The organism is Mesorhizobium sp. B2-4-14 (assembly GCF_006442155.1).
Taxonomy (GTDB): domain Bacteria; phylum Pseudomonadota; class Alphaproteobacteria; order Rhizobiales; family Rhizobiaceae; genus Mesorhizobium.
This window is the reverse complement of record NZ_VFVA01000017.1, coordinates 17,501-123,798: the sequence shown is the minus strand read 5'-3', so window position 1 is coordinate 123,798 and position 106,298 is coordinate 17,501. Positions and strand designations below refer to the sequence as shown.

Annotated in this window: 98 protein-coding genes, 1 tRNA gene, 2 rRNA genes and 1 pseudogene (1 of these 102 cut by a window edge); 49 read left to right on the top strand and 53 right to left on the bottom strand. The window is 63.1% G+C overall.

What is annotated here, in order from left to right:
• Nucleotides 1-111: 111 nt before the first annotated feature.
• The 6 genes from ptsN to lptC form a co-directional block, all read right to left on the bottom strand.
• Complete coding sequence (gene ptsN / locus FJ938_RS16905; protein ID WP_010911486.1) at nucleotides 112-576, bottom strand: PTS IIA-like nitrogen regulatory protein PtsN; 465 nt, start codon at nucleotides 574-576, stop codon at nucleotides 112-114.
• 57 nt (nucleotides 577-633) lie between these two features.
• Complete coding sequence (raiA, locus tag FJ938_RS16900; RefSeq protein WP_127279801.1) at nucleotides 634-1,218, bottom strand: ribosome-associated translation inhibitor RaiA; 585 nt, start codon at nucleotides 1,216-1,218, stop codon at nucleotides 634-636.
• A 266-nt stretch (nucleotides 1,219-1,484) separates the two neighbouring features.
• A complete protein-coding gene (rpoN, locus tag FJ938_RS16895) occupies nucleotides 1,485-3,011 on the bottom strand; it encodes an RNA polymerase factor sigma-54 (RefSeq protein WP_140695527.1) in 1,527 nt (508 codons plus the stop codon).
• A 216-nt stretch (nucleotides 3,012-3,227) separates the two neighbouring features.
• Entirely contained in the window at nucleotides 3,228-4,046 is an 819-nt protein-coding gene (gene lptB, locus FJ938_RS16890; protein ID WP_140609175.1) for an LPS export ABC transporter ATP-binding protein, read from the bottom strand.
• Nucleotides 4,046-4,636 carry an LptA/OstA family protein gene (locus FJ938_RS16885; protein WP_140695524.1) on the bottom strand — a complete coding sequence of 197 codons (591 nt, stop codon included), beginning with the start codon at nucleotides 4,634-4,636 and terminating at the stop codon, nucleotides 4,046-4,048. Before FJ938_RS16885 ends, lptB begins: the two co-directional genes overlap by 1 nt.
• Nucleotides 4,637-4,640: 4 nt before the next feature.
• Nucleotides 4,641-5,336: an LPS export ABC transporter periplasmic protein LptC gene (gene lptC / locus FJ938_RS16880; RefSeq protein WP_140609179.1), complete on the bottom strand. Its 696-nt coding sequence runs from the start codon at nucleotides 5,334-5,336 to the stop codon at nucleotides 4,641-4,643.
• A gap of 357 nt (nucleotides 5,337-5,693) precedes the next feature.
• Between lptC and sppA the strand changes: the two genes are divergently transcribed.
• The 10 genes from sppA (at nucleotide 5,694) to FJ938_RS16830 (ending at nucleotide 15,609) form a co-directional block, all read left to right on the top strand.
• Complete coding sequence (gene sppA / locus FJ938_RS16875; protein WP_140695521.1) at nucleotides 5,694-6,650, top strand: signal peptide peptidase SppA; 957 nt, start codon at nucleotides 5,694-5,696, stop codon at nucleotides 6,648-6,650.
• A gap of 78 nt (nucleotides 6,651-6,728) precedes the next feature.
• Nucleotides 6,729-7,013: an integration host factor subunit beta gene (locus FJ938_RS16870; protein ID WP_006200394.1), complete on the top strand. Its 285-nt coding sequence runs from the start codon at nucleotides 6,729-6,731 to the stop codon at nucleotides 7,011-7,013.
• A 54-nt stretch (nucleotides 7,014-7,067) separates the two neighbouring features.
• Entirely contained in the window at nucleotides 7,068-7,400 is a 333-nt protein-coding gene (locus FJ938_RS16865; protein ID WP_140609183.1) for a DUF1049 domain-containing protein, read from the top strand.
• Nucleotides 7,401-7,437: 37 nt separating this feature from the next.
• Nucleotides 7,438-8,403, top strand: coding sequence for an ornithine cyclodeaminase family protein (locus FJ938_RS16860; RefSeq protein WP_140695518.1), 966 nt, complete (start codon nucleotides 7,438-7,440; stop codon nucleotides 8,401-8,403).
• A 113-nt stretch (nucleotides 8,404-8,516) separates the two neighbouring features.
• A complete protein-coding gene (locus FJ938_RS16855; protein WP_140695515.1) occupies nucleotides 8,517-9,608 on the top strand; it encodes a class I SAM-dependent rRNA methyltransferase in 1,092 nt (363 codons plus the stop codon).
• Nucleotides 9,609-10,466, top strand: coding sequence for an RNA methyltransferase (locus FJ938_RS16850; protein WP_140695512.1), 858 nt, complete (start codon nucleotides 9,609-9,611; stop codon nucleotides 10,464-10,466). It abuts the gene before it with no gap.
• Between the two features lie 13 nt (nucleotides 10,467-10,479).
• Nucleotides 10,480-10,962, top strand: a complete 483-nt coding sequence (gene lspA / locus FJ938_RS16845) for a signal peptidase II (RefSeq protein ID WP_140695509.1) — start codon at nucleotides 10,480-10,482, stop codon at nucleotides 10,960-10,962.
• Nucleotides 10,963-11,018: 56 nt separating this feature from the next.
• On the top strand, nucleotides 11,019-12,008 hold the full coding sequence (locus FJ938_RS16840) for an MDR family oxidoreductase (RefSeq protein ID WP_140695506.1): 990 nt from the start codon (nucleotides 11,019-11,021) through the stop codon (nucleotides 12,006-12,008).
• A 143-nt stretch (nucleotides 12,009-12,151) separates the two neighbouring features.
• Nucleotides 12,152-14,446: a PAS domain-containing hybrid sensor histidine kinase/response regulator gene (locus FJ938_RS16835; RefSeq protein WP_140695503.1), complete on the top strand. Its 2,295-nt coding sequence runs from the start codon at nucleotides 12,152-12,154 to the stop codon at nucleotides 14,444-14,446.
• 287 nt (nucleotides 14,447-14,733) lie between these two features.
• A complete protein-coding gene (locus tag FJ938_RS16830; RefSeq protein WP_181165576.1) occupies nucleotides 14,734-15,609 on the top strand; it encodes a GNAT family N-acetyltransferase in 876 nt (291 codons plus the stop codon).
• Between the two features lie 63 nt (nucleotides 15,610-15,672).
• Here FJ938_RS16830 and FJ938_RS16825 read toward each other — a convergent pair whose 3' ends face one another.
• Both FJ938_RS16825 and grpE read right to left on the bottom strand, forming a co-directional pair.
• Nucleotides 15,673-16,305 (bottom strand): trimeric intracellular cation channel family protein, encoded by a 633-nt coding sequence (locus FJ938_RS16825; protein ID WP_140695537.1) that lies wholly within the window; start codon nucleotides 16,303-16,305, stop codon nucleotides 15,673-15,675.
• A gap of 137 nt (nucleotides 16,306-16,442) precedes the next feature.
• Nucleotides 16,443-17,075, bottom strand: coding sequence for a nucleotide exchange factor GrpE (gene grpE / locus FJ938_RS16820; protein WP_140609199.1), 633 nt, complete (start codon nucleotides 17,073-17,075; stop codon nucleotides 16,443-16,445).
• Nucleotides 17,076-17,313: 238 nt separating this feature from the next.
• Here grpE and FJ938_RS16815 point away from each other — a divergent pair, with 238 nt between their 5' ends.
• On the top strand, nucleotides 17,314-17,514 hold the full coding sequence (locus tag FJ938_RS16815; protein ID WP_140609201.1) for a hypothetical protein: 201 nt from the start codon (nucleotides 17,314-17,316) through the stop codon (nucleotides 17,512-17,514).
• A 93-nt stretch (nucleotides 17,515-17,607) separates the two neighbouring features.
• Entirely contained in the window at nucleotides 17,608-18,630 is a 1,023-nt protein-coding gene (locus tag FJ938_RS16810) for a fatty acid desaturase (protein ID WP_140695500.1), read from the top strand.
• A 122-nt stretch (nucleotides 18,631-18,752) separates the two neighbouring features.
• Here the strand turns inward: FJ938_RS16810 and FJ938_RS16805 are convergent, their stop codons facing one another.
• The 6 genes from FJ938_RS16805 to cysG all read right to left on the bottom strand — a co-directional run bounded on the left by FJ938_RS16805 (nucleotide 18,753) and on the right by cysG (nucleotide 24,475).
• The gene (locus FJ938_RS16805) at nucleotides 18,753-19,373 is read right to left on the bottom strand and encodes a DJ-1/PfpI family protein (protein ID WP_140695498.1); all 621 of its coding nucleotides are present in this window, start codon (nucleotides 19,371-19,373) and stop codon (nucleotides 18,753-18,755) included.
• 207 nt (nucleotides 19,374-19,580) lie between these two features.
• Nucleotides 19,581-20,114: a DUF934 domain-containing protein gene (locus FJ938_RS16800; RefSeq protein WP_140695496.1), complete on the bottom strand. Its 534-nt coding sequence runs from the start codon at nucleotides 20,112-20,114 to the stop codon at nucleotides 19,581-19,583.
• Between the two features lie 169 nt (nucleotides 20,115-20,283).
• Nucleotides 20,284-21,048 carry a phosphoadenylyl-sulfate reductase gene (locus tag FJ938_RS16795; protein WP_140695494.1) on the bottom strand — a complete coding sequence of 255 codons (765 nt, stop codon included), beginning with the start codon at nucleotides 21,046-21,048 and terminating at the stop codon, nucleotides 20,284-20,286.
• Nucleotides 21,023-22,693, bottom strand: a complete 1,671-nt coding sequence (locus tag FJ938_RS16790; RefSeq protein WP_140695492.1) for a nitrite/sulfite reductase — start codon at nucleotides 22,691-22,693, stop codon at nucleotides 21,023-21,025. The genes FJ938_RS16795 and FJ938_RS16790 overlap by 26 nt, the downstream gene beginning before the upstream one ends.
• Before the next feature lie 46 nt (nucleotides 22,694-22,739).
• Entirely contained in the window at nucleotides 22,740-23,033 is a 294-nt protein-coding gene (locus FJ938_RS16785; RefSeq protein WP_140695489.1) for a DUF2849 domain-containing protein, read from the bottom strand.
• A complete protein-coding gene (cysG, locus tag FJ938_RS16780; protein ID WP_140695487.1) occupies nucleotides 23,030-24,475 on the bottom strand; it encodes a siroheme synthase CysG in 1,446 nt (481 codons plus the stop codon). Before cysG ends, FJ938_RS16785 begins: the two co-directional genes overlap by 4 nt.
• A gap of 369 nt (nucleotides 24,476-24,844) precedes the next feature.
• On the opposite strand from cysG, the gene FJ938_RS16775 reads away from it, so the two are divergent.
• Together FJ938_RS16775 and FJ938_RS16770 are read left to right on the top strand one after the other, a co-directional pair.
• Nucleotides 24,845-25,294, top strand: a complete 450-nt coding sequence (locus FJ938_RS16775) for a host attachment family protein (protein WP_140609217.1) — start codon at nucleotides 24,845-24,847, stop codon at nucleotides 25,292-25,294.
• Nucleotides 25,295-25,509: 215 nt separating this feature from the next.
• Nucleotides 25,510-27,336 carry a cation:proton antiporter gene (locus tag FJ938_RS16770; RefSeq protein ID WP_140695485.1) on the top strand — a complete coding sequence of 609 codons (1,827 nt, stop codon included), beginning with the start codon at nucleotides 25,510-25,512 and terminating at the stop codon, nucleotides 27,334-27,336.
• A gap of 163 nt (nucleotides 27,337-27,499) precedes the next feature.
• Here the strand turns inward: FJ938_RS16770 and FJ938_RS16765 are convergent, their stop codons facing one another.
• From FJ938_RS16765 to FJ938_RS16735, 8 genes are all read right to left on the bottom strand, one after another.
• The gene (locus FJ938_RS16765; RefSeq protein WP_140609221.1) at nucleotides 27,500-28,252 is read right to left on the bottom strand and encodes an SDR family oxidoreductase; all 753 of its coding nucleotides are present in this window, start codon (nucleotides 28,250-28,252) and stop codon (nucleotides 27,500-27,502) included.
• A gap of 164 nt (nucleotides 28,253-28,416) precedes the next feature.
• Complete coding sequence (locus FJ938_RS16760; RefSeq protein ID WP_140695483.1) at nucleotides 28,417-30,681, bottom strand: transglycosylase domain-containing protein; 2,265 nt, start codon at nucleotides 30,679-30,681, stop codon at nucleotides 28,417-28,419.
• A gap of 341 nt (nucleotides 30,682-31,022) precedes the next feature.
• Nucleotides 31,023-31,406: a hypothetical protein gene (locus tag FJ938_RS16755; RefSeq protein WP_140609225.1), complete on the bottom strand. Its 384-nt coding sequence runs from the start codon at nucleotides 31,404-31,406 to the stop codon at nucleotides 31,023-31,025.
• 75 nt (nucleotides 31,407-31,481) lie between these two features.
• Entirely contained in the window at nucleotides 31,482-31,715 is a 234-nt protein-coding gene (locus FJ938_RS16750; RefSeq protein ID WP_181169124.1) for a hypothetical protein, read from the bottom strand.
• A 117-nt stretch (nucleotides 31,716-31,832) separates the two neighbouring features.
• Nucleotides 31,833-32,018 (bottom strand): SGNH hydrolase domain-containing protein, encoded by a 186-nt coding sequence (locus FJ938_RS29525; RefSeq protein WP_281407120.1) that lies wholly within the window; start codon nucleotides 32,016-32,018, stop codon nucleotides 31,833-31,835.
• Nucleotides 32,019-32,109: 91 nt separating this feature from the next.
• A complete protein-coding gene (locus FJ938_RS16745) occupies nucleotides 32,110-32,313 on the bottom strand; it encodes a hypothetical protein (protein WP_140695479.1) in 204 nt (67 codons plus the stop codon).
• A gap of 85 nt (nucleotides 32,314-32,398) precedes the next feature.
• Complete coding sequence (locus FJ938_RS16740; protein WP_140695476.1) at nucleotides 32,399-33,019, bottom strand: ribonuclease D; 621 nt, start codon at nucleotides 33,017-33,019, stop codon at nucleotides 32,399-32,401.
• A 142-nt stretch (nucleotides 33,020-33,161) separates the two neighbouring features.
• A complete protein-coding gene (locus FJ938_RS16735) occupies nucleotides 33,162-34,547 on the bottom strand; it encodes a M20/M25/M40 family metallo-hydrolase (protein WP_140695474.1) in 1,386 nt (461 codons plus the stop codon).
• 420 nt (nucleotides 34,548-34,967) lie between these two features.
• On the opposite strand from FJ938_RS16735, the gene polA reads away from it, so the two are divergent.
• Nucleotides 34,968-37,922, top strand: coding sequence for a DNA polymerase I (gene polA / locus FJ938_RS16730; protein WP_181169123.1), 2,955 nt, complete (start codon nucleotides 34,968-34,970; stop codon nucleotides 37,920-37,922).
• A gap of 247 nt (nucleotides 37,923-38,169) precedes the next feature.
• Here polA and FJ938_RS16725 read toward each other — a convergent pair whose 3' ends face one another.
• From FJ938_RS16725 to FJ938_RS16690, 8 genes are all read right to left on the bottom strand, one after another.
• Entirely contained in the window at nucleotides 38,170-38,574 is a 405-nt protein-coding gene (locus FJ938_RS16725) for a Fur family transcriptional regulator (RefSeq protein WP_140695472.1), read from the bottom strand.
• A gap of 435 nt (nucleotides 38,575-39,009) precedes the next feature.
• On the bottom strand, nucleotides 39,010-40,056 hold the full coding sequence (gene mgrA, locus FJ938_RS16720; RefSeq protein ID WP_140695470.1) for an L-glyceraldehyde 3-phosphate reductase: 1,047 nt from the start codon (nucleotides 40,054-40,056) through the stop codon (nucleotides 39,010-39,012).
• Nucleotides 40,057-40,183: 127 nt separating this feature from the next.
• A complete protein-coding gene (locus FJ938_RS16715; RefSeq protein WP_140695468.1) occupies nucleotides 40,184-41,329 on the bottom strand; it encodes a Gfo/Idh/MocA family oxidoreductase in 1,146 nt (381 codons plus the stop codon).
• An 11-nt stretch (nucleotides 41,330-41,340) separates the two neighbouring features.
• The gene (locus FJ938_RS16710) at nucleotides 41,341-42,087 is read right to left on the bottom strand and encodes a sugar phosphate isomerase/epimerase (RefSeq protein WP_140695466.1); all 747 of its coding nucleotides are present in this window, start codon (nucleotides 42,085-42,087) and stop codon (nucleotides 41,341-41,343) included.
• A 52-nt stretch (nucleotides 42,088-42,139) separates the two neighbouring features.
• Nucleotides 42,140-43,240 (bottom strand): ABC transporter ATP-binding protein, encoded by a 1,101-nt coding sequence (locus FJ938_RS16705; protein WP_181169122.1) that lies wholly within the window; start codon nucleotides 43,238-43,240, stop codon nucleotides 42,140-42,142.
• Complete coding sequence (locus tag FJ938_RS16700; protein WP_140609244.1) at nucleotides 43,240-44,169, bottom strand: carbohydrate ABC transporter permease; 930 nt, start codon at nucleotides 44,167-44,169, stop codon at nucleotides 43,240-43,242. Before FJ938_RS16700 ends, FJ938_RS16705 begins: the two co-directional genes overlap by 1 nt.
• Nucleotides 44,166-45,062 (bottom strand): sugar ABC transporter permease, encoded by an 897-nt coding sequence (locus FJ938_RS16695; RefSeq protein WP_140695464.1) that lies wholly within the window; start codon nucleotides 45,060-45,062, stop codon nucleotides 44,166-44,168. Before FJ938_RS16695 ends, FJ938_RS16700 begins: the two co-directional genes overlap by 4 nt.
• 95 nt (nucleotides 45,063-45,157) lie before the next feature.
• A complete protein-coding gene (locus tag FJ938_RS16690; protein ID WP_140695461.1) occupies nucleotides 45,158-46,414 on the bottom strand; it encodes an ABC transporter substrate-binding protein in 1,257 nt (418 codons plus the stop codon).
• Between the two features lie 411 nt (nucleotides 46,415-46,825).
• Here FJ938_RS16690 and FJ938_RS16685 point away from each other — a divergent pair, with 411 nt between their 5' ends.
• Nucleotides 46,826-47,869 carry a LacI family DNA-binding transcriptional regulator gene (locus FJ938_RS16685; protein WP_140695459.1) on the top strand — a complete coding sequence of 348 codons (1,044 nt, stop codon included), beginning with the start codon at nucleotides 46,826-46,828 and terminating at the stop codon, nucleotides 47,867-47,869.
• Nucleotides 47,870-47,881: 12 nt separating this feature from the next.
• Here FJ938_RS16685 and gndA read toward each other — a convergent pair whose 3' ends face one another.
• The 6 genes from gndA to FJ938_RS16655 all read right to left on the bottom strand — a co-directional run bounded on the left by gndA (nucleotide 47,882) and on the right by FJ938_RS16655 (nucleotide 53,746).
• Complete coding sequence (gndA, locus tag FJ938_RS16680; RefSeq protein ID WP_140695457.1) at nucleotides 47,882-49,309, bottom strand: NADP-dependent phosphogluconate dehydrogenase; 1,428 nt, start codon at nucleotides 49,307-49,309, stop codon at nucleotides 47,882-47,884.
• Nucleotides 49,310-49,486: 177 nt separating this feature from the next.
• On the bottom strand, nucleotides 49,487-51,124 hold the full coding sequence (locus tag FJ938_RS16675) for a copper resistance CopC/CopD family protein (protein ID WP_140695455.1): 1,638 nt from the start codon (nucleotides 51,122-51,124) through the stop codon (nucleotides 49,487-49,489).
• Nucleotides 51,125-51,179: 55 nt separating this feature from the next.
• A complete protein-coding gene (locus tag FJ938_RS16670; RefSeq protein WP_140695453.1) occupies nucleotides 51,180-51,698 on the bottom strand; it encodes a YcnI family protein in 519 nt (172 codons plus the stop codon).
• A gap of 38 nt (nucleotides 51,699-51,736) precedes the next feature.
• Nucleotides 51,737-52,276 carry a copper chaperone PCu(A)C gene (locus FJ938_RS16665; protein ID WP_140695451.1) on the bottom strand — a complete coding sequence of 180 codons (540 nt, stop codon included), beginning with the start codon at nucleotides 52,274-52,276 and terminating at the stop codon, nucleotides 51,737-51,739.
• 94 nt (nucleotides 52,277-52,370) lie between these two features.
• Nucleotides 52,371-52,727: a DUF2946 family protein gene (locus FJ938_RS16660; RefSeq protein ID WP_140695448.1), complete on the bottom strand. Its 357-nt coding sequence runs from the start codon at nucleotides 52,725-52,727 to the stop codon at nucleotides 52,371-52,373.
• Between the two features lie 119 nt (nucleotides 52,728-52,846).
• Nucleotides 52,847-53,746 (bottom strand): GntR family transcriptional regulator, encoded by a 900-nt coding sequence (locus tag FJ938_RS16655; RefSeq protein ID WP_140695446.1) that lies wholly within the window; start codon nucleotides 53,744-53,746, stop codon nucleotides 52,847-52,849.
• A gap of 252 nt (nucleotides 53,747-53,998) precedes the next feature.
• On the opposite strand from FJ938_RS16655, the gene FJ938_RS16650 reads away from it, so the two are divergent.
• The 6 genes from FJ938_RS16650 to FJ938_RS16625 all read left to right on the top strand — a co-directional run bounded on the left by FJ938_RS16650 (nucleotide 53,999) and on the right by FJ938_RS16625 (nucleotide 61,698).
• Complete coding sequence (locus tag FJ938_RS16650; RefSeq protein ID WP_140695444.1) at nucleotides 53,999-55,504, top strand: altronate dehydratase family protein; 1,506 nt, start codon at nucleotides 53,999-54,001, stop codon at nucleotides 55,502-55,504.
• A 94-nt stretch (nucleotides 55,505-55,598) separates the two neighbouring features.
• A complete protein-coding gene (locus FJ938_RS16645; protein WP_140695442.1) occupies nucleotides 55,599-56,597 on the top strand; it encodes an aldo/keto reductase in 999 nt (332 codons plus the stop codon).
• A gap of 330 nt (nucleotides 56,598-56,927) precedes the next feature.
• On the top strand, nucleotides 56,928-57,923 hold the full coding sequence (locus FJ938_RS16640) for an ABC transporter substrate-binding protein (RefSeq protein WP_140695440.1): 996 nt from the start codon (nucleotides 56,928-56,930) through the stop codon (nucleotides 57,921-57,923).
• 164 nt (nucleotides 57,924-58,087) lie between these two features.
• Nucleotides 58,088-59,641, top strand: coding sequence for a sugar ABC transporter ATP-binding protein (locus FJ938_RS16635; RefSeq protein ID WP_140695438.1), 1,554 nt, complete (start codon nucleotides 58,088-58,090; stop codon nucleotides 59,639-59,641).
• Nucleotides 59,638-60,606 carry an ABC transporter permease gene (locus tag FJ938_RS16630; RefSeq protein ID WP_140695436.1) on the top strand — a complete coding sequence of 323 codons (969 nt, stop codon included), beginning with the start codon at nucleotides 59,638-59,640 and terminating at the stop codon, nucleotides 60,604-60,606. The genes FJ938_RS16635 and FJ938_RS16630 overlap by 4 nt, the downstream gene beginning before the upstream one ends.
• 75 nt (nucleotides 60,607-60,681) lie before the next feature.
• Complete coding sequence (locus FJ938_RS16625; protein ID WP_140695433.1) at nucleotides 60,682-61,698, top strand: zinc-binding alcohol dehydrogenase family protein; 1,017 nt, start codon at nucleotides 60,682-60,684, stop codon at nucleotides 61,696-61,698.
• A 276-nt stretch (nucleotides 61,699-61,974) separates the two neighbouring features.
• Here the strand turns inward: FJ938_RS16625 and phnF are convergent, their stop codons facing one another.
• Nucleotides 61,975-62,727 carry a phosphonate metabolism transcriptional regulator PhnF gene (gene phnF / locus FJ938_RS16615; RefSeq protein WP_140695429.1) on the bottom strand — a complete coding sequence of 251 codons (753 nt, stop codon included), beginning with the start codon at nucleotides 62,725-62,727 and terminating at the stop codon, nucleotides 61,975-61,977.
• A gap of 120 nt (nucleotides 62,728-62,847) precedes the next feature.
• Here phnF and phnG point away from each other — a divergent pair, with 120 nt between their 5' ends.
• From phnG to phnE (FJ938_RS16545), 13 genes are all read left to right on the top strand, one after another.
• The gene (phnG, locus tag FJ938_RS16610) at nucleotides 62,848-63,309 is read left to right on the top strand and encodes a phosphonate C-P lyase system protein PhnG (RefSeq protein WP_140695427.1); all 462 of its coding nucleotides are present in this window, start codon (nucleotides 62,848-62,850) and stop codon (nucleotides 63,307-63,309) included.
• Entirely contained in the window at nucleotides 63,309-63,920 is a 612-nt protein-coding gene (gene phnH / locus FJ938_RS16605) for a phosphonate C-P lyase system protein PhnH (protein WP_140695425.1), read from the top strand. Before phnG ends, phnH begins: the two co-directional genes overlap by 1 nt.
• Before the next feature lies 1 nt (nucleotide 63,921).
• On the top strand, nucleotides 63,922-65,034 hold the full coding sequence (locus tag FJ938_RS16600; protein ID WP_140695422.1) for a carbon-phosphorus lyase complex subunit PhnI: 1,113 nt from the start codon (nucleotides 63,922-63,924) through the stop codon (nucleotides 65,032-65,034).
• On the top strand, nucleotides 65,031-65,450 hold the full coding sequence (fosX, locus tag FJ938_RS16595; protein WP_140695420.1) for a FosX/FosE/FosI family fosfomycin resistance hydrolase: 420 nt from the start codon (nucleotides 65,031-65,033) through the stop codon (nucleotides 65,448-65,450). The genes FJ938_RS16600 and fosX overlap by 4 nt, the downstream gene beginning before the upstream one ends.
• A complete protein-coding gene (locus tag FJ938_RS16590) occupies nucleotides 65,447-66,364 on the top strand; it encodes an alpha-D-ribose 1-methylphosphonate 5-phosphate C-P-lyase PhnJ (protein ID WP_140695418.1) in 918 nt (305 codons plus the stop codon). Before fosX ends, FJ938_RS16590 begins: the two co-directional genes overlap by 4 nt.
• A complete protein-coding gene (gene phnK / locus FJ938_RS16585) occupies nucleotides 66,361-67,137 on the top strand; it encodes a phosphonate C-P lyase system protein PhnK (protein WP_140695416.1) in 777 nt (258 codons plus the stop codon). The genes FJ938_RS16590 and phnK overlap by 4 nt, the downstream gene beginning before the upstream one ends.
• 223 nt (nucleotides 67,138-67,360) lie before the next feature.
• Nucleotides 67,361-68,068, top strand: a complete 708-nt coding sequence (gene phnL / locus FJ938_RS16575) for a phosphonate C-P lyase system protein PhnL (RefSeq protein ID WP_140695414.1) — start codon at nucleotides 67,361-67,363, stop codon at nucleotides 68,066-68,068.
• A complete protein-coding gene (locus FJ938_RS16570; protein WP_140695412.1) occupies nucleotides 68,065-68,682 on the top strand; it encodes a DapH/DapD/GlmU-related protein in 618 nt (205 codons plus the stop codon). The genes phnL and FJ938_RS16570 overlap by 4 nt, the downstream gene beginning before the upstream one ends.
• An 87-nt stretch (nucleotides 68,683-68,769) precedes the next feature.
• On the top strand, nucleotides 68,770-69,480 hold the full coding sequence (locus FJ938_RS16565) for a DUF1868 domain-containing protein (RefSeq protein WP_140695410.1): 711 nt from the start codon (nucleotides 68,770-68,772) through the stop codon (nucleotides 69,478-69,480).
• Between the two features lie 123 nt (nucleotides 69,481-69,603).
• On the top strand, nucleotides 69,604-70,461 hold the full coding sequence (phnC, locus tag FJ938_RS16560; protein ID WP_140695407.1) for a phosphonate ABC transporter ATP-binding protein: 858 nt from the start codon (nucleotides 69,604-69,606) through the stop codon (nucleotides 70,459-70,461).
• 147 nt (nucleotides 70,462-70,608) lie between these two features.
• Nucleotides 70,609-71,517, top strand: a complete 909-nt coding sequence (gene phnD / locus FJ938_RS16555; protein WP_140609296.1) for a phosphonate ABC transporter substrate-binding protein — start codon at nucleotides 70,609-70,611, stop codon at nucleotides 71,515-71,517.
• A gap of 55 nt (nucleotides 71,518-71,572) precedes the next feature.
• A complete protein-coding gene (gene phnE, locus FJ938_RS16550) occupies nucleotides 71,573-72,529 on the top strand; it encodes a phosphonate ABC transporter, permease protein PhnE (protein ID WP_140609298.1) in 957 nt (318 codons plus the stop codon).
• Nucleotides 72,530-72,686: 157 nt separating this feature from the next.
• Entirely contained in the window at nucleotides 72,687-74,054 is a 1,368-nt protein-coding gene (gene phnE / locus FJ938_RS16545; RefSeq protein ID WP_140609300.1) for a phosphonate ABC transporter, permease protein PhnE, read from the top strand.
• Nucleotides 74,055-74,280: 226 nt separating this feature from the next.
• Here phnE (FJ938_RS16545) and FJ938_RS16540 read toward each other — a convergent pair whose 3' ends face one another.
• From FJ938_RS16540 to FJ938_RS16530, 3 genes are all read right to left on the bottom strand, one after another.
• A complete protein-coding gene (locus FJ938_RS16540) occupies nucleotides 74,281-75,132 on the bottom strand; it encodes a sugar phosphate isomerase/epimerase (protein WP_140609302.1) in 852 nt (283 codons plus the stop codon).
• A 163-nt stretch (nucleotides 75,133-75,295) separates the two neighbouring features.
• Nucleotides 75,296-76,483, bottom strand: coding sequence for a Gfo/Idh/MocA family oxidoreductase (locus FJ938_RS16535; protein ID WP_140695406.1), 1,188 nt, complete (start codon nucleotides 76,481-76,483; stop codon nucleotides 75,296-75,298).
• 114 nt (nucleotides 76,484-76,597) lie between these two features.
• On the bottom strand, nucleotides 76,598-77,653 hold the full coding sequence (locus FJ938_RS16530) for a sugar phosphate isomerase/epimerase (protein WP_140609306.1): 1,056 nt from the start codon (nucleotides 77,651-77,653) through the stop codon (nucleotides 76,598-76,600).
• Nucleotides 77,654-78,050: 397 nt separating this feature from the next.
• Between FJ938_RS16530 and FJ938_RS16525 the strand changes: the two genes are divergently transcribed.
• Genes FJ938_RS16525 through FJ938_RS16510 form a run of 4 tightly spaced genes read left to right on the top strand, consistent with a single transcriptional unit; the run spans nucleotide 78,051 to nucleotide 81,885 of the window.
• Nucleotides 78,051-78,938: a sugar phosphate isomerase/epimerase gene (locus FJ938_RS16525; protein ID WP_140609308.1), complete on the top strand. Its 888-nt coding sequence runs from the start codon at nucleotides 78,051-78,053 to the stop codon at nucleotides 78,936-78,938.
• 60 nt (nucleotides 78,939-78,998) lie between these two features.
• A complete protein-coding gene (locus tag FJ938_RS16520) occupies nucleotides 78,999-80,168 on the top strand; it encodes a mandelate racemase/muconate lactonizing enzyme family protein (protein WP_140695404.1) in 1,170 nt (389 codons plus the stop codon).
• A gap of 2 nt (nucleotides 80,169-80,170) precedes the next feature.
• The gene (locus FJ938_RS16515) at nucleotides 80,171-80,890 is read left to right on the top strand and encodes a FadR/GntR family transcriptional regulator (RefSeq protein WP_140609312.1); all 720 of its coding nucleotides are present in this window, start codon (nucleotides 80,171-80,173) and stop codon (nucleotides 80,888-80,890) included.
• 14 nt (nucleotides 80,891-80,904) lie between these two features.
• A complete protein-coding gene (locus FJ938_RS16510) occupies nucleotides 80,905-81,885 on the top strand; it encodes a hydroxyacid dehydrogenase (protein WP_140695402.1) in 981 nt (326 codons plus the stop codon).
• Between the two features lie 24 nt (nucleotides 81,886-81,909).
• Here the strand turns inward: FJ938_RS16510 and FJ938_RS16505 are convergent, their stop codons facing one another.
• Nucleotides 81,910-83,205, bottom strand: a complete 1,296-nt coding sequence (locus FJ938_RS16505) for an amidase (RefSeq protein WP_140609316.1) — start codon at nucleotides 83,203-83,205, stop codon at nucleotides 81,910-81,912.
• A 120-nt stretch (nucleotides 83,206-83,325) separates the two neighbouring features.
• Between FJ938_RS16505 and FJ938_RS16500 the strand changes: the two genes are divergently transcribed.
• Nucleotides 83,326-83,673 carry a GFA family protein gene (locus tag FJ938_RS16500; RefSeq protein WP_140609318.1) on the top strand — a complete coding sequence of 116 codons (348 nt, stop codon included), beginning with the start codon at nucleotides 83,326-83,328 and terminating at the stop codon, nucleotides 83,671-83,673.
• Nucleotides 83,674-83,800: 127 nt separating this feature from the next.
• On the opposite strand, the gene FJ938_RS16495 is transcribed toward FJ938_RS16500, so the two are convergent.
• On the bottom strand, nucleotides 83,801-85,015 hold the full coding sequence (locus FJ938_RS16495; RefSeq protein ID WP_140695400.1) for an MFS transporter: 1,215 nt from the start codon (nucleotides 85,013-85,015) through the stop codon (nucleotides 83,801-83,803).
• A gap of 182 nt (nucleotides 85,016-85,197) precedes the next feature.
• Here FJ938_RS16495 and FJ938_RS16490 point away from each other — a divergent pair, with 182 nt between their 5' ends.
• The gene (locus FJ938_RS16490; RefSeq protein ID WP_140695398.1) at nucleotides 85,198-86,184 is read left to right on the top strand and encodes an AraC family transcriptional regulator; all 987 of its coding nucleotides are present in this window, start codon (nucleotides 85,198-85,200) and stop codon (nucleotides 86,182-86,184) included.
• A gap of 36 nt (nucleotides 86,185-86,220) precedes the next feature.
• On the opposite strand, the gene FJ938_RS16485 is transcribed toward FJ938_RS16490, so the two are convergent.
• The 7 genes from FJ938_RS16485 to FJ938_RS16455 form a co-directional block, all read right to left on the bottom strand.
• The gene (locus FJ938_RS16485; protein ID WP_140695395.1) at nucleotides 86,221-87,306 is read right to left on the bottom strand and encodes an ABC transporter ATP-binding protein; all 1,086 of its coding nucleotides are present in this window, start codon (nucleotides 87,304-87,306) and stop codon (nucleotides 86,221-86,223) included.
• Complete coding sequence (locus tag FJ938_RS16480; RefSeq protein ID WP_140609324.1) at nucleotides 87,306-88,409, bottom strand: ABC transporter ATP-binding protein; 1,104 nt, start codon at nucleotides 88,407-88,409, stop codon at nucleotides 87,306-87,308. The genes FJ938_RS16485 and FJ938_RS16480 overlap by 1 nt, the downstream gene beginning before the upstream one ends.
• Nucleotides 88,409-88,627, bottom strand: coding sequence for a hypothetical protein (locus tag FJ938_RS16475; RefSeq protein ID WP_140695393.1), 219 nt, complete (start codon nucleotides 88,625-88,627; stop codon nucleotides 88,409-88,411). The genes FJ938_RS16480 and FJ938_RS16475 overlap by 1 nt, the downstream gene beginning before the upstream one ends.
• The gene (locus FJ938_RS16470) at nucleotides 88,624-89,580 is read right to left on the bottom strand and encodes a carbohydrate ABC transporter permease (protein WP_140609328.1); all 957 of its coding nucleotides are present in this window, start codon (nucleotides 89,578-89,580) and stop codon (nucleotides 88,624-88,626) included. Before FJ938_RS16470 ends, FJ938_RS16475 begins: the two co-directional genes overlap by 4 nt.
• Before the next feature lie 3 nt (nucleotides 89,581-89,583).
• Entirely contained in the window at nucleotides 89,584-90,489 is a 906-nt protein-coding gene (locus FJ938_RS16465; protein WP_140609330.1) for a sugar ABC transporter permease, read from the bottom strand.
• A gap of 64 nt (nucleotides 90,490-90,553) precedes the next feature.
• On the bottom strand, nucleotides 90,554-91,870 hold the full coding sequence (locus tag FJ938_RS16460; RefSeq protein ID WP_140609332.1) for an extracellular solute-binding protein: 1,317 nt from the start codon (nucleotides 91,868-91,870) through the stop codon (nucleotides 90,554-90,556).
• A gap of 358 nt (nucleotides 91,871-92,228) precedes the next feature.
• Complete coding sequence (locus tag FJ938_RS16455) at nucleotides 92,229-92,912, bottom strand: TetR/AcrR family transcriptional regulator (RefSeq protein ID WP_140609334.1); 684 nt, start codon at nucleotides 92,910-92,912, stop codon at nucleotides 92,229-92,231.
• A gap of 123 nt (nucleotides 92,913-93,035) precedes the next feature.
• Here FJ938_RS16455 and FJ938_RS16450 point away from each other — a divergent pair, with 123 nt between their 5' ends.
• The 3 genes and pseudogenes from FJ938_RS16450 (at nucleotide 93,036) to FJ938_RS16440 (ending at nucleotide 95,520) form a co-directional block, all read left to right on the top strand.
• Entirely contained in the window at nucleotides 93,036-94,232 is a 1,197-nt protein-coding gene (locus FJ938_RS16450; protein ID WP_140609336.1) for a Tm-1-like ATP-binding domain-containing protein, read from the top strand.
• Nucleotides 94,233-94,238: 6 nt separating this feature from the next.
• Nucleotides 94,239-95,096, top strand: coding sequence for a phosphoenolpyruvate hydrolase family protein (locus tag FJ938_RS16445; RefSeq protein WP_140609338.1), 858 nt, complete (start codon nucleotides 94,239-94,241; stop codon nucleotides 95,094-95,096).
• 6 nt (nucleotides 95,097-95,102) lie between these two features.
• Nucleotides 95,103-95,520, top strand: a pseudogene (locus FJ938_RS16440) (cupin domain-containing protein).
• 208 nt (nucleotides 95,521-95,728) lie between these two features.
• Here FJ938_RS16440 and FJ938_RS16435 read toward each other — a convergent pair.
• On the bottom strand, nucleotides 95,729-96,919 hold the full coding sequence (locus FJ938_RS16435; protein ID WP_140610577.1) for a Xaa-Pro peptidase family protein: 1,191 nt from the start codon (nucleotides 96,917-96,919) through the stop codon (nucleotides 95,729-95,731).
• Nucleotides 96,920-97,292: 373 nt separating this feature from the next.
• On the opposite strand from FJ938_RS16435, the gene FJ938_RS16430 reads away from it, so the two are divergent.
• The 5 genes from FJ938_RS16430 to FJ938_RS16410 all read left to right on the top strand — a co-directional run bounded on the left by FJ938_RS16430 (nucleotide 97,293) and on the right by FJ938_RS16410 (nucleotide 102,656).
• Nucleotides 97,293-98,903 (top strand): ABC transporter substrate-binding protein, encoded by a 1,611-nt coding sequence (locus tag FJ938_RS16430; protein ID WP_140610576.1) that lies wholly within the window; start codon nucleotides 97,293-97,295, stop codon nucleotides 98,901-98,903.
• 150 nt (nucleotides 98,904-99,053) lie between these two features.
• Nucleotides 99,054-100,040: an ABC transporter permease gene (locus tag FJ938_RS16425; protein WP_140610575.1), complete on the top strand. Its 987-nt coding sequence runs from the start codon at nucleotides 99,054-99,056 to the stop codon at nucleotides 100,038-100,040.
• Nucleotides 100,037-100,867 carry an ABC transporter permease gene (locus FJ938_RS16420; protein ID WP_140695391.1) on the top strand — a complete coding sequence of 277 codons (831 nt, stop codon included), beginning with the start codon at nucleotides 100,037-100,039 and terminating at the stop codon, nucleotides 100,865-100,867. The genes FJ938_RS16425 and FJ938_RS16420 overlap by 4 nt, the downstream gene beginning before the upstream one ends.
• Nucleotides 100,864-101,883: an ABC transporter ATP-binding protein gene (locus tag FJ938_RS16415; RefSeq protein ID WP_181169121.1), complete on the top strand. Its 1,020-nt coding sequence runs from the start codon at nucleotides 100,864-100,866 to the stop codon at nucleotides 101,881-101,883. Before FJ938_RS16420 ends, FJ938_RS16415 begins: the two co-directional genes overlap by 4 nt.
• Nucleotides 101,880-102,656: an ATP-binding cassette domain-containing protein gene (locus tag FJ938_RS16410; RefSeq protein ID WP_140695389.1), complete on the top strand. Its 777-nt coding sequence runs from the start codon at nucleotides 101,880-101,882 to the stop codon at nucleotides 102,654-102,656. The genes FJ938_RS16415 and FJ938_RS16410 overlap by 4 nt, the downstream gene beginning before the upstream one ends.
• 460 nt (nucleotides 102,657-103,116) lie before the next feature.
• Here the strand turns inward: FJ938_RS16410 and FJ938_RS16405 are convergent.
• The 3 genes from FJ938_RS16405 to FJ938_RS16395 all read right to left on the bottom strand — a co-directional run.
• A tRNA-Met gene (locus FJ938_RS16405) sits at nucleotides 103,117-103,193 on the bottom strand.
• A gap of 234 nt (nucleotides 103,194-103,427) precedes the next feature.
• Nucleotides 103,428-103,542 (bottom strand): 5S ribosomal RNA (rrf, locus tag FJ938_RS16400).
• Nucleotides 103,543-103,817: 275 nt separating this feature from the next.
• Nucleotides 103,818-106,298, bottom strand: a 23S ribosomal RNA gene (locus tag FJ938_RS16395) (it continues 331 nt past the right edge of the window).

The window sequence follows — 106,298 nt, the reverse complement described above, 5'->3', positions numbered from 1 at the left end:
GACACCAATTTACAAAGCTCAATCAACGCGCAAAACAAAACCCCGCCGAAAATCGACGGGGTTCGTCAGCAGTCTGAGGGCCGCTCACGGCGGCCCTCATCCAAAATGGCTTCAGGCCGCGTGCGAGGCTTGCGTGTCCGACAAAAGCGCGTGGATCGCCGTGGCGTCTCGCGTCCCCCTGATCTTGGCCACCGTGTCGGCGTCGCGCAGCACGCGCGCGATGCGCGACAGCGCCTTGAGGTGATCGGCACCCGCCCCTTCAGGCGCCAGCAGCAGAAACACCAGATCGACCGGTTGGTCATCCAGTGATTCGAAATCGACCGGCGTTTCCAGCCGGGCGAAAACGCCGGCGATGCGCTTCACGCCGGCGAGCTTGCCGTGCGGGATGGCGATGCCGTTGCCGACGCCGGTCGAACCCAGGCGCTCACGCTGCAGGATGGTGTCGAACACCTCCCGTTCCGGAATGCCCGAAATCGCCGCCGCCCGCTCGGACAGCAATTGCAGAAGCTGCTTCTTGGAGTTCGCCTTCAACGCCGGCAAAATCGCCGGAACGCTGATAAGATCGCTCAGATCCATGCTTGAAAATCCTTGTTCGCCTGCCGCGCCAGTCCCCACCCCTCGTGCGGCTGGCTTTTATCCCTGTGCGACTTTGGTCGTGGACGGATCGATCCAGCCGATGTTTCCGTCGGGCCGGCGATAGACGATGTTGAGATGGTCGGTTCCGGCATTGCGGAAAACAACCACCGGACTGTCCTTGGTATCGAGCTCGATGACGGCCGAGGCCACCGACATGGTCTTCAGCGTCATGGTCGATTCGGCGACGATGGCCGGTGCGAAATCCTCCGGGATTTCCTCGTCGTCATCGGCAAGCGGTGCCATCACGGTATAGGCAATGTCGGTCAACTCGCCATTGCCATTGCCCGAATTGTGCGATTTCAGACGGCGCTTGTAGCGCCGAAGCCGGGTCTCCAGCCGATCGGCCGCGGCCTCGAAGGCCAGGGTCGGATCCTGGGCATCGCCGGTGGCCTGCAGCGAGGCGCCGGAATCCAGCCGGATCATGCAATCCGCCGAATAGCGCGAGCCCGATTTGATGACGGTGACGTGCCCCGCGAAGCCGCGATCGAAATATTTGCCGATCGCTTCACCGACACGATCGTTGATGCGTGTGCGGAACGCATCGCCGATATCCATGTGCTTTCCCGATATGCGCAGATTCATCTGAAAACTGACCTTCCTTGCTCAGGCTTCAAACTGGCCCGAGTTTATACTCGTGATCCGTGCGCACAAGCTTTGCGGCGTCACTCGCGCCGATTTAAATCCGAACTTTCCGGTTGATCACAAGCCGCCTTCTTGACCATCCCGGGGCCATTGTCGTGACGGACCATCCGCTAGCGGGCATCAAGCCCGTCTCATGCGGGCGGGCTTCTAGCCACTTCACCGCGCCTTGTCAATAAAGCTCGAGAGCTGTGGAAAATCGCAAGGGCCTAACGGCCGGCGCTGGCGCGCGCCCGCTTCTCGCGCCGGCGCTGCACGGAAGACGGAATATTCATGCCTTCCCGGTACTTGGCGACCGTGCGCCGGGCGATATCGACGCCGCTTTCCCTGAGCATGTCGACGATCGCGTCGTCGGACAGCACGTCGACAGATTTCTCCTCGTCGATCAGTTGCTTGATGCGGTCACGTACCGCTTCCGAGGAATGCGCGTCGCCACCGCCCGACGCGGCGATCGAGGCGGTGAAGAAATAGCGCAGCTCGAACACGCCACGCGGGGTCAGCATGTATTTGTTCGCGGTGACCCGGCTGACCGTCGATTCGTGCATGCTGATGGCATCAGCCACCGTGCGCAGGTTGAGCGGTTTCAGGTGGCGCACGCCATGGACCAGGAAGGCATCCTGCTGGCGCACGATCTCCGAGGCCACTTTGAGGATCGTCTTTGCCCGCTGGTCGAGGCTGCGCGTCAGCCAGTTGGCGTTTTGCAGGCACTCGGCCAGAAAGTCCTTTTCCGCCTGATTCTTGGCGTGCGGCGAGACCTGGGCGAAATAGATATGGTCGACCAGCACGCGCGGCAGCGTTTCGGCGTTGAGCTCGACCGTCCAGCTGCCGTCATTGGCCGCGCGCACCTCGACATCGGCGACAATGGCGTCGCTGGCGCCGCCTGAAAAAGCCATGCCCGGGCGCGGATCGAGTGCCCGGATCTCGGCCAGCATATCGAGCAAATCCTCCTCGTCGACGCCACAGATCCGCTTCAGCGCCTGGAAATCGCGCCGCGCCAGGAGTTCGAGATTGGCCACCAGGGCCTGCATCGCCGGGTCGAGGCGATCACGAACGGCAAGCTGCAGCGACAAGCATTCGGCAAGATCGCGGGCGAACAGGCCGGCCGGCTCGAAGGTCTGGCACACCGCCAGGACCCTGCCCACGGCGGTGTCGTCAGTGCCCAGACGCCTAGCGATTTCCGCAAAATCGGCCCTGGCATAGCCGCTCTCGTCCAGGCTGTCGGCGAGTTCCCCGGCGATCAGCCGCGCTGCGGGATCGGCGAAGGCGAGCGCGATCTGCTCGCCGACATGGTCGCGCAAGGTGACGGCACTCGCCGCCATGTCGCCGACGTCGAGCCCCTCGGACGAGGAGCCGCCGCCATTGCCCGAGGCCGATTTCCATTGTGCCGTCAGGTCGGGTCCGAGCCGCTCGCTGGTGCCGGGATCGTCGGGAAACAGGTTCTCAAGCGAGGTATCGAGTCTTTCCGAGATCGCCTCGGCGCTCCATCCCGCCTCGTTCTCGAACCAGTCGCCGTCGGCGGCCGCTTGCGGCTCCACCTCGGTTTTCTGCGCCTGGTCGCTGACAGCATCGTCCTGCAGCTCCGCGCGCTCCAGCAGCGGGTTGCGTTCGATCTCCTCGTCGATGAAATGCTCGAGTTCGACATGGGTGAACTGCAGCAGCCGAATCGACTGCATCAGCTGCGGCGTCATCACCAGCGACTGCGACTGTCGGAGCTGTAGTTTCGCCGCCAACGCCATGGTTCGGTTTCAAACGCCTCCTCTACGCGTCCGGACTGTCGGAAATGAATTTCGCGGCCGGCCATAGAAACTGGCCCGGCTTTTGCTTGTCAAGGCGAAGGCTAGCAAAACCCGCTTACCGGACGGTTAGCGTGGCGAAAATCGCGGAAATACAGGCGGTCACACGCAAAATCGTGACCAGGAGCGGTTCATCGATTCTACCGATGCTGAACAGCCCTAAAGCGTAAAACCCTCGCCCAGATAAAGCCGCCGCACGTCGGGGTTCGCCACCACCTCGTCGGCGCGGCCATGGGTCAGCACCTGGCCGGCATGGATGATATAGGCGCGGTCGATCAGACCGAGCGTCTCGCGCACATTGTGGTCGGTGATGAGGACGCCGATGCCGCGTGCTGTCAAATGGCGCACCAATTGCTGGATATCCGCGACAGCGATCGGATCGATGCCGGCAAAAGGCTCGTCGAGCAGCATGTAGGCCGGGCGCGTCGCCAGAGCGCGCGCGATTTCCAGGCGGCGCCGCTCGCCGCCGGAGAGCGACATGGATGGCGCCTTGCGCAGATGGCTGATGTGGAATTCCTCGAGCAGTTCGTCGAGATTGCGTTCGCGCACCTTGCGGTCCTTTTCGACCACTTCCAGCACGGCGCGGATATTCTGCTCGACGTTGAGGCCACGGAAAATCGAGGCCTCCTGCGGCAGATAGCCGATGCCGAGGCGCGCGCGACGGTACATCGGCATCGAGGTGACGTCGAAGCCGTCGATCTCGATCGTGCCTTCATCCACCGGCACCAGGCCGGTGACCATGTAGAAACAGGTTGTCTTGCCGGCGCCGTTGGGGCCGAGCAGCCCGACGGCCTCGCCGGCACGCACGCCCAGCGTGACGCCGCTGACGACCTTACGGCCCTTATAGCTCTTGGTCAGGCCCTTGGCGATCAAGGTTCCCTTGAACTTGGCCTTGTCGGCAGTGATTGTGGCCGGAGCCGAAACCTTGCCTGCGGCCCGTCCCGGAAGACGCGCCGTCAGCGACGACAGGCTGGCCATCAGGGGTTCGTCGCTCCCGATTTCGGCGGCGGCGTGATCGACATCTGGACACGCTGCCCAGCGCATGGGTCGACCTGAGCCAGCCCGCTTTTCATCTGCACGGTCAGCTTGCAGCCGACCAGGACATTGTCGTTTTGCGACAGAACGACCTTTTTGCCCGAAAGCACCAGCACCTGGCTCTTCATGTCGAAGCTACCCTGATCGCCGGTCGCGACCTGCTGATCCGACTTGATGTAGACCTTGTCGTAGATTTCCAGGTGGTCGATGTTGGCAGAGCCGGTCATCGCCGCCCCCGCGGCTTCCGTGCCCTTGGCCGCTGCGTTGGGATCCTTGATGTAATAGACCATCATCTTGCCGGCCTTCATCAGCGTCGGCCCTTGGGCGACCGTGACATTGCCCGTGAAGATGGCGACATTCTCGGCCTGCCGCACTTCAAGCTTGTCGCTCTCGATCTGGATAGGCTTGTCGCCGGCCAGTTTGAGGCCTGACACCTGACTGGTGGCACTGGACTGCGCCAGCGACGGCGTCAGGCTAAGCAGGAGCAGCGCCGAAGTTGCGGCCGCAAGCCGTGTCGAACTGTTGAGCCACATTCGCCTATTCGCCCTTTGCCTCAGCCGCCTTCAGACTGGCGGGATCGATGTTGACGCGCACCCTGTTCTCGAACACCAGGATCTTGCCATTGTCCTGGACCGACAAGGAATCCGCCGTGATCCGCGACCCGCCACGACTGACATCGACGGGATCATCCGTCTTCATAGTGCCTTTGCCCATGTCGAGGAAGACCGATTTGAACTTGGCTTGCATACCATCGGTCGTGGTTATCGAGACGTCACTGGTCAATTTCATAGTATTGCCGTTGCGATCGTAGGTGCCCTGCGAGGCCTTGACCGCCGCGACATTGTCTGGCCCGACCGGAACCTTGGCGTCTATGCCTTCGAGTTCGATGATGCCTTGCGTGCTGACATCCTGTATCGCCCGCAGGGCCGTCATCGAATAGGGCTGCTTCTGTTTGGTGAAACCGTTGAGCTTGGGATTGGCCATCACCAGCTTGCCGTTGGAAAAAGCGGTGCCTTCGGCCTGCACCGCGACGGAGACGGGCGCCGCAAGATAGGAATAGACGGGGAAGGCGACGGCGATCAACGCCGCAGCCAAGGGCACCGCGAATTTGAGCACCCGCACGCGGCGCGAATGACGCTGGGCGCGGTCGAACGCATCGCTCCGTGTCCGGCCATCCGCCGGGGGAGCCAACTCCGTCTCGGGGCTGGTCGGTTCATTCGGTCGCGCTAACATGACTGCTTTCTTCTAAAACCCTGCCCGCCCGGAGCACCGCCTATAGGTGGGATGCCAGCGCCCTCAAGCAAGCACAAGCCGACGAAACGCGCAAAAATGTGACAACTGCCGTTGTACAAACGAAAACCAGGTCAGCACAACAACCGGTACTTCATAGCAGAAATGGACGCCGTTGCGTCGTTTTTCATCGCTGCTGTTCCTCCCTTTACCTTGGGTCCGTTGCCCAGGCCAGTCACAAAATGGACAGCCTGAGGATCGGCGCGCGCGGATTGCCGCGCCATCGGGAAGACGGAACTGCTTCCCGATGTGGGCATCATGGTCTAAAAGCATCTCTTCCCGCCGATTGTGAGGCTGACCATGGCAATGAGAGCCGACGACCTGATCGACCGCCGCCGTTTGCGGCGCAAGCTGACTTTCTGGCGTGTCGCGGCCTTCGGCATCGTGGCGCTTGGGGTGATTATGCTCTCGGCCTGGCTGTACCGCGACGATTTCGGCGGGTCGACTGTCGACCATATCGCCAAGGTCAGGATCGAAGGCACCATCACCGAGGATGACGAACTGATCAAGCGGCTGGAGACTATCCGCCAGTCGTCGAAGGTAAAAGGCGTGATCCTTGCGATCGATTCGCCCGGCGGCACCACTGTCGGCGGCGAATCGATCTTTGAGGAGGTGCGCAAGGTGGCCGCCGACAAGCCTGTAGTGGCCGAAGTCGGCACGCTCGCCGCCTCGGCGGGCTATATGATCGCCAGTGCCGCCGACCACATTGTCGCCCGCAAGACCTCGATCGTCGGTTCGATCGGCGTGCTGATCCAGTATCCCGACGTCAGCGGCCTGATGGACAAGCTCGGCGTCAAGCTGGAGGAGGTGAAATCCTCGCCGCTCAAGGCCTCGCCGTCTCCCTTCAAGCCGACCAATGACGACGAGCGCGCCATGGTCCGCAAGCTCATCCTCGACAGCTATGACTGGTTCGTCGGCATCGTCGCCGAGCGCCGCAAGATGACCCATGAACAAGCGTTGGCGCTTGCCGACGGTTCGATCTTCACCGGCCGCCAGGGTGTCGCCAACGGCCTGATCGACTCCGTCGGCGGCGAGACCGAGGCCATCGACTGGCTGGCGACCAAGGGTGTCGATGCCAAACTCAAGGTGGTCGAGTGGAAGAACACCGAACGGCGCGGAGGCTTCTTCTGGTCAAAGGCCATGGTGAAAACGATCGGCGGCGCGCTCGGCCTGCCTGACTACAGCGGCGATGTCATCCACGAACTCGGCGCCGACCGCTTGTTTCTTGACGGTCTCGTTTCCGTCTGGCACCCTTGAGACGCCGCTTGGGACTGAAAAAACAAACAAAATCATCCTGATAATTTTGACCGCACGGCTTTCACGGGGACCCGTCTGATGATCAAGTCCGAACTTGTGCAGATTATTGCCACGCGCAATCCGCATCTTTTCCTGCGCGACGTCGAAAACATCGTCGGCGCGATCTTCGATGAAATCACCGACGCCCTTGCCGAAGGCAACCGGGTCGAACTGCGCGGCTTCGGCGCCTTTTCGGTGAAAAACCGCCCCGCGCGCACCGGCCGCAATCCGCGCACCGGTGAATCGGTCGAGGTCGAGGAGAAATGGGTGCCGTTCTTCAAGACCGGCAAGGAACTGCGCGAAAGGCTGAACGGCGGCAAGTAGGCGCAACATCAGCGCCAGACAGCCTTGTCCGGCCCGCTTGCGACGGAAGATATCATGCTCAATCGCTTCATGCTCATCGTGGTCTTCGTGCCTCTCGCGATCATCCTGATCGCTTTGGCCGTCGCCAACCGCGAACTCGTCGCCTTCACGCTGGACCCGTTCAACCCCGGCAATCCGAAGCTGACGCTCACCTTGCCGCTGTTCATCTTCCTGTTCCTGGCGCTGGCCATCGGCATGATCGTCGGCAGCCTGGCAACCTGGGTCAAGCAGGGCCGTTACCGCAAGCTGGCGCGTCAGCGTGGCGTCGAGGCGGAAAACCTGCGCCAGGCGGTCAGCCGCACGCCTGCGGCGCCGCAGGGACCGGTGCTGCCGAAGCCGAGCAATTGAACCGCCGGCCGGCGCCTTTCGTTTCACGGAGCTTTTCATGCTGACCATTTCGGCCGCCGAGGTCGACCGTGCGCTGACCTTTCCTGGATTGGTCGGAACGTTGCGCACCGCGTTTCGAGAGGGTGCGGTGCAGCCCGTCAGGCATCATCACGCGGTCGAACGGCCCGATGGTGCGGCCTCGACCTTGCTGCTGATGCCGGCATGGACCGATTTCAACGCCGCCGGCACCTCGGCCGGGGGGCACATCGGTGTCAAGATCGTCACCGTCTCGCCCGATAACAACGCCATCGGCAAGCCCGCCGTGATGGGTCTCTATCTTCTGCTCAACGGCAGCACCGGCGAACCGGAAGCCCTGATCGACGGCCAGCGGCTGACGCAGTGGCGGACGGCCTGCGCCTCGGCGCTCGCGGCGTCCTATCTCGCTCGTGACGATGCTTCACGCCTACTTGTGGTCGGCGCCGGCGCCCTGTCGCCGTTCCTCGCCAAGGCGCATTCGGCGGTGCGGCGGATCAAAACCATCCGCATCTGGAACCGTACCCCGGCCAATGCCGAGAAAGTCGCGGCCGATCTGCGCGCCGAGGGCTTCGCCGCCAGCGCCGCGATCGATCTCGATGCCGAGCTTGGCCAGGCCGACATCGTCTCCTCCGCGACGATCACCACCACGCCGCTTATCAAGGGCTCGCTGTTGCGGCCGGGAACCCATGTCGACCTGGTCGGCGGCTTCACCCCGACGATGCGCGAAAGCGATGACGACGCGATCGCACGCGCCCGTGTCTATGTCGACACCCGCGCCGGCGCCACCAAGGAGGCCGGCGACATCGTCCAGCCACTGGCCTCCGGCGTCCTGAAACCGGAAGCCATTATCGCCGACCTTCACGAATTGGCGCGCGGCCATAAGAAGGGCCGCGAGAGCACTGACGAGATCACGCTGTTCAAGTCGGTCGGCGCCGCGCTCGAGGACCTTGCCGCCGGCATTGCCGTTTACACGGCGCTCAAGCCGTAACACCTGCGAGCTTCTTCGCGGCCCCAGTCGTCGGCCGTTCCACAATCGCCGTTTGTTGCGCACAAGGGCATAGCTGTGGCAGAAGCGGGCCGAACCGCCGGAGATGCTGCTTCTTGAAGTCTTTTCGCGACAAACGCCGCGACGGCCGCCCGCACCAGCCGGCGAAGGGTGGGGCCGCACAGCCGCGCCCGCAGGAGAATCGGCCAGCGGTCAAAACAGACGCCAGGCCGCGCGAACCGCGTGACTTGAAACCGGATAACCAGCTTGAACCGAGGTCCGCGCCGCGCATCCTTACCCGTCGCGATGGCGCCCTGCCGGCCGAGCAGCTTCCGCTGATCCTCGAAGTGGCGCCCAACGCCGATTATGCGCTGCTCGACAGCGGCTCCGGCCAGAAGCTTGAACAATACGGCCCCTACCGCATCGTGCGGCCCGAGGGCCAGGCGATCTGGCAGAAGGCCTTGCCGGCAAAGGACTGGGAGCGTGCCGACGCCATCTTCACCGGCGATACCGACGAGGAAGGTATTGGCCGCTGGCGCTTTCCCAAGACGCCACTCGGCGAAACCTGGCCGATGAAGCATGACGGCATTGATTATCTCGGCCGTTTCACCTCGTTTCGCCATGTCGGCGTCTTTCCCGAACAGGCCTCGCACTGGGACCATATGGCCGGGCTGATCGCGGCGGCGAAGCGGCCGGTCAAGGTGCTGAACCTGTTCGGTTATACGGGGCTCGCGTCTCTCGTAGCAGCCCGCGCGGGCGCCGAGGTCACCCATGTTGACGCCTCGAAGAAGGCGATCGGCTGGGCGCGCGAAAACCAGGAGATGGCGGGGCTCGGCAACAAGCCGATCCGCTGGATCGTCGACGACGCGGTGAAATTCGCCGAACGCGAGGAGCGTCGCGGCAGCCGCTATGACATCATTCTCTTCGATCCGCCCGCCTATGGCCGTGGTCCCAAGGGCGAGGTCTGGCAATTGTTCGAGGACCTGCCGGCATTGACCGATCTCTGCCGCGCGGTCCTGACGCCGAAGCCGCTTGCCGTGGTGCTGACCGTCTATTCGATCCGCGCCTCCTTCTTTGCCATCCATGCCTTGATGCGCGACACCTTTGCCGGCATGGGCGGCAGGGTCGAATCGGGTGAGCTGATCATCCGTGAAAAGTCCGCCGGCCGGGCGCTTTCGACATCACTGTTTTCGCGTTGGGTGGCCTGAATGAACGAGCGGCACGCGGGCGCACCCGGCCAGGTGAAGGAAGTCACCAGCCTCGCCAATCCGCTCGTCAAGGACATCAAGGCACTCGCCTTGAAGAAATTCCGCGACCAGCAGAACGCCTTCATGGCGGAGGGACTGAAGCTGGTCATCGATGCGCTCGACCTGGGCTGGCAGATCAGGACCTTGGTCTTCGCCAAGGCCGGACGCGACAACCCGGCGGTGGAGAAGGTCGCCGCGCGCACGGTTGCCGCCGGCGGCACGGTGCTCGAAGTATCGGAAAAGGTGCTTGTCGCCATCACTCGCCGCGACAATCCGCAAATGGTGGTCGGCGTCTTCTCGCAGAAATTCCAGACACTGAAGGATATCCGCGCCGGCAATGGCGATGTCTGGGTGGCGCTCGACCGGGTGCGCGACCCCGGCAATCTCGGCACCGTCATCCGCACCGTCGATGCCGTCGGCGCCAAGGGTATCATCCTGGTCGGCGACACCACCGATCCTTTTTCGGTGGAGACGGTGCGCGCCACCATGGGCTCGATCTTCGCCGTGCCGGTGGCGAAGGCAACGACCGAGGCCTTCCTTGCCTGGCGCGGCGGGTTTTCAGGCCTCGTCGCCGGCACGCATCTGAAAGGCGCGGTCGACTACCGCTCGGTCGACTTTTCCCGCGGACCGGTGCTGCTGATGATGGGCAACGAGCAGCAGGGCCTGCCCGAAAGCCTGGCGGCCAGTTGCGACAGGTTGCTCAGGATTCCGCAAGCCGGCCGCGCCGATTCGCTCAATCTCGCCGTCGCCACCGGCATCATGCTGTTCGAGATCCGGCGCGGTGCGCTGAAGCTCGACCCCATCGCGGACTCCAAGTGAGGGCTATCCAACCTTGAAATCGTGGTCCCCCTACGCCCTGCTCGTCGTCGTGGCCATCGCGCTCGACCAATGGATAAAACATCTGGTCGAAGCCGGGCTGCCCTTCCAGGAAAAGCTCGATCTGTTCCCGTTCCTGGCGCTGTTTCGCACCTACAACACCGGCATCGCCTTCTCGATGTTCTCCTCCTTCGGCGACACTGGCCTGGTGGTCATCGCCGTGCTGGTCGTCGCCTTCGTACTTTATCTCGCCACCCGTACGCCGTCAGGTCATGTCGTCGCCCGCACCGGCTTTGCACTGATCATCGGCGGTGCGCTGGGCAATTTGATCGACCGCGCCGTTTACGGCCACGTCATCGATTACATCCTGTTTCACACGCCGGTTTGGTCCTTTGCCGTCTTCAACCTCGCCGACGCCCTCATTTCGGTGGGCGCGGCACTCGTCGTCTTCGACGAACTCATCGGCTGGCGGCGCGAGCCCACGCCTTCGAACGATTGACCCGACGCGGCCATCGCCGCACAGTCACCCCGACAAGCAAGCTCGCGGAGAAAAAGATGTCCGAAACCTTCAAAGCCATCCTCGTTTCGCGCGACGCCGACAAAAAGCAGTCGGTAGCCGTGACGGACCTCACCGATGCCGACCTGATGGAGGGCGACGTCACCGTCGCGGTCGAGGCGACGACGGTGAACTACAAGGATGGACTGGCCATTACCGGCAAGGCGCCGGTGGTCCGCCGCTGGCCGCTGGTGCCGGGCATCGACTTCGCCGGCACCGTCATCTCCTCTTCCAATCCCGACTGGCGCAAGGGAGACAAGGTCATCCTGAACGGCTGGGGCGTCGGCGAGACCCATTTCGGCGCCTATGCGGGGCGCGCCCGTGTCAACGGTGACTGGCTGGTGCCGCTGCCGAAAGGCATGAGCCCGCACGATGCGATGGCGGTCGGCACCGCTGGCTACACCGCCATGCTTTCTGTCATGGCGCTGGAACGGCACGGCATCCTGCCCGATCGCGGCCCCGTGGTGGTGACGGGCGCGGCCGGCGGCGTCGGTTCGGTCGCGATCTCGATCCTGTCCAGCCTCGGCTACCATGTCGTTGCGTCCACGGGCCGCAATGCCGAAAGCCCCTATCTGATCAACCTCGGCGCCGCCGAGGTGATATCGCGCGACGAGCTCAACCAGCCCGCCAAACCGCTGGCCAAGGAGCGCTGGGCCGGCGGCGTCGATTCGGTCGGCAGCCACACGCTGGCCAACGTTCTCTCGATGACCTCCTATGGCGGTGCCATCGCTGCCTGCGGCCTGGCCGGCGGCATGGACCTGCCGGCAAGTGTCGCCCCCTTCATCCTGCGCGGCGTCTCGCTGCTCGGCATCGATTCGGTGATGGCGCCGAAGACCGTGCGCCTCGAGGCCTGGCGTCGCATCGGCACCGATCTCGACTTGAAGAAGCTTGCCAACCTGTCCACGGCCATCGGCTTCGATGGCATTATCGATGCGGCACGCGATATCGTCGACGGCAAGATCCGCGGACGCGTCGTCGTCGACATGTGACCGGCCTCGCCGATCGCTGGCGGCGGACGGAATTGCCGAATCCGGTGGAGAACCCGTCGCTGCGGGAACAAAAACGCCCTATCTGCTAAAATTCGAACGATCCGCCGCAATTTTCCATAATCTCTGTCTGGCAAGGATTTCGCATGATCGCGGAATCCGGCAGCCAACGGGCGGACACTGGCGACGACGCCGATGCGGTATCCGCGCCGGCGCCGATGGCGGCACGGCGGTTTGTCGCCGCGCCACCGCTGGTACCCGAACAGCAATCGGCCAGGCAGCAAGGCCTGCCGCTCCTGACCTTCGTTGTCATCCTGGCGCTGGCGGGCCTGTCGCATCTGACCGGCGCGCCGATCTTCATCAGCCTCGCGCTGCTGGCGACCGGACTCGCTGGCCTTGCCATGCATCTACACGCCAGACGTCGCGTCCATCGTACCGCGGTGCTGTTTGACGAGACCACTGCCCGCAGCCGCGCCGAGATCGAGACGCTGGCCGACCGCATGTGGGAGATGCAGGAAAGCGAGGAGCGCTTTCGCGGTCTCATCGACGCGCTTGGCGACCTCGTCATCCACCGCGATCGCGACGGTTACATCGTCTATGCCAACAAGGTGTTCGCCGATCTGGTCGGTACCGATCAGCGCGACCTTGCCGGAAAGACGTTGGCCGAACTCGGCATCGAAGTCGGCATCGTTCCCGATGCCGCCTTTTCCGATCACGAGTGCCTGAGCTCCACCGACGTCGCCATCCGCACGCCGAGCGGCCCGCGCTGGTTCTCGTGGATCGAGCTGTCGGTGCGCGAGAAGGACAGCGGCGCGGTTTCGCATCGCGCCATCGCCCGCGACATCACCGCCCGCAAGCGCGCCGAATCCTCGCTGATTACAGCGCGCGAGCGAGCCGAATATGCCAGCCAGGCCAAATCGCGCTTCCTCGCCACCGTCAGCCATGAAATCCGCACGCCGATGAACGGCATCATGGGCATGGCGAGGCTCTTGGCCGACACCAGCCTGTCGGCGGAGCAGCAGACCTATGTCGGCGCCATCTCGACCTCCGCCAGCGCCCTGCTCGCCCTGATCGAGGACCTGCTCGACTATTCCAAGATCGAGGCCGGACGCTTCGATCCGGAACCGCAGCCCATGTCGGTGCGCGAGATCGCCGAGAACATCATCGAACTGCTGGCGGCGCGCGCCTTCGCCAAGGATATCGGCCTCGGTTGTCACGTCGAGCCGGACGTACCGCAAATGATCACCGCCGATCCGGGCCGGGTCAGGCAGGTGCTGCTCAACCTCATCGGCAACGCCATCAAGTTCACCGACAGCGGCGGCGTGCTGGTCAGCGTGGCGCGTGCCCGCACCGAGACCAGCGACCGCATCTGCTTCACCATCGCCGACACCGGTCCCGGCCTGCGCGACGAGGACATGGAGCGCATCTTCGAGGAATTCGAGCAGGCCGACGGCACGTCGACGCGCGCACATGGCGGGGCCGGTCTTGGACTTGCCATCTCCAAGCGCCTGGTGGCTGCCATGGGCGGCACGATCTCGGTCTCCAGCCGGCTTGGCCAGGGATCGGAATTCGTCTTCGAAATCCCGGCCATAGCAGCCACCGAGGCGCCACAGGGCCGGCTGAATGCCCTTGCCGGCAGGCGCGCGGTGATCCTGTCGAAGAACACCGTCGAAGCCGACGCCATCGCCCGCACCATCCGCGCCAATGGCGGTACCGCCGGGATCGCCACCACCGTGGCGCAGGCCGCGTCCTTTGCCGATGCCTGCGATGTGCTTCTGGTCGACGCGGCCATGGAAGAGAGCGACGGACGGCTGCTCAAGCGGTTGCGCCAAAGCGGCCTTTCCGATTGCGAAGCCGTCACGCTGATCGCGCCGACCGACCGCGGCATCCTTGGCGAATTCCGCGCCAGCGGCTACGCGACCTTCCTGGCCCGGCCGGTGCGCGGAGGAACACTTTTGCGTGTGCTTTTGAGCAACCATGCGTCGGCCCTGGCCCAGCCCCATCCGGAAATGCGCCGCATCCCGGCGCTTCGCGCCGCCGGCGAGCGCCAGCAGGGCCTTTCCGTGCTGATCGCCGAAGACAACGACATCAATGCCATGCTGGCGCGCGCCACGTTGTTGAAGGCCGGGCATCGCGTCAAGGTGGTCGGCAACGGCAAGGCCGCCGTCGAGGCCATCACCAGCGCCGGACATAAGCACCGCTTCGACGTGGTGCTGATGGACCTGCATATGCCGATCATGGACGGGTTGGACGCAATTGCGGCCATACGCCGCCATGAGGAGGAAACGGCCGTGGCGCCCGTGCCGATCATGGTGCTGTCAGCCGACAGCCAGGAAAAGACCCGCCATGCCGTGCTCGCCCATGGCGCCAGCGGCTTCGTGACCAAGCCGCTGGACCCGGACGCCCTGGTCACCGCTGTCGAGAGCCAGGTGGCCGCCTGAGCTGTTTTTTTCCGGCCGCGCCGCGAATGCATGTCGCCTTAAAGCGGCCCTGGTTCCGTGAGGATGACATCCATGAAAACAATGGCTTGAGGCGCGTCGCCTCGATCCGTGCGGACGCGGGGCGCCTCGACTCTGCTCACCGAACATAGCCGGTTGACCGTTTTCGCCAGCCGACGAAGTATTGCCCGCGACGGCGTATCACGGTACTGTCACAATCCTGTTGCACCTACACCGTATCCCCGTGCCAAGAGGGATGGCTCGAAGGAGAATCACTCGTGCATACAGTTATGCCGGAATGTGACACTCGGCCGAACGCCAGCAGCGCCTTGCTCGCCGGGCGTAACGTCGATTCCGTCATGAAGGGCGCAGCGCTCGGCCGTATCGGCAACCTCGAAGTGCGGCTTGCCCGCAACGAGGCCGAGATCGCGGCCGCGCAGGAAGTGCGCTACCGTGTTTTCTACGACGAGCTTGGCGCCAGGAAGGATCTGTTCCAGGCGCAGGATCGGCGTGACGCCGACCGGTTCGATCCGCTCTGCGATCATTTGCTTGTCTTCGACAATTCGATTTCCGGTCCCGAGCACCGCCGCATCGTCGGCACCTACCGCCTGCTGCGGCAAGAGATCGCGGCCGCTGCCGGAGGCTTCTATTCCGAAGGCGAATTCGAGCTGACCAAGCTCATCGCCCGTCATCCCGGCCAGCGTTTTCTCGAACTCGGCCGTTCCTGTGTTTTGCCCGAGTACCGGTCGAAGCGCACCATCGAGGCGCTGTGGCAGGGCATCTGGGCCTACATCAATCACTACGAGATCGGCGTGATGACCGGCTGCGCTTCCTTCCACGGCACCGTGCCGGCCGCGCATGCCGAGGCGCTCACCTATCTTGCCCATCACTGCCGGACCAACTCGGCCTGGGATGTGCGCGCCGTATCCGGGCGCTATTGCTCCATGGACCTTATGCCGATCGAGGCGGTCAACGCCAAGGCGGCAATCGCGGCGATGCCGCCCTTGGTCAAGGGTTATCTGCGGGTCGGCGCCCGCATCGGCGACGGCTGCGTCATCGATCGCGAATTCTCGACGGTCGACGTCTTCGTGGTGATGCCGGTCAAGGAGATCGGTGCCCGCTACGTCAACTATTATGGCGGAGAAGCGCAGCGCTTCGCGGCCTAGTGAGCAGCAGTGATAACTAGCACTGACTGACCAATCCCTAGTCACCCTTACGGAATGTCTTCCTTACGGAATGTCTTCGGGCCGCCGGCCGGGCCGGCTCTTGTAGGGCGCAAACGCCCAGCCGAAGCGCAGCGCACCACCACGCACGGCGAACGCCACGGCGAAGCCGGCCAAACCGGAGACAATCTGCGGCAATCCGGCGACATCGCCCAGGGTGAAGATGGCGGCGCCCGCCAGAGCGGCCGTGACATAGATCTCCGGCCTCAGCAGCACCGAAGGTTCCCCTGCCAGGAGATCGCGCAATATGCCGCCGAAGGTCGCGGTCAGCATGCCGGTGATGATCGAAACCACCGGCGAACCGGTGATTGCCAGCCCCTTCGCCGCGCCCATCACCGAAAAGGCTGCAAGCCCGATTGCGTCGAGCCACAGCAGCAGTTTGTAACGGGACTCGACCCGATGCGCGGTGAAGAAGACCAGGACCGCCACGATAGCGCAAATCAGCACATAGTCGCGGTTCACCACCCAGAAGACAGGCACATTGAGGATGAGGTCGCGAAAGGTGCCGCCTCCGATCCCGGTGATGCTGGCCAGAAACAAGAACCCGATAATGTCGAGCTGTTTGCGAGACGCGGCCAACGCCCCGGTCGCCGCAAAAACGGCAACGCCGGCATAATCGAGAAGGGCGATGGGATTCAAAGACATGAGGCAGTAGGCGGTGGGGATTAGGGATTGGCGTATGAATAGCACGAAGCCGTGCGATTGATACGTCTCCTTAGTTCCGTACTGCCTACTGCCTACTGCCTACTGCCTACTGCCTATTCCCTATTCCCTTACTACGCGTCCTTCTCGGCCTGCTCATTGACCGGCCCCGGCTCGACGGGTGCCTCGGCGGCGATCTTGGGTCCGCCCTTGGCGACGCCGACCATGGCCGGGCGCAGCACGCGCTCCCCGATCGAATAGCCTGGCTGCACGACCTGGACCACCGTATTGGCCGGCACATCGGGATTGGGCACTTCGAACATCGCCTGGTGGAAATTGGGATCGAACTTCTCGCCCTCCGGAGCGAGTTTCTTGACCCCATGCCGTTCCAGCGCCGACAGCATGGCGCGTTCGGTCAGGTCGACGCCTTCGATCAGTGCCTTGAAACCGGCATCACCAGATGCCTTGGCCTCGGCGGGAATGGCGTCGAGCGCGCGGCGCAGATTGTCCGACACCGACAGCATGTCGCGCGCGAAATTCGCAACCGCATAGGTGCGCGCGTCGTGCACGTCGCGCGCGGTGCGGCGGCGCAGGTTCTCCATCTCGGCCGCGACACGCAAAGCGCGGTCCTTCAGCTCTTCATTTTCCTTCAGCAGCCGCACAAGCGCTTCATAGTCGCCATCGATGCTGCCTTCCGTGCGCTCGGCATTGGCCTCGGCCGCCTCCGCTTCACTGGGCACGCGTTCGTCTTTTGCCTGGTCGCTCATCGCCGTTTCCCGTTATCTCGAATGGTCTGGATTTTGTGCCCGATATCGAGGTTCGGCGGCCAAAAATCAAGGGGTAAGCGCCCCCTGGGCCTTTGGCCGGCATTGAGTCGTGACCGGCGGTGATACTTCGATATTAATTCAAATTTTACCGTACTTGCTGGCTTTGCTTGCCACAAGGGCGTGATGCGGGAACCATTCCCTTGCTGGAGGAGTTTCGGAACCGACATAGGATTTTGAAATGATGACCCGCAACAAGGCTGAAAAGGGAGAACGACTCGCCACGGAGGTCCGGCGCCAGCTCGGTGCCGAGGCGATGACCCGTTTTTTGCGCACCTTGCCGGCTTTCCGCACCGAGGCCGACATTCCCGACCGCTTCAGGCAATTGCTCGACCGCCTCGACCGATTGGAGGATGGGGACGTAAGCTGGCGACGCCACTAAGGCTCTCGCCAGGATTCTTACGCGACAATTATGCGCGGTAATTTCGCGTGATAGTCGCCTTGCGGCGGCGGCACGCCCCGCCTATGGTTCGTGATGAACATGATTTCCCCCGACGCGGCCGCTAACAGCAAGCGCGCCTGGCTGAAGATTCTGGCGCGCTACAAGAAGCCGGACCGGCGGCGCAGCGCCATCGAGCTCGCCATCACCCTTATCCCGTTTGCCACGCTCTGGGCGCTCTCTTCGGCCGCCTATGCCTATGGCCATTGGTGGGGGCTGGTCCTGATCCTTCCGGCGGCTGGGTTCCTGGTGCGCATCTTCATGATCCAGCATGATTGCGGCCATGGTTCCTTCTTCGCCAATCGTGTTGCCGACGACTGGATCGGCCGCGCGCTCGGCGTCCTGACCTTGACACCCTACGACTGCTGGCGCCGTGCCCACGCGACACACCATGCCGGCGCCGGCAATCTCGACGAGCGCGGCATGGGCGACATCCGGACCCTGACCGTTGCCGAATACCGGCGGATGTCCTGGCGTGGCCGCCTGGCCTATCGGCTTTACCGCCATCCGCTGGTGATGTTCGGTCTCGGGCCGATCTGGCTGTTCATCTTCTCGCAAAGGCTGCCTGTCGGCATGATGCGTGTCGGGCTGACGCCCTGGGTGTCGTCAATGACCACTAATCTCGCCATCGCGCTTGCGGCGGCCTTGCTTATCTGGGCCGTCGGCCCCGGTGCGTTCCTGGTTGTCCATCTGCCGATCGTCATTCTCGCCGGTTCGGCCGGCATCTGGCTGTTCTATGTCCAGCACCAGTTCGAGGAGACGGAATGGGCAAAGGATGACGAATGGGAATTCCAGCGCGCCGCCTTGCACGGCTCGTCCTATTACGACCTGCCGCCGGTGCTGAACTGGTTCACCGGCAATATCGGCGTCCACCACGTACACCACCTCTCCGCCAAGGTGCCGGGCTACCGTCTGCAGGAAGTGCTGCGCGATTATCCGGAGTTGCGCGGCATCGGTCGCGTCACGCTGCTCGAGAGCCTGCGCTGCGTCAAACTGGCATTGTGGGACGAAAACCGCCGCAAGCTGGTGTCGTTCCGTGAGGCACGGGCGGCGGTATAGCGTCTGCCTTCTCCCCGTCACTATACGGGATACGGGAGAAGGTGCCGGCAGGCGGATGAGGGGCAGCGCCGGGCTTTCAAAGTAATTTGAAAGCAACAGCGAACGACACCTGGATCTTAACCTCAGGCCGCCTGGCGCTCGTCGCGCATCAGCATCTCGCCGTGGCGGATTTCCGTGCCCAGCACCTTCAGGCATTCGCGGATGAAGTTGGACAGGCCGGGCCACCCCTTGGCCGACACCAGATTGCCGTCGACATGGGCGCCGGTCGGCGCGACATCGATGTAGATGCCGCCGGCCAGCGTCACTTCCGGTTCGCAATAGTGGAGCGCCGCCACTTCCCTGCCCCTTACCACGCCATCGACCGCGATCAGGATCTGCACGCCATGGCAGATGGTGAAGATCGGCTTGCCGGCCTCGTGGAAATGCCGCACCAGCGCCTGCACCCGCTTGTCGATGCGGATGTATTCCGGTCCGCGCCCGCCCGCCGCGTAGACGGCGTCGTATTTGGCCGGATCCACCTCGGCAAACGTCTTGTTGAGGATATAGTCGTGGCCGAGCTTTTCCGTATAGGTCTGGTGGCCTTCAAAGTCGTGCAGCGAAGTCTTCAGGACATCGCCCGCCTTCTTGTCCGGGCACACGACGTGGACGGTGTGTCCGACGGCATGCATGGCCTGTTCGAAAACGAAAATCTCATATTCCTCGCTGAACTCGCCAACGAGCATCAGTATCTTCTTGCCAGCCATTCCCGGTTCCTCCCTTGCGGCCATTTATTTCGGGTCACGAAATAAAGAGCCTATCCTAAGGGCAGGATGATGAAAGGGGAAGCGCAAATCGTACAATTGGTACGACCAGTTTCTTCGTCGATGGGCGACGGCGCCACAAGATCGGTTCGTAAAAACGAATATGGGCACTCAGACCCGAGGCCAGGCGGTCGCGGAATTACTGCTGCATCAGCTATTGCGAAGGCGCCGCCAGGAATATTTCGGGCCCTTCGGCTCCGGCACCGCGGCTGGCTGGTAATAGAGTCCCAACCCGCCTGTGCGGCCCTCTTCCAGGCGCTTCAACAGCACAGGGTTCGAGATCTCGAATTCGTCGAAGCCAAGCCGCAGCATATGCGGCAACTGGTCGACAAGAACCTGCCCGGTCGCGCGCACCGCGCCTTCGAAATGGTGGCGGCTGCGCAGCAATTCGCCCTTGGAGAAGGAGCGACCGTCGCTGAAAGCCGGGAAAGCGAGCGCCACCAGCGACAGTTGGTCGAGCAAGTCGGCGATCTTCTCGAGCTGGTCGCCGGGCTGCAGCAGGACGCCGAGCCGCTCCCTGGCGGAAAGGCGCACCTCCGGATCAAGATCGAGGAACGGCTGCAGCGGCAGGATGAAGCGGCCATTGCCGGAAAGCGCGTCCGCGTTTTCGGCATGGGCCCACTCATCCTCGCGAAAACCCTCCGGTGTCCAAAGCCGGGTCTCCGGTGTCGTCGGTCCAGTCATCAAAATTCCCAAAATTCGAAGAGCTCAAGGGTGTGTTGAAATTCAGGTCAGGCCACGTCGAAAACGGCTGCTTCCGAGAACCGGAGCGGAGCGTACTTGAAGTACGTGAGCACCGGAAGCGCAGGAAGCCGCCGGTTGCAGGCCGGCATCACCTGAATGGCAACATACCCTATAGTGATGCGTCGGTCAGCGACTTCTCCAGCCCCGACAGGTGAATGCCGCACTCGGTCTTGGCATGACCTGCCCAGCGGCCGCTGCGCGCGTCCTCGCCCGGCTGCACCGGCTGCGTGCACGGGAAGCAGCCGATCGACAGATAGCCATAGGCGACGAGCGGATTTTCGCGCAGCACATGCGCGCGCATATAGTCCGCCTGATCCGATGTCGTCCAATGCGCCAGCGGATTGATGCGGATGCGCGGGCCGACGGCCTCGAACACCGGAAGTGCTGCCCGTGTCGAGGCCTGGAAACGCTTGCGCCCGGTCAACCAGGCGCGGAAGGGTGCGACCCCACGCGCCAGCGGCTCGATCTTGCGCACATTGCAGCAGGCATCGGTGTCGCTCTGGTGGAGATTGCCCGTCGAGTCGATCCGCTCGAGTGCTGCCTCCTCCGGCTTGATGACCTGGATGTTGGTCAGCCCGAAATCGGCGACCAGCGCGTCGCGGTAGCCGAGTGTCTCCTCGAAATGCTTGCCGGTGTCGAGGAAGATGACCGGCAGCGACCGGTCGATCTCGGCGATCATGTGCAGCAGCACGGCGGAATCAGCGCCGAAAGACGACACGGCCGCGATTTCGTCGCGGAACAGTTCGCCGGCCGTGCGTTCGATGATCTCGAGCGGCTTCAGATGGCCGAAGAGCGCGTCGAGCCCCGCCGCCTTGGCGGCGACGCCGTCATCGACATCGACTATACGGTCAAGCGGCCTTGGCTTCGCCAGCATAGAGCGCCTCCTTGAACGGCGCGGGACCGACACGGCGGTAGGCGTCGATGAATTTTTCCTGTGGGTCGAGCCGAAGGCCGAGATAGGTGTCGACGATCGTCTCGATGGCATCGGTGATCTCATCGGACGAGAAGCCGCGGCCGATGATCTCGCCGACCGACGTGTTCTCGTCGGCGGAGCCGCCAAGCGTCACCTGATAGAGCTCGGAGCCCTTCTTCTCCACGCCGAGGATGCCGATATGGCCGACATGGTGATGGCCGCAGGCATTGATGCAGCCTGAGATCTTCAGCTTCAGTTCGCCGATCTCACGCTGCCGCTCCAGCGAGGCGAAGCGGCGCGAGATTTCCTGGGCGATCGGGATCGAGCGCGCCGTCGCCAGCGCGCAATAGTCGAGGCCCGGGCACGAGATGATGTCCGAGATCAGGTTGGAATTGGCTGTCGCCAAGCCGATGGCGACCAGGGCGTCATAGACCGCCTTGAGGTCGGCGCGCGCCACATGCGGCAGGATCAGATTCTGCTCATGGCTGACGCGCAGCTCGTCGAAGGCGTATTTTTCGGCGATGTCGGCCACCGCCTCCATCTGGCTGTCCGAGGCGTCGCCCGGCACGTCGCCGATGCCCTTCAGCGAAATCGTCACCGCCGCGTAGTCGGGATGGCGGTGCGTCACCACATTCTGGTCGAGCCACTCCGAGAAGCCCCTGGAATCGAGGCGGGCCAGCTTCACGGCCTCGTCGCCATCCGGCCGCCCGGTCAGTGCCGGCGGCGCGAAATAGGCCTCAATGGCGCGGATGTCGGCATCCGGCAGTTTAAGGTCGGCGTCCTTCAACTCCTGCCACTCGGCCTCGACTTGCCGGGTGATTTCCTCAACGCCGGTCTCATGGACGAGAATCTTGATGCGCGCCTTGTACTTGTTGTCGCGGCGGCCGTAGAGGTTGTAAACGCGCAGGATCGCCGTGCAGTAGGACAGAAGGTCAGCTTCCGGCAGGAAGTCACGGATTTTTCGCGCCACCATCGGCGTGCGGCCCTGGCCACCGCCGATATAGACGGCAAAGCCGAGTTCGCCGGCGGCATTCTTCTTCAAATGGAGGCCGATGTCGTGCGTCTGGATGGCGGCGCGGTCGCGCTCGGCACCGGTCACCGCGATCTTGAATTTCCTGGGCAGGAACGAGAATTCCGGATGCACCGACGACCATTGCCGCAGGATCTCCGCATAGGGGCGCGGATCGGCGGCCTCGTCGGCGGCAGCCCCGGCAAAATGGTCGGCGGTAACGTTGCGAATGCAATTGCCGCTGGTCTGGATGGCGTGCATCTCCACGCTTGCCAGATCACCCAGGATCGCCGGAATGTCCGACAGGGCCGGCCAGTTGAACTGGATGTTCTGACGCGTGGTGAAATGGCCGTAGCCCTTGTCGTATTTGCGGGCGATGTGGCCGAGCATGCGCAACTGCTTGCCGTTCAGCGTGCCATAGGGCACCGCGATGCGCAGCATATAGGCGTGCAGTTGCAGATAGACGCCGTTCATCAGCCGCAGCGGCCGGAACTGGTCCTCGGTGATCTCGCCGGACAGCCGGCGCTGGACCTGATCGCTGAACTCGGCGACGCGGGCCTGGACAAAATCGTGGTCGAACTCATCGTAACGGTACATGCTTCGTCTTTCAGGGCGCGTCCGCCCGTTTCACTTGGTATTCTGGCTAGGCTGTCCGCTCGGCCTGCTTGCCGAGGTCGCCACGGATCGTCGGGCCCGAGGCGCGGATCTTCTCACGCAGCCGCACCGGCTCGACCACGCCGTCGACGACTTCCGCGTCGATCAAGTTGACGTCGACCACCTCGTTGGCGGCAAACGCCTTGGCGCCGATCGCCTCCAGGCGATCCTCGGCCACCTTATCGTCGGCAAGGTCCGCCTGATCCACCGTCTCGGCCCAGCCGCCATCGGCGTACCAGACGGCAATGCCGTCGCCGAGGCGATTGGCAGTCAATATCTTCATGGCTGAACTCCTTCGGCAGCGACAGACGCACCTGCAACCCTGTGTGCCGCGAGCGGCTCGGATCGCTCGAAATTGGCCCCAGCGACAGCGTCGCCGATAATGGTCATGACCGGGCCGGAAAGATCGGCCCGTGCTTCCAGCGACGGCAGATCGGCCAGCGTGCCATGGAAACGGCGGCGGTTGGCAAGGCTGGCATTCTCGACCACGGCGACCGCCGTATCCGGCGAAAGACCGGCTTCGATCAGCCGGCCGGCAACCTCGGCGGCGACCGAGCGGCCCATATAGACGGCGACCGTGGCGCCGGAAATGGCGAGCCTGGCCCAGTCCGGCAGCGAATTGCCCTTCAGATCGTGGCCTGTGGTGAAAACCATCGACGAGGAGACACCGCGCAAGGTGAGCGGCAGCTCGAAATCGGCGGCGGCGGCAAAGGCCGCGGTGACACCCGGAACCACCTCATAGGCGATGCCGGCGTCACGCAGTGCCGCCATCTCCTCGCCGGCGCGGCCGAACACCAGCGGATCGCCCGACTTCAGCCGCACCACCCGCTTGCCCTGGCGGCCAAGTTCCACCAGCAGCGCATTGATTTCGGCCTGGCTCTTGGTATGGCAGCCCTTGCGTTTTCCGACCGCCAGGCGCTCGGCATCACGTCGCCCCATGGCGATAACCGCCTCCGGCACCAGCGCGTCATGGACGATGACATCGGCCTCCATCAGCAGGCGATGCGTCCGCAGCGTCAGCAGATCCTCGGCGCCCGGGCCGGCGCCAACCAGCGCGATGTGACCTGATGCCGGCGCGTTCGACAGGAGCAGATCAGTCGCCGCCTCATACGCTCGCGAAAGCTCGCCAGCCTCTATGGCACGCGCCGGCGCACCGCCGAAGAAGTCGCTCCAGAACCGGCGACGAATATTGCCTTTGGGCAGTCTCTCGGCGGCGGCGCGGAACGAAGCAGCGAGCGCCGCCAGCCCGCCGAACGACGGCGACAGCATGCGGTCGATGCGGCTGCGCAGCATCTGGGCAAGCACCGGGCCTGCCCCTTCGGTGCCGATGGCGATGGCGACCGGCGCGCGATTGACCAGCGCAGGGGTGAAGAAATCGCAGAGTTCCGGCCGGTCGACGGCATTGACCGGAATACCCAGCCGGCGCGCGTCCGCTGCGACGCGGCGGTCAAGCTCCCCATCGCCGCTGGCGGCAAACACCAGGACCGCACCGTCAAGTTGTGAGGCATCGTAGGCCGCCGCGATATGGCTGGCACCGGACTGGGCGATGAAGGCAAGCAGATCCGGTTCGGCATTTTGGGCGATGATGCGCAGGACCGCGCTCGACTGTCCGATCAGCCGCGCCTTGGCCAGCGCCTGATCACCGCCGCCGACAACGGCCACGGCTTCACCCTCGACCCGCACGAAGACGGGAAAGGCGTTGAGCTTGGCATCGACCTGCGGCATGTGAAACGCAATCCAGGAACAGTGTCGCGGTTTTACGCCCGGGCGCGAAAAACCAGAAGCAAAGCACTCGCGCATCCGGTGATGGCAGGCAATCGCTTTTCCGCAACGGCGAGAGGCAGGAGAAAAATATTCCGCACGGTGGGCGTGGGCGGCGTCAAGTAGCCGGTTCGAGCCTTCATTTTAGCGGATTTTAGCCGTCGGCGTCCTGCCTCGCAAAACAGTTTTTTTCAATTTATACTATTTTTGTAGATTAAAGATGTCCGCCGATCCTTGGGGTCCGCCGCCACGGCTTTCGGTTCACCTTGGGTTGGAACGTTGCCGGGCTGGAACGCGTTCCGAATAGTCTCATACTCAAGAAGGAGCGCTATCATGAATACGATCAGGTTGAAGCACGGTATCTGGGTTTTGGTGGCCGACGGCGAAAAGGCGCTCTTCCTCAAGAACGTCGGCGACAGCAAGTATCCCAACCTTGAAGTCATACAGGTGGTGGAGCAGGAAAACCCGCCCACGCGCGAGCAAGGGACCGACAGCCCCGGCCGATACAATGACGGCCCCTCCGTGCACCGCAGCGCGGTCGAGGATACCGACTGGCACCGCATAGGCAAGGAACGCTTCGCCGACGAGATCGCCGGCCGGCTTTACAAGCTCGCCCATGGCGGCGCCTTCGACAGCATCGTTCTCGTCGCTCCGCCGATAGTGCTCGGCGCCATGCGCAAGAAGCTGCACAAGGAAGTCGAGGACAAGGTCGCGGGGGAAATTCCAAAGACGATGACCAACCACGCTATCCCTGAGATCGAGGCTCTGTTGCAAGCAGTCTGACCGCGGACGGTCCGTCGACCGGGGAGGCGCGCACCGCGCTGGCATTCGACCGGACCGGCAGCCTTTCGGCCCGCTCGAGTATTTGTCGCCCCACCGCCGTTTTTCGCGCCTTGCGGGTTGCGTCACCGTCGCCCCTTCCACCATATTGCGCATGAGGCGGCGGCTCCGGGCGGCGCATATCCGACATCGCCAGCTTGAAAGGCGCGCAAAACACAATGCCGCATGACACGCCCCTTATCGCCACCATCGTCGCCGGTCTGGGGCTCGCTTTCATCTTCGGCGCTCTCGCCAACCGTTTCCGCATTCCGCCGCTGGTCGGCTATCTCGTAGCCGGTGTGCTGGTCGGGCCGAACACGCCCGGCTTCGTCGCCGATGCCAGTCTTGCCAACGAACTGGCCGAAATCGGCGTCATCCTGCTGATGTTCGGCGTCGGCCTGCACTTCTCGCTGAAGGATCTTTTGTCGGTCTGCGCCATCGCCGTGCCGGGCGCGATCGTTCAGATCGGCTTTGCCACGCTGCTCGGCATCGGGCTTGCCTGGATGCTCGGCTGGTCGATGGGCGCGGGTGTGGTGTTCGGCCTGGCGCTGTCGGTGGCCTCCACCGTGGTGCTGCTGCGTGCCTTGCAGGAGCGCCGCCTGATCGAGACCGAGCGCGGCCGCATCGCCGTCGGCTGGCTGATCGTCGAGGATCTGGCCATGGTGCTGGCGCTGGTGCTGCTGCCGGCCCTTGCCGGTGTACTGGGTGGCCAGGAGCAGGCGGATGTGCACTCGAGCGGCCTGCTGTCGCTGCCGGCCAGCTACGGCATCTGGGGCGTCGTTGGCATCACGCTGGCCAAGGTCGCCGCCTTCGTCATAGTCATGCTGGTGGTCGGCCGCCGGGTCATTCCCTGGATCCTGCACTATGTCGCCCATACCGGGTCGCGCGAACTGTTCCGTCTCTCGGTGCTGGCCATTGCGCTCGGCGTCGCCTTCGGCGCGGCCAAGCTGTTTGGTGTGTCGCTCGCATTGGGCGCCTTCTTCGCCGGCATGATCATGAGCGAATCCGAGCTCAGCCACCGTGCGGCGGAAGAATCGCTGCCGCTGCGCGATGCCTTTTCAGTGCTGTTCTTCGTCTCCGTCGGCATGCTGTTCGATCCGTTCAGCCTCATTAGCAACGGACTGCCGATCCTGGCCACGCTCGCCATCATCATCATCGGCAAGTCGCTGGCGGCGTTCGTCATCGTCGTCGCCTTCGGCTATCCGCTGGCGACCGCGTTGATGATTTCGGCCAGCCTTGCCCAGATCGGCGAATTCTCCTTCATCCTGGCCGAACTCGGCGTCGGGTTGAAACTTCTGCCCGAACAGGGTCGCGACCTGATCCTGGCCGGTGCGATCCTGTCGGTCGTGCTCAATCCGCTGATGTTCCTGGTCATCGACTGGATGAAGCCGTGGCTGGAGGCTCGTGCCGCCAGGACGACAGCGCCGGCGGACACAAAGCCGGTCGGTCCGGCGACCGAACCAGGCCAGGTGGCTTCGGTTGCCTCGACTTTTCAAAAGGAAGACGGCCCACCACCGAAGACGGCGCTCACCGGCCATGCCATCCTGATCGGCTACGGCCGCGTCGGCGGTCTCGTCGGCGCCGCGCTGAAGGAAGCGGCCCTGCCCTTTCTCGTCATCGAGGACGCCGACAAGACGCTGGCCAAGCTGAAAGCCGACAATATCGAGACCGTGGCCGGCAATGCCGCCAACGCCGAAGTGTTCGCCGCCGCCAATCCCGAAGGCGCCAGGCGGCTGATCCTCGCCATCCCCAATGCGTTCGAGGCCGGCCAGATCGTGTTGCGGGCACGCGCCGCCAATCCCAACATCAACGTCGTCGCCCGCGCCCATTCCGATGCCGAGGTCGACCATCTCAAGGGGCTCGGCGCCGACACGGTGATCATGGGCGAGCGCGAGATCGCGCGTGGCATTGTCGAAGAGGTATTGGGCAACCATGCTGGGCAAAAGCCAGTTCGCGATGCCATGGCGGAAGGCGCAGGAGCCGCGCCTATCGCTTCACAATCGTGAGGCCCGCTTCGATCAGCTATGTCCTGAAGGGCCGATAAATTCAGCGATGCGATCCAGGATCTCGCATGCCTGGCGAATGCTCAGGCTTGCGGTCCATTCATAAATCAGCGGCGACCCAACGATGTTGGTTTCCGTGAACGCCCATATCCACGAACCGGCTCGCTCACACGTGCTGGCCGCCATTGATGTGGATTTCCGAGCCGGTCACATAGGACGCCTGGCTCGAGCACAGGAAGAAGATGATGTCGGCGACTTCCGCAGTGGTGCCAAGCCGGCGCAGCGGAATGGTCTCGACGATCTTTTCCGTGCCCGGCGACAGGATCGCCGTGTCGATCTCGCCCGGCGCGATGGCGTTGACGCGGATGCCGTGCGGGCCGAAATCATGCGCCATTTCGCGCGTCAGCGAGCCGAGGGCCGCCTTCGAGGTCGCATAGGCGGTGCCGGCGAAGGGATGGACACGAGTGCCGGCGATCGAGGTGACGTTGACGATCGAGCCCCTGGCCGCCGCCAACTCCTTGAACAGGCCGCGCGCCAGCATGATCGGCGCGAAGAAATTGACCTGGAACACATCGCGCCAGACATGCATGGGCGTGTCGATCGAGTTCATGCGGCTGTTGCCGTCCTTGAGCTTCGGCGAAATCCCGGCATTGTTGACCAGCGCGTGCAGCTGGCCGCCATGCGATTCCAGCCGGTGACGGATCTCCGAGACCGCAATGCCGACATCCTCCTGGTCGGCGAGGTCGACCTTGATGTGGTCTTCCGGGCCAGCCGGCCATGGGCAATCCTCGGCAAAGGCCTGGCGCGAGCAGGTGATGACGCGCCAGCCCTCGCGCGAAAAGCGTTTGACCGTCGCATGGCCGATGCCGCGGCTGGCGCCGGTCAGCACGATGGTTTTTCTGGTGTCGAGTTCAGCCATGTCGCGGTCTCCGGGCCGGAGATGTAGCCGAACGCCGCGGCGCTGGCGAGAGGCGGATTGACGCCGCTTAGGCGACGGTCGCCCAAAACTGACCTCGGCCTTGGGAAACGACAGGCGTAAAAAAGCGCGTCCCATGAATCCGTTTCGACGCGACGCCCTTCGCGTCAGCCGCCGCCCAGAATATCCAGGATCGAGGTCCGCCGCTTCTTGAGCGGGCCGCCGACGCTGCCTGGCGGCACCGGATGTCCGACAGAGGCGGTGGCGCCGTCATCCGCCGGCATGTTGAAGCCATCGGCATCGACGGTCTGGGCCGGCCGCGCGACGCGGGCCGGCGCTGGCGGTTGCGCCGGCGCGGATGGCGCCTGCTGGCCGACGGACGCTGATGGAACCGGTGCCACCTGGTTGTTGTCAGCCGAGGGTATGTCGTCGGGCACGATCCTGTCGGCCGGTGTCGATTTCCAGGTGCCGGGCAGCGGCCGCACCGGCACACCCTCATGCGCGGCGACCATGAATTCGTGCCAGGCCTGCGCCGGCAGCGCGCCGCCGGTGACCTTCTTCATCGCCGTGCCGTCATCATTGCCGAACCACACACCGGTGGTGAGATTGGCGGTGTAGCCGACGAACCAGGCATCGCGCGAATTCTGGCTGGTGCCGGTCTTGCCGGCCGACGGCCAGGCGAAAGCCGCTTTCTTCGCGGTGCCGATCTCGACGGTGCCGGTCATCATCGAATTCATCATGCCGACGATCTCAGGCTTCACCACACGCGGCGCGCTGCCGCCAGCGCCGTCATAGAGTACCTTGCCGTCGGCGGTCGTGATGCGGCGAATGAAGTGGATGTCCGGCTTGTAGCCGCCATTGGCGAAAGGCACATAGGCCGAGGTCAGCTCCAGCGGCGTCACTTCCGAGGTACCGAGCGCGATCGATGTGTTGGCCTGCAGGTCGGACTGGATGCCCATGCGATGCGCGGCTTCCACCACCGCGTTCGGCCCGACTTCCATGGTCAGCTGCGCGGCAACCGAGTTCAGCGACTTGGCCAGCGCGGTCGCCAGAGTGACCTTGCCGAAGTACTTGCCGCCGTAATTGTCGGGCGTCCAGTTGCCGATCTTGATCGGCGCGTCGTTGCGCACGCTGTCGGGCGTGCGGCCGGCCTCAAGGGCCGCCATATAGACGAACGGCTTGAACGCCGAGCCCGGCTGCCGGCGCGCCTCCGAGGCGCGGTCGAACTGGCTGGTCGAATAGTCGTAGCCGCCGACCATGGCGCGCACCGCGCCGGAATCGTCGATCGACACCAGCACGCCCTGGGTGACGTTGAGCTTCTTGCCGCTGTCGTCGATCAGCCGACGGATCGACTTCTCGGCGAGCTTCTGCAGGTTCAGGTCGACGGTGCTGTCGATGACGATGTCGCCGCGCACGTCGCCGATCAGGTCGGGCAGTTCTTCCATGATGGTGTCGGCAACATAGTTTTCCGAGCCGGTCCAATAGGATGGCGAGCGTGTCGCCGGAGCGCTGAGCGCCGTCTTCAGTTCCTTGTCGCTGATCTTGCCCTCCTCGCGCATGGCGGCGAGCACGAGCTGCGAGCGTTCCTCGGCGGCCTTCGGATCGCGCGCCGGCGACAGCCGCGACGGCGCCTTCAAGAGGCCCGCAAGCAGGGCTGCTTCCGATAGGGTGACGTCGCGCGCGCTCTTGCCGAAATAGCGCCGCGAAGCCGCCTCGACGCCAAAGGCGCCGGAACCGAAATAGACCCGGTTGAGATACATTTCGAGTATCTGGTCCTTGGTGTGCTTGTGTTCCAGCCACAGCGCCAGCAACACTTCCTGCACCTTGCGTTCCAGCGTACGGTTGGGCTTCAGGAACAGGTTCTTGGCCAATTGCTGCGTCAGCGTCGATCCGCCTTGCGAAAAATGCCCGCCAAGCAGGTTGGTGACCATGGCGCGCGACAGGCCGATCGGATCGACACCGAAATGCGAATAGAAACGGCGATCCTCGATAGCGATGACCGCCTCGGGAATATAAGGCGACATTTCGTGCAGGCCGACGGCTTCGCCGCCGCTCATGCCGCGATTGGCGAGCAACTGGCCATCGGCTGAGACGATTTTGATGTTGGGAGCGCGGTCGGGGATCGACCATGTCGTGGCCGCCGGCATCTTGGCGCCGTAGTAGATGACGACGCCGGCCACCGCGATGCCGCCCCATATGGCGAGCACGAAGCACCAGTAGAACAGCCGGCCCAGCACGCCGAACAGGCCACGCCGGCTTCTGCCGCGTCCGCCGCGCGACGATTTCGCTTTCGACGATTTGCGTTTTGCGGAGGTTTTGCGGTTGCTCGGCACGACGCGGTCCTCCTCGCTCACCGAAAGACCGGCCGAGGACCGCGTCTGCGACGGTCCCTCGAAGCTGGGCTCGATGCGGCTGTCTCTGCGGTTCGCCATGCGCTGCGCTGTCTGTTCCCGATGCCTATGGCGCTTCGGTTGAAGAGTAGATGCGGCGATTTAAGGGCGGGTTAAGTCGGAAAAATTCAAAGCGATTGATAATCAAATGCTTGGCAGCCTGTCCATTTCCGAGATTGCGGATCAGGCGCCGGCAGGCGGTCGCGTCCGACGAGAGAGACCGATCAGAGCCATTGGTCGGAACGCCGGTATCCGGCAGTGGACAAGCCTTTGGTACGCTGTCACGCCATGGTCTCCGTCAGGGCGCGATCGCAAAATACAGCTTCGCATTCGACCGCGCCCCAATTCAATCCATCCCCAGATGATCACCTGGTGGACATGCGTCAACCAATCGCCGCACGGACCGAAAGCGCGGCCCTGGACGATTGCATTACCTCGCCGACATGGCAGTAGCAGACGATCTCATGCAGTTGGTGATCGGTCAGCTCGAAGAAGCGCTTGGCTTCGCCATAACTGTCGTCCTTCAGACCCTCGTCTTTCAAAATGGGGTCCGTAAAGGCAACCGATATCGGCGAGCCATCGCCTCGCATGACATTGCGCTCGGGCGGCGCACGGTATTCGGTTCCGGCAAGCGCTGTGAGCAGCCGGCGGGGCTCACGTTCGAGAAGTTCGGCCCAACGTACGAGACGCTGGGTTCGGCTCATTACCGGCTGTGTGACACTAATTTCGGCCACTGCATGCAGTTGGTCCAGTGTTTGGTGCTTCATGGCAACCTCCTATTCGTTAGGTTGGCTGGCCCCAAACGCCCTATGCCGGCATCATAGCGCCGAAGCGTCGATCCGTCATTCTAATTCCATTTCGGGTCGGTCTCTCTTTCGGCACTGCGCCGGTGCAATGGCGCTGCCTTGCCGGCGATTTTCAGCGCCACGGAATATCGAGAGCAGCGAGAAGAAAGCCAGCGTTCGCTCTTCGCATGTGATCGCCACCACGCTGTTCGACCGGTCGATGTCGGGGCCTTTCGGGCCGCCCTCCTCGGGATTGCCCCTGCCACGCAGGAAGGTTTCCTCGTCGAGCACGGCGACCGAGCGCGCGGGGCCCCGATGCCCATCGGCGACTGCTTGCCCCCGCATTGATGGTGCTGACTGAGCCGATGGCGCCCTCGACGGTCAAGCGCGATGCAAGCATTCCTGGTTTCAACGGCTGAGACCCGCTGCCTTCGCCAGATAGGGCGCCAGTGCCAGCGCGTAGGTCGCCGTCATGTGGTGGTAGTCGCGCCAGACAATGATGTTGCCGACGACCGCAGCGCAGGTTTGCTTGCCGCATAGAGCATCGTTCATGTCGACGACGCGGACATCCGGCAATGGCCCGGCGGCGAGCAAGAGAGCGAGCGCGGAGCGGAAGGCGCCGAATCGGCCCCGATATCAACGACTTCAGGCTATTCGAAAGCAGCTGGCCTCGCCAGCGGTACGCTCACTGGTCGTCATCGTCGCTGGCAGCAGGCCGCCAGCTGGTCGGTTCGACCTTCTTTTGCGTGTGGCTGTCGGTATAGACCCACCAGCCGTCGTCGCGGTACTGCGCGATGGATTCGTTGATCACGCCGTCGCTGTCCTTCCAGGTGACGGTGACCTTGGAGCCGTCGGTCGGCGCGGTCGATATCGGCTTACGGTCGGTCATGTCATCCCCTTTTTCCAGCCGGCAGAACGCCACGGCCGGCATCTGGTTCCAAACCGCCGTCGAGCGCGGATCGTCGCCGGGGCCCTCAGCTATGGGCGAAGATATCCTCCTCGCCCCAGCCCATCAGGTCAAGCTTGGCGCGTGTCGGCAGGAAGCGGAAGCAGGCATCGGCCTCCTTTGTGCGCCCCTCGCGCGCCAGCCTTCCCGCCAGCACCTCACGCAACCGATGCAGGTAGAGCACGTCGGAAGCGGCATATTCGAGCTGTTCGGGCGACAGCGTTTCGGCCGCCCAGTCGGACGATTGCTGCGCCTTGGACAGGCCGACGCCGAGAAGCTCGAAGCAGATGTCCTTCAGCCCGTGCCGGTCGGTATAGGTGCGGGTCAGCCGCGAGGCGATCTTGGTGCAGAACACAGGCTCGGCCATCACCCCGAACGCATTATAGAGCACGGCCAGGTCGAAGCGCCCGTAGTGGAACAGCTTGGTGATGTCGCGGCTCCTCAGCAGGCTGACGAGGTTCGGCGCTTTCTTCTGGCCCGGTGCGATCTGGATGACGTCGGCGGTGCCGTCGCCCGGCGATATCTGCACCACGCAGAGCCGGTCGCGATGCGGATTCAGCCCCAGCGTCTCGGTATCGATGGCCACCGCCCCGACATTGTAATGCGAAAGGTCAGGCAGGTCATTTTTGTGAAAGCGGATGTCGGCCATTGTCTTCTCCGGTCGAGCCAGAGCGTCCCTTGACCAGCAAGGGGCGCCGCAGCGCCTTGATTGTGGCCCGTCCTCGCCGCGATCGGCTGAAAAATCAACAGAAAGTTGGTTTTTCAGCCGATATCGCGATCTCTACGCCATCTCAGCGCGTCAGCGCGTCCAGAATGCGCGCCCAGGAACGCTGGCCCTTATGGAAGGAGCTGAGCTCGTATTTCTCGTTGGGCGAATGGATGCGGTCGTCGTCGAGGCCGAAGCCGACCAGCAGCGATTCCATGCCGAGATAGGTTTGGAAGTCGCCTACTACCGGGATCGAGCCGCCGCTGCCGGTCGTCACCGCCGGCTTCGGCCATTCGTCCGACAGCGCGGTCTTGGCCTTCGCCAGGAACGGTGAGTCGTAGGAAAGCTGGATTGCTGGCGAACCGCCATGGGGATGGAATTCGACCGAACAGTCCGCCGGAATGCGCTCCTTGACGAATTGCTGGAAGGCGGCGCGGATCTTCTTGGGATCCTGCTTGTGGACGAGGCGGAAGGACACTTTCGCCGATGCTTCCGCCGCGATCACGGTCTTGAACCCCTTGCCGGTATAGCCGCCGATGATGCCGTTGAACTCGGCGGTCGGCCGCGCCCAAGTCAGTTCCAGCACCGAACGTCCCTTTTCGCCCGACGGGATAGACAGGCCGACAGGTCCAAGGAAGGTCTCCGCGGTCTCGCCAAGCGTCTCCCATGATTTCAGCACCTGGGTCGGTGTCTCCTCGACGCCGTCGTAGAAGCCGGGAATGGTGATGTGGCCATCCTTGTCGTGGATGTCGGCCAGCACCTTGGCCAGGATGCGGATCGGGTTGGCAGCGGCCCCGCCATAGAGGCCCGAATGCAGGTCGCGGTCGGCGGCCCTGACCGTGATCTCCTCACCAACCAGCCCGCGCAGTCCAACGCAGATCGACGGCGTGTCACGGTCCCACATACTGGTATCGCAGACCAGCGCGAAATCGGCCTTGAGCTCCTCGGCATTGGCTTCGAGGAAAGGCTTCAGCGAGGGCGAACCGGATTCCTCCTCACCCTCGAACAGAATGGTGACGCGGCACGGCAAATTGCCATGCACCTGCTTCCAGGCGCGGCACGCTTCGACAAAGGTCATCAATTGGCCCTTGTCATCGGCCGAGCCACGCCCGGTGATCACCTTGTGGTCGGGTCCGACCTGCTTGATATCAGGCGCGAATGGATCGTTTTCCCACAGTTCGATCGGGTCGACCGGCTGCACATCGTAGTGGCCATAGAACAGCACATGCGGCGCGCCGACAGGCCCGTCATGATGCGCAACCACCATGGGATGGCCGGGCGTGTCGCGCACGCTGGCGTCGAAGCCGATCAACTTGAGCTCCGCCACCAGCCATTCCGCCGCCTTGCGGCAGTCGGCGGCATAGGCCGGATCGGTGGAGATCGACTTGATCCTGAGCAGGCCGAACAGCCGTTCCAGGCTCTGGTCGAGATTTTGGTCGAGACGGTCGAGGACGGGGGAAACTGCGGACATTTGCGAAGCCTTTCGATTCAGTGCCGGGACCGTAAAGGCAGAGCGGCGAAACGAAAAGCCCGGGACGATTGGACCACGACCCGGTATGGTCGCCGCAAGGCAAAAAAATGCCGCCGTGGTGGAGGGGGAACCACGGCGGCCTTTTACTCGAAACGATGCGGCAGCCCGGAGAGGGGGATAGGCTGCCGCAGTTGCCCGGGATAGGCGGGGGACGGGCCTTGCTCCGGACTTCGGCGAAAACTGCCGATGACGTGTATTTGGGTCTGTGAACGTGGCGATTCAAGGGCATCAACGTTACACTTTTGTAACGTGCTCGTGAGCGGCCCGGTGTAACCCGATCTGTCAGGGTGTTGACGGAACAAATCCCTGGCGATGTCTTTGGCATGGACCAAGCCATCGCGCCGCGCTATCCCTGCCGGCATGAAAAAAGGCGACCATCTCTTCCTTGTCGACGGCTCCGGCTACATCTTCCGCGCGTATCATGCACTGCCGCCGCTGACCCGCAAGTCCGACGGCCTTCCGGTCGGTGCCGTTTCCGGTTTCTGCAATATGCTGTGGAAGTTGATGCAGGATGCCCGCAACACCGATGTAGGCATTGTACCGACGCATTTCGCGGTCATCTTCGACTATTCCTCCAAGACCTTCCGCAACGACCTCTACCCCGAATACAAGGCCAACCGTTCGGCGCCGCCGGAGGATCTGATCCCGCAATTCGGCCTGATCCGCCAGGCGACCAAGGCGTTCAACCTGCCTTGCATCGAAATGGAGGGCTTCGAGGCCGACGACCTCATCGCCACCTATTGCCGGCTGGCCTGCGAGGTCGGCGGCGACACCACCATCATCTCCTCCGACAAGGACCTGATGCAGCTGGTCGGCGATACGGTCGGCATGTACGACCCGATGAAGGATCGCCAGATCGGCATCCCCGAGGTCGTCGAGAAATGGGGCGTGCCGCCGGAAAAGATGGTCGACCTGCAGGCGCTGACCGGCGACTCCGTCGACAATGTTCCGGGTGTGCCCGGCATCGGACCGAAGACGGCAGCGCAGTTGCTGGAGCAGTTCGGCGACCTCGACGGGCTGCTGGCCCGCGCCGGCGAGATCAAGCAGGACAAGAGGCGCGAAACGATCATCGCCAACGCCGACAAAGCGCGCGTTTCGCGCCAGCTGGTGACGCTGAAGAACGATGTGCCGGTGGCCGAGGGCCTGGACGATTTCGTGCTTCATGCCCCAGACGGGCCGAAGCTGATCGGCTTCCTCAAGACCATGGAATTCTCCTCGCTGACCCGCCGCGTGGCGGAAGCGACCGGCACCGAGGCCGGCGACGTTCAGGCCGTCGCGGTGATCGTCGAGCGCGCCGATGCCGCGCACGGGCCCGATGTGGGCGCGGGGGCACCGGACATTGCCCGAAACGGGGTTGGACCAGAGGCAGACGCAACTGCTACACCGACGACGCAGACACCTAAGCAGGGGGACACCCCTTCCCTGCTCTCCGCGCTGCGGCTGGAGGGCGCGGCGACGCGCAAGATCGACACGTCGGCCTATCATTGCGTCCGCGACGTCGCGACGCTGAAGGCCTGGATCGCCGAGGCGCGGGAGACCGGGATCGTCGCCTTCGACGCCAGGGCGACCTCTCCCGATCCGATGCAGGCCGAACTGATCGGCATGGCAATAGCCACGGCGCCCGGCCGCGCGGCCTACATCCCCTTCGCCCACAAGAGCGGCAACGGCGATCTGCTGGGCGGCGGCATGCTTGAGAACCAGATTGCTCTTCGCGAAGCGCTGGCGCTGCTGAAGCCGCTGCTCGAGGACAGGTCGGTCCTCAAGATCGCGCAGAACCTGAAATACGATCTGGTCATCATGAGCCGCTACGGCATTGATGTCGCGCCGTTCGACGACACCATGCTGATCTCCTACGTGCTCGATGCCGGCACCCCGCATGGTCACGGCATGGACGCGCTTGCCGAGAAATGGCTTGGTCACTCACCCCTCCAGATCAAGGATGTGACCGGCTCCGGCAAAAGCTCGGTCGGTTTCGACCAGGTCGGCATCGACAAGGCGACCGCCCATGCCGCCGAGGACGCCGATGTGACGCTGCGGCTCTGGCTGGTGCTGAAGCCCCGGCTTGCGGCCAAGGGCCTGGTCTCGGTCTATGAGCGGCTGGAGCGGCCGCTGGTGCCTGTGCTGGCTCGCATGGAACAGCGCGGCATCTCCGTCGACCGGCAGATCCTGTCGCGGCTGTCGGGCGAACTCGCACAAGGCGCCGCCCGGCTCGAGGAGGAAATCTATCAGCTCGTCGGCGAGCGCATCAACATCGGCTCGCCCAAGCAGCTCGGCGACATCCTGTTCGGCCGCATGGGCCTGCCAGGCGGTTCGAAAACCAAAACCGGCCAGTGGTCGACCTCGGCGCAGCTTCTCGAAGACCTTGCCGCCGAGGGCCACGAACTGCCGCGCAAGATCGTCGACTGGCGCCAGCTGACCAAGCTGAAATCGACCTACACCGACGCGCTGCCGGGCTTCATCCACCCGGACACCAAGCGCGTCCACACCTCCTACGCGCTGGCCGCGACGACGACCGGACGTTTGTCATCCTCCGACCCCAACCTGCAGAACATCCCGGTGCGTACCGCCGAAGGCCGCAAGATCAGGACCGCCTTCATCGCCGACAAGGGCAACCGCCTGGTCTCGGCCGATTACAGCCAGATCGAACTGCGCGTGCTTGCCCATGTCGCCGAAATCCCGCAGCTGCGGCAGGCTTTCGCCGATGGGGCGGACATCCACGCCATCACCGCCTCGGAAATGTTCAACGTACCCGTCGAAGGCATGCCTTCGGAAATCCGCCGCCGCGCCAAGGCGATCAATTTCGGCATTATCTACGGCATTTCGGCCTTTGGCCTGGCCAACCAGCTGTCGATCCCGCGCGAAGAAGCCAGCAACTACATCAAGAAGTACTTCGAGCGCTTCCCCGGCATCCGCGACTATATCGAGGAGACCAAGGCCTATGCCCGCGAGCACGGCTTTGTCGAGACGATCTTCGGCCGCCGCATCCATTATCCGGATATAAGGTCCTCGAACCCGTCGATCCGCGCGTTCAACGAGCGCGCCTCGATCAATGCCCGTCTGCAGGGCACCGCCGCCGACATCATCCGCCGCGCCATGGTGCGCATGGAGGAAGCGCTGGAGAAGGCAAAGCTGTCAGCCCGCATGCTCCTTCAAGTGCATGACGAACTGATCTTCGAGACGGTGGAGGCGGAGGTCGAGGCGACGATCCCCGTCGTGCGCCACGTCATGGAAAACGCGGCGATGCCGGCGGTGTCGATGTCGGTGCCGTTGCATGTCGACGCGCGAGCGGCGAATAATTGGGATGAGGCGCATTGACCTCATTTCGTCATCCTAGGGCGAGCGACGCGAAGCGGAGCGCAGACCCTAGGATCCATTCCGTGACATTGGTCGGAAGATGCAGCGGTGTAGAAAAGTTCTACGCTGGCGTATAGGCACGGGAAATTCGGCACCGCCGCAACGCTCTTCCATCGCGGCATGGATCCCAGGGTCTCCGCGACGTCGCTTCGCTCCTGCTCCGCCCTGGGATGACGAAGCTGGCGGCTAGCGTCCTTGTGGAAAGACCTTACGCCGCCTCGGCCCGACACTTGGCGCACGTCCCGCGGAATTCGATCATCGCCTTCTTGGCGGCGAAGCCGGTGGAACGCACCCATTCGTCCAGTCGGTGTCCGACGTCGTGATCGGACATTTCGCTTACCTGCCCGCAGCTGTCGCAGATGGCGAAGGCGGTCATCGAATGGCTGTGGTCGTGCGGTTCGGCACAGGCGACGAAGGAGTTGATGCTTTCCAGCCGGTGCACGAAGCCTGACTTCACCAGCGTGTCGAGCGCGCGATAGACCTGAAGCGGCGCACGGAAGCCGCGTTCACGCAGCTGGTCGAGCAAGGTGTAGGCGCTGAGCGGCCCGCTGGCGGTCTCGAGCTTTTCGAGCACGCACAACTGGTTCTTCGTCAGCACATCCCTTGCCGCCATGGTCCCGTTCCAATTTTCCCGCGCCAACTACGGGCTGTTTGCCCGTGCAAACGGCCTGATCTCATTCAGATAGCGACGAACCGTCGTCTTTGCTACTCTTCTGTTGTTGGCCCGGTCGATCGATGACGTGATGGCAGGATTGATGGCGAAGCGACATTCAAAATACTGACAAAGTTCTCGAAGGGGTTTGCCTCGCTTGGGAATTCGATCGGGCTTCGGGAAGCGCTATGTTCAAATTGACACGCCGGACGCTGCTTGTCGGCACATCCGCGCCGATGACTGCGGGCACGGTTTCGTTCCGGGCGCTGGCGGCATCGCGCACCATGACTGACCGTTGACCAGCCACATGATCAGGCCGAAGACGCCCTGACCCGGCCTCTGTCATGAACAAGGCCGGCGGGAGCAATCCCGCCGGCCTTTGTTAGCCGGCTCCGGCTATTTCCTTGGCGGGCCGTTGCGTTCCGCGGAAGCCGCCCACAGATTAATGTCGGATTCGCGTGCGTAGCCATCGATCTCCGCCAGCTCGGCATCGCTGAAATCGAGCACCCTCAGCGCCCCGACGCAATCCTCGACCTGTTCCGGCCGGCTGGCGCCGATCAATGCCGACGTCACCTTGCCTCTGCGCAGCACCCAGGCCAGCGCCATCTGCGCCAGTGTCTGGCCGCGCCTGCCGGCGATGGCGTTGAGTGCCTTGATGTTGGCAATAGTGCGGTCGTTGATGAAGGCTGTCTTCAGCGACTTGCCCTGGGAGGCACGGCTGCCTTCAGGGATGCCGCCAAGATATTTGTCGGTCAGCATGCCCTGGGCCAGCGGCGAAAAGACGATGGAGCCGACGCCGAGCCCCTCGAGCGTATCGAGCAGGCCGTCGTCCTCGACCCAGCGGTTCAGCATCGAATAGCTCGGCTGGTGGATGACGCACGGTGTGCCGAGCTGCCTCAATATATCGGCGGCTTCGCGGGTGCGCTGCGAATTGTAGGATGAGATGCCGGCATAGAGCGCCTTGCCCGAACGCACCGCATGGTCGAGCGCGCCCATGGTTTCTTCCAGCGGCGTATCGGGATCGAAGCGATGCGAATAGAAGATGTCGACATAATCCAGCCCCATCCGCTTGAGGCTCTGGTCGAGGCTGGCCAGCATGTATTTGCGCCCGCCCCATTCGCCATAGGGACCGGCCCACATTTCATAGCCGGCCTTGGTCGAGATGATCAGTTCGTCGCGATGAGAGGCGAAATCGGTGCGCAGTATCTCGCCGAAGGCTGTCTCGGCCGATCCAGGCGGCGGCCCGTAATTGTTGGCAAGGTCGAAATGGGTAATGCCGAGATCGAAGGCCTTGCGGGCGATCGCCTGCTTGGTCCAGTGCGGCGTGTCGTCGCCGAAATTGTGCCACAGCCCGAGCGAGATCGCCGGCAGCTTGAGGCCGGACCGTCCGCAACGGTTGTAGATCATTTTCTCATAGCGGTTTTCGGCGGGTACGTAAGGCATGGGGAATCCTCGATCTGAAACGGGCGCGGCAATTGCGAACGCAACGGCCAGCCCAACGCCCACCCTTTAACCTCTCCCCGCGGAAACGGGGAGAGGGGCAGTCAAAATTATCGATAATCTCTGCAGCCTATTTTTTCTTCTTGGCCAGCAGCCCCTTCGCTTCCTTGACGCCGAGTGCGGCCGGGCGTTCGCAACTCGTCTGCATGGCGACGAATTTCCCGCTTTCGCCCGAGCGCAATATTCCGGTCATGACATCGACGGCATGCAGCGCCAGTTCCATCGAACAGCGGTGCGGCCGCCCTTCGACGATCGCCAGCGCCATGTCGGCCAGGCCCGCGGTGCGGTAATTGGCCATCATGCCGTGGCCGTGCATCTCATTGGGCACGCCAAGCGGATGCTTCCATTTCGGCAACTTCTTGACCGGCTTGCCCTCTTCGGTGAAGCGCACGTCGCCGCCGAAGAAGTTCGGATCGGGCACGAACACCGTGCCTGCCTCGCCGTAGAGTTCCATCGGCGCGTGGCCATGGGCCCAGACATCCCAGCTGGTGTTCAGCGTCACCACGGCACCGTTCTCGAATTCCAGCAGGCCGTGGATGGTGGTCGGCGTGTTGACCGGGATTTTTTCACCCGCTCGCGGTTTCGATGAAATCGTCCGCTCCTTGGCCGGGGTCGTCGCAAAGGCGGCCACCTGCTTCACCGGACCGATCAGCTGGATCAGATTGGTGATGTAGTACGGCCCGATATCGAGTACCGGTCCGGCGCCCGGCTGGAAGAAGAAATCCGGATTGGGGTGCCAATGCTCCATGCCGTGGCCCATGACATGGCAGGTGCCGCTGGTGATCTTGCCGAGCTTGCCCTCGTCGATCAGCTCGCGCACCAGCTGATGCGCGCCGCCGAGGAAGGTGTCGGGCGCCGAGCCGATGCGCAGCCCCTTCTTTTCGGCCCGTGCCTTGAGGTCCTGGCCTTCCTTGAGCGACAGCACGAACGGCTTTTCCGAATAGACGTGCATGCCGGCGTCGAGCACCTGCTTCGAGACCACGTAGTGTACCGCCGGTATCGTCAGGTTGACGACGATGTCTATGTCATCGGCCTTGAGCAGGTCCTCGACGGTCTCGGCGCGCAGCTTGAACTCCTTCGCCCGCGCCTTGGCCGCGTCCATGTTGATGTCGGCGCAGGCGCGCATCTCGATGCCGCGAAACAGCGGCGCCAGCGAAAAATACGCCTTCGAGATGTTGCCGCAGCCGATGACACCGATACCCAGTTTTTTTGCCATGGTGATTGTTCCTAATAGGTCTTGACGGCCGCGATCGAGCGGCGGGCGAAGCGCTCGATGTCGTTAGGGTTGTCCTGTTCCATGATAAAATATCTTGCCGCGCTCTTGGCCCGCAGCAGCTTTATCAGGTCGGCCCAATCGATCGTGCCGTGGCCGACATCCGACCAGCCATCCTCATCCAGTCCTTCGCCTGGTTTGGCCATGTCCTTGACATGGACGGCGACGATGCGCTTGCCATGCTTTTCGATCCAGGGCAGCGGGTCGGCTCCGCCGCGTATAATCCAGGCGACGTCCATCTCCCAACCGATGTTGGGCGCGGAGGACAGGATATGGTCCTGCGGCAGCGAACCGTCGGCGAGCGCCTTGAATTCGAAATCATGGTTGTGCCAGGCAAAACCGTAACCGGCCTTTGAAGCCACCTCGCCGATCTTTGCCAGGCGCTCGCCGAAACCACGCCAGCCGGCGGCGTCGGACGGCCTGTCCTCAGCCATCAGATAGGGGCAGATCAAAAGCTTGATGCCGAGCGCTTCGGCGGTTCTGCGCACGCCGTCGAAGTCGTTCTCAAGCGCGTCGATGGAAAAATGGCCGGTCGGCATGGAAAGGCCGTTCTTGTCGAGCTCGGCGCGGAGGGCCTTGGGATTTTCATAGACGCCGCCGAAACCCTCGACCTCGGTGTAGCCGAGCTTGCCGAGTGTGGTGAGCACGCTTTCCCAGGGCTGGAAATTGCGGGCGCTGTAAAGTTGGAATGACCAGTTCATCGTCTCTGTCCGTTCTGCTTGGGGGATCGTTTCAGGTGGTGATTCTCGGGAGCTAGATGCGGTTGCCGGCAGCGGCATCGAAGAGCGAAGCGCGCATAGGATCAAAGCCAATGCTGACAGCCTCGCCATTGTGCGGCGTGCGCTCGGCCGTGACCCGTACCGTGAAATTCTGCTTGCCGAGCTTCAGCCAAACCAGTGTGTCGGAGCCCATAGGCTCGACGACCTCGACAGTTGCTGTGGCGCTGAATGGCCAGCCGGAGCCGCTGTTCAAGGCGACATGCTCCGGCCGGATGCCGAACACCGTCGGACCTGGCACCGGTTCCGTCTCGAAGGCATAGGTCGAAAGTGGGATACGAACATCCTCGGCGGCGAACAGCCAGCCGCTATTGTCCTTCTCCAGCCTGCCCTCGATAAAATTCATCGCCGGCGAGCCGAGGAACCCGGCGACGAAACGGTTGACCGGGCGGTTGTAAATGGTCTGTGGCGCATCGAGCTGCTGGATGACGCCGCCCTTCATGACAGCGATGCGGTCGGCCAGCGTCATCGCCTCGATCTGGTCGTGGGTGACGTAAATCATGGTGTTCTGCAGCTTGCGGTGCAGCAGCTTGATTTCTACGCGCAGTTCCGAGCGCAGCTTGGCGTCGAGATTGGACAACGGCTCATCGAACAGGAAGACATCGACGTCGCGCACCAGCGCCCGCCCGATCGCCACGCGCTGGCGCTGCCCGCCGGAGAGCGCCGCCGGCTTGCGCTGCAGCAAGGGCTCGATCTGCAGGATCTCGGCCGCGCGCGCGATGCGCTTGGCGATCTCGTCCTTGGGTACGCCGGCGACGCGCAGGCCGAAGGACAGGTTCTTCTCCACTGTCATCTGCGGATAGAGCGCATAGGACTGGAACACCATGCCGATGCCGCGGTCCTTGGGTTCTTCCCAGGTGACGTTCTTGCCCTTGATGAATATGCTGCCCTCCGAGATGTCAAGCAGGCCGGCGATGCAGTTGAGCAGGGTCGACTTGCCGCAGCCGGAGGGCCCGAGCAGCACGATGAACTCGCCTTCGGCGACATCGAGGTTGAGCGTCTTCAGCACGGAAACCGCGCCGAAGTTCAGCGACAGGTCCTGGATCGCAACGCTGGTGCCGTTTGCCGCCATCGCCATCACCCTTTCACCGCGCCGGCGGCAATGCCGCGCACGAACCATCTGCCGGAGACGAAATAGATGACGAGCGGCACCGCCGCTGTCAGAATGGTGGCCGCCATATTGACATTGTACTCCCGCACGCCGGTCGTGGTGTTGACGATGTTGTTGAGCTGCACCGTCATCGGCCAGTTGGAGCGCCCGGCAAACACGATGCCGAACAGGAAGTCGTTCCAGATACCGGTCACCTGCAGGATGACGGCGACGACCGTGATCGGCACCGACATCGGCAGCATGATGTAGATGAAGATGCGCCAGAAACCGGCGCCGTCGACGCGCGCCGCCTTGAACAGCTCGACCGGCATTGCCGCATAGAAATTGCGGAACAGCAGCGTCAGGATAGGCATTCCGAAGATCGTGTGCACAATGATGATGCCGGGCAGGGTCGCGAACAGCCCGACCGAGCTCAGTCCGATGATCAGCGGATAAATCACGACCTGATACGGCACGAAGGCGCCGAACACGAGCAACCCGAACAGCAGGTTGGCGCCCTTGTATGGCCAGAAGGTCAGCGCGTAACCGTTGATCGAGGCGCAGATGATCGAGATGACGACGCTCGGGACGGTGATCTTCAGCGAATTGTAGAAACCTGGACTGAGGCCGTTGCAGTCACGGCCAGTGCAGGCGTGAAGCCAGGCATCGGCCCAGGGTTGAAAGGTCGGGTCGCCCGGAAGGTTGAAAAGATGCCCCAGCCTGATCTCGGGCATCCCCTTCAGTGAAGTGACGACCATGATGTAGACCGGAATGAGGAAGAAGAGCGCCGCGACGATCAGGAAAGCGTAGATGCCGATGCGGCCGGCCGATATCCGTCGCGGCTTCGGCCCGAAGGGCGTGGCCTGATCCGGCGCTTCTTGCATCGGCCGGCCTGCCGTGGTTTGCACGGCGCTCATACGCCCGCTTCCTGCACTCGGTTGCGCCGCCACAGCACAAGTCCGGCGAAAGCCAGCACGATCAGAACCGGCAGCAGCATCATCGTTGCAGCGGCCATGCCCTGGCCGACATTCTGGCGCACGGTGATGAGCTGGATGACGTAGACGGCCGGCATGGATGTCGCGATGCCGGGACCACCACCGGTCATCGCGATGACCAGATCGTAGACGCGCACCACGCCGACGCACTGGAGAACGAAGGCGGTAGCGAACGCACCCTTCATCATTGGCGCCACGATGGACACATGCGTGCGCCACGTCGGAATACCGTCCACTCTCGCCGCCTTCCAGATCTCCTCGTCGACGCCGCGCAGGCCTGCAAGCAGGATCGCCATCGTCACGCCCGAGCCCTGCCAGATGCCCGCCACGACCAGCGCATAGATCGCGGTATTGGCATCGACCAGGGGGGCGAAGCTGAAGCTCGACCAGCCCAGATTGCGCATCGCCTCCTGCAGGCCGAGATTGGGATCGAGCACCCATTGCCACACAAGTCCGGTGACGATCAGCGACATGGCAAAGGGATACAGGAAGATCGAGCGGAACAGGTCTTCCTGGCGGATGCGCTGGTCCATGAAAACGGCGAGCAAATAGCCGAACACCATGTTGCAGGTGATCGACATCAGGCCGAAGAACCAGATGTTGTTGACCGAGACGAGCCAGCGGTTATCGGCCCAAAGCCGCCTGTACTGCGCCAGGCCGACAAAATCATAGGTGGGGAAGAGCTTGGAACTGGTGAAGGACCACAGCACCGAGAAGCCGATGCCGATCACGAACACGCCGACGGCGACGAGAATCATCGGTATCGTCCCGATCACCGCGGGCAGGTGAAATCTCTGCCTCCAGCTCTTCTGCATCGTCCGTTCTTCTCCACCTCACCAGGACCCTGGGCAGGCCAGGGCAAGAATGGAGGCGTCACCCCGGGGCGGCGCCTCCAGGTGCCGGTCAGTTCCTAGTCGGAATTGCCGATGATGGTGGCGAACTTCGCCGTGGCGTCGTCGGCCGTCATGGAGTCGTCGGCGAAGAACTGCGCGACGAGCTCATTGAGCTGCTGGTTGGTGTTCTCGGTGATGAACCTATTGGTCGCGGTGACGATCTTGGCCGGATCTTCCACTGCTTTCAGCGCCTTCTGCATGCACGGATCGGCCGTCGACATGTCGACGTCGCCGCGCACGGGCATGGAACCCTTGGCATTGTTGAACGCGACCTGGACCTCCGGGCTGATGAGCAGGGCCGCAAGTCGCTTCTGCGCCGCCTCGACATCCGCATTGCCCTGCTTGAAGAACACGATGATGTCGCCGTCGGTGCTGACAACCGGCTTGTCTTCGTTCAGGCCGATCACGCAGCCGAAATCCTTGACACCGGTCATGCCGGCGGCCGCGAATTCGCCGCGCGCCCAATCGCCCATCACTTGAAGTCCAGCCTTGCCGGTGATCAGCAAGTTGGTGGTGTCGTTCCAGTTGCGGTTGGCGTAGCCGTTGTCAGTGAACTGCTTCAGCGCCCTCAACTGCGTGAACACGCTTTTCATCTCGGGACCGCCGGCAATTTCGGCACTCTTCTTGGTATACATCTCGTCACGCTTGGCGACACCGAGAGCCTCGGTAACCATGTCCTGGAACAGCAGCTGGATCTGCCAGCCATTGCCGTCGCCGCCGATGGCGAAGGGAATGAAGCCTGCCTTCTTGATCTTCGGCGCGGCCGCGATGAAATCAGCCATGTTCTTCGGCTCCGGCACGCCCGCTTTCGCGAATACCGGCTTGGAGTACCAGGCCCAGTAATTCGAGTGGATGTTGACCGGGACGCACCACCAGTGGCCGTTAACGAGACAGGCGCTGCCGATCGCTTTCGGGCGAATGACCTCGTCCCATTTGCCGGCGGTCGCGACATCGGTGAGGTCGAGCAGCTTGCCGCCTGAAATCAATTCCTCGTACTGCCGGCCGGGATTGAACTGAGCCGCACCGGGCGGGTCGCCGCCGAGCACGCGCTGCATGACGGTCGAGCGGGCCGTCTCGCCCAGAGCAATGGCGCTGTCCACCCACTTGTCGCCGTGGCCGTCGTTGTCGAAGGCCTTTGCGAACTGCGAGACCGCCGCCGACTCGCCCTTCGACGTCCACCAGTGAATTACTTCCAGGTTCGCCGCGGCCGCGGCCCCGGCAAAATCGAACGCCACCGTCGCCGCGAACGCAGCGGTCAGGACTTTGTATCGCATTTCGGTTTCCTCCCAGAATCTGAAACGTTACAGATTTTCGATAGGGCAATTGCGCTGATGACGCAACCCCAGGCACGAAGCCCACCGGACATTTTTTCGGGCCACGAATAAAATGGGGCCAGCCATCGAGCTGCTGTGCGTCGCAATATGAGCTATCGCAGCGCAAAACAGCCAAATTACCCACGAGGGTCTGCAACAGGCTTACAAGGGGTGACGCTTTGCCCTTGGATTCCCAAGGGAATTCAGGTTCGAGCGTTCACCTTCAAATACGCCTGTCGGCGAACGAGATTGGCAATCTGTAACGTTTCAGTATATTGGCACCCCTGACCGGGCTTGAAGTCACGCCGCGCTGCTAATCGCGGCGATTGCGGACCCGGTGTGCGGCTGTTATGCGGCTCACGGGCGGGATGAATGAACAGACGGCGCACGAACAAGAACGATGATACGTCGGCGCAGGGGCGTCCGACGCTGAAGACGCTTGCCTTCATGACCGGGCTTGGCGTCACCACCGTCTCGCGGGCGTTGAAGGACGCTCCCGAGATTGGCGCCGAGACGAGGCGTCGCGTGCAGCTCGTGGCCAAGCAGATCGGCTATCGCCCAAACCGCGCCGGAGTGCGCCTGCGCACCGGCAAGACCAACGTCATCAGCCTTGTGCTCAACACCGAGCATGAGCTGATGAGCTTCGTCTCTGACATCATCTATGGCGTCACGGAAGTCATCGCCGGTACGCCTTACCATCTGATCGTCACGCCCTACTCGCGCTTGCAGGATCCGCTTGATCCGGTCCGCTATCTAGTGGAGACGGGCTCCGCCGATGGCGTCATCATTTCACGCACACAGCCGAACGATCCAAGGGCCCGCTACTTGCTGGAGCACGGCATCCCCTTCGCAACGCACGGCCGCACCGACATGGGGCTGGTGCACCCCTTTCATGATTTCGACAATTACGCCTTCGCGACCGAGGCGGTGCGCCATCTCGCCGGCATGGGCCGGCATCGGCTTGCTCTGCTGGCACCGCCGGTCGGTTTGACCTATCACCGCCACACGGTGAACGGCTTTGCCGATGCGCTGAGCGAGGTCGGCGCCTCGGAGGTGCCGTTCAACACGGTTTCCATCGACCACTCGATCGAGCAGATCAGGACCAGGACCGCGCAGTTGATGCGGCGCGATATCAGGCCGGACGGGATCATCAGCAGTGCCGCCGCCGCGACGCTCGCCATCGTGGCCGGCATAGAGGACGCCGGCCTGAAGCTCGGCCGCGATGTCGATGTGGTATCGAAGCAGTCGTCGGAGCTGCTGCACCTGTTCCGGCATGAATTGCTGGTCGTCAACGAAGACTTCCGGCTGGCCGGCTCCGAGCTTGCCCGCTCGGTGCTCGGCTGGATCGGCGGCGCCGCACCCGGCTCGCTGCAGAGCCTGAGCGGACCGAAGGGGGTTGTGGCCTATGGCGGTTAGCCAGGCGCTGGTCTAGCCGGCAGCGCCGCTGCCCCACGGTCCATGGAAGGCGCCCTGCTCGCCGATGCGCTCGAAGCCATGCGCGCCGAAGAAGTCGCGCTGCGCCTGGATCAGGTTGGAAGTGCCGCGGCCCTGGCGGTAGCTGTCGAAATAGGTAAGTGCGGAAGACAGCGCCGGCACTGGCGAACCGGCCTCCGAGGCCCGCGCCACCACGCGGCGCAGCGACGGATGCGCTTCCTTCATCATGGCGATGAAGGCCGGCGCCATCAAAAGGTTGGTCGAAGCGCCGCCGCTGCCGAAAGCCTCGGCCATCGTGTCCAACATCTGCGAGCGGATGATGCAGCCGGCACGCCAGATCTTGGCGATGGTCGGCATCGGCAGGTTCCAGTTGAATTCCTTCGAGGCGCCGCTCATCACCGCGAAACCTTGCGCATAGGCGGCGATCTTGCCGGCGAACAGCGCCAGTTCGAGGTCCTTCAGCAGCGCGTCCTTGTCGCCGGGAATCTTCGTCACGCCGACATCGCCATAGGCCTTTTCGGCCGCCAGCCGCTCGTCCTTGAGCGATGACAGAACGCGCGCCGCCACCGCCGCCTCGATCGCGGTCGCTGGAATACCAAGTTGCTGCGCCTCGATGACAGACCATTTGCCGGTGCCCTTCTGGCCAGCGCGGTCGAGGATGATGTCGACTATCGGCTTGCCGGTCTTCGGATCGTCGGCGGCCAGCACTTTGGCGGTGATCTCGATCAGGTAGGAGTTCAGCCGGCCCTTTTTCCAATCCTCAAAAACCGCGCCGATCTCCTTCGGCCCCATGCCCAGGCCGTCTCGCAGGACGCCATAGATTTCGGCGATCATCTGCATGTCGGCATATTCGATGCCGTTATGGATGGTCTTGACGAAATGCCCGGCGCCGCCGGTGCCGAGCCAGGCGGCGCAAGGCTCGTCCTTGAACTTGGCGGAGATGGCGGTCAGCACTTTCTCGACACGCTTCCAGGAGTCCTCCGTCCCGCCGACCATGATCGACGGTCCGTGGCGCGCACCCTCCTCACCGCCGGACACGCCCATGCCGATGAAGGTGAGGCCAGAGCCGGACAGCTCGGAAAAGCGCCGCATCGTGTCGCGGAAATTGGCATTGCCGGCATCGATGACGATGTCGTTGTTGGACAGCACACCGCGCAGGGCTTCGATTTGTTCGTCGACCGGCTTGCCGGCCAGCACCATGATGATGATCGGGCGCGGCGGCCGGATCGCCGCGGCGAGTTCCTCCAGGCTGTAGCAGGGAACGACCATATCCCTGAGCGCGCCGGCATTCTCGACGAAGGCATCCGTGCGTGCCTTGGTGCGGTTGAAGACGGCGATGCGATGCCCATGCTCGGCAATGTTGAGCGCCAGGTTGGAACCCATCGTGCCAAGGCCGATCAGACCGATTTCGGCTTTTTCCATCGTTTCTTCCCTGCTTCCGGATCGTCTGTTGAGCGATTTGCGGGCGATACCCATTCTTGCCGGGATGCCCGTTCTTCCCGGGATGATTGACGGGCCTTCAGGCCGCCGTCAACCGCCTCGCCAATTTGTGTTGCCAGTAAGCCGCCGAGTCTGCCTTGCAGGCGACCATATGGAAAATCACGGCCTGATGTCCACCGGCGCTTCGATCTTCACCATCTCGAAATCCGAGACCAGGATGTTGAGGCGAACCGTCCAGCGGCCTTGTACCGGGATGACGAGGTTGTCGATACGCCAGCCGCCATTGCCGGATTTGGTCGCCGCGCGCTTCAACGGTTCGATTCCGGAATCCGGTTTCGACAGCACCAGCGTCACTTCCCTGGCATCGAGCGGCCCGAAATCGCCGGTCATGATAATCATCGAGGCGGCGACCGGCCCGGCATGACCCGGCGTGATGGAGAGATCGGCCATTGCCTGCAGCGCATGGATGTGGATTGAAACCGGCTGTGCCGCCGCGATCGCCAGGGCCCGTGGCGGCGGCGTGAAGCGCCAGCCCGCGGCGACGCCGAAGATCGCCAGCACGATCAGCATTTCGACGCCGATCGAGCGGGTGAGCCTGCGTTGCACCTCCGTTGAGCCCCCCTCGGCCGAGGCGGTGAGTTTCCAGCGATTGACGGCGGCAAGCGTGAACAGGAAGACCAGCAATGCGAGCTTGACCAGCAGCAGCCGGCCATAGGCGGTGCCGATCAGCGCCGGGGGCGTCTGTACCTGGATGATGGCGAGGACGACGCCGGCCGCGGCAAGCACGGCCACGACAGGCAGGATCGTGCATGAGAAGCGGCGCAGGAACGCAAGAGCGTCGACCGTTTGGCGCTTCAGCGCGAGACCGAGCGGCACCAGTGCGCCGGCCCAGAAAGCAATGCCGGCGCCATGGACGAACACCGACGGCCGTGTCAGCCATTGCGGCTCGGCCGCACTGGCATGGCCGCTGGCCGCGAGCGCGAGACCAACGCCAGCCAGACCGGCAAGGGCAAATGGCTTGGCCAACACACGCGGTCCAGCCAGCGACAGCAGGCCCAGCCCTAGCGCGATCAGGGCGATCAGCACCGTCCAGCCGAAGCTGGTGCCGAGCCCGGTCCACCAGATCATCGGTTGCGCCAGCTGAGTGAGCGGCGCCCCCAGCGCATCGAGCCCTTGGAAACCAAGCGAGAGGGGTGCCGCCACCAGCCCGCACAGGATCGCGGCCGTCACGAAGCGCTGGCCGGCGCGTCCGTCCCCGGCCAGCCAGGCAAGGGCGAAGGCGCCGCCGACGCCGAGGAAAAGGCCGATATAGAGAAACACCTTGCCGATCCAGATCGCCGATCGTTGCGGCCAGTCGACCGCCTCGGACACGACGGGTGGTTCGCTCGGCGCGCCGATGGAAAACAAGAGCGAGCCGCCGACCGGATGCCCGTCGGCGGATATGACACGCCAGCTCAGCACATGTGTGCCGGACTTCAGCGCCCGCGGATTGTCGATCTCGACCGTCTGGTCGCTGAGGCGGAAGGATGTCAGCGGCATCGGCGTGCCGTCAGGTTTCACCAGCGTCAGCACCAGCGGCGAAACCGGCTCGCTGAAAGTCAGTAAGAACCGCGCCGGAGCCTGTGCCAGCACGGCACCGTCGGCCGGTTCAGTCTTGATCAACGCGGCATGGGCAAAGGCCTGGCTCGTCGAAACCATGACGATAAACGCCATGACCACGCAGAGCAGACCGCCGGCTGCCCAGCCGGCGCCCTTGCTGATCACAGCGGCCCTCTGAAGTGGGAATATCGCGTTCATGTCGTCGCCACCGAACTGGCGGCGCGCCCTGCGGACCGAGCGCGCCGCCAGGAGATCATTTCTTCGGCGTGAGCTTGATGCCGGGCGCCGGATTCTCCAGCGCGTCTTCATCCTGCCCTGCCGCCGGAATCTCGATCCAGCGCTCGGAGGCGCCGTCGCATTCCTGCACCACCGGGAAGTAGAGTTTCTGGTTGACGGGCAGATCAGCCGTCAGCGTCGCGCGGAAGACAAACTCGTCATAGAATTCATCCGGCAGGCTGCCGCCGCTCCAGTCGACTTCCTTGACCCCGTCGGTCACCGCCTGATCATAGAGCTGGTAGGATTTTTCATATTTGCCCTTCTTGGTCTGCAGCGTCCAACTCGGCTTCGGCATTGGCTTCACCGCGATCACCCCTTCCGGGATCTGCACGCGTACGGCGGTCGTGGCCTTGCCGTCGCAACCATGCGGCACCCGCAGCACGGCTTTGTAGGTCGAGCCGACCGCCGCTTCCTGGGTTTCGAGCGTTATGTGCGCGGAAGCGGCATTTGTCCCCAGCACGAGAAGCGTGCCGGCCGCCAAAAGATATTTGTTCATGATGGTCCCTCTGATTTCAAAATTCTGGAATAGGCTGATCAATTGGCGTGATCGTCCATGCCGCCCATCTCGCCCATGCCTTCGACAGCGAACTCGACATTGACCGTGCCGGCCTTCTCGAAGGTCAGCGTGGCGGCAAATTTTTCGCCCTGCTTGGGTTGCCGCTTCAGACCGATGAACATCAGGTGATAGCCGCCGGGCGCTAGTGCGACCTTGCCGCCGGCGGGGATCTCCAGGCCACCGGAAACCGGCCGCATGGTCATGACGCCGTCCTTGACGCCCATCTCATGCAGCTCGGCCTTTTCCGAGACATCGGAGGAAATCGACAGCAGCCGGTCCGGCGCGCTGCCTTTGTTGGTGATGGTGAAGTAGCCTCCGGCCACCTTGGCGCCGGCCGGCGTTGCGCGCGACCAGGGATGCTCGATCTCGAGATCGCCGATCTTGAACTCATGCGCCAGGACAGTCTGGGCGCCGACGAACGACAGGACAAGAGCCAGCGCGGCAATGCCGAGACGCTCCTGAAGGTAAGACAATATGCGGCCGAACATAGGGCGCGCCATAGGGGAATGATGGGACATGGTTGCTCCATGAAGTGATGATCGCGCCGTTGCCGGTCGCGAGCGTTTTGATCTTGGATGGGCGCCCGCGAAAGGTTTCGCCGGGCAAGCAGGCTCAGGCCGCCAGCGGCGGCGCGCGCGGATTCGACGGCGAGCGCTCGCGCGCGAAGTCGAGATGAATGCTCGCCGGGAAGACGAAGGCGACCGTTTCAAAGGAAAGGCTGGCCGGCGCCAGCCCGGCATCGGGCGGCGGCGCGAAAGCCGACGAAAACATGCTGCAGCCGAGCGTACAGCAGGCCGGCAGATGGGACGGGTGCTCGTCACCATCAGGAAGCTGGGTGGTGCCATCGTGGGTGCAGATGACATTGCCGAAAGCGTCGAACTGCGTGGCATTCGGGCCGGCGGCGAAGGCAAACGCACCGAGCGTCGACTGGAGCAGCAGCAGATAGGCCGCGACAAGCGCGACCGGCATGCTCCACCGTCTCCCCCGGCTGTTCAAAAGATTTGCCTCTTCAAGCGACTGGACGATACCTATCACGGGGCCGCCGAGTGGAAAAACGCAAAATTCGATGCTGCGGCAACGCGGCGCGATCAGGATTTTTGCGACCGGCTTTCCGGGATCGAGGTGAGCAATGTCTGGCGTGCCGACTTCAAGTGCTTGCGGCAGGCTGCGTCGACCTTGCCGAGATCGCGCGACTTGAGCGCCTCGATATAGGCAAGATGCTCGCCGACCGCGACTTCGTTGCGCTCGCGTTCCTGCGCCTTGTTCCACTGATAGTGGTAATGGAAGATCATGGCGATGACGTCGTAGAAATCGACGATGAAGCGGTTGTGCGAGGCACGATGGATGAGCCGGTGGAAGCGCTCGTCCAGCTCCGAAAACGCGTTGAAGCGCGTGGCGATCTCGTCTGCCAGTTGGCGATGTTCGTGCTCCAGGCGGTCGAGATCGGCCCAGACAGGGCTATCCTGCGGCAGGGCGGCGAAAGCGGCCGCCGAGCGCAGCTCGAACATTTCGCGGATTTCGGTCAGTTCGAGCGCGAAGGCGCGGGTAAAACCCTTCAGCACCCAATGGCTGTTGCGGCGCTTCTCGATCAGGCCGAAGCGGGAGAAGCGGATCAGGAACTCGCGCACGCTGGTGGTGCCGACGCCGATCTCGCGCGCCAGTTCGAGCTCGTTGATCTGCATGCCGGCCTCGGCGCCGTCGGCGAGCAGCCGCCGCATGAAGGACCGCTCGATGATCTCGGCCAGCGTGTCGGTCTCTTCCTCCGGGAAGAAATCATCGGGACGCGGGTCGCGCAGCACCGTCTTGGCGCGCTTGTTCCAGGCGATCAGCCCGGTTTCCTCCATGCGTGAAAGGATGCTGCGCACCGTCGTGCGGCTGACGCCGAGCAGCGCGCCGAGTTCCGGTTCCGACGGCAGGCTGCGTGTCTCGTCAAGTAGCCTGAGGCAGCGGTTGTAGGCGTCCTTGTAGACGTTGTTGCTCTTCGACATCCCCTGACCCATCAATGCCGGCGCTTGCGGCGGCCGGCTTGAAGCGCAATATGACGTTCCCATGACCCTGAAAAGCGGAATCGCTTTTGCTGGAGTCGGTTCATTGTTTGCAGCGCCACCACTTGCGCGGGGCACGCGGAACTGCTCGCGAAAAAACAATTGACGCAAAACTGTTTTTTCACGATAAAAGACATTAACTCTTAACAGGCGCGTGTCAATGCGCGCATCCCAGGATCACCCAGGAAGCCGCCCGTGAACGTCTCGAACACCATTCTTCTGTCCCCCGCCGACAATGTCGCCGTTGCCAATGGCCGCATCGAGATCGGCACAGCGCTGCCGGGCGGCGCGCTTGCCACCGCCGTCATCGAACCCGGCCATAAGGTGGCGATCAAGGCCATTCCGGCCGGCTCGGCGGTGGTCAAATACGCCCAGGCGATCGGCCGCGCCACGATAGACATCGCGCCCGGCGAGCATGTCCATTCGCACAATCTGGTTTTCGAGGCCGGCCGTCTGCCGGTGGTGCCGCCGAGCGAGGCCGAGCACGCGACCGAGGCCGACCGCGCCCGCACCTTCATGGGTTACCGCCGCGCCGACGGCCGCGCCGGCACACGCAACTTCATCGGCATCATCGCCAGCGTCAATTGCTCGGCCACTGTCTGTCACTCAATCGCCGACACTGCCAACCGGACCCTGCTGCCGAAATATCCCGGCATCGACGGCTTCGTGCCCATCGTCCACGGCCAGGGCTGCGGCATGAGCGGCACGGGCGACGGCATGATGGTGCTGCACCGCACGCTTGCGGGTTATGCCCGCCACCCGAATTTCGGTGGCGTGCTGATGGTCGGTCTCGGCTGCGAGGTCAACCAGCTGACCCTCTACGGCCAGAAGGGCGCCGCCGCCGGCAAGCGCCACTTCAACATCCAGGATGCCGGCGGGTCGCGCAAATCGGTGGAAAAGGCGATGGGCGTGCTGGCCGAGATCGCAGAGGAAGTCGGCCAGTTGAAGCGCGAACCGATCCCGGTCAGCGAGATCGTCGTCGGCCTGCAGTGCGGCGGCTCCGACGGCATGTCGGGCATCACGGCCAATCCGGCACTGGGTGCGGCCGTTGACATACTGGCCGGCGTCGGTGGCATCGGCATCCTCTCCGAGACGACGGAAATCTACGGCGCCGAGCACCTGCTCGCCTACCGCGCGGCGACGCCCGAGATCGCAGGGAAGCTCGATGGCTATGTGAAGTGGTGGGAAGACCACGTCGCCAAGCATGGCGCCTCGATCGACAACAACCCCTCGCCCGGCAATAAGCGCGGTGGCCTCACCACCATCCTGGAAAAGTCGCTGGGCGCGGTCGCCAAGGGTGGCCAGACGCCGCTCAACGGCGTGTTCGGCTATGCCGAGAAGGTCACCGGCAGCGGGCTGGTGTTCATGGACACGCCCGGCTACGACCCGGTCTCGGCCACCGGCCAGGTCGCGGGCGGCGCCAATGTCATCGTCTTCACCACCGGCCGCGGTTCCTGCTTCGGCTGCCGGCCGACACCGTCGATCAAGGTCGCCACCAACTCGACCATGTATCACCAAATGGAAGAGGACATGGACGTCAATTGCGGCGTCATCGCCTCGGGCGAAAAGACCATCGCCGGCATGGGCCGCGAGATCTTCGAACTGATCGTCGAGACGGCTTCCGGCCGCAAGACCAAGAGCGAGGATTTTGGCTACGGCGATAACGAGTTCGTGCCCTGGCACCTCGGCGCGACGCTCTAGCTCTTTGCATTCGCGCAATTCCGGAACGGCGACGAACTTTTCCCGGAATTGCTCTGGATGATATCTTGGTTCCGCGCAATGGAGGAGGTTGTGCATGGAAAAACGCCGCATCGGCCGGACGCCGCTCGAGGTCACCGAGGTCAGCTTCGGCGGCGCCGCGATCGGCGGCCTCTACCGCGCCTGTTCGCGCGAGGCGGCTATGGAGACGCTGCAAGGCGCCTGGGATGCGGGCCTGCGCTATTTCGACACCGCGCCCTTCTACGGTTTCGGCCTGTCGGAACGGCGCTTCGGCGATTTCCTGCGCTACAAGCCGCGCGATTCCTATGTCTTGTCCACCAAGGTCGGCCGCCTGTTCCGCCCGGTCCCTGAAGACCAGGTTCCCGACCACTCCTATGTCGATCCCCTGCCCTTCGCGCTGGACTATAACTATTCCTATGACGGCATCATGCGGTCGGTCGACTTCAGCTACGCACGGCTCGGCCTGAACAGAATAGACATCCTCTACGTGCATGACATCGGCGTCTACACGCATGGCGTCGAGAAGACCAAGTTGCACTTTCGCCAGTTGATGGATAGTGGGCTCAAGGCACTCGAGGAGCTTAAGGGGGCCGGCACCATTTCCGCCTATGGGCTCGGCGTCAACGAGGTCCAAATCTGCCTCGACGTGATGCGCCGGGCGCCGCTCGACTGCATCCTGCTCGCCAGCCGTTACTCCTTGCTCGACCGCAGCGCGGAAGCCGAACTGCTGCCGCTGTGCCGGGCGCAGCAGACGTCGCTGGTCATAGGCGGTGTCTTCAATTCCGGCATATTGGCGACCGGACCGGTGCAAGGCGCGCATTTCGACTACCAGCCCGCCAGCCGGGACGTGCTCGACCGGGTCGACGCCATGGAGGAAATCGCCGACGAGGGCGGTTATCCGCTGGCCGCTGCCGCGTTCCAGTTTCCCCTGCACGAGCCAGCGGTCGCAACCGTGCTGACCGGCACCGCCAAGCTGGCGAACCTGACACGCAACCTCGAACTGCTCGATATCGACGTGCCGGAGACGGAATACGCCAAATATCGTCCCTACACGGTGGTACAGAAACTGGCGTGAGCGGCCACCCCGACAGACCGAAGGGAGGTTTCACTGCACAAATCCGTCAGCCACAAATAAGAATGAACATTCCATTTGACTAAGATATGGAATTAACGTTCCATACATCGACGGAGCGGAACGGGAGCGTTTTGATAGTGCCAAGGAGCGCGGCGTGTGAATATGTCAGTGCCTGCCATGAGAACGAGGCGTGAAACACCGCTTGCGTCGGTCGGATCGATGCATTATCAAAACAGGGCAATTGTTTTTTATTGATAAAGTTCCGTTTGGCCGCGCCTATCCAAACAGAACTTCCGTGACGTTTCACCGGGCGACTAGGGAGGAATACCTATGAACTTCGTGACCAGCATTCTCAATCGCCGCGCTGTGGTGGCGCTCGCAGCCGTCTCCATGCTCGCCGGCGTGATGCACTCGGCTCCGGCTTCGGCGGCTGACGTGACCATTCCGATCATCGTCAAGGACACCACGTCCTTCTACTGGCAGATCGTTCTGGCCGGTGCCCGCAAGGCCGGCAAGGATCTCGGCGTCAACGTGCCGGAACTCGGCGCCCAGGCCGAAACCGACGTCAACGGCCAGATCTCCATCCTTGAGAATGCCGTCGCCGGCAACCCGGCCGCCGTCGTCATCGCGCCGACGGAAGCCAAGGCGCTCGGCAAGCCGATCGACGAAGCCGCCGCCAAGGTCAAGATCATCGGCATCGACTCCAGCGCCGACTCCAAGGCCTTCACCTCGTTCCTCACCACTGACAACGTGCAGGGCGGCCGCGTCGCGGCCGACGGTCTTGCAGCGGCCATCGGCGCGGCCAATGGCGGCAAGGTCGAGGGCAAGGTTGCCCTGATCACCGCGCTCCCCGGGGCCGGCTCGCTCGAGCAGCGCGCCCAGGGCTTCAAGGAAGAGCTCAAAGCCAAGTACCCCGGCCTTGAACTCATTGCTGACAAATATGCCGACGGCCAAGCCACCACCGGCCTCAACATCGCGACCGACCTGATCACCGCCAATCCGGACCTGAAGGGCATCTTCGCGTCCAACCTGATCATGGCGCAGGGCGTCGGCCAGGCGGTCGCCGAGAACAAGCTTGCCGGCAAGGTCGCGCTGATCGGTTTCGACAGCGACGAGAAGCTGATCAAGTTCCTGAATGACGGCGTCATTTCCGGCCTCGTCGTCCAGGATCCCTACCGGATGGGCTATGACGGCATCAAGACCGCGCTTGCCGCGTCCAAGGGCGAGAAGGTCGAGGCCAATGTCGACACCGGCGCCAATCTGGTCACCAAGGCCAACATGAAGGAACCCAAGATCGACGCGCTGCTCAATCCGAAGCTCAACTGAGCATCAGCACGGAAACATGGTTTCCGGGGCCCCGGCCCCGGAAACCAACGTATATCGCTTGGAAATCCGCCGCCTTGAGCTAGGCTGCTCCGGCGAGAGTTCCAAAGCCTCGCAGCGCGCCAAATCGTGAGGCCAATCTGGGAGGCCAGTCTGGGAGGACTGTCATGACATCGACCGCGCAAGACCTGCACCCTGCCCCCGTGCTGGAGCCCGGCAGGCCGATCCTGGAACTGCGCGGCCTCGAGAAGAAATATCCGGGCACCCACGCGCTGAAGCCGGTCAACCTCGCCTTCAAGTCGGGCGAGATCCACGCCATCGTCGGCGAGAATGGTGCCGGCAAATCCACCTTGATCAAGCTGCTAACCGGCGTCATGCCGCGCACCTCCGGCGAGGTGATCTGGGAAGGCAAGCCGGCAGCGCTCGCGACCCCGCACGAGGCGATGGAGCTGGGCATCAACGCCGTCCACCAGGAGGTCGTGCTCTGCCGTCACCTGACCGTCGCCGCCAATATGTTCCTCGGCGAGGAGAATTCGCGCTTCGGCATCCTGCAGCAGCGCGCCATGGTCAAGGAAGCGCAGAAGATCATCGACGGTCTCGGCTTCGACCTGCCCGCGCATGTCACTCTTGGCGACCTCACTATCGGGCAGCAACAGCTGATCGCCGCCGCCCGCGCCACCGTGCGCGGCACCAAATTCCTGATCTTCGACGAGCCGACCGCTTACCTGACCCGCAAGGAGGCCGACCAGCTCTTCACCCTGATCCGCCGGCTGAAGTCCGAGGGCGTGACCATCATCTATATCAGCCACCGCATGGAGGAAGTCTTCGAACTGGCCGATCGCGTCTCCGTGCTGCGCGACGGCACGCTGGTCGGCACCAGGAACATTAGTGAGACCAACGACGCCGAACTGGTCAAGCTGATGATCAACCGCTCGATCGAACAGATCTACCACAAGGAGCATTTCACGCCGGGCGCCGCGATCATCGAGGCCAGGAACCTCTCGGGCAAGGGCTTCGAGAACGTCTCGATGACAGTCCGCGCCGGCGAGATCGTCGGGCTCTACGGCCTAATCGGCGCCGGACGCAGTGAATTCGTCACCACGCTCTACGGCCGCCACCGCAAATCGGCCGGCCAGATCCTGTGGGGGGGCAAGGACGTCCAGATCAATTCCGAGCATGATGCCATCAAGCTCGGCATGGCGCTGGCGCCGGAAAGCCGCCGCGACCAGGGCCTCTGCCTCAACCTGCCGGTCGGCCTCAACCTCAACCTGCCGATCTACAAGCGCATCTCCAACAATCTCTTGATCTCCGGCGCCCAGGAAAAGACCCAGGCCGACCGCCAGATCGCCGATCTCAGGATCAAGACGCCGACACGCAATGCATTGGCCTCCAGCCTGTCGGGCGGTAACCAGCAGAAGATCGTCATCGGCAAGTGGCTGGCCCATGGCGCCAAGTTGTTCATCTTCGACGAGCCGACGGTCGGCGTCGACGTCGGCACCAAGGCCGAGATCTACCGCCTGTTCAGCGCGCTCCTGTCGAAAGGCGCCGGCATCATCCTGATCTCGTCCTATTTGCCGGAGGTCTATGAACTGGCCGACACACTGCACGTGTTCCGCCGCGGCAAGCTGGTGGCGACGCATGGGTTTCGAACCGCCGATCACGAGGACATTCTCACACAGGCGCTCGCCGAGAAACAAGAAAAGCTGGGAGGAAAGATATGAGCACCGAGGCGATTCCTGCCGAAAAACCGAAGCGCAACTATAACGCCCTGTTCGGGTTGACGCTGCTGGCGCTGCTGGTGCTACTCTGGGTCATCCTGTCGCTGGCGACATCGAGCTTCGCCTCGGCCAACAACATCTCGAACCTTTTGCGTCAGGGCTCGATGATCGCCATCCTGGCTGTCGGCCAGACCTTCGTCATCATCACCGGCGGCATCGATCTGTCCGTCGGCGCCGTGGTCGGCTTCGCCACCGTCATTGCAGCAATGCTGATCAATGCCGGCGTCCCGGTTTTTCTCGCCATCCTGCTCACCCTGCTGGTCGGCGTCGCCATCGGCCTCTTCCATGGCTTTGGCATCGTCAAGATGGGCCTCCCGCCCTTCATCATCACGCTGGCGACGCTGACGTCGCTGCGCGGCATCGGCCTTCTGATGACCAATGGCAATTCGATCTCGATCAACAATGATGCCTTCCAGGAATTCTCGCGCAATTCCTTCCTCGGCATCCCCAATCTGTTCTGGATGGTTCTCCTGGTCGGCATTCCCGCCTATGTCTTCCTGCATCACAGCCGCTGGGGCCGTTATCTCTTTTCGGTCGGCTCGAATGCCGAGGCCTCGCGACTGTCGGGCGTCAATGTCCAGCGCACCATCTTCATGGCCTACACGCTGTCGGGTCTCTGCGCGGCGTTCGTCGGCGTGCTGCTCGCGTCGCGCATCGGCATCGGCAATCCGACCCAGGCCGAGGGCTGGGAACTGCAGGCGATCGCCTCGTCGGTGATCGGCGGCACCTCGCTGTTCGGCGCCGTCGGCTCGGTGCACGGCCCACTGCTCGGCGCCTTCATCTTGGCCACCATCAACAACGGCGCCAACCTGCTCAACGTCAACGCCTTCTGGCAGCGTGTCATCACCGGCGTGCTGATCATCGTCATCGTCTATTTCGACGGTCTGCGCCGCCGCGGCGGCAAGTAGCCAACGAACCGAAAATCGATCGCCGGCCCTGTATCGAGACGGGGCGGCGTTTTCGTAAACCGGCTGGACTTAAATATGAGAGCCGTCGTCTGCCGCTCACCCGGCGACCTTGTCCTGGAAAACCACCCCGCGCCCGGCTCGCCACCTCCCGGCTGGGCTCTGGTGGCGGTCAGCCATGTCGGCATCTGCGGCACCGACTATCATATCTTCGAAGGCAAGCACCCGTTCCTCACCTACCCCCGCATCATGGGCCACGAGGTATCGGGGACGATCATCGAGACCGGTGAAGGCGTCGATCTGGCCATTGGCGAACCGGTGGTCATCAACCCCTATCTTTCCTGCGGCAAGTGCATCGCCTGCCGGCATGGCAAGCCGAACTGCTGTGTGCGGATCGAAGTGCTCGGCGTCCATCGTGACGGCGCCATGTGCGATCAGATCCTGGTGCCGGCGCAAAACCTCTACCCGGCCAACGGCCTGTCGCTCGCCGACGCCGCCGCCGTGGAGTTCCTGGCCATCGGCGCGCATGCCGTGCGTCGCTCGCGCGCCGACCTCGGTGTCCGCACGCTGGTCATCGGCGCCGGCCCGATCGGGCTTGGCACCGCCATCTTCGCCCGGATCGCCGGGGTCGATGTGACGCTGCTCGACATGGCCAGCGAAAGATTGAATTTTGCCGCGAACGAACTCGGCTTCTCGATCCTTGACGGTTCGCAAGCGCCGGCATCCGATCTGGTCAGGGAGGCGACGTCAGGCGAAGGGTTCGACGTGGTCTTCGACGCCACCGGCAACACCCAGTCGGTGCAGTCAGCCTTCGCCCATGTCGCGCATGGTGGGACGCTGGTGCTGGTCAGCGTCGTCAAGGACGACATCGCCTTCTCCGACCCGGAGTTCCACAAACGGGAGATGACGCTGATCGGCAGCCGCAACGCCTTGCGCGCCGACTTCGAGCATGTCGCCGCTTCGATCCGCAGCGCCGCCGTGCCGTTGGCCAAGCTGGTTACCAACCGGACGACATTGGCCGATACGCCGTCCGATCTCGCCCGCTGGGCGCACGAGAAATCCGGCCTGATCAAGGCCGTGATCGAGGTCGGATAAGATATCTGTTCCAACACGAGATTCGGCGGACCGTTAAGTGGGGACCTTGGCAGATCGCATGCCTTGGCAACTGGCCGAAACACCTATCGCTTCGTCATCCTATGGCGGAGCAAGGAGCGAAGCGACGCGGCGCAGACCATGGGATCCATGCCGCGAACTCGAAGCGTTGCCTCAGTCCAGAACGCTGCATCCCTCGGCCGACATCGCGGCATGGATCCTTGGGTCTCCGCGACGTCGCTTCGCGACTGCTTCGCCCAAGGATGACAACGTTGGGCGCTAATTGATCACCGACAACTTCAACTCGACCCGCTCTGCCGGAAAGCGCGACTCCGAAAACTGGATCGGTTGGCCGTCGGGCGTGACGTTGACGGCGACCGTGACCAGCACGATGGCGCCGGGCTGCAGGTCGAGGTCGGCAAGGTCGGCCGCATCGGCATGGCGCGCCGACAGCACGGTCGATTGCCGGAGATAATCATCTATTCCGAAACGCGCCAGCGACGCCGTGACCGATCCTGTCTCAGCCATGGCCTTGTCGATACCGGCAAAGCGCCTGGCATCGAACCAGCCGGCGGCGCGTGACACCGGCCGGCCGTCGGCTTCACCGCGCGTCTCCAGCCTTACCACCTCCGCCCCTTTGGCCAACCCAAGACCCTCGGCGACACGCTGGCTGGCGGACTCGACCGATGAGGAGAGCAACACGATGTGCCGTTCAGACGTCTGCCCTTGCAGGCCGGTGGAAAAGCGCGTGCGCGCGCCGATCGGATAGGAGAGCCGCTTGCGCGACAGCACGAAAGTGCCGCGTCCCTGCTCGGCCCGCAAAACCCCTTCCTGGACAAGGGCCGATATGGCGCTGCGAACCGTATGGCGGTTGACACCGTAGCGTTCGGCCAGCGCCACCTCGGGCGGCAGCGCGGCATTCTCGGCGAAATCGCCGATGGCGATCGATTGCAGAATCTTGTCGGCGATCTGGCGCCATAACGAAACGCCGCTGCGTCGCTCTATGCTGTCGGCCATTTGCTGCCCGATCATCCCCTGGCCCCACCCTCTCAATCTTGTCATCCACCCGTCATGGACTCACGCTAGATAAAGAGTATAATTTGTATAGTCATCTATATCAATAGACAAATTTAACAGCAAGGAAGACAGGCGATGCGAGGACAGGAAGCCCGCGACCAGGCCGAGCGGAAGGCCGCCATGGCGACGCTGGCGCAATCGAGCGGCGACGACATCGTCCGGCTCTGGAACGAGGCCGGCCTGCCTTCGCAAGCCGAGCTGCTGCGCGGTCCCGAGACTGGCCTGGTGACGCTGCGCGGCCGCATCGGCGGCGGCGGCGCGGCTTTCAATGTCGGTGAGGCGACCGTCACCCGAGCCACTGTCCGGCTGCCGTCCGGACAGGTCGGCCATTGCTACGCGCTTGGCCGCGACAAGCAGAAAGCGAAGCTGGCGGCCATCGCCGATGCGCTGTGGCAGGACCCCGCCCACCGCACCGTGGTCGAGACCAGGCTGATCGCGCCTTTGCGGACTGCGCTCGCCACTGCCCATGAAAAGCGCCGCGCCGAGACGGCGGCAACGAAGGTGGATTTCTTCACCATGGTTCGCGGAGAAGACTGATGGACATCGCAGCCCAATCGATCGAGGGCGGATTCGCCGATCCGGTCTTCAACGCCCAGACCGTTTTCCGAGCGATCATGGACGCGATGGCGCGGCCGGGCAGCGTGCAACCCCTGCCGGTCCTGGCCCGGCCGCCGGCGCCGCTTTCGGCAACCGGCGGTGCCATCGCGCTGGCGCTCTGCGACAGCGATACGCCGCTCTGGCTCGACCCTGCCCTGCACGCCTCCGCGGCGGTCATCTCCTGGCTTGGCTTCCACACTGGCGCGCCGCTGGCCAACACGCCCGCCGACGCGCATTTCGCCTTTGTCGCAACGCCCGCCGAGATGATGGCGCTCGACGGTTTTTCGCAGGGCACACAGGATTATCCCGACCGCTCGACGACCCTGATCCTGCAGGTCAGCGACCTCGGTTCGGGCGTCCCGTTGCGGCTCGAAGGCCCCGGTATCGAGACCAGCGCCACGATCGCGCCGGCACAGATGCCGCGTCATTTCATCGAGCAGTGGAAGCAGAATACCAAGCGCTTTCCACGTGGCGTCGACATCATCCTCGCCGCCGCCGACGGCATAGCTTGCCTGCCGCGCACGACGCGCATCAAGACGATGGAGGCATAAGATGTATGTCGCGGTAAAGGGCGGCGAAGCCGCAATCGCCAATGCCCACAGCCTGCTTGCCGATCGCCGGCGCGGCGACCGTTCGGTGCCGACGCTGCGCCTCGACCAGATCGTCGAGCAGCTGGCGCTCGGCGTCGACCGGGTGATGAGCGAAGGCTCTCTCTATGACCGTGAACTCGCCGCGCTCGCCATAGTCCAGGCGCGCGGCGACATGATCGAGGCGATCTTCCTGGTGCGTGCCTATCGCACCACGCTGCCCCGCTTCGGCTACAGCAACCCGATCGACACCGGCACAATGCTGGTCGAGCGGCGCGTCTCGGCGACCTACAAGGACCTTCCCGGCGGACAGTTGCTCGGCCCGACTTTCGACTACACGCACCGCCTGCTCGATCCCGAATTGGCCGCAGGCGCCGATGTCGCCGAACCCTTGCGGCGCGAGACGGAAGCGCAGGCCATGCCACGCGTCTCCGCCATCCTCGCCCGGGAAGGGCTGATCGAACCGGATGGCGACATGCCGCAGGACCATGTCCCCGGCGATATCACCCGCGAGCCGCTGGAATTTCCGATGGCACGCGATATCCGCCTGCAGGCGCTGTCGCGCGGCGACGAGGGTTTTCTCCTGGCACTCGGCTATTCCACCCAGCGCGGCTATGCCCGCAACCATCCCTTCGTCGGCGAGATCCGCATCGGCGAGGTCGAGTTGGAGCTCGACGTTCCCGAACTGCCCTTTGCCGTGCCGCTCGGCACGGTGCGGGTCACGGAATGCCAGATGGTCAACCAGTTCAAGGGATCGGCCAAGGCGCCGCCGCAATTCACCCGCGGCTACGGCCTCGTCTTCGGCCAGAGCGAGCGCAAGGCGATGGCCATGGCGCTATGCGACCGGGCGCTACGCGCTTCCGAACTCGGCGAGGATATCGTTGCCGCCGCGCAGGACGAAGAATTCGTCATCTCGCACTCCGACAACGTCCAGGCGACCGGCTTCGTCGAGCATCTGAAGCTGCCGCACTATGTCGATTTTCAGGCCGAGCTCGACCTCGTACGCCGCATGCGCGCCGAGTATGAGGCCCGCGAAACCCCCACGAAGGCGGAAGAGAAAAGGGAGGCCGCGGAATGATCGACGGCCTGTCACACATGACCTTCATCGTGCGCGATCTCGGCCGGATGACCAGGATTCTCGAGGGCGTGTTCGATGCGCGCGAGGTCTATGCCAGCGATGCCGAACAGTTCTCGCTGTCGCGCGAAAAATTCTTCCTGATCGGCGACATCTGGATCGCCATCATGGAAGGCGAGCCGCTGCCGGAGCGCAGCTACAATCACGTCGCCTTCAAGATCGATGACGCCGATTTCGACCGCTATGCCGAGCGCGTCGGCAAGCTCGGGCTTGAGATGCGCCCGCCGCGCCCACGCGTCGAGGGTGAGGGCCGCTCGATCTATTTCTACGACGACGACAACCACATGTTCGAACTGCACACCGGGACGCTCAACCAGCGGCTGGCGCGCTATGCCAAAGGACTGGAAGTCTCAGCATGACCGACATCGCCACCTACAACTTCGCCTATCTCGACGAACAGACCAAGCGGATGATCCGCCGCGCGATCCTGAAGGGCATCGCCATCCCCGGCTACCAGGTGCCGTTCGCCTCGCGAGAAATGCCGATGCCTTACGGCTGGGGCACCGGCGGCGTCCAGGTCACCGCTTCGATCATCGGACCGGACGATGTGCTGAAGGTCATTGACCAGGGCGCCGACGACACCACCAATGCCGTCTCGATCCGCGCCTTCTTCAAGAAGGTCGCCAATGTCGCGGTGACCACCGATACGGCCAGCGCCACCATCATCCAGACCCGCCACCGCATCCCCGAACATCCGCTGACCGCGGGCCAGGTGCTGGTCTATCAGGTGCCGATCCCGGAACCGTTGCGGTTCCTCGAACCGCGCGAAACCGAGACGCGGAAAATGCATGCGCTGGAGGAATACGGCCTCATGCATGTGAAGCTCTACGAGGACATCGCAAAGCACGGCCGCATCGCCACCACCTATGCCTATCCGGTCAAGGTCGAGGGGCGCTATGTGATGGATCCCTCGCCGACGCCGAAATTCGACAACCCGAAAATGCATCGCTCGCCGGCCCTGCAGCTGTTCGGCGCCGGCCGCGAAAAGCGCATCTACGCGGTGCCGCCCTTCACCGACGTCGTCAGCCTCGACTTCGAGGACCATCCGTTCGAGATACAGACCTTCGACCAGCCCTGCGCGCTGTGCGGAGCCGAGAATGTCTATCTCGACGAGGTCATCCTCGACGACCACGGCGGCCACATGTTCGTCTGCTCCGACACCGACCATTGCGAGAAGCGGCGCGAAGACGGCCATCGCGGCCATCTTGCCCCTGAAACCCACCTCGCTTCGGGAACCCATTCTACCCCGGAAACAATGGAGCCGGCACAATGACCGACGAACCGCTGCTGCGCGTCTCGGCGCTTTCCAAATTCTATGGCTCGCGCGTCGGCTGCGACAACGTCTCCTTCGACCTGAGGCCGGGCGAGGTCCTGGCTGTCGTCGGCGAGTCCGGTTCCGGCAAGACGACGCTGCTCAACTGCCTGTCGACGCGGCTTTTGCCTTCCTCCGGCACCGCCAGCTATCGCATGCGCGACGGCCAGTTCCGCGAACTCTATCGCATGAGCGAGGCCGAGCGCCGCTTCCTGATGCGCACCGACTGGGGTTTTGTCCATCAGAACCCGGCGGACGGCCTGCGCATGACGGTGTCGGCCGGCGCCAATGTCGGCGAACGGCTGATGGCCGTCGGCGACCGGCACTACGGCAGGATCCGCGCCACGGCCGTCGACTGGTTGTCGCGCGTCGAGATCGAGGAAGACCGGATCGACGACGAACCGCGCGCCTTTTCCGGCGGCATGCGCCAGCGTCTGCAGATCGCCCGCAACCTCGTCACCGGTCCACGACTGGTGTTCATGGATGAGCCGACCGGCGGCCTCGATGTTTCCGTGCAGGCGCGCCTGCTCGACCTCTTGCGTGGCCTTGTCACCGATCTTGGCCTGGCAGCCATCGTCGTCACTCACGACCTCGCGGTGGCTCGTCTGCTGTCGCAGCGCATGATGGTGATGAAGGACGGCCGCGTCGTCGAAAGCGGCCTCACCGACCGCGTGCTCGACGACCCGCGCGCGCCCTACACCCAGCTTCTCGTCTCCTCGATTCTGCAGGTTTGATCATGCTCGCTCCGGCTTACCCCCCTCTGGCCTGCCGGCCATCTCCCCCTCAAGGGGGGAGATCAGCGGCTCTTTTGCCTCGCTCATTCTGCAACGTTGAAGATTGGCGAAAGCCGACGCGATATCCGATCTCCCCCCTTGAGGGGGAGATGGCCGGCAGGCCAGAGGGGGGCGCTTGGCGCCACGCAAGATGCACATCGAATAGCGACCGGAGGACTTTCTGATGCCAACCCCGCTCGTTGTCTCCGATGTCGCCAAAAGCTTCACCATGCATCTGCGCGACGGTATCAAATTGCCCGTCGTCGCCGCTGTTTCGTTCTCGATTAAGGCTGGCGAATGCACGGTGCTAGGCGGTTCCTCCGGCGCCGGTAAGAGCTCGATCCTGAAAATGCTTTACGGCAACTATGCCGTCGACGAAGGCCAGATCATCGTCAGCCATGAAGGCGGCCTGATCGATCTCGCCAATGCCAGCCCGCGCACCGTGCTGGCCGTGCGCCGGCAAACCATCGGCTATGTCAGCCAGTTCCTGCGCACCGTGCCGCGCGTCTCGGCGCTCGATGTCGTCGCCGAACCGCTGGTCGAGCGCGGTGAGGAACGCGAGAAGGCGCGTGGCAAGGCACGCGACTTGCTGGCGCAGCTCAATTTGCCGGAAAAACTGTGGGCGCTTCCACCGGCAACCTTCTCGGGCGGCGAACAGCAGCGCGTCAACATAGCGCGCGGCTTCATCACCGAGCATCCGATCCTGCTGCTCGACGAGCCGACCGCCTCGCTCGACGCCAGGAACCGCGACGTGGTGATCGAACTCATCGCCGCCAAGAAGGCAGCGGGCGTCGCGCTGCTCGGCATCTTCCACGACCATGATGTCCGAGAGGCGGTCGCCGACCGCGTCATCGACGTGACAGCTTTCGCTCCGGGAAAACTCGCCGCATGACCAGGAAGTTATCCGAGACACCGTTGGTCCACCCGACGGCGGAGGTACACAATTCGACACTCGGCCGCTGGACCGAGATCGCCGACCGCAGCCGGGTTTCAGAAAGCGAGCTCGGCGACTATTCCTACATGATGCAGGACTGCGCCGTCTGGTGCGCGACGATCGGCAAGTTTGCCAACATCGCGGCAAGCGTGCGCCTCAACGCCACCAACCACCCGACATGGCGGCCGACGCTGCACCATTTCACCTACCGCGCCTCGGACTATTGGGACGACGCCGAGCACGAGAGCGAATTCTTCGCCCTGCGCCGCGCCAAGCGCGTCACCATCGGCCACGACACCTGGCTCGGTCACGGCTCGACCGTGCTGCCCGGCGTCACCGTCGGCGATGGCGCCGCTGTCGGCGCCGGCGCGGTGGTGTCGAAGGATGTCGCGCCCTACACCATCGTCGCCGGCGTACCGGCAAAGCCGATCCGGGAGCGCTTCGACCGCCGCACCGCAGAACGCTACCAGGCACTTGCCTGGTGGGACTGGGGACATGCCAGACTGCGCGCATCGCTCGACGATTTTCGGGAACTCGAGGCCGAGGCGTTTCTGGAGAAGTACGGCGGATAACCCAGTGCATCGTTGTTGAGGAGGGGTCCGTTTCATACCCTTGACACAGGACTCGGACAGGACGCGATCTTGCCCAAGGAGATCGCAATGCCCGACACCATCAGACCGTCGCTCGCCGGATACTTTGCCGGCTCGAACCCGACCCCGCCGGCGCATCTCGGCACCCGCTACGATGCGTCAGGCAATTTCCTGATCGAGCCCGGCAACACCGTCGTCAGCCATCTGGTCAGCGGCTCGCCGTCGGAAGCCGTGGTGCTTGCGGTGCGCGAGCGGATGTTGGCGATGCCCGATGCCGACAGGCTTGCCTTCACGCCTGTCTCCAGCCTGCACATGACGCTGTTCCAGGGCATCATCGAATATCGCCGCCGCTTGCCTTACTGGCCACAGGACGTGCCGCTCGATACCAGCATCGACGCCATGACCCGCCTCTATCTGGAACGCCTGAAGGGTTTCGAAGGCTTGCCTCCCTTCAACATCAAGGTTATCGAGGTCGTGCCGACCGGCCTTACCGTTGCCGGCGCGACGGACGAGGACGTGCGCATCATGCGCGAATGGCGCGACGCACTCGCGGTGCCGTTCGGATACCGGCACCCTGATCACGAAACCTACGTCTTTCACATCACCTTCGCTTATCAGATCCAACGGCTTGCGGATGACAGGGCGTCGGCATGGCAGGCGCTGTTCGACGATTGCCTTGCGCTTTTCGTACGGCAGGCCCCGGTGATCGAGATCAAGCATCCCGCATTCTGCGCGTTCCATGACATGAAGCATTTCGAGGAACTGCTGGTGCTCGGCTGATCCTCCCCTCCAACGCTGTGGGTAGTAACAAAACTGACATCAATCCGACACCGCAGGTTCATGGCGCTGCGCTAGCGAAGACCCAACAGACCTTCAATCGCGACTGGACTGGAGCCCGGCCCCATGTCAGCTACCTCTGCCACGCTCGAAATCCGCGGTGTCAGCCGACGATTTGGCAAGAACACCGCCGTCAGCGACGTCAACATTTCGATCCCGCAGGGTCAGATGGTCGGTATCATTGGCCGTTCCGGCGCTGGCAAGTCGACCCTTCTTCGCATGATCAATCGTCTTGTCGATCCCAGCCAAGGGTCGATTTTTTTTGACGGCGCCGAGGTCTCCAGGCTGCGTGGTTCGCCACTGCGGCGCTGGCAGCGCGACTGCGCCATGATCTTCCAGCAGTTCAACCTGGTGCCGCGCCTCGACGTGCTGACCAACGTGCTGCTCGGCAAACTAAACCATCGTTCGACCCTGTCCAATCTTCTGGGTATGTTCTCGCGCGCCGAATGCGCCGAAGCGGTCGCGGCGTTGGAACGGCTCGACATCGCGCCCACGGCGCTCCAGCCCGCCGGTACGTTGTCGGGCGGACAGCAGCAGCGCGTCGCGATAGCCCGCGCCATGATGCAGCAGCCCAAGGTGATCCTCGCCGACGAGCCGATCGCCTCGCTCGACCCGCTCAATGCCAAGGTGGTTATGGATTCGCTGCAGGACATCAACCTGCGCGAAGGCATCACCGTCGTCACCAACCTGCACACGCTGGACACCGCCCGCGCCTATTGCAACCGCATCATCGGCATGGCCGCCGGCAAGGTCGTCTTCGACGGTCCGCCCGAAGAACTCGACCGCGACGCCGTGCGTCTTGTTTACGGCGCCGATGCCAATGGCAGCGAAATCTCGGAGGCCATCACCTCGACCAGCGTTGCCTACAAACAAAAGATTACCGCATCCGCCGGACCGCTCGAACCCGCTTTCCCGGGATACTGAGCCCATAATCCCGAAAAGTGGAATTCGTTTTTCGGGAAAGATCATGGGCCAAGAAAAGCCGTACTGGATCGTCCGCCCGCGTCAAGGGCACCGTCAAAATCAAGAACGCTGCCGGCGCGGGGCCGGAACCTACAGGAGAGACGTCATATGTTCAGGAAAATGATTTTTGGCGCCGTTTCGGTGCTCGCGATGGCCACCAGCATGGCCCATGCCGCCGACATGAAAGAATTCCGCGTCGGCATTCTCGGCGGTGAAAACGAGACCGACCGCCTGCGCAACTACCAGTGCCTGGCCGACCACCTGAAGACCGAGTTCGGCTTCGAGAAGGTCTCGCTGTTCCCCGCCGCCGACTATGACGGCGTCATCCAGGGCCTGCTCGGCGGCACGCTCGACTTCGCCGAGCTCGGCGCTTCCGGCTACGCCAGCGTCTACATCAAGGACCCGAAAGCCGTCACCCCGATCCTCACCACCAAACAGACCGACGGTTCCACTGGCTACTACTCGATCGGCATGGCGCTGAAGTCCTCGGGCATAAAGGACATCATGTCGGCCAAGGGCAAGAAACTCGGCTACGCCGACCCGGATTCGACCTCGGGCTATCTGATCCCGCTGACCCAGATTCCGAAGACCACCGGCATGCCGAACGATAGCTTCTTCGCTTCGACCCAGTTCAACGGCGGCCATGAGAACAACGTTCTGGCCGTGCGCGACGGCAAGGTCGATGTCGCTGTCGACGATTCCTCGGGCATCGGCGACTTCAAGAACGGCTACAGCTCCGGCACCTTCCACAAGGAAGTCGCCAAGGGTGCCGTCGATCCGAACGACTTCGTCGAAGTCTGGCGCTCGGGCCTGATCCCGAACGGCCCGCTGGTCGTGCGCACCGCGCTCGGCGACGAGATGACTGCAAAGCTCACGGCCTTCTTCACCGACCTGCCCAAGAAGGACAAGGCTTGCTTCGAAGGCGTCGAAGGCGGCGATTTCACCGGTTACGTTCCGGTGAAGCCGGACTTCTACAGCGTCATCGTCGAAGCCCGTAAGGCAGCCATCGGCGGCTGATGATGAAATCGGAAAGGGCGGTGCTGAAAGCGCCGCCCTTTTTGCATCCCCGATCATGACCCTTTCCGTTCCCGCCCCTTCCGGCGCCCCCCACCAGATGGCTGATGCCTGGCGACGCCAGACGTCGCTTCGCCGCTTCTATACGGCGTTGGGCGTCGCCCTGCTGCTCGTGGCGATGTTCGCCAGCATGTGGTTCGCCGACGAAGCCAATGCCGGGCATTTCTTCGACCGGCTGCCCCACCTTCTGGATTTCCTGAGCTGGCTTGTTCCCAAGGATTGGAACGACGTCTGGCGGGCCCTGTTCGACATCGCCTCGCCACATGATACCGGCACTCAGGAATTCAACTTCCCGCTCGGCCGCGTCTATATCTGGGGCGGGTTCTACGTCCCCGAATATTTCGAGCTGATGCTGACCACCGTGAATGTGGCGCTGGTCTCGACCTTCGTCGGCTTCGTCTTTGCCGTGCCGTTCTCCTTCATCGCGGCGCGCAATCTGACGCCCCATCCGGTGCTGCGGCTGATCGTCAAGCGGTTCATGGAACTGCTGCGCGCCTTCCCCGAGATCGTCATCGCCGGCCTGTTCGCGGCCATCGTCTCGATCGGTCCGATCGCCGCCATCATCGCCATCGGCCTGCACTCCATCGGCGCATTGGGCAAGCTGTTCTACGAGATCAACGAGAACATCGACATGCGTCCCGAGGAGGGCCTGCGCGCCGTCGGCGCCAACTGGTTCGAGCGGGTGCGCTTCGCCGACCTGCCGCAAGTGCTGCCCAATTTCATGTCCTACACGCTGCTCAGAATTGAGATCAACGTGCGCGCTTCGACCATCATCGGCGCGGTCGGCGGCGGCGGTATCGGTGAGGAACTGAAGCTCTCCATCTCGCGCGGCTTCGGCGCCAAGACGCTGGCGCTGGTCCTGCTCCTGTTCACCACCATCTTCCTCGTCGACCAGTTCTCTGCCTGGCTGCGCCGCAAGCTGGTGGGCGAACAGGCCTTTATGATGAACGCCTAGAGCCGGATGATTTCAGGTCGAGTCGACCTGAAATCTGAATCCGTCTCTAAATCAAAAAGTTAGAGCATGATGTCGTCCGAAAACCGCTTCACACTTTTCGGCATCATGCTCTAGACCGTTTTTCGGAAGAGATCATGGTCAACCAGAAAGACAAGACATGGCCGCGATGACCGCCGACGAAATCCTGTCGATCGAGGAGCGTTACCCGCAGGTGTTCCGTCGCCCGGCCTACAAGCGCTACGGCCCGCTGTTCCTGGTCACGGGCACAATGCTGTACCTCGTCTATGCGATGTGGTTCTTCAGCCTGCCTCAGGTGCTAAGGGAATCGCACTGGGAGCGCCTGCCGCTCTTCCTTACACAGTGGATCAGCTACGATCTGCAGCCGGAATTCCGTCTTGATCAACCCGAGATCACGCCAAAATATCCGCGCTTCTCAGCCCTTGGCGATAATCCGAACCCCGACTGGGTGATCAGGAACCCGGACGGCACTTTCACCGTGCAAATAGATGGGCCGGCAAAATCCGTCACCTTCGACAAGACGCAGGCGACGATTACCGCCCACGGCCAGACGGTTCCCGTCTCGCTGACCAGTGGCAAGCCGGTGGTCGAGGGCCAGGTGCCGGACTGGATCACCGCGCATGATGACGAGGTGGTGGCCAGTATGGGCTTCGTTGGCGAGGTTCGCGTCACCGTCGATCGGGTCAAGGTGCGCAAGCGCTTCCTCGGCTGGGCGAATTTCGTCTTCGACACACGCTCGCCCTTCTTCGGCAAGCCCGCCGGCGAAGTGATCTCGCTGATCGTATCGGGCCCTGAACTGAAGCCGGGCACTTCGAACCTCGCGCTTGCCGGCGACAACATCTGGAACAACGCCCAATGGCAGCACGGCGATGTCTGGACGAAGCTGCTGCAGACCATCGTCATGGCGTTTCTCGGCACGCTGCTCGGCGGCATCGTCGCCTTCCCGCTGGCCTTCTTCGCCGCCCGCAACATCACGCCGAGCGGCGCGCTCAGCCAGGTGCTCAAGCGCTTCTTCGACTTCATGCGCTCCGTCGACATGCTGATCTGGGCGCTGTTCTTCACCCGCGCCTTCGGCCCCGGGCCGCTGGCCGGCAGCGCGGCGATCTTCTTCACCGAGATCGGCACGCTCGGCAAAGTCTATTCGGAAGGTCTTGAGAACATCGACGACAAACCGCGCGAAGGCATCAAGTCGACCGGTGCCAACGGCCTGCTGGTGCAGCGTTATGGCGTAATGCCGGAAGTCATACCCATCTTCATCAGCCAGACACTCTACCAATGGGAATCCAACACAAGGGGCGCGACCATTATCGGCGCCGTCGGTGCCGGCGGCATCGGCCTGAAATTGTGGGAAGCCATGCGCACCAACTCCAACTGGGCCAACGTCTTCTACATGGTGCTGCTGATCCTGCTGGTCGTCTTCATCTTCGACAACATCTCGAACTTCCTGCGCCGTAGGCTGAGCCGGACCATCCACGACTACAACAGGATGCAAGCCCGGCAGGGTTGATCAACGCCCTGCTTGGTAGCGGCCCGCGCCGCCTTCGTCATCCACGGGCGGAGCAAGGAGCGAAGCGACGCGGCGCAGACCCGAGGATCCATGCCGTCACCTAAGCCGTAGAATATAGCGATGCAGAATTCTGAACCGTTGCGGAGCATCGAGGTCGCGGCATGGATCCTCGGGTCTCCGCGTCCGCTTCGCTCCCGCTCCGCCCGTGGATGACGAAGGGAGGAGCCTAAGCCGCCTTCTTCCACCCGTTCCGGATGTGCTTGTAGCCATCCCGATAAACCGCCTCCGGCGTTTCGGAAAAATCGCGCCACACCTTGGTCGCCGCCGCCAGGTCTTTCAACGAGCGGCCAAAGGCCTCGATCGTCAGCCAGTCGTCGTAGCCACTCTTGCGGATGGCCGCGAAAGTCTCCTTCCACTGGATGTTGCCGCGCCCCGGCACGCCGCGATCGTTCTCCGATATGTGGATATGCACGATGTTGCCGCGATGCTTCGTGTAAGCTCCGATCGGGTCGGCCTCCTCGATGTTGGCGTGGAAAGTGTCGTACATCGCCTTGATGTGCGGGCGGTCGATGGCGTCGATATGCTCCGACAGGTCCGCCATCGTGTTGACGAGGTAGCATTCGAAACGGTTGAGCGCCTCGAGCCCGATTGTGACGTTCCGCTTGCCGGCATGGTCGCCGATGGCGCGTTGCGAAGCAATCGAGCGCTTCTTCTCCGCTGCCGTCGGCCCGCTGCCGGAAAAGGCGCCGAGCGTCGAATGCAGCGGTCCGCTCAATGTGCTCGCGCCAAGTGCATCGGCGCAATCGACAGCCCATTTCATATAGTCGATTCCCGCCTTGCGCGTTGCCGCGTCGGCCGAGATCAGGTTCATCGCCGGATCGCCCATCGCCGAAACCGCGGTCCGCTCCAGCCCGATGCGATCGAGCAACTCGCCCAGTTTCCTGTAGTCGTCGGGCGTGCCGGCGAAGACCGGTATCTCGACGCCGTCGAAGCCTGTCGCCTTGATGTCGCGAAGCAATGGCTCGTGCTTCTTCGATACCGCCGTCGTCCACAAGAACATGCACATGCCGATTTTCATCGACGCTCCTCCCCACTTTAAGCCCGCCGGGTTTCCAAGCTTCAGATCAGGCCGAGCCAAAATGGTCGTTTCCGGGAACCGGAGCGTACTTTTCGCACGTGAACACCGGAAGCGCAGGAACAGCCGCTTGCAGGCCGGCATCACCTGAAGATCGGCACGCCGGTCAAAGCTTCGTCCACGCTCCGTTTTTCTTGGACGACTTCACGCAGGCCTCGATGAAGGCCATACCTTCGACGCCGTCCTCGATGGTCGGGAAGACGACATCCTTTGCCGGCTTGCCGCCCTTGCGGCGCGCCGCGCGGATGGCCCGCGCCGCTTCCTGATAGATGTTGGCGAAACCTTCGAGATAGCCCTCGGGATGGCCTGACGGCACGCGGCTGACGCGGCCCGCCACCGGCAATGCGCCGGCGCCGTTGCGGGTGATCAATTGCTTTGGCTGGCCGAAGGGCGTGTACCAGAGATAGTTCGGGTCGGCCTGCACCCATTCCAGCCCGCCCTTCGAGCCATAGATGCGCAGCTTCAGGCCGTTTTCATGGCCCGGCGCCACCTGGCTTGCCCAGATCATGCCCTTGGCCGGATGCGTTTTTCCGTTCGGCTTGAAGCGCAGCATGACGTTGACGTTGTCGTCGAGTTGCCGTCCCGGCACGAAGGCATCGAGATCGGCCGACAGGGAGTCCAGCTCCAGTCCGGAAACGAAGCGAGCAAGATTGTAGGCATGCGTGCCGATGTCGCCCAGAGCCCCGCCGGCGCCCGCCTGTTTCGGATCGCCGCGCCAGGATGCCTGCTTCTGGCCGGTGGCGGCGAGATCCTCGGTCAGCCAGTCCTGCGGATATTCGGACTGCACGATACGGATGTCGCCGAGCATGCCCTTGGCCACCATCTCGCGCGCCTGCCGCACCATCGGATAGGCGGTGTAATTGTGCGTCAGCACGAACACCTTGCCGGTCTTCTCGACGATCGCCGCCAGTTTTTTTGCTTCGGCCAGCGTCGTCGCCAGCGGCTTGTCGCAGATGACGTGGATGCCGGCCTCGAGGAAGGCCTTGGCTGCCGGCACGTGGACATTGTTGGGGGTGACGATGGCCACCGCCTCGATACCGTCGGTACGCTTCGCCTCGGCCTTGGCCATCTCGGCGTAGGACGCATAGCTGCGGTCCGGATCGAGCCCGAGTTCGGCCGCCGATGCCTTGGCGCGGGCGGGGTCGGAAGAGAGTGCACCGGCAACCAGCACGAACTCATTGTCCATGCGCGCCGCGATGCGGTGCACCGCGCCGATAAAGGCGCCCTGGCCGCCACCGACCATGCCATAGCGGATCGGGCCGCCTCCCGTTTCCGACTTCGATGCGCCGACCATTTTTTGTTGTCTCCCTCGTTGTGCTTACCTCCCCTTGAGGGGAGGTCGATCCGCGCAGCGGATCGGGTGGGGTCGTAGGCCGAAGATCTCGGCCTGAACCTATCCCTCCCGGCGCTAAATGCCCATCATTGCGCGCAGCAGCTTCTTGTCGGTGGTGCCGCCGGCGAAATCGTCGAACGCCCTCTCCGTCACCCGGATGATGTGATGCTGGATGAAGGGCGCGCCCTCTGCCGCGCCATCCTCCGGATGTTTCAGGCAGCACTCCCATTCCAGCACTGCCCAGGAATCATAATCGTACTGCGTCAGCTTGGAGAAGATGCCGCCGAAATCCACCTGCCCATCGCCCAGCGAGCGGAAGCGGCCGGCCCGATTTACCCAACCCTGATAGCCGGAATAGACGCCTTGCCGGCCGGTCGGATTGAACTCGGCGTCCTTGACGTGGAAGGCCTTGATGCGCTCGTGATAGATGTCGATGAATTCGAGATAGTCGAGCTGCTGCAACAGGAAGTGCGACGGATCGTAGTTGATGTTGCAACGCTTATGGCCGCCGACCGCATCGAGGAACATTTCGAAGGTGGCGCCGTCGAACACGTCCTCGCCGGGATGGATTTCGTAGCCGACATCGACGCCATTGTCCTCATAGACATCGAGGATCGGCTTCCAACGCTTGCCGAGTTCGGCGAAGGCCTCCTCGATCAGGCCGGCCGGCCGCTGCGGCCAAGGGTAGAGGTAAGGGAAGGCCAATGCGCCGGAGAAGGTCACAGAGGCATCGAGGCCGAGGTTGCGCGACGCCTTGGCGCCGAAGGTCATCTGCTCGACCGCCCATTTCTGTCGCGCTTGGGGATTGCTGTGCACCGAAGCCGGCGCAAAGCCGTCGAACTGCGTGTCGTAGGCCGGATGCACCGCCACCAATTGACCCTGCAGATGCGTCGACAATTCGGTGATCTCCACGCCGGCATCGGCACAGATGCCCTTCACCTCGTCGCAATACGCCTTGGAGGACGCCGCCTTCTCAAGGTCGAACAGGCGTCGGTCCCAGGTCGGGATCTGCACGCCCTTGTAGCCGAGACCGGCAGCCCATTTGGTGATCGAGGCCAGCGAATTGAATGGCGCGGCATCGCCCGCGAACTGCGCCAGAAACAGCCCGGGACCCTTCATTGTCGTCGGCATAGGCATCCTCCCCTTCTTTGTCGACCAAGCATAGCGCTGATTGAAAACAGGGCCAGCCACTTTGGTCTTTCGCATCGTGCGCTTTGCAGGCATTGCCATTCTGGTATTACCAAATAGGGGAATTTGGTCAAGCCTCACAATGGTTCGGCCAAGCCCTCCGCACATCCGGGATATCGGCACATATTGCAATATAATCAAGGGAATAATTCGCATGTCGCGTTACGCCGCCACGCTTCTTGCCGTTCAGGAGAATTTGCTGTAGACCTCGCCTCAGGCCCAATTGGTCGAACCAGTTTGCGGGGAAGGGCTGGGGAGGCCTTGGGGAGGAACGCTTGCGTCGTCTTTCGGCGATGCATGTCGCAGGCAAACCATACGGACCAATTTGGAAGGACAGACCATGCATCTTTCGACGCACAACTGGATGCGCGCGGAACCCCTGGAGACCACGCTCAAGCGCATCAAGAAATTCGGCTATGAGTCGATCGAGATTTCCGGCGAGCCCGAGCAATACAAAACCAAGGAGACGCGGGCGCTCTTGAGAGAGCATGGCATCCGCTGCTGGGGTGCGGTGACCTTGATGCTGGGCGAGCGCAACCTTGCCGCCAGGGACCAGGGCCAGCGCGAGCGCTCCGTACAGTACGTCAAGGACGTGCTGACCATGGTCAGCGAACTCGATGGCGAGATCATCACCCTGGTTCCGGCCACGGTCGGCAAGGTGGTTCCTGACGGCACCGAGGAAGAGGAATGGAAGTGGGTGGTCGACGCAACCCGCGAATGCTTCAGCCACGCCAAGAAGGTCGGCGTCAAGATCGCCGTCGAGCCGCTCAACCGCTTCGAGACTTATCTGTTCAATCGCGGCGCCCAGGCGCTGGCACTGGCCGACGCGGTCAGTCCGGAATGCGGCGTCTGCCTCGACGCCTACCATATCCACATGGAGGAATTTAACGTCCATGACGCCATCCGGCAGGTCGGAAAGCGGCTGTTCGACTTCCATGTCGCCGACAACAACCGCTTCGCCGCAGGCCTCGGCCAGATCGACTGGCCAAGGATCGTCGCCACTTTGAAGGAAGTCGGCTACGACGGCGCGCTGACCAATGAGTTCGTCGCTCCGGTCGACCGCACGCCGGCGGCACCCTATCCCGACATGGTCGAGCGCCACCCGGTCGATATCTCGCCCGAGCAGTTGAAGTTCATCCAGGACCATGGCTCCAGCGTGCTCACCGAGAAATTCTACACCGACCAGATGCGCATTACCGCCGAAACGCTGCTGCCGCTGATCAAGTAGTCGACTGTCTCTGGGAAATTTGCCCTTCCGCCTCGACCGGCGGCAGGGCTGGGGAAAAACATGCGCATCAAGACTGTCCAGGCCTGGTGGGTCCGCATCCCGATCGAAGCCGCGCGGCAGCACCGCAGCGACTTCGGCCAGGTGACGACCTTTGATGCCGTCATCTTACGCATCGGGACCGATGACGGGCTGGTCGGCTGGGGCGAAGGCAAGAACGCCGCCGGCAGCGCCGGCAGCTACAGCGCCCTCGTCCATATGCTGAACCATGAGGTCGGGCCGCAATTGATCGGCCGAGATCCAGCCGATATCGGCGTCATCTGGGAGATGCTCTACAACGGCGTGCGCCACGACGGTGCGGCCCGCGCCGGCCACGCCATGCCGCAGTTGGCGCGGCGCGGCATGAGCATTGCCGCCATCAGCGCCGTCGACATCGCGCTCTGGGACATACTGGGCAAATCGCTCGGCCAACCGGTCTGGCGGTTGCTCGGCGGACGCAAGGTCGATCGCATGCAGGCCTATGCCTCCGGCGGCTGGGCGTCCGCCGATGCCATCGGCGAACAGCTGAAATCCTACATCGCCCAGGGCGGCTTCAAGGCGCTGAAGATGCGCGTCGGCGCCATGGATCGCGCCGCACACATTTCCGCGGCCCGCGTGCGCGCCGCCCGCCAGGCGATCGGCCCCGATGTCGAGTTGATGGTCGATGCCCATGGCACCTATACGGTGGCGGAGGCCAAGCGCTTCATCCATCTCGTCAACGACCTTGATCTCGCCTGGTTCGAGGAGCCTGTCATCGCCGACGACAAGCCGGGCATGGCGGAAGTGCGTGCCTCCGGCGCCGTTCCGATCGCCACCGGCGAGAGCGAGGCGACGCGCTATGCCTTCCGCGATCTCGCAATGCTCAAGGCCGCCGACATCTTCCAGCCTGATCCCGCCTTCTGCGGCGGCATCAGCGAGGCGATGAAGATCGGCACCATCGCCAGCGCCTTCAACCTGCGCTTTGCACCGCATCTATGGGCCGGCGCGCCCTGCTTCTTCGCCGGGCTGCATGTCTGCGCCGCATCGCCATCAAGTTTCACCGTCGAATATTCGCTCGGTGCCAACCCGATGATCCACGACCTGATCGAAGAGACTGTCGAAGCAAGGGACGGTATGATAGCGATCCCCGAAAAGCCCGGATTGGGATTCACCATTTCGGAGCGGTTCCTGGAGGCGCACGCGCAACGCAATTGACGATGAAAGAAAAGAACCTTCTCGCGGAACTCGCCGCCTATCTGTTCTCCCACTCCGACAACGAGACGGGCCGTACACCGTCGGAACGTGAGCTGGCTGAGCATTTCGGCGTCAGCCGCGGCCAAATCCGCGAGGCGCTGGCCATCCTCGAAGCCATGCGCATCGTCGAGCGCCGGGCCAAGTCAGGCATCTATATCGACACCAAGCAGGCGAGCGTCGAGGCGCTGGCGCTGTTCGCGCGCGCCGGCCTGCCGCTTGATCCCCTGCAGATCTACGAAACGGTCGAATTGCGCAAGATCCACGAGATCAAGGCCGCGGAGCTTGCCTGCTCGCGCGCCACCGAGGAGAATTTCGAACGGCTGCGCGAAATTCTCAAGGTCTCCGAGGAGCGCATCGCCGCGGGCGAAGGCCTCGCCAAGGAGGACCGCGAGTTTCACCTCGAGATCGTGCGTGCCACCAAGAACGGCGTCTTCCACAACATCTGCAGCGTCTATTATCTGATGGGCGAGCAGCGCCTGCCGATCTACTTCAACGATCCCGAACGCAGCGTGCGTTCACATGCCGAGCATGTGCAGATCTACGAGGCGCTGCTGCGCCGCGACGGCAATCTCGCCCAGGCGCTGATGAGCGCCCATCTCCAGGGCGCGGAAAGCTACTGGAAGGGGCTGATCGAAGGCGGCAAGACGGTTGCGCCCGCGAGCCCGGCGCTCGAAAAGGCCTGACCGTGGCCCGGTCCGTGCCGAAGATCCTGTCGACCCATCCGCTGCATCCGCGCGCTTCCGCCAGGCTCGCCGGCGCCGGTCAGCTCGTCATCGCCTCGGCGCTCGATCCCGGCACTCTCACCAGGGAGGCCAGGGACGCCGACATCGTCATCGTGCGCGCCCCGCTGCCGCCGGCACTGTTCGAGGGCGCCTGGAAGTTGAGAGCGGCGATCCGCCATGGCGCCGGGCTCGACATGATCCCGATGGAGGCGGCGACCGCGGCCGGCGTGCTGGTGGCCAACGTGCCGGCGGTTAATGCGCGCTCGGTGGCCGAACATGTCATGTTCACCGCACTTGCGCTGCTGCGGCAATTCCGCCGGGTCGACCGCGACCTGCGCGCCAAGGGCTGGCTAGCCGGACGCGAGCATGCCAACGCCAATATCGAGCTTGCCGGCAAGACCATCGGCATTGTCGGCCTTGGCGCGGTTGGGCAGGCCGTCGGCCATATCGCCGCGCACGGCTTCGACCTGAAGGTGGTGGCGACGACGCGCAGCATGCAGCCGGCGCCGGAGAAGGTCGGCTTCCTGTCGATCGACGCGCTGGTCGAGCAGAGCGACATCATCGTGCTCTGCTGCCCGCTGACGCCGGAAACGCGCGGCCTGATCAGCCGCGAGCGCATCGCCCGCATGAAACCCGGCGCGCTGCTGATCAACGTCTCGCGCGGCCCGGTCGTCGACGACGATGCGCTGATCGAGGCCTTGCGGGAACGCCACATCGGCGGCGCCGCGCTCGACGTGTTTTCGACGCAGCCATTGCCGCCAGACCATCCCTATTTCGGCTTCGACAACGTCATCATTACCCCGCATATGGCAGGGATTACCGAGGAATCGATGATGCGCATGGGGATTGGCGCGGCGGGCGAGGCCTTGCTGGTGCTGGCGGGCAAACTGCCGGTCAATCTGCGCAATCCGGAAGTGGTCGATCACTACCGGCGACGGTTTCCGCTCGACATATAGCGCATTGCGGTTTCGCCCTGCCGATCAGCCGCCCAGCAGCCCCTCCACTTCAGCGGCAATCCGCAGCAGATGCCGATCATGGCCATTCCGTGCCACCAGCATCAGCCCGGCCGGCAGCGTCATGTCAGGCATCGGCAGCGAGATCGCGCAGAGGTCGAACTGGTTGGCGATCTGTGTGTTGCGCAGCAGCAGGCCTTCGAGATGGTCGCGCAGTTCGGCACTTTCGTTCATGGAAAGGATGGTCGGCGCCGTCACCGGCGTGGTCGGCAGCGCCAGCACATCGACCGATGCCAGCCGCTCGCCCATGGCGGCGACGAGCGCGCCACGGCGTCGCAGTGCCCTGATATAGACCGGCGCCGGCAGCATCACCGCGCGCGACAGGGGGCCGCTGACATGGGGATCGACCGGCACCGATGCACCCGTCGCCAGCCAGTCGGCATGGATCTCGGCTCCTTCCATGGCGGCGATCGAGCCGCGCTTGGTGGCTGCGCGCAAATCCGCGATCATGTCGTCGATTGACAGATCCGCAATGCGCGCGCCAGCCTGTTCGATCTTGCCAAGACAACGCTCGAAGGCCGCGGCAATCTCGCCGTCCGTATCTCCGAAAAGAACGCCGCGCGGGATGCCAACGCGAAGCCCGGCGAGTGCAATGCCCGCCAGTTCGCTCGGCATCCCGCCGGCCATCACCGCATCGGCAGCGGCACAGTGCGCGACCGTTCGGGCAAGCGGCCCGATCGAGTCCAGAGTGCTCGACAGCGGAAAGGCACCGGCAAGCGGCACGCGCCGTGCCGTCGGCTTGAAGCCGACGACGCCGTTGAGCGACGCCGGAATGCGGATCGACCCGCCGGTATCGGAGCCAATCGAGATGTCGCTCGTCCCCTCGCCGACGGAAACGCCAGCGCCGGACGACGAACCGCCGGGAATGCGGCTGGCGTCGGCGGCATTGCCTGGCGTGCCGTTATGCATGTTGTCGCCGATCGCGGTGAAGGCGAATTCGGTCATGTTGGTCTTGCCAATGATCACCGCGCCAGCCTGCCTTAACCGGCTAACGATGGCGGCATCGCGCAGCGGGGGCGCGGCGGTCTTGCGCATCAGCGAGCCGACCGTGGTCGGCTCACCGGCCACATCGAACAGATCCTTGATCGAGACGATCGTGCCATCGAGCGGTCCAAGCGTCACGCCGGCTCGGCTGCGGGCGTCGCTGGCGTCGGCCGCCGCGCGCGCCGGCTCCGTGTAAATCCTCGTGAAAACGCGTTCGTCGCCGGCGCGGGCGGCAAGGCGCGCGAGAATAATTTCGAGATGATCGCGGACGGATTGCATTGTCGGTGTCGGACTCCGGACTGCCTGAACGTCTTAAGATGAGAAGCCAGTTGCATGGCTTGCCGAGACTTAACCCGGCGAAGGCGGTTTTGCACCCCTGTCGGATGCGAGGAAGAAACGATGCTCTACAGAGGCAGCTGTCACTGCGGCAAGGTCGCCTTCGAATTCAAGGCGAAGCTGACCGGTGTCGTGCGGTGCAATTGTTCAATCTGCTCGCGCAAGGGCGCGCTCCTGTGCGCCGTCCCGCATGAAAGCCTGACAGTCCTCGCCTGGGGTGATGACCTCAGCACCTATACATTCGGCAATCATGCCATCGCGCACCGTTTCTGCCGCACCTGCGGCATCCACCCTTTCGCCGAGGATGTCCACGAAGGCGGTCAACGCAGCGCCTACATCAACCTCAACTGTGTCGAGGGTATCGACATTTCCGTTCTGTCGATCTTCGACTTCGACGGTCGGTCGGCCTGAGCCTCTCGCTCGTTCCGGCGGGAACGATCCGATGCCGCAACCCGCTTTGTTACCGTCACCAGAACGGCATCGGCCCGAAAACCGTGACGGTTCTCGGGCCGCTGCCAGGAATGGCTGTCGGCGGACGCTATTCGGCCTGCTTCGGGCCGCGCAGGAACACCACGACCGCAGCCAGCAGTGTTGCGATGCCGCAATAGGCGAAGGCACTGGCGACGCCGGCATGGTCGACCAGCAGGCCGCCGAAGACGGCGCCCAGCGCGATCGCCACCTGGAAGGTCGCCACCATCAGGCCGCCGGCGCTTTCGGCCTGGTCGGGCGCGGCCCGGACCAGCCAGCTTTGCAGCCCGACCGGGACGGCGCCGAAGGCAAAACCCCAGGCCGCGACAGCGGCAGCGGCGATCGTCGGCGAAGCGCCGAAGATCAGCATCGAAGCGGCCGCCAGGGCAATCAGCAAGGGTGCCAGCGCCACGGCTGTCTTGAGGCTGCGTTCGGCCAGGATGCCGCCGGCGATATTGCCGAAGAAACCGCCAACGCCATAAGCCAGAAGCACCAGCGAGATCGTCTCGATGTCCAGCACCGGCACCTTTTCGAGGAAGGGACGGACATAGGTGAAGCCGGCAAAGTGCCCGGACGCGACCAGCAACACGACCAGCAGGGCCACCCTGATCGACGGCCGCTCCAGCACCTGGAGCAAGGTGCGGAAGCTCGCGACGCCAACCGGCGGCAGCTTCGGAATGGTGGCCAGTTGCACCAGCAGCGCCAACGCACCGACGATGGTCGCGATCATGAATGCCGTGCGCCATCCCCACAAATCGCCGACATAGGCGCCGACAGGGGCGGCGGTGACGGTGGCCAGCGAAACGCCGGTCAGGACGATCGACATGGCGCGTGGCATCAGCCGCATCGGCACCAGCCGCAGCGCCATCGCCGCCGACATCGCCCAGAAGCCGCCCAATGCGACGCCGAGCACCACGCGGGCAAGCAGAAGCATGGGCAGCGACGAGGCGAAGGTGGCCAGAAGGTTGGACAAGATCAAGAACGCCGTCAGCATCCACATCACCAGCCTGCGATCCATGCGCCCTGTGACGATGGCCATGGTGGGCGCGGCGATGGCCCCGACGATGGCGGTTGCGGTCACCGCCTGGCCGGCGACACCTTCGCTCACACCGAGATCGCGTGCCATCGGCGTCAGCAGGCTGGCGGGCAGGAATTCGGCGGTGACGAGGCCGAAGACGCCAAGCGCGAGCGAAACCACGGCACCCCATGCCGGCTCGGTTCGTTCATCGGATTCTGCGGGATTGAGAAGTGCGGCGTCGATGACGCCTGTCACGGGTTCGGCCATGCTCAGTCTCCGATCTGTTGGCAGCGCCACATAGGAAACGGCCGGCTGGGGCTCCACCCGTTATAGGACTCGCCATCACGGTTTGGCTAGGGGCCGGTCGTCGATTTGTTTGCGGCGCAACGTTAAACTGCACTGCAACATAAGGAGTGACGGGCCGGAGTTTCCATGCTAGAAACCCCATTATGTTTGACCGTTCGTCCAAAATTCCGGTCACCGGCGACCCGCTGACAGACATATTGCGCGGCCTGCGCCTCGATGGTGTCGAATATGGCCGCTGCGAAATGAAGGAGCCGTGGGGTATCCAGTTCCCGGCTCAGCCCGGGGCGCGGTTTCATTTCATCGGCCGCAAGGGCTGCTGGCTGAAGCAGCCCTCCGGCGAGTGGGTGCAGCTCAATGCCGGCGATGCGGTGCTTTTGCCGCGCGGTGAGGCCCATGTGCTGGCCAGCGAACCCGGTGCGCAGACCTGGCCGATCCATGGCTACGAGCTCGAGGAAGTCTGCAAGGACGTCTACTGCACGTCCAACGCGGAGATGTGCGACAAGAATTGCCAGCCGGGAACGCTGCTGTTCTGCGCCAGCATGTATTTCAATCTCGACGGCTTGCATCCCTTGCTCGGCATGATGCCGGACGTGATGCGAACGCACGAACTGGAAGCCTATGAGCCAGGCATTCCACATCTTCTCGAATCGATGGCGCGCGAAGTCACGATGGAACGCGTGGGCTCCGGCGGCATTCTGGCGCGGCTGGCCGACGTGCTTGCCGCGACAGTCATCCGCTCATGGGTCGAGCGCGGCTGCGGCGACTCCTCCGGCTGGATAGCGGCGGTCCGGGATCGCGATATCGGCCGCGTGCTGGCCGCCATTCATCTCGAGCCGGACCATGACTGGACGGTCGAGGCGCTGGCCAGGATGATGGGCGCCTCGCGCTCGGGCTTTGCCGAGCGTTTCGCCACCATCGTCGGCGAGACGCCGGCAAAATACGTCACCCAGGTCCGAATGCATCAGGCGAGGCAGTGGCTGGTCCGCGACCGCATGAAAATATCAGTCGTTGCCGCTCGTCTCGGCTATGAATCGGACGCCGCCTTCAGCCGTGCCTTCAAGCGCGTCATCGGCTCGGCGCCCAGCCATTTCCGTGCCGAGGAACAGGCAGAGATCCGTCAGGCCGGTTGACCTTTCCTGTCCCGCACCCCTCGAACGAAGCAACACCTATGAGGCATGCCGCAGGCTGACGCCGCTGCCCTTGTCGAACAGCACCACCTTGTCCGGGTTCCAGGCAAAGCGCACCGGCTGCTCTATCGCGACATCGGTCCTGGCCGGCACCGTGGCGCGCAGCATCGCCTCTCCGACGCGCAGCGTCAGGATCTTCTCCACGCCATGGTTCTCGACGTCGTGGACACGCGCCTCGACTGGCGCACCGCCCTCCAGATAGACGTCCTCGGGACGAATGCCGAAGACGAGCGGGCGACCATCTGTCGCCGCACTCGCCTTGGCTCCCCCCGAAAAGGGCAGTTCGAAATTCAACGGCGCCATCACCGCGCGGCCATTCACCAGCCTGCCGTCGATAAGGTTCATCGGCGGCGAGCCGACGAAGCTCGCCACATAGGTGTCGCGCGGATTGTTGTAGATCTCGTGCGGCGTGCCGGTCTGCACGATCCGGCCATGGTTCAGGACGCCGACCTTGTCGCCCATCGACATCGCTTCGATCTGGTCGTGGGTGACGAACAGGAATGTGGCGCCGAGCTGCATCTGCAGGTTTTTCAGCTCGGTGCGCAGCGCCTCGCGCAGCTTGGCGTCGAGCGCCGAGAGCGGCTCGTCCATCAGGAACACGCGCGGCTTGCGCACGATGGCGCGGCCGATCGAGACGCGCTGCATCTCGCCGCCGGACAGACGGTCGGTCTTGCGGTCGAGCAGGTGCTCAATCCGCAGCGTGCGCGCCGCACGTTCGACACGGTCCTTGATCTCGGCGTCGGGCAGCCGGCGGATCTTCGGCTTCAGCGGAAATTCGAGGTTCTCCCGCACCGTGTAGCGCGGATAAAGCGAATATTGCTGCAGCACCAGCGCCACGTCGCGCTCGGCCGCGCCCCAGTCCGCAACGTCGACGCCGTCGATGAACACCTGCCCCTCGCTGGGTTTTTCCAGGCCGGCGATCAGCCGCAGCGTCGTCGTCTTGCCGGCGCCCGTCTCGCCGAGCAGGACGAAGAACTCGCCATCGGCGATGTCGAGATCGAGCCCGGTGAGCGCCGTGTGGTTGCCGAAACTCTTGGAGATATTCTTGAGCTGGATATGGGCCATCAGAGCCTCACCTCAAGCGACTTGCCGCTTGCCTTGTCGAAGAAATGCGCCTGCGTCGGATCGATCCGGGCGAACACCTTCTCGCCTGGCCCGCTTACAAAGCCGCTCTTGGTGCGGGCTCGCAGCATCTTCGAACCGACTTTGAGATCGACGATGTCGAAGGAGCCGAGCGGTTCGACGATCTGCGTCTCGACGGCCATGAAACCGTCGGCCGCGTCACGGCGGATGAGCACACCTTCCGGCCGGATGCCAAGTGCCAACTGCCCACCGGCATGGCCGTTGAGCTTCGACAGCAAGGCACTGGGAAACTCGAAACCGGTGGTCGCGTCGCCGACGATCACCGATGCGAAAGAGGCTTTCTCGGTCACCGCCGCGTCGGCGACATTCATCACCGGGCTGCCGACGAATTGCGCCACGAACAGATTGGCGGGATGTGAATAGACCTCGTCTGGAGTGCCGACCTGCTGGATGAAACCCTCATGCATGATGACGATGCGATCGGCCAGGCTCATTGCTTCGATCTGGTCATGAGTGACATAGATCGTGGTCGAACCCTGCTTGACGTGCAGCCGCTTGATCTCGGCCCGCATCTCCTCGCGCAGCTTGGCGTCGAGCGCGCCGATCGGCTCATCCATCAGCATCGCCTTTGGCCGCCGCACCAGGGCCCGGCCGATGGCCACGCGTTGCATGTCGCCTCCGGAGAGCGCCGACGGCTTCTTGCCGAGCAGGTCGGTGATGCGCAGAACCCGGGCGACCTCCCGAACCGACTTGTCCACCTCGCCGCTGCCCATGCGCGTTGCACGTAGCGGAAAGGCGATGTTTTCGAAGACCGTCATATGCGGGTAGAGCGAAAACGATTGGAACACCATGGCGATGTCGCGGTCGGCTGCCCTGAGGTGCTGCACTGCCTTGCCGTCGATCAGGATGTCGCCCTGGTCGATCGTCTCGAGCCCCGCTATGGCGCGCAGCGTCGTTGTCTTGCCGCAGCCCGACTGGCCGAGCAGCACGATGAACTCGTTGTCGGCGATGGCGAGGTTCAAATTGTGGATGACCTGAACGGCGCCGAAGAATTTCTCGATGCCGCGAAGTTCGATCTGCGTCACTACCGGGCTCCCTCATGCGCCGTGGCGTCGGTTTTCTCGCTGCGGGCCGGTGCAATCTTTGACGTGATGTTGAAGCCGATCAGCCCGATCAGGATGATCGTCACACCGTAGGAATGCAGGCTGAGACTCCATGGCTGGCAGAGCGCGACGATGCCCAGCACCATGAGTATCTGCGAGGCCGGCAGCAGGTATTTCTCGTTGACGGCGCGAAAACTCATTTGCGGATCGCTCCGAAGGTCACGCCGCGAAGCAGGTGGTTGCGCAGCAGGAAGGTGAAGATCGCGACCGGCAGCAGGAACAGGAAGGTTCCCGCCGCGATCGTGGTCCAGTCCGGCAAGCCGGAACCGATCTGGCTGGGAATAAAAGGCGGCGCCGTTTGCGCGCGCCGGTTGGTCATGATCAGCGCGAAGGCATACTCGTTCCACGCGGTGATGAAGCAGAACACGGCGGTGGCGGCGATACCGGTCGCGGCTTCCGGCAGCACGATCTTGAAGAAGGCCTGCATGCGCGTGTAGCCGTCGACGAGCGCCGCCTCCTCATACTCCTTCGGGATCTCGTCCATGAAGCCCTTCATTAGCCAGACCGAGAAGGACAGGTTGAAGGCGACGTAGAGGATGATCAGGCCGATATGCGAGTCGTTGAGGCCAACGACCCGGTACATCAGGAACATCGGGATCGCCACGACCACCGGCGGCAGCATGCGTGTCGACAGGATGAAGAAGAGCAGATCCGCCTCGCCCGCGATCTTGAAGCGCGAGAAGCCGTAGGCGGTGAAGGTTCCCATGCCGACGGCAAGCACTGTGCTGATGACCGCCACGATAAGGCTGTTCATGAACCGGTCGGGGTACTGCGAAAGCTGCACATCCTTGCCGACCTTCAGCACCCGCTCGCCGCCGTCGTAGATGCGCTTTTCCCACCATGGCGCGGCCTCGTAGACTTGGGGGTCGACGGCCTTCTGCATCTGTACCCGCTTGGTGAACAGACGGATGAATGGCGTGACCTCCGGCTGGAAAAGAACGGTGGGCGGCACCGTGATCGCCAGTTCCTTCGGCTTGAAGGCCGTGGAGGCGATCCAGTAGATCGGCGCGAGGAAGATCAGCGTCGCGATCAGCACCGAGACGACGGCGATGCGGTTGAGCGCGATCTCGCTGGTGGTACGCACGGCGGCCATCGGCTAGCGCTCCTTCACCTTATTGAGGTACTTCACGTAGAGGTTGGTGATGGCCAGCACCATGATCAGCACGATATAGGCCAGCGCGCAGGACTTACCGGTGTCCCACTGCTGGAAGGCTTGCTTGTAGAGCCGAATTGCGATGAGCTCGGCGGTCGGTTGGGTTGTCATCGTATAGGCGATGTCGAAGGTCTTGAAGGCTTCCATCGTGCGGAAGATCAGCGCGATCAGCAGGATCGGCGAGACCAGCGGCAAGGTGATACGGGTGAAGGTGTACCACCAACCTGCGCGGTCGATCGCGGCGGCCTCGTAGAGATGCTGCGGCACGGCCGAGAGGCCAGCAAGCGAGAGCAGCATGACGAAGGGCGACCACATCCAGATGTCGGTGATCGCGACGGCGTAAAGAGCGCTGTCGGGATTGGAAAGCCAGGCGAAGTCGCCCAGGCCGAAGACGTAGTTGATAGGCCCCCAGGATGGGCTGTACAGCAACTGCCAGAACAGGCCGACGACCGCCGCCGACATCATCATCGGCAAAAGCAGCAGTGTGGTGATCAAGCCTTTCATCGGAAAGCTGCGATTAAGCAGCAGGGCCAGGCCGAAGCCCAGGATCATCTGGCCGGTCACGGAAACGATGACGTACTTCGCCGTAGTGACGAAGTTCGACCAGATGTGGTCGTCGCTGAGCAGTTCGCGGTAGTTCTGCAGGCCGACGAACTGCCACGGCTCGCTCCGATTCGCCGCGAAGTTCGTGAAGGAGTAGCCCAGCGAATAGATCAGCGGGAAGATGTTGAAAACGATCAGGAAAGCCAGCGTCGGGATGATGAACATATTGCGGATGGTCAGATCCGACCAGCCCCGCGCGGCGGCCCTGGAAGCAGGATCAAGATGGGTGAGGGCTACCGAAGCCAATGATCGTCTCCCTGAAACAGGAATGCCGGAGGGGAACCCTCCTCCGGCATTCCGACTTTGATGCTTACTTGTAGCGGTTGTACTTGGTGAACGTCGCCTTCCAGTCGGCGGCGGTCTTGTCGAGCGCCTCCTGAGCGGTGCCCTTCCCACCGACCACGAACGGATAGATGTTCTGGTTCAACTGATCGAGCACTTCGGCGTACTCAGGCGTCGCCCAGAAGTCCTTGACCATGAACATCGTGTCGTAGAACGCCTTGTTGTAGGGCGTGGCCTTCTGAAAGGCTTCCGACTTCAGCACGGCCTGGCTGCAGGTGTAGCCGCCGAGCTCGGCCCACTTCTTCTGGGTGTCGTCCTTGATGAACCACTCCAGGAACTTCATCGCCTCGTCTTTGTTCTTCGAATACGAGACGACCGAAACTCCCTGGCCGCCCAGAGCGGCAAAGCGCTTTCCGTCCGGGCCGCCCGGGTTGGCGAAGAAGCCCGTAACGTCGGCGTAGGGGTTGGTGGCCTTGTTCACCAGCGGCGGGAAGAAGGCGAAGAAGTTCATGCTCATCGCGGCGAGACCGCCGGTGATTGCCTGGTTGTCCTCCACGAAGAAGGTTTTTCCCCAGCCGGGAGGCGTGAACTTGTAGAGGTCCTTGTACATTTCGAGGCCGGCGGCGGCCTGTTTCGAATTGGTGATGCCGTCGACCTTGTAACTTGCATAGTCGCCGAGATCGCCGCCGTAGCTGAAGATGGCGCTTTCGACGCCCATCGCCATCGCGTCATAGGAATTGTCGGTGTAGATGGCGACACCGTACCGCTTCTGGTCCGGACGGTGGAAGAACTCGGCGATGTCGCGCAACTGCGCATAGGTTTTCGGCACATCGAGGTCGTAACCGTACTTCGCCTTGAAGGCTTCCTTCTCCTTTGGGTCCTCAAACCAGTCCTTGCGATAGGACCAGCCGATCGCATCCCCTTCCAGCGGGATCGCCCAGTATTTGCCGGAACCCCCAGGGTATTCGGCGTAATACTTGATGGTCGCGGGTGCCATCACGTCGGTGAGCTTGTGCTGGTTGAAGAAGTCGGTCAGGTCGACATAGTGGCCCTGCGTCGAACCGGCGCCCAGCCATTGCGAGTCACCGACGACCAGATCGTAAGCGTCGCCATGCGCGTTGAACTCGGTGAAGGCCTTGGTTTGGAAATCGGGCCATGGCGTGGTCTGCACCGTGACCTTCACACCGGTCTCGGCCGTATAGTCGTTCACGAGCTCCTGCAGATAGTTCGCAGGGTCCCATTCCGCCCAGAAAATGGTGAGTTCCTTGTCCTGCGCGTGGACGGACGTTCCGTAGGCAAGCGTCAGGCCGATACCAGCAAGCACGCTGGTCACTAACTTGCGCATAATGATTTCCTCCCTTGTGCGCATTCTACCTGTCATGCGAGCCGACGACGGAGCCGGCCCTGGTAGTTCCTCCCTTGCTCGCACCTTTCCGGTTCCGGGCCTCCTCGCCCTGCCGGAAAATGGATCGAAGCCCTCGCTTTTGATCCACTTTTCTTTTCTGATCTGGTATTACCAATTTTGCACCCTGGTCAAGCCCTTTCTTGAGAGCCAGATCGGATCATCACAGTCGAATTGCAGATTTATCTGACTGTTTTCACATGATTTTCCTACTCAATGATACGCAGTGGCCTTGTTTGAAGCCCGGCACCGCAATTAAGATCAATAGTCGGCATGCAAATCTGGTCGAACCAGACATAGGCTATTTCACCACTGCCGCCGTATTGGCACCATCTCCACCGTCGATCGAATCCGTCACCGCCGCGCGCACCAGCGCACCAGCCGCCCATTGCGCAACGGACCGCGTCCCGCGGCTGTCGAGCCCCCAGATGTCCTTGAGCACGATCAGCACCTCGACGCCGAAGATCAGCGACAGCGCCTGCGCCAGCCGGTTGAAATCGCGCGACGGCAAACGGCCCTTGAGCGGAGCGATCGCTTCCTTGAGCAGGTCGACGCGATGGCCGCGCGTGAAGGCCGGTTCGCCGCCCAGCGTGCCGGCCTGGCGCCTCGCCCACTGATCGAGTGACAGTTTCAGCGCCGCCTTGAACGTCGCCTCGAAGGCCTCAATGCGTGGCATGGCGGTGTCGAACAGGTCGGCGACCCGGCGCTCGGCATCGTCGGAGATCGATTGCCAGGTCAGGATTGGGCCCAACCCCTCGTCGACGACGGCCTGCACGAGTGCCGCCTGGCTCGGGAAATAGCGATAGGCGGTGGCGCGGGATACCTCAGCCGCCTCGGCAACTTCGCTGACCGACGGCGTGACGCCCGCCTGCATAAGCCTCGTCGCCGTCTCCAGCATCAGCCGTTTGGTGCGCGCCCGGGGTCCACGCTCGGCCCTCTCGCCTGTGTCATCGTTCGTCGTTGCTTGTTGACGTGAGATATCCATGTCAATATGATACGCTCGTCTCAAAAATTTGCAACGACCTCGCTTTGTCACGGCGCGGTAAAGCACCAAGGTCTTCAGCCACTGAACAGTGCCGCTGCCGAGCCAACCAACACAGGGCGGTCCATGAAACGCATCTATGTCGTGGGCACCGCTGATACCAAGGGCGAGGAGCTCGCCTTCCTGGCCGACACGATCGCCGCCAGCGGCGCTGCCGTTTCCCGGGTCGATGTCGGAACGCGCGACGCGACCATATCCGTAGACATCACCGCCAAGGAAATTGCCGGCCATCATCCCGCCGGCACCGAAGCCGTGCTCGGCGGCAATGATCGCGGCACAGCGGTGGCAGCCATGGGCGTCGCCTTCGCTCGCTTCATCCAGTCACGAAGCGACATATCAGCCGTGATCGGTATTGGCGGTGGCGGTGGCACCTCGATCATCACCTCGGGCATGCGCGCGCTGCCGCTCGGCCTGCCCAAGATCATGGTCTCGACGCTCGCCTCCGGCGACACAGCCCCTTACGTCGATGTTTCCGACATCATCATGATGCCATCGGTGACAGACATGGCCGGGCTGAACCGGCTGTCCTGCACCGTGCTGCACAATGCGGCTCAGGCGATCGCAGGCATGGCGGCCAGGCCAGCGCCTCCGCCCGACGGCAAGCCGTCGATCGGGCTGACCATGTTCGGTGTCACCACGCCCTGCGTGACTGCCATCGCCGAGCAGCTGCGCGCCACTTACGACTGCATGGTCTTCCACGCCACAGGCACCGGCGGCCGCTCGATGGAGAAGTTGGCCGACAGCGGCCTGCTGGCAGGCGTCATCGACATCACCACGACCGAGGTCTGCGATTTGCTGTTCGGCGGCGTATTGCCAGCAACGGAGGACCGCTTCGGCGCCATTGTCCGCACGAAGCTGCCCTATGTCGGCTCGGTCGGCGCGCTCGACATGGTCAATTTCTGGGCGCCGGCGACAATTCCTGAGCGCTATCGCGCGCGGCTGTTCTACGAGCACAATCCTAACGTCACGCTGATGCGAACTACCGTCGAGGAATGCCGCCAGATCGGCGAATGGATCGGCACCAGGCTCGCGCACTGCGAAGGGCCGGTGCATTTCCTGATTCCAGAAAAAGGAGTCTCGGCGCTCGACATCGAAGGCGGGGCTTTTTTTGATCCGCAAGCTGACGCCATCCTCTTCGAAGCCATCGAGCGCACCATCGTGCCGAACGGAACGCGCACGGTGACGCGCCTGCCGCTGCACATCAACGACCCCAGATTCGCCAAAGCCGCGGTCGCGGCTTTTCTCGACATCGCCAAGAAGTGAGACCCGATGGCCGCCATCCCGCGCAAGAATATCCTGGAGAAATTCCGCAAGATGATCGCCGAGGGCGTGCCGATCGTCGGCGGCGGCGCCGGCACCGGCCTGTCGGCCAAGGCCGAGGAGGCCGGCGGCATCGACCTGATCATCATCTACAATTCCGGCCGCTACCGCATGGCTGGACGCGGCTCGGCCGCCGGGCTGCTCGCCTATGGCAACGCCAACGAGATCGTCAAGGAAATGGCCTACGAGGTGCTGCCCGTGGTCAAGCGCACGCCGGTGCTGGCCGGCGTCAACGGCACCGATCCGTTCGTCATCATGCCGCTGCTGTTGGCCGAGCTGAAGACAATGGGCTTTTCCGGCGTACAGAATTTTCCGACCATCGGCCTGTTCGACGGCACCATGCGGCAGAGTTTCGAGGAGACCGGCATGGGCTTCGGGCTGGAAGTCGACATGATCGCCGAGGCGCATAAGCTCGATCTGTTGACCACACCCTATGTCTTCAACCCCGATGAGGCGCGCGCCATGACCAAGGCAGGCGCCGATATCGTCGTCGCCCATATGGGCGTCACCACGGGCGGCTCGATCGGCGCGACCTCGGCCAAGTCGCTCGACGACTGCATCGTCGCGATCGACGCCATCGCCGAGGCCGCCCGCGCGGTGCGCAAGGACGTCATCCTGCTTTGCCATGGCGGCCCGATCTCGATGCCGGACGACGCCGGCTACATCCTCTCCCATGCCAAGGGCCTGCACGGCTTCTATGGCGCCAGTTCGATGGAGCGGCTGCCGGCGGAAGCCGCGATCGCCAGACAGACCGCTGATTTCAAGGCTGTGACCCTTGGCGACAAGACCAGGAAAAAGAAGGGATGATGGGAGATGACCGACAGGAGCAAGGTGTTTGTTTACCCGAAGGATGTCAGCGCCTTCGGCTTCGACTGGGGAAAGTTGTCGCTGACGGTGGCGCCGGAAGTGAATGGTGCAACCCGCTTTTCCGGCGGCGTCGTCGACCTGCCATCGGGCAAGGGGCCATACGCGCCACAACCACCCGGGCGCGGAAGAAATCATCTTCGTCATCTCGGGCCATGGCGAACAGATGGTCGAGGACGAGCAGGGCAATCCAATGGTCGAAAAAGTCGGCCCTGGCTGCACGATCTATGTGCCGGAGAGCCGGTTCCATTCGACGCTCAACACCGGTGATGGACCGATGCAGCTCTTCGTCGTCTATTCGCCGGCCGGGCCGGAATTGGCGCTGCGGGAACTGCCGGATTTCCGATTGATGCCGGCGGGGGAGTGACTGATGTGCCAGGGCAGCGCCGCCCCTCATTGTCCTGCCGGACATTTCTCCCCGTATAGCGACGGGGAGAAAGATGCTATCATCAGCGCACCCGCCGATTTTCAGCGTTGCAAGACGAGCGCCGAGGTTGCGACAGCTCCTTCTCCCCGTCACTATACGGGGAGAAGGTGCCGGCAGGCGGATGAGGGGCGGCGCCGGCGTTCGTCTCCTACAGAACCCCGCCTCTATTCCACCCCCTGCCCCGATCCCCAAACATCACATATCCGGTCGCGGTTACGGCAAGCGTGTCCTCCAGCTTGATGAACCCGCGCGTCGGGTGGAGCATGGTCGTTTCAACCGACAGCACCATGTTCGTCTCCAGCGGCTTGGCCGCGTAGGTGCCTTCATAGGTCACCGGATGGTTGGTCATCAGGAACGGCGCCTCATGCGTGATCAGGCCCATGCCGTGGGCAAAGAAATCCGTATAGGCCGCGACCTTCGAGGCTTTTAGCACGCCTTCCGCGTGGGCAATCATGTCGCCGCCCAGCGTGCCCGCCTTGACCTTCGAGAACGCCGCCTGCTGCACCATCTCGACCTCGGCCAGGAGATCCTCGAGCTCGGCATCCGGTTCGCCAAGAATGCCCATCCGGCAGAGGTCGCCGATATAGCCGTGATAATTGCCACCGGAATCGATCGACAGCACCTCGCCCTTCTTCCACGCCTGGCCTGATGAAGCGCGGTTGTGGCTGGAGCCCAGCGTCAGCAGGCAATATTCGAAATGCGCGCCGCGATTGGTCTCCTCGCGCCGCAGTTGCTCGATGATCTCGGCCTTGCTCGTGCCTTCGCGTGCCCAGGCGATGGTCGCCAGCATGGAATCGGTGATCAGTTCGGAGGCCATGCGCAGCTTCTCCAGCTCGGCATCGGTCTTGATGGCGCGCATGCGCTCCAGCATGTCGGTCGCATCGACAAGCCTGGCGTCCGGCAGCGCCTTGCGGATCAGCGTGTAGGCGTCGGACGGCAGGAAGGCAGGCTCGATGCCGATGCGCGCACCTGCCTTGCCGATCTTCTGCAAATGCTCGACGGCAAGGTTCGCGGCGTCTAGCGTGCCCCAGCAGGCGGCATGCAGTGTCGGTGTCCAGAACGGATGGTTCTGGTGCTCGCCGCCTTCCATTTTATTGCCGATATAGGCCGCGTGCTCCGGTCCGCCCTTCTCGTAGATGACAACGGGCAGATAGCGGCTGTGGCCGATCGCATCCATGGCGGCGAAGAAGATGAACTTGTAGCCGCCGAGCAGATACTGCGTGTTGTGCTTGGAGGTCGCGAGCAGCACATCGATGCCGGCCTCCTCCAACAGCCGGTCGACTCTCGCCTGGTCGAACGGGACAGTGCTGACGGCATTCTTGCCCGGCGCAACGTTCATCTCTCTATCTCCCTGAATTGCCCGTGATCGGCGCGGCTCCGCTCCCGATCCGATGGCGCGCGGCCAAATCTGCACCATTTTGTCTTCTCTGGTCTATCCAGAATACGCGAACAGACCGGATTGAGGATAGATAAGTCGCCATTCGCCTTTTATCCTGTCAATTTGGTCCTGCCAGATAGGCAAAAATGCACCCGCGCGACGAAACTGGTCCAGCGGACGAAAATTTCAAAGCCAAGCGAGGGTGCGCCAATTCCGTCTCTGGCGAAACCCTCGGCAAGGCTCATAATCGCCGCCGCGAGGATACCGATGCGCTTGCCGGCATCCGAGGGGACTTGTCGCGCCACGCGGGTCGCGCAGAGGAGGGAGTTAAATCATGTCGGATTTCACGATTTCGAGACGCAAGATGCTTGCCGGCTCGGCGATGCTGCTGGCCTCCACGGCCATGCCGTCGCTCGGCTGGGCACAGACGCCGAAGAAGGGTGGCCGGCTGGTGCTCGCCGCCGATTCCGAGCCACGCAACCTCAACCCGGCGATCGTCGCCTCCAACGGCGTCTTCTTCATTTCCAGCAAGATCGTGGAAACGCTGGCCGAAGCCTCCTTCGATGGCAAGGATGGGCTTGCCCCCCGCCTGGCCGTGAGTTGGGAAAGTGCGGCCGACGGGCTGTCGGCGACCTTCAAGCTGCGCGAAGGCGTCAAATGGCACGACGGCAAGCCGTTCACCTCGGCCGACGTCGCCTTCTCGGCGCTGCAGATCTGGAAGCCGCTGCAGAATCTCGGCCGCACGGTGTTCAAGGACCTCGCCGCCGTCGACACCCCCGACGATCTGACCGCAATCTTCAAGTTCGCCAAGCCAACGCCGTTCCAGCTGATCCGCAACGCGCTGCCGGCCCTGAGCAGCGTCGTGCCCAAGCACATCTACGAGGTCGGCAAGATCGAGGACAACCCGGCCAACACCGCGCCGATCGGCACCGGCCCGTTCAAGTTCGGTGAATACAAGGCCGGCCAGTACTACCGCCTGACCAGGAATACCGACTACTGGGGCAAGGACGAGCCCTATCTCGACGAGATCATCTATCAGGTGTTGCCCGACCGCACCTCGGCAGCGAGCGCGCTGGAAGCCGAAGAAATCCAACTCGCCGCCTTCTCGGCGGTGCCGCTGGCAGACCTCGACCGTATTTCGAAGGTGCCGGGTCTGAAGGTCATCACCAAGGGCTATGAAGGTCTAACTTATCAGCTCGTGGTCGAGATCAACCATCGCCGCAAGGAACTGGCCGACCTCAAGGTGCGCCGGGCAATCGCGCATGCCATCGACAAGGATTTCGTCGTCAAGACGGTGTTCCTCGGCTATGCCGCCACCGCCACCGGCCCGGTGCCGAAGAACGATCCGCAATTCTACACCGCCGACGTGCCGACCTATCCATTCGACGTCGCCAAGGCCAACGCGCTGCTCGACGAGGCCGGCTACAAAAGGGGTGCCGACAGCAACCGCTTCTCGCTCAAGCTGCTGCCGGCGCCCTATTTCAACGAGACGAAACAGTTCGGCGACTATCTGCGTCAGGCGCTTGCCGCCATCGGCATTGACGCGCAGCTGGTCAACAACGACTCCGCCGCGCACATCAAGGCCGTCTACACCGACCACGCCTTCGACCTCGCCGTCGGCCCGCCTGTGTTCCGTGGCGACCCCGCGATCTCGACCACCATACTGGTGCAGAGCGGCATTCCAGACGGCGTGCCATTCTCCAACCAGGGCGGCTACAAGAACGACGCCCTCGACGCGCTGATCACCAAAGCGTCGGAGACGCTCGACACATCAGCCCGTACCGACCTCTATAAGCAGTTCCAGAAGGAGGTCGCCGCCGACCTGCCGTTGATCAACGTCGCCGAATGGAGCTTCATCAGCGTCGCGAGTGACAAGGTCGGCAACATCGCCAACAATCCACGCTGGGCGGTTTCGAACTGGGCGGACACATATTTGGAATCGTGACAGATTTGCGCGGATGAAAGTTCGCGAAGAAATCCGTGTTGAGACATGGCCTACGGCCGGGTTTCTTCACACCCCCCTCTGTCCGGCCGGACAGAGGGGGGTGCCTAGGCGCAATCCTGACCAGCGTATCGCCACACCTTGGGGGCGCACATGACCCGCGCCCTCATCCTCCTCCGCCGTCGCCTCGTCGGCAGCATCTTCGTGCTGTTGATCGTCATCATCGGCACCTTCCTGCTTCTCGAAGCCGCCCCCGGCGATGCGGTCGATGCCTACATCGTCTCCACCGGCGGCGATGCCGGCATGATCGAGCTGCTGCGCCACCGCTGGGGTCTCGACCAATCCGAGGTGACGCGGCTCGCCAACTATCTCTGGGCGCTGCTGCATCTCGATCTCGGCCAGTCGGTGACGTTCTCCAGGCCGATCCGCGACGTGATCCTCGAGCGCTTGCCCAACACGCTGCTGCTGATGGTCAGCGCCACCGCGCTGTCCTTCGGGCTGGGTTCCACCCTCGGCATCTATGCCGGCGCACGGCCAGGCAGCTTCCGCGACCGCTTCCTGTCGATCGGCTCGCTGGCGCTGTATGCCGTGCCGGGTTTCTGGCTCGGCCTGGTGCTGATCGTGATCTTTGCCGTCGACCTGCGCTGGCTGCCGATTGGCGGCATCGAGACCTTGGCTTCGGACAGGACCGGCCTCGACCGCGTCGCCGACATCGCCATCCATTTGGTGCTGCCGGTCTCAGCACTCGGCTTCATTTACCTCGCCCTCTATCTGCGCATGATGCGCGCCGGCATGGCGGAAGCCTGGCGGCAGGACTTCGTGCTGGCCGCCCGCGCCAGGGGGCTTTCGCGCCGCCGCATCGTGCTCGCCCACGTCGCCCGCAACGCATTGCTGCCGCTGGTCACCATGCTCGGCCTGCAGTCGGCGCAGATGCTTGGCGGCAGCGTCGTCATCGAAAGCGTCTTTTCCGTTCCGGGCCTCGGCCGGCTGGCGCAGGAAGCCGTCGCGGCGCGCGACACGCCATTGCTGCTCGGCATCATCCTCACCAGCGCCGTCCTTGTCATCGTCATCAACCTCCTCGTCGACATCGCCTACGCCTTGCTCGATCCGCGCGTCGGCGCCGGAGAGGCCGGCGCATGAACCCGCTCCGCCGTTTCCTGCGCACGCCTGAGGCAATCGCCGGCGCCATTCTTCTGGGCGCACTGGCCGCGATGGCGCTGTCCGCCTCGCTGCTGTTTCCCGGCGACCCGCAAGCCATCGCCGGCCCGGCGCTGCTGCCGCCCTTCCAGGACTGGTCGCTGCCGCTCGGCACCGACCGGCTCGGCCGTGACGTGCTGGCCGAGCTCTTCCATGGCGCCCGCACTTCGCTGGCTGTCGGCCTGGCGGCAGCGGCGGCGGCACTCGCCATCGGCGCCGTGGTCGGCACGCTGGCCGGCTTTGCCGGCGGCCTCCTCGACGAGGTGCTGATGCGCGTCACCGATGCTTTCCAGACCGTGCCCAGCTTCCTGCTGGCGCTGGCTTTCGTCAGCGTCGTCGGACCGTCGCTCGGCATCGTCGTGATTGCCATCGCGCTCGGCACCTGGACCGGACCGGCGCGTGTCGCGCGTGCGGAAGTCCTCTCCATCCGTGAACGCGATTATGTCGCCGGCGCTCGCGTCATCGGCATGCATCCCCTGGAAATCGCCTTTCGTGAGGTGCTGCCCAATGCCTTGCCGCCGGTATTGGCGATGTCGTCGGTGATCGTCGCCGCGGCGATCCTGACCGAAGCGGCCTTGTCCTTCCTTGGCCTCGGCGACCCTAACCGGGTCACTTGGGGCGGCATGATCGCGGAAGGCCGCACGGTGCTGCGCACCGCACCCTTCCTGTCGATCGTTCCGGGTATCGCCTTGGTGCTGACCGTGCTTGGCGTCTATCTCGCCGGCGAAGGCATCGTCGAGACGACAGCGGTCAAGAGAGGCCTGTCTTGACCTCGCTGGCTTCGATCCGCGACCTGGCGGTTAGCTATCGACGCGAAGGTGCCGAGGTAGCGGCGCTGAAGGGGATCAGCCTGGAGATCGCCGCAGGAGAACGTCTGTCGATCCTCGGTGAGAGCGGTTCCGGCAAAAGCACGCTGGCGCTGGCGATTGCAGGATTGCTGCCGGCAACCGCCAAGGTTGGAGGCCTCATCGAGTGGTCCTTGCCATCATCGCCGTCCTTTGGTGCCAAGGCATCCCCCTCTGCCCTGCCGGACATCTCCCCCTCAAGGGGGGAAATTAGCAGTTCCACTGTCGGTTCCCCCCTTGCTGCCGACGTAGTTGGCGAAGGTCGACATGCGGGCCTGATCTCCCCCCTTGAGGGGGAGATGTCCGACAGGACAGAGGGGGGCTTCCTAGAGCGCCGAGCGCAAAAGTCTGTGTCCAAACAAAGCCTGGCACCCCTCGGCGGCCGCGACATCGGCTTCGTGTTCCAGGATCCGTCCGCCAGCCTCGATCCCGTGATGACCATCGGCAAACAAATCGCCGAAGTGGCGCACACACATCTCGGCCTCGACTGGCGGGCATCATATGCGAGAGCCAAAACCCTGCTCGAACGCGTCCGCTTGCCCGATCCGGACGCAGCCCTGCGATCCTTCCCGCATCAACTCTCCGGCGGCCAGAAGCAACGCGCGGCAATTGCGGCTGCGATCGCCGCCGGGCCGAGATTGCTGATCGCCGACGAGGCGACCAGCGCACTCGACACCATCGTGCAGGCCGAGATCGTCGCCTTGATCCGCCGGTTGGTTGCGGAGGACGGCATGACGCTGCTGTTCATCAGTCACGACATCGCGCTGGCGGCCGAACTCGCCGAGCGCATTGCCGTGTTTCGGCACGGCAAACTGATCGAGCTTGGCACGACGGCGCGGATTGTGAATGCACCGACCGAACCCTACACACGTGCCCTGCTCGACGCTCATATCGGCCTCGATGCTGACCCGCTGTTGAATCGCGGCGAGTTCCACGCATGAGCCTGCTCGCGGTCTCCAATCTCTCCAAGATCTACCGACGAGGCGGCAAGGCGATAGCCGCTGTCGACGACGTTTCCTTTCACATCGGCCCGGGCGAAACGCTGGCGCTGGCCGGCCCCTCCGGCAGCGGCAAATCGACGATCGCACGGCTCGTGCTGCGCCTGATCGAGCCGGACGCCGGGCGCATCGAATTTGAGGGCAGCGATTTCCTGGCCCTGCGCGGCGCAGCGCTCAGGGCACGCCGCGCGCGCCTGCAGATGGTATTCCAGGATCCGCTGGCCGCCCTCAATCCGCGCGCCACGGTGGCTCGCGTTCTCGACGATCCCTTGCGTATCCATGGCGTCGCGTCGCGCGCCGAGCGTCCGCGCCGTATCGCCGTCTTGCTCGAGCGCGTCGGGCTGGCGGCCGATCTCGCGCCGCGCGCCATACACGAAATCTCCGGCGGCCAGCGACAGCGTGTGGCCATCGCCCGGGCCATCGCTATGAAGCCGTCGCTGATCGTGCTCGACGAGGCGGTGTCGGCACTCGACGTCTCGGTGCGCGGCCAGATCCTCGACCTTCTGCTCGACCTGCAACGCCAGGACCAGATCGCTTATCTCTTCATTTCACATGATCTCGGCGTCGCCCGCGCGGTCGCCCACCGTGTCATCCTTCTCGACGCCGGGCGGATTGCCGAGAGCGGCGATGCCCGTGCCGTCATTGACGCACCCCGATCGGCCATTGGCAGGGCGCTGGTGGCTGCTGCGCCTAGATTGAACAGAAGTAACCCATGATCCCGTCTTCGAACAGGATGTGACAAGAGCCCGGCCGCCCATGCCTGCGTGCTGTGCCGGTCTTTGCCAAATGGACCTTCGACAGGCGGCATCCATGCCGTCTTTCCGCCCGCCCGGTTCCGGCGCCAAGGTACGCGCCTTCGTTGAACCTGCTGGCCGCTGCCGAGAAGAAACGGGGCCCGCCGCATTGAAGCGGCGTGAAGTCGCCGCGTACGAGATTGTTAGCGAAAGCTTACATTTGGGAAGGCTCTTGCCCATCAAGGCGCTCCGGTTCTGCTTTCCCCTCATTGGTGACCATCATCGGCTCCCAGATCAAACCGGCCGCCGGCTTGGTGCCATGCCATGCGGGCTGTTTGATTTGGCTTTGGGGGTTCGATTGCCAGCGTTGATCCGGTTGCGGGGGCCAGGTCGGCATAGCAAAACGGCCCGCTGGTTTGAACCAAGCGGGCCGTTTATGATTTGGTTGCGGGGACAGGATTTGAACCTGTGACCTTCAGGTTATGAGCCTGACGAGCTACCGGGCTGCTCCACCCCGCGTCAACGCTGAGCAAGCGTTTGCTTGCGTAGTCTGCGATCGCCTGGGCGATTGCGTTACCTGACGATTGCGTTTTGCAATTGCCTTTTTTGGTTTTGCCAATGGAAAGGGCCGCGTTAGCGGCCCGAGGTTTCCCGTTGGCGGGCCATGTTCAGAGAAGATTTCCACACATTGATCCAAAAATCATTTTTGATTTTTGGAAAGCACGATGTGCGGATCAAACGTGCGTTTAGCAGACCTGGCAGCGACCTACTCTCCCGCGTCTTGAGACGAAGTACCATCAGCGCTGGAGCGTTTCACGGCCGAGTTCGGAATGGGATCGGGTGCAGCCGCTCCGCCATAACCACCAGGTCGGCAAAACGCACGTTATTCGAGAAGCTGGGTTAGGGGATTAGGCAGCAGGGAATAGTGAGTAGGAGATACCTGCTCGCCATCCGGCTGTGCCGTTGCCTGTCTTTCCGTGCCAAGGCGATGCTTTTGCAGGTTGCTTCGGGCAAAGCCCGCAAGCGCGACTGCGCGTCGCCGGTTTTCCGGCGCCCTCGCGGAGCATAGGCCCCAGAGGGGCCGCTCATGCGTGAGCGCTGGTAAGACCATCTGACTATGTCAGATGGGCATAAGGAATGAGAACGATCAAGCCGATCGAACTATTAGTACCGGTAAGCTTCAAGCGTTGCCGCTCTTCCACACCCGGCCTATCAACGTGGTCGTCTTCCACGGTTCTCAGGGAATACTCGTTTTAAGGTGGGTTTCCCGCTTAGATGCCTTCAGCGGTTATCCCGTCCGGATATAGCTACCCTGCTATGCGGCTGGCGCCACAACAGGTCCACCAGAGATCCGTCCATCCCGGTCCTCTCGTACTAGGGACAGATCCTTTCAATATTCCTACACCCACGGCAGATAGGGACCGAACTGTCTCACGACGTTCTGAACCCAACTCACGTACCGCTTTAAATGGCGAACAGCCATACCCTTGGGACCTGCTCCAGCCCCAGGATGCGATGAGTCGACATCGAGGTGCCAAACAACCCCGTCGATATGGACTCTTGGGGGTCATCAGCCTGTTATCCCCGGCGTACCTTTTATCCGTTGAGCGATGGCCCTTCCACGCGGGACCACCGGATCACTATGACCGACTTTCGTCTCTGCTCGACTTGTCAGTCTCGCAGTCAGGCAGGCTTATGCCATTGCACTCAGCGAACGATTTCCGACCGTTCTGAGCCCACCATCGCGCGCCTCCGTTACTCTTTAGGAGGCGACCGCCCCAGTCAAACTACCCACCATACATTGTCCCGGACCCGGATAACGGGCCGCGGTTAGACATCCATAGTGATAAGGGTGGTATTTCAAGGGTGGCTCCACCTGAGCTGGCGCCCAGGTTTCAAAGCCTACCACCTATCCTACACATGCCACTACGAATGCCAATGTAAAGCTATAGTAAAGGTGCACGGGGTCTTTCCGTCTAACCGCAGGAACCCCGCATCTTCACGGGGAATTCAATTTCACTGAGTCTATGCTGGAGACAGCGGGGAAGTCGTTACGCCATTCGTGCAGGTCGGAACTTACCCGACAAGGAATTTCGCTACCTTAGGACCGTTATAGTTACGGCCGCCGTTTACTGGGGCTTCGATTCAGAGCTTGCACCCCTCCTCTTAACCTTCCAGCACCGGGCAGGCGTCAGACCCTATACGTCGCCTTGCGGCTTCGCAGAGCCCTGTGTTTTTGATAAACAGTCGCTACCCCCTGGTCTGTGCCACCCTCCTCTGCTTGCGCAGAAAAGGGTCACGCTTCTTCCGAAGTTACGCGTGCAATTTGCCGAGTTCCTTCAGCATAGTTCTCTCAAGCGCCTTGGTATACTCTACCAGACCACCAGTGTCGGTTTCGGGTACGGTCTATAAGGAGGAGCTATTTCCTGGAACCACTCCGCTGCCCGTTCAATCCGATAAGATTGGACAACTTGTGTGATCCGTCACTACCTCCAGGCCCACGAATATTAACGTGGTTCCCATCGACTACGCGTTTCCGCCTCGTCTTAGGGGCCGGCTAACCCTGCTCAGATTAACTTTAAGCAGGAACCCTTGGTCTTTCGGCGGGGGAGTCTCTCACTCCCCTTACGTTACTCATGTCAGCATTCGCACTTCTGATACCTCCACCACCCCTCACGGGTATGGCTTCATCAGCTTACAGAACGCTCCGCTACCGCTCGTGATTGCTCACGAACCCTAAGCTTCGGTGTATGGCTTTAGCCCCGTTACATTTTCGGCGCAAAGACCCTTATTTAGACCAGTGAGCTGTTACGCTTTCTTTAAATGATGGCTGCTTCTAAGCCAACATCCTGGTTGTTTTGGGATCCTCACATCCTTTCCCACTTAGCCATAACTTGGGGACCTTAGCTGTAGGTCAGGGTTGTTTCCCTTTTCACGACGGACGTTAGCACCCGCCGTGTGTCTGCCGACTAGTACTCCCAGGTATTCGGAGTTTGGTTAGGTTTGGTAATCCGGTGAGGACCCCTAGCCCATCCAGTGCTCTACCCCCTGGGGTATTCGGTCGACGCTCTACCTAAATAGATTTCGCGGAGAACCAGCTATTTCCGAGTTTGATTGGCCTTTCACCCCTAGCCACAAGTCATCCCGAACTATTGCAACAGTTATGGGTTCGGTCCTCCAGTAAGTGTTACCTTACCTTCAACCTGCTCATGGCTAGATCACTCGGTTTCGGGTCTAATGCGACGAACTGAACGCCCTGTTCAGACTCGCTTTCGCTGCGCCTACACCTACCGGTTTAAGCTTGCTCGTCACACTAAGTCGCTGACCCATTATACAAAAGGTACGTGGTCACCCTTGCGGGCTCCCACTGTTTGTAGGCAATCGGTTTCAGGTACTCTTTCACTCCCCTTGTCGGGGTGCTTTTCACCTTTCCCTCACGGTACTAGTTCGCTATCGGTCATGCACGAGTACTTAGGCTTGGAGGGTGGTCCCCCCAATTTCAGACAGGATTTCACGTGTCCCGCCTTACTCGAGGACGATTGATTGCATTACGCGTACGGGGCTGTCACCCACTATGGCCCTACTTTCCAGAAGGTTCCGCTTGTCTCTCAATCGCCACTGGCC

Excerpts from the sequence above, each read along its gene's own strand:
- ptsN (WP_010911486.1), bottom strand. The coding sequence starts at position 576 with ATGGATCTGAGCGATCTTATCAGCGTTCCGGCGATTTTGCCGGCGTTG.
- raiA (WP_127279801.1), bottom strand. The coding sequence starts at position 1,218 with ATGAATCTGCGCATATCGGGAAAGCACATGGATATCGGCGATGCGTTC.
- rpoN (WP_140695527.1), bottom strand. The coding sequence starts at position 3,011 with ATGGCGTTGGCGGCGAAACTACAGCTCCGACAGTCGCAGTCGCTGGTG.
- lptB (WP_140609175.1), bottom strand. The coding sequence starts at position 4,046 with ATGGCCAGCCTGTCGTCGCTGACGGCGCGTCTTCCGGGACGGGCCGCA.
- FJ938_RS16885 (WP_140695524.1), bottom strand. The coding sequence starts at position 4,636 with ATGTGGCTCAACAGTTCGACACGGCTTGCGGCCGCAACTTCGGCGCTG.
- lptC (WP_140609179.1), bottom strand. The coding sequence starts at position 5,336 with ATGTTAGCGCGACCGAATGAACCGACCAGCCCCGAGACGGAGTTGGCT.
- sppA (WP_140695521.1), top strand. The coding sequence starts at position 5,694 with ATGGCAATGAGAGCCGACGACCTGATCGACCGCCGCCGTTTGCGGCGC.
- FJ938_RS16870 (WP_006200394.1), top strand. The coding sequence starts at position 6,729 with ATGATCAAGTCCGAACTTGTGCAGATTATTGCCACGCGCAATCCGCAT.
- FJ938_RS16865 (WP_140609183.1), top strand. The coding sequence starts at position 7,068 with ATGCTCAATCGCTTCATGCTCATCGTGGTCTTCGTGCCTCTCGCGATC.
- FJ938_RS16860 (WP_140695518.1), top strand. The coding sequence starts at position 7,438 with ATGCTGACCATTTCGGCCGCCGAGGTCGACCGTGCGCTGACCTTTCCT.
- FJ938_RS16850 (WP_140695512.1), top strand. The coding sequence starts at position 9,609 with ATGAACGAGCGGCACGCGGGCGCACCCGGCCAGGTGAAGGAAGTCACC.
- FJ938_RS16840 (WP_140695506.1), top strand. The coding sequence starts at position 11,019 with ATGTCCGAAACCTTCAAAGCCATCCTCGTTTCGCGCGACGCCGACAAA.
- FJ938_RS16835 (WP_140695503.1), top strand. The coding sequence starts at position 12,152 with ATGATCGCGGAATCCGGCAGCCAACGGGCGGACACTGGCGACGACGCC.
- FJ938_RS16830 (WP_181165576.1), top strand. The coding sequence starts at position 14,734 with ATGCCGGAATGTGACACTCGGCCGAACGCCAGCAGCGCCTTGCTCGCC.
- grpE (WP_140609199.1), bottom strand. The coding sequence starts at position 17,075 with ATGAGCGACCAGGCAAAAGACGAACGCGTGCCCAGTGAAGCGGAGGCG.
- FJ938_RS16815 (WP_140609201.1), top strand. The coding sequence starts at position 17,314 with ATGATGACCCGCAACAAGGCTGAAAAGGGAGAACGACTCGCCACGGAG.
- FJ938_RS16810 (WP_140695500.1), top strand. The coding sequence starts at position 17,608 with ATGAACATGATTTCCCCCGACGCGGCCGCTAACAGCAAGCGCGCCTGG.
- FJ938_RS16805 (WP_140695498.1), bottom strand. The coding sequence starts at position 19,373 with ATGGCTGGCAAGAAGATACTGATGCTCGTTGGCGAGTTCAGCGAGGAA.
- FJ938_RS16800 (WP_140695496.1), bottom strand. The coding sequence starts at position 20,114 with ATGACTGGACCGACGACACCGGAGACCCGGCTTTGGACACCGGAGGGT.
- FJ938_RS16795 (WP_140695494.1), bottom strand. The coding sequence starts at position 21,048 with ATGCTGGCGAAGCCAAGGCCGCTTGACCGTATAGTCGATGTCGATGAC.
- FJ938_RS16790 (WP_140695492.1), bottom strand. The coding sequence starts at position 22,693 with ATGTACCGTTACGATGAGTTCGACCACGATTTTGTCCAGGCCCGCGTC.
- FJ938_RS16785 (WP_140695489.1), bottom strand. The coding sequence starts at position 23,033 with ATGAAGATATTGACTGCCAATCGCCTCGGCGACGGCATTGCCGTCTGG.
- cysG (WP_140695487.1), bottom strand. The coding sequence starts at position 24,475 with ATGCCGCAGGTCGATGCCAAGCTCAACGCCTTTCCCGTCTTCGTGCGG.
- FJ938_RS16775 (WP_140609217.1), top strand. The coding sequence starts at position 24,845 with ATGAATACGATCAGGTTGAAGCACGGTATCTGGGTTTTGGTGGCCGAC.
- FJ938_RS16770 (WP_140695485.1), top strand. The coding sequence starts at position 25,510 with ATGCCGCATGACACGCCCCTTATCGCCACCATCGTCGCCGGTCTGGGG.
- FJ938_RS16765 (WP_140609221.1), bottom strand. The coding sequence starts at position 28,252 with ATGGCTGAACTCGACACCAGAAAAACCATCGTGCTGACCGGCGCCAGC.
- FJ938_RS16760 (WP_140695483.1), bottom strand. The coding sequence starts at position 30,681 with ATGGCGAACCGCAGAGACAGCCGCATCGAGCCCAGCTTCGAGGGACCG.
- FJ938_RS16755 (WP_140609225.1), bottom strand. The coding sequence starts at position 31,406 with ATGAAGCACCAAACACTGGACCAACTGCATGCAGTGGCCGAAATTAGT.
- FJ938_RS16745 (WP_140695479.1), bottom strand. The coding sequence starts at position 32,313 with ATGACCGACCGTAAGCCGATATCGACCGCGCCGACCGACGGCTCCAAG.
- FJ938_RS16740 (WP_140695476.1), bottom strand. The coding sequence starts at position 33,019 with ATGGCCGACATCCGCTTTCACAAAAATGACCTGCCTGACCTTTCGCAT.
- FJ938_RS16735 (WP_140695474.1), bottom strand. The coding sequence starts at position 34,547 with ATGTCCGCAGTTTCCCCCGTCCTCGACCGTCTCGACCAAAATCTCGAC.
- polA (WP_181169123.1), top strand. The coding sequence starts at position 34,968 with ATGAAAAAAGGCGACCATCTCTTCCTTGTCGACGGCTCCGGCTACATC.
- FJ938_RS16725 (WP_140695472.1), bottom strand. The coding sequence starts at position 38,574 with ATGGCGGCAAGGGATGTGCTGACGAAGAACCAGTTGTGCGTGCTCGAA.
- mgrA (WP_140695470.1), bottom strand. The coding sequence starts at position 40,056 with ATGCCTTACGTACCCGCCGAAAACCGCTATGAGAAAATGATCTACAAC.
- FJ938_RS16715 (WP_140695468.1), bottom strand. The coding sequence starts at position 41,329 with ATGGCAAAAAAACTGGGTATCGGTGTCATCGGCTGCGGCAACATCTCG.
- FJ938_RS16710 (WP_140695466.1), bottom strand. The coding sequence starts at position 42,087 with ATGAACTGGTCATTCCAACTTTACAGCGCCCGCAATTTCCAGCCCTGG.
- FJ938_RS16705 (WP_181169122.1), bottom strand. The coding sequence starts at position 43,240 with ATGGCGATGGCGGCAAACGGCACCAGCGTTGCGATCCAGGACCTGTCG.
- FJ938_RS16700 (WP_140609244.1), bottom strand. The coding sequence starts at position 44,169 with ATGAGCGCCGTGCAAACCACGGCAGGCCGGCCGATGCAAGAAGCGCCG.
- FJ938_RS16695 (WP_140695464.1), bottom strand. The coding sequence starts at position 45,062 with ATGCAGAAGAGCTGGAGGCAGAGATTTCACCTGCCCGCGGTGATCGGG.
- FJ938_RS16690 (WP_140695461.1), bottom strand. The coding sequence starts at position 46,414 with ATGCGATACAAAGTCCTGACCGCTGCGTTCGCGGCGACGGTGGCGTTC.
- FJ938_RS16685 (WP_140695459.1), top strand. The coding sequence starts at position 46,826 with ATGAACAGACGGCGCACGAACAAGAACGATGATACGTCGGCGCAGGGG.
- gndA (WP_140695457.1), bottom strand. The coding sequence starts at position 49,309 with ATGGAAAAAGCCGAAATCGGTCTGATCGGCCTTGGCACGATGGGTTCC.
- FJ938_RS16675 (WP_140695455.1), bottom strand. The coding sequence starts at position 51,124 with ATGAACGCGATATTCCCACTTCAGAGGGCCGCTGTGATCAGCAAGGGC.
- FJ938_RS16670 (WP_140695453.1), bottom strand. The coding sequence starts at position 51,698 with ATGAACAAATATCTTTTGGCGGCCGGCACGCTTCTCGTGCTGGGGACA.
- FJ938_RS16665 (WP_140695451.1), bottom strand. The coding sequence starts at position 52,276 with ATGTCCCATCATTCCCCTATGGCGCGCCCTATGTTCGGCCGCATATTG.
- FJ938_RS16660 (WP_140695448.1), bottom strand. The coding sequence starts at position 52,727 with ATGCCGGTCGCGCTTGTCGCGGCCTATCTGCTGCTGCTCCAGTCGACG.
- FJ938_RS16655 (WP_140695446.1), bottom strand. The coding sequence starts at position 53,746 with ATGTCGAAGAGCAACAACGTCTACAAGGACGCCTACAACCGCTGCCTC.
- FJ938_RS16645 (WP_140695442.1), top strand. The coding sequence starts at position 55,599 with ATGGAAAAACGCCGCATCGGCCGGACGCCGCTCGAGGTCACCGAGGTC.
- FJ938_RS16640 (WP_140695440.1), top strand. The coding sequence starts at position 56,928 with ATGAACTTCGTGACCAGCATTCTCAATCGCCGCGCTGTGGTGGCGCTC.
- FJ938_RS16635 (WP_140695438.1), top strand. The coding sequence starts at position 58,088 with ATGACATCGACCGCGCAAGACCTGCACCCTGCCCCCGTGCTGGAGCCC.
- FJ938_RS16630 (WP_140695436.1), top strand. The coding sequence starts at position 59,638 with ATGAGCACCGAGGCGATTCCTGCCGAAAAACCGAAGCGCAACTATAAC.
- FJ938_RS16625 (WP_140695433.1), top strand. The coding sequence starts at position 60,682 with ATGAGAGCCGTCGTCTGCCGCTCACCCGGCGACCTTGTCCTGGAAAAC.
- phnF (WP_140695429.1), bottom strand. The coding sequence starts at position 62,727 with ATGATCGGGCAGCAAATGGCCGACAGCATAGAGCGACGCAGCGGCGTT.
- phnG (WP_140695427.1), top strand. The coding sequence starts at position 62,848 with ATGCGAGGACAGGAAGCCCGCGACCAGGCCGAGCGGAAGGCCGCCATG.
- phnH (WP_140695425.1), top strand. The coding sequence starts at position 63,309 with ATGGACATCGCAGCCCAATCGATCGAGGGCGGATTCGCCGATCCGGTC.
- FJ938_RS16600 (WP_140695422.1), top strand. The coding sequence starts at position 63,922 with ATGTATGTCGCGGTAAAGGGCGGCGAAGCCGCAATCGCCAATGCCCAC.
- fosX (WP_140695420.1), top strand. The coding sequence starts at position 65,031 with ATGATCGACGGCCTGTCACACATGACCTTCATCGTGCGCGATCTCGGC.
- FJ938_RS16590 (WP_140695418.1), top strand. The coding sequence starts at position 65,447 with ATGACCGACATCGCCACCTACAACTTCGCCTATCTCGACGAACAGACC.
- phnK (WP_140695416.1), top strand. The coding sequence starts at position 66,361 with ATGACCGACGAACCGCTGCTGCGCGTCTCGGCGCTTTCCAAATTCTAT.
- phnL (WP_140695414.1), top strand. The coding sequence starts at position 67,361 with ATGCCAACCCCGCTCGTTGTCTCCGATGTCGCCAAAAGCTTCACCATG.
- FJ938_RS16570 (WP_140695412.1), top strand. The coding sequence starts at position 68,065 with ATGACCAGGAAGTTATCCGAGACACCGTTGGTCCACCCGACGGCGGAG.
- FJ938_RS16565 (WP_140695410.1), top strand. The coding sequence starts at position 68,770 with ATGCCCGACACCATCAGACCGTCGCTCGCCGGATACTTTGCCGGCTCG.
- phnC (WP_140695407.1), top strand. The coding sequence starts at position 69,604 with ATGTCAGCTACCTCTGCCACGCTCGAAATCCGCGGTGTCAGCCGACGA.
- phnD (WP_140609296.1), top strand. The coding sequence starts at position 70,609 with ATGTTCAGGAAAATGATTTTTGGCGCCGTTTCGGTGCTCGCGATGGCC.
- phnE (WP_140609298.1), top strand. The coding sequence starts at position 71,573 with ATGACCCTTTCCGTTCCCGCCCCTTCCGGCGCCCCCCACCAGATGGCT.
- phnE (WP_140609300.1), top strand. The coding sequence starts at position 72,687 with ATGGCCGCGATGACCGCCGACGAAATCCTGTCGATCGAGGAGCGTTAC.
- FJ938_RS16540 (WP_140609302.1), bottom strand. The coding sequence starts at position 75,132 with ATGAAAATCGGCATGTGCATGTTCTTGTGGACGACGGCGGTATCGAAG.
- FJ938_RS16535 (WP_140695406.1), bottom strand. The coding sequence starts at position 76,483 with ATGGTCGGCGCATCGAAGTCGGAAACGGGAGGCGGCCCGATCCGCTAT.
- FJ938_RS16530 (WP_140609306.1), bottom strand. The coding sequence starts at position 77,653 with ATGCCGACGACAATGAAGGGTCCCGGGCTGTTTCTGGCGCAGTTCGCG.
- FJ938_RS16525 (WP_140609308.1), top strand. The coding sequence starts at position 78,051 with ATGCATCTTTCGACGCACAACTGGATGCGCGCGGAACCCCTGGAGACC.
- FJ938_RS16520 (WP_140695404.1), top strand. The coding sequence starts at position 78,999 with ATGCGCATCAAGACTGTCCAGGCCTGGTGGGTCCGCATCCCGATCGAA.
- FJ938_RS16515 (WP_140609312.1), top strand. The coding sequence starts at position 80,171 with ATGAAAGAAAAGAACCTTCTCGCGGAACTCGCCGCCTATCTGTTCTCC.
- FJ938_RS16505 (WP_140609316.1), bottom strand. The coding sequence starts at position 83,205 with ATGCAATCCGTCCGCGATCATCTCGAAATTATTCTCGCGCGCCTTGCC.
- FJ938_RS16500 (WP_140609318.1), top strand. The coding sequence starts at position 83,326 with ATGCTCTACAGAGGCAGCTGTCACTGCGGCAAGGTCGCCTTCGAATTC.
- FJ938_RS16495 (WP_140695400.1), bottom strand. The coding sequence starts at position 85,015 with ATGGCCGAACCCGTGACAGGCGTCATCGACGCCGCACTTCTCAATCCC.
- FJ938_RS16490 (WP_140695398.1), top strand. The coding sequence starts at position 85,198 with ATGTTTGACCGTTCGTCCAAAATTCCGGTCACCGGCGACCCGCTGACA.
- FJ938_RS16485 (WP_140695395.1), bottom strand. The coding sequence starts at position 87,306 with ATGGCCCATATCCAGCTCAAGAATATCTCCAAGAGTTTCGGCAACCAC.
- FJ938_RS16475 (WP_140695393.1), bottom strand. The coding sequence starts at position 88,627 with ATGAGTTTTCGCGCCGTCAACGAGAAATACCTGCTGCCGGCCTCGCAG.
- FJ938_RS16470 (WP_140609328.1), bottom strand. The coding sequence starts at position 89,580 with ATGGCCGCCGTGCGTACCACCAGCGAGATCGCGCTCAACCGCATCGCC.
- FJ938_RS16460 (WP_140609332.1), bottom strand. The coding sequence starts at position 91,870 with ATGCGCAAGTTAGTGACCAGCGTGCTTGCTGGTATCGGCCTGACGCTT.
- FJ938_RS16455 (WP_140609334.1), bottom strand. The coding sequence starts at position 92,912 with ATGGATATCTCACGTCAACAAGCAACGACGAACGATGACACAGGCGAG.
- FJ938_RS16450 (WP_140609336.1), top strand. The coding sequence starts at position 93,036 with ATGAAACGCATCTATGTCGTGGGCACCGCTGATACCAAGGGCGAGGAG.
- FJ938_RS16445 (WP_140609338.1), top strand. The coding sequence starts at position 94,239 with ATGGCCGCCATCCCGCGCAAGAATATCCTGGAGAAATTCCGCAAGATG.
- FJ938_RS16435 (WP_140610577.1), bottom strand. The coding sequence starts at position 96,919 with ATGAACGTTGCGCCGGGCAAGAATGCCGTCAGCACTGTCCCGTTCGAC.
- FJ938_RS16430 (WP_140610576.1), top strand. The coding sequence starts at position 97,293 with ATGTCGGATTTCACGATTTCGAGACGCAAGATGCTTGCCGGCTCGGCG.
- FJ938_RS16425 (WP_140610575.1), top strand. The coding sequence starts at position 99,054 with ATGACCCGCGCCCTCATCCTCCTCCGCCGTCGCCTCGTCGGCAGCATC.
- FJ938_RS16420 (WP_140695391.1), top strand. The coding sequence starts at position 100,037 with ATGAACCCGCTCCGCCGTTTCCTGCGCACGCCTGAGGCAATCGCCGGC.
- FJ938_RS16410 (WP_140695389.1), top strand. The coding sequence starts at position 101,880 with ATGAGCCTGCTCGCGGTCTCCAATCTCTCCAAGATCTACCGACGAGGC.